Below are 114728 nucleotides of genomic sequence, written 5' to 3' on the forward strand. Positions count from 1 at the left end.
TCGAGGTGGGCCGCCCCGTTGGCGGCGACGAGGATCGCGGTGACTCTGGGCTGCATGACGGGCGTCACTCTACGGTCTGGAGGCGCGGTGTCGGCTGCGCACGGCGGCGCGCCGTGAACCTGTGGGCGCGCTCACTGCACGGTGCGGGACGGGCGGAGGTGGTCGCCTTCCGGCGCCTTCGTCGCAGGCTCCTCAGGGGCGCAGTCGCACGGCGCTGGCGCGCCGTGAACGCTCCTACGCCCGCTTCCGCAGCTTGCGGCGTTCGCGCTCGGAGAGGCCGCCCCAGATGCCGAAGCGTTCGTCGTTCTCGAGCGCGTACTCGAGGCACTGCGCCCGGACCTCGCACGAGGTGCAGATCTTCTTCGCCTCGCGCGTGGAGCCGCCCTTCTCGGGGAAGAACGCCTCGGGGTCGGTCTGCGCGCAGAGCGAGTCGACCTGCCAGGCGAGCGGGTTCTCCTCGTCGTCGGTCTCCGGACGTCGGACACCCGGGACGCCGAGCGCCACGGGATCGACGTGCCAGTCCTCCGGAACTCCGGCGTGGAACTCGGAACCGTTCACCCTGATCACCCCTGCCGCCTCGACAACGAACCCCAACTCTTGCGGCCGTTGCCTGTAATTACAGCGGTGTCATTCGCCTGAGTCAAGTCGCGGATCATAGAAGGCACTGACCGCTCCAGCGTGTCATGTCCCCCGTTTGGGCGTGTCGCACCGCACAGGTGGGCCTTCCGGGGGACAACTGACGCGTCCTCAGGCGCTCAGGAGGCGCTGCGACGTGCCTCCCACGCGCTCGACACCATCTCGTCCAGGGAGTGCCGCATCGCCCACTCGAGGTCACGGGCGGCGGCCTCGCCGGTCGCGACGATGCGGGCCGGGTCGCCGGGGCGCCGCGGTGCGATCTCGGGGTCGAAGGCGATCCCGGTGCCCGCCGCCATGGCGTCCATGATCTGCCGGACGCTGACGCCGTCGCCGCTGCCGAGGTTGTAGGCACGCTCGAGCGGCTCCCCCGCCTCGAGCTTCTGCGCGGCCACCGCGTGCGAGTGCGCCAGGTCGGCCACGTGCACGTAGTCACGCACGCAGGTGCCGTCCGGGGTGGCGTAGTCGTCGCCGTTGATCCGCGGGGTCCGGCCGGCGAGCAGCGCGTCGAAGACCAGCGGGAACAGGTTGTGCGGGCTGGCGTCGTACAGGTCGGGCTCCCCCGAACCGACGACGTTGAAGTACCGCAGCGACGTGGTGGTGAAGCCCGCGGCGACCTCCATGTCGCGCAGCAGCCACTCGCCGATGAGCTTCGACTCGCCGTAGGGCGACTCCGGGTTCTTCGGGGTGGACTCGACCACGGTCTCGACGTCCGGGGTGCCGTAGACCGCAGCGCTCGACGAGAACACCGCCTTGCTGACGCCGGTCTCGGCCATCGCACGCAGCAGGGTGGCCATGCCGGTGACGTTCTGCTCGTAGGTGTGCAGCGGACGCTCGACCGAGACGCCGGCGTACTTGAACCCCGCGACGTGGACCACGCCCGTGACCTCGTGCTCGCGCAGGGTGCGTGCGACGAGCTCGCCGTCGAGGATCGTGCCCTCGACGAACGGCACGTCGTCCGGGACGAACGCGCGGAAGCCGCTCGAGAGGTCGTCGAACGCGACCGTGTCGATGCCGGCCGAGCGCAGTGCTCGGACGACGTGGGACCCGATGTACCCGGCACCGCCGGTGACCAGCCAACTCATGCTCGCCACGCTAGCGGACGTCGGCGACGCCCCGGTCGCGGCGCCGGTGTCGCGCCCTAGGCGCCGGTGGCGATGAACACGGTGGACGTGATGCCGTCCGACGAGTCCGCCTCGACCGTCACGTCGCCCTCGTCCGGCGTGACGAAGCACGACTCGCCCTTGCGGAGCAGGGTGGCGGACTTCGCGCCGACGAGCGTGACGACGCCCTCGGTGCAGACGGCGATCGACGGGCCGGCCAGCGGGGCGACGCCGCCGGTGCTCAGTCCCGCGGGGCGACCGTCGCCGTCCACCCGCAGCAGCGCGAACCCGACGCCGTCCGGCGCGAACCGGTCGACGCCCGGGGCGATGCGCTCCGGCTCGAGGACCGGGGCCGGGTACGCGGTGAAGTCGAGCACCCGCAGGAGCTCCGGTACGTCGACGTGCTTCGGCGTGAGCCCGCCGCGCAGCACGTTGTCCGACGGCGCCATCAGCTCGATGCCGAGCCCGTCGAGGTAGGCGTGGATGTTGCCGGCGGGCAGGTACATGGCCTGCCCAGCGGCGAGCGTCACCCGGTGCATGAGCAGGGAGACGACGATGCCGGGGTCACCGGGCCAGCTGTCCGCCAGGTCGCGGACGGTCGCGGTGTTCGGGGTGAGCAGGTCGTCGTCGAGCGAGACGGCCAGGTCGCTCGCGGCCTGCACCACGGCGAGCGCCGACTCGTCGGCGGTCTCGAGCCAGCGGACGGTGTCCTCGAGCCCGTGCAGCAGGTGCACCTCGAGCGGACCGAGCCGTCCGGTGCCGGCGTCGAGTACGCGCACCTCGGCCAGGGTCTCCTCGACGGGGCGGAAGCCGCTCAGCGCCTCGAACCGCTCGCTCAGCGCGACGACGAGCTCGGGCTTCGGGAACGGGTCCTTGTAGTTGCGGGCCGGGTCGTCGAGCGGGATCCCCTCGCGCTCCTCGCGGGCGAACCCTTCCTCCGCCTGCTCCGGGGTCGGGTGCGCCTGCAGCGAGAGCGGTGCCGCCGCCGCGAGCACCTTGAGCAGGAAGGGCAGGTCGGTGCGGTCCGGACCCAGTGCGGTCTCCGGCTCGTCGGCGATCCAGTCACGGAGCGTGTCGGCCCCGCCGACCATGGCCGGGTTGACGACGACACTGGGGCTGCCGGCGTGGGCGCCGAGCCAGAGCTCCGCCTGCGGGGCACCCGTGACGGTACGGCCGAGGAGCTCCGGGATCGCGGTGACCGAGCCCCAGGCGTAGTCGCGGGGGGTGTTCGTGATGCCGAGGAACATGGGCCAGAGCCTACCGGCGCGGCGCGCGACACTAGAATCTCCGCGATGTCTGCAAGCACGGTGGAACCGCCGACCCGAGGATCCCTCCGCACCTCTTCGCCCCGGTCGACCGACCCGACCCGGTGGGACATCCAGGGGCTCCGCGCGTTCGCGGTCCTGGCGGTCGTGCTCTACCACCTCTGGCCGGCACGTCTGCCCGGCGGGTTCGTCGGCGTCGACGTGTTCTTCGTCATCTCGGGTTTCCTCATCACCGGACACCTGCTCCGCGAGCTCACCGCCACCGGCCGGATCGGGCTCGCCGGGTTCTGGGCGCGCCGGGCGAAACGGCTGCTGCCCGGGGCGTTCATCACCATCGTCGCGACCGGTTCCGCCGTCCTGCTGTGGGTGCCGAGCGCGCTCTGGGGGCAGTACGGACGCGAGCTCATCGCGTCGACGGTGTACGTGCAGAACTGGCAGCTGGCAGCCGACTCGGTCGACTACCTGGCGCAGGGCAACCGACCGTCGCCGTTCCAGCACTTCTGGTCGCTGTCGGTCGAGGAGCAGTTCTACATCGCGCTCCCGCTCCTCCTGCTCGCCGCACTGTGGGCTGCTCGCCGCATGCGCCGATCGGGTGCCGACCCGGTCACCGTCACCCGGGTGCTCCTGGGGACCGTGATCGTGCTGTCGCTCGCGTGGAGCATCATCCAGACGCAGACGGCCCCGGGTGTCGCGTACTTCTCGACGGCGACCAGGGCGTGGGAGTTCGCGCTCGGCGGCCTCGCCGCGACCCTCCCCCTGACGGCACCGCGGACGACGCCGGCGCGGTCGGTGCGCATCGTCGGCGCGTGGCTCGGCGCAGCCGGGCTGGTGGTGTCGTTGTTCGCCATCACCGCGTCGACGCCGTTCCCGGGCATCGCCGCGGCTCTGCCCGTCGTGTCGGCCACGCTCGTCGTGCTGTTCGGCGGGCACTCCGGCCTGCAGCGCGTCGGCCGGTCCACCCCGGTCGCGTTCCTCGGCCGGATCTCGTACGCGGTCTACCTCTGGCACTGGCCCGCGGTCGTCCTGCTGCCGATCGTGCTCCGCCACGACCTCACGACGAAGGACCGGCTCGCGATCCTGGTCGGCTCGGTCGTGGTCGCCGCCGTGACGACGCTCGGCATCGAGGAACCCCTGCGGTTCTCCGCGCGGGTGCGGTCGCTCCGCCCGCGGCGGGTCGCGCTGTACGGCGTCGTCAGCACCGCCCTCGTCGTGGCGCTCGGTGCCGCGTCGCTCACCGCCCTGCACGTGCAGCAGGTCCAGGCGGCCGAGTTCCAGGAGCGCCTGAGCACCGGTGACGTCCGGTGCTTCGGAGCGGCGGCACTGATCTCGTCGTCCGATCCCTGCGTCAACCCGGCGCTCGCGGCGGTCCGCGTACCCGCTCCCGCGAACGCCCTGGAGGACGACTCGAACCGGCCGGCGTGCTGGTCGAACGACTCGAGTGCGTTCAACGTCTGCGCGCTCGGCCCGAAGTCCGGCTACACGAAGCACCTCATCGCGATCGGCGACTCGCACAACAACGTCTTCGTGGACACGTACGAGAAGATCGCCGAGGCGCGCAACTGGCGCATCGACGTCGCCGGGCACCAGAGCTGCTACCTCACCACGGCGGTGCAGAGCGCTGGCTCGCAGAAGCAGGTCGACGACTGCAACGCCTGGAAGCAGAACGCGATGGCGTACCTCCGCTCCCACCCGGACCTCGACGGTGTGATCGTGACGCACTCGACCGGCAACGGGCCGGTCGAGCCGGCGGCCGGCGAGTCCGAGGAGGACGCCGTCGTCGGCGGCCTGGTGCAGGCGTGGCAGGCCGCGGCCGACGTCGGGATCCCGATCGTGGCGCTGCGCGACAACCCGGGCGCGCGACCGGACATCGTGGCCTGCGTGGGGCAGATGTCCGGACCGACCACCGACGAGTGCGACTCCAGCCGTTCGGTCGGGTTCACCCTGTTCGACGGCTCCGAGCAGGCGGTCGCCCGGATGCCGGACAAGGCGCGCCTGATCGACCTGTCGCGCTACTACTGCACCGACACGATCTGCCCGGCCGTCATCGGCGGCGTGCTCGTGCACCGTGACCGGACCCACCTGACGAACACCTTCGCGGTGACCCTGGCCCCGTACCTCGGCGACGAGATCGCCGGCGCACTCGACACGTTCGGCGGCGACGGTCGTCGATGAGCACGTACCCTGACGTCGTGACGAACACCTGGCCGCTGTCCCGCGGGACCGTCCCCGAGCGCGAGGCGTTCTCCTTCGGGGCAACCCTGCTGTTCGTGCTCTTCGCCGGGGACGCCGTCCCCAACACGCTCACGTGGGTGGGCGGGGCGGTCCTCTGGGCGCTCGTCGCCGCGTGGGGTGTCTCGATCCTGGTACGGGCGCGTCCGCCGATCGTCCGGACGCCCTGGGCGCTCTGGTTCTTCCTGGGCTGGTGCCTGGTGTCGGTGGCGTGGTCGCACTGGCGTCTCGCGACGCTCGCCAGCATCACCGCGCAGGTGATCTGCGTCGCGGTGGCCTTCGCCGTCGCGTCCACCCTCACCTGGCGCCGGATCCTGGACGCGCTGAGCCTCGCCATGCGCTGGGTGCTGCTGGTCTCGCTGCTGTTCGAGGCGTTCGTGGCCGTGGTCGTGCGCCACCCGATCGTGCCGGTCTGGACCGACTACGGCGACCGGGACATCCCGGACGCGTTCTACTTCTCGCGGGCCGAGCTCCTGACCGGCGGACGCATCCAGGGTCTGCCCGGCAACGCGAACCTGCTCGCCATGGTGGCCCTGCTCGTCGCCATCGCCGTCGCCGTGCAGTTCGCCGAGGGGCGCATCCGGCGGAACCGTGCCGTCGGCTGGCTGGTCCTGGCCGCCCTGGTACTCGCCCTCACGCGGTCGTCCACCGTGCTCGTCGCGGCGCTCGTCGTCGTGGTCGTCCTCGTCGTCGCGCTGTGGATCCGGAGCGTCCCGACCGAGCGGCGGACCCCCAGGTACCTGGTCGTCCTGCTCGGCGCCGCGGTGGTCGCCGTGGTCTCGTCAGCGGCGAGCGGAGCCGTCTCGGAGCTGCTCGGCAAGGGTGCCGACGCGACGGGCCGCGGGCAGATCTGGGACCGCGTCCTCGGCCTGGTCGATCAGCACCCGGTGCTCGGGTGGGGCTGGATCGGCTACTGGTGGCCGAGCATCCCGACGCTGGCCGACCTGGCGCACCGGAAGGGTGTGACCTACCTGCAGGCCCACGACGCGTACCTGGACGTGTGGATGCAGACGGGGTTGATCGGGCTGGTCCTGTTCGCCGTGTACGTCCTGACCACCCTGAACCGCTCGTGGTCGTCGGCGACCCGCATCGGGTACGGGGCGACGCAGGTCCCCCGGCCGTTCGACCCGGTGTCCCTGCTCCCGCTGCTCGTCGTCGTCGCACTGCTCGTGCAGTCCGTCGCCGAGTCCCGGTTGCTCTACCAGGGCAACTGGGTGCTGTTCGCCCTCATCGCGATCAAGACGCGCATCGTCCTGGTCGGCGAGGAACCCCACTCCACGGGCGACGGCCCACGCACACCCGCCGCACGACGCGAGTTCCGGCTGCCGACCGGGCGCTGAGCGCCTCCCCGGACACGGATCGAGCACACCGGGGCCGTCAGCGCTCGAGCAGTCGCGCGCACGGCACCCGTGAAAGCCACGGTGCTTTCCGGACGGCGACCGCACCCGTCGGGTCCCCGTCGCACGCCGCGACCGCCGCCGGGATCTGTGTCGCCCAGACCGGACCATCGCTCCGGCGGGTCGGGCCCGGCCCGACGTTGCCCAGCGTGGCGACGACCACCACCGCGACGACGCACCAGCCGGTCAGGAGACGGACGAACCGGGTCGGCGCCGAGCCCGAGGCCTTCCGCCTCGGCTGCTCCCCCAGCAGGACGCTCGCCGCGACGACTGCGCCGGCGAGCAGCAGCAGGCCGGACGCAGCGGCGTAGCGCAGCGGCGGGACGGCCGCGAGGGCCGCGGTCGGCACCGCCCAGGGCTGCGCCTCGCCGCCGTTGGCGTACAGCGCCGCCCACCACAGGCCGCCGGACGCCACGGCGAGCGCCACGATCACCCACCGGGCTCGCCACTGCGCGACCACGACGGCGGCGACGAGCACGGCGGTCAGGAGCAGGACGGGGACGACCACGACGCCCCAGCCGTGCGTCACCACGGAGCGGACGGCGGCTCCGACGTCGGGGTTCCAGATCCCGGCGACCGGCTGCAGCACCCAGCCGGCGATCACGTCGGCGATCGTCGGCGAGCCCGCGGTGCGCGAACGGTGGTCGGTGGCCGCCGTCACGATCTGTGCGACGCCTCCGGTCAGGGCGACCACCGTGACCGGGACGGCGCGGGGCCACGCCCGGGCTCCGGACGGATCCCGTGGCGGCCACCACGCGAGTCCGAGGAGCGGGAGGAACAGCACCGCCTGCAGCTCGGAGAGGACGACGAGGCCGGTCAGGACGGCGACGACGCCGGAGCCCCACCAGGTCCGTGCCCGGTACGCGAGCAGCCACGGCACCGCGAACAGCAGGAACCAGTGGAGGTTCGCAGCGTTCCCGGCGATCTCGAACGGGGCGAGGGGCAGCAGGGCGGGCACCGCGGCGAGCAGCGCACGGAGCGGCCACTGCGGCACGACCTCGCGGGACAGCACGAACACGGTCGCCGCCACAGCCCCGACGACCAGGCAGGCGCCGACCGACAGCGCCCGGGCGTACTCCTCGACGGGCACCGACCAGGCGACGTCGACGAGCACCCGCGGCACGAGGTGCAGGTACCCGGCGTACGGGTGCAGGAGGGAGTCGACCGGGCCGAGGGCGAGGCGTTCCCGGAGGAACACACCGCCGTCCTCCGCCCACACGGTCCCCCGGGTCGCCGGACCGAGGCGCCACCACGTGAGCGCGGCCACGACCACGCCGACCACGAGTGCGGCGCCGACCGCGCCGAGGGCGTGGAACGGGCGGGGGATCGTGCTCGCGGGGCGCTGCATCGTCGGACGACGCTAGCCGGTTCATCACGGATCAGCGATATCGACGCTCCGCGATGCCCGGCTCCGAGGTGTGTGCGCCAAGATGGTCGGGTGACGGACGGACGGTTGACGAAGCGTGTGCTCGCGCGCCGCTACCTCTCCGCGTGGGTCGGGTTCTCCGCCGGTGGACGGTTCAGCCAGGCGCTCGCGACGGTCATCGTCCTGTTCGCCTTCGGCCAGCCGACGGTCGAGGCGCTCGTCGGCCGTGCCGGGGTCTGGGCCGTGCTCGTCGCCCTCGTCGTCCTCGCCGGGCTCAGCCTGCTCGGCCAGCGCTACCGGATCGAGTGGCACGGGGTCCTCCCGCTGTCGCTCCTGGCCCTCGTCGGCTACTGCGCCCTGAGCGTGCTCTGGAGCGAGTACTCGTGGGTCGCCCTGCGGGGGCTCGTCAGCACCGTCTGCTTCATCGGCCTCGGCCTGTACCTGGCGCTCGGCCGCGACCTGGTGCAGCTCATCCGGGCGTCCGGCGACGCCTTCCGCATCCTGCTCGTCGCCGCGCTCGGCCTCGAGGTCCTGTCCGGGCTCGTCCTCGACCTGCCGATCCCCGCGTTCGGGATCCAGGGCACCATCGCCTACGGCGGCCCGATCCAGGGCATCGGCGGCACCCGCAACTTCATGGGGTTCATCGCGGCGATGGCCCTCGTCACCTTCGTCGTCGAGTTCCTCACCCGCTCGGTGACCACCTGGCGGGCGATCGGGTCCGTCGCCCTCGCCGTGATCGCGCTGATGCTGGTGCAGTCCCCCATCACCGGTCTGGCGATGATCGCCCTCGCGGTCACCGCCCTCGCACTGTGGTCGCTGCGGCACGCCCGCCCGACGACACGGCCCGTGGTCAACGGGGTCCTGGGCGGGACGGTGCTGCTCATGGTCGCCGTCGCCGTGCTCGCCCGGCACCGGGTCCTCGCCGAGATCGGCGCAGCGGGCGGTACCGCGACACGGCTCGACCTGTGGTCGCAGATCAGAGTGTTCATCGGCCAGTACCCGATCCAGGGCTGGGGCTGGGTGGGGACCTGGCCCCGGGAGGCAGTCGTCCCGTACGTCACCTTCATCGACCCCGCCGGGCACCGGTTCACGTCCGGGCTGAACGCGTTCATCGACGCGTGGCTGCAGATCGGTCTCGCCGGCACGATCATCCTCGGGCTGACGGCCGTGCTCGCGTTCGCACGCGCGTGGGTGACGGCGACGACGTTCCCCGGCGTCGCCTACGTGTGGCCGGCCGCCGTCCTGGTGCTCCTCGCGGTCACCAGCACGGCGGAGAGCTACCTGCTGCACGGCGCGGGCCTGATGGTCTTCGTGGCCGTCCTCGTCATCGCGGCACGACGTCGGTCGTGGCGTCGGCACCTGCCACGCACCTGATCGCCCGGCCGTGTGCCGGCGGACACACCACCGCACCGTCGAACGCGCTCCCGTCACCGGGTGCCCCTAGACTGCCCGGGACCGTCAGGGGGACGGTCCTCGTCGTCAAGGAAGCACCACATGCGCCTGCACCGCCGCCTCGCTCTCGTCCTGACCACCGCGCTCGTCGCCACCGGCGTCGCCGTCGTCGCACCCGCGACCGCGGCCGACGCCGCGGCTCCGGCGACCGGTCGCTACACGCCGATCGACACGACGCGCGTGTGGTCGGGCGCGCTCGGCACGACGCCCAAGGCCGTGAAGATCGCCGGTTCGGCCGGGGTGCCGACGAACGCGACCGCCGTCGTCGTCAACGTCGAGGTCGCGAAGCCGACGGCCGCCGGCTACGTGCGGGTGACGCCGGCCGGCAAGGACGCCACCGTGGCCACCCAGGACTTCGCGGCCGGCCAGACGATCGCGAACCTCGTGACCGTCCGCCTGGTGAACGGGTCGATCCAGGCGAAGCTCTCAGCGGGCACCGCGAGCGGGTACTTCGACGTCGCCGGCTACTACGCCGACGGCGCCGGCGCGACGTACACCCCGCTGGACGCCGCGCGCGTGTTCAGCGGCCCGGTCGGCACCACCCCCGTCCCCGTGCCGCTCGCCGGCCGCGGCGGGATCCCCGCCGACGCCACGGCCGTCGCCGTCAACGTCGAGGTCAGTGGGCCGACGACGGCGGGCTACGTCCGGGTGACGCCCGCCGGGCAGGACCCGCAGGTCGTCACGCAGCTGTACTCGGCCGGGCAGTCGCTGTCGAACCTCGCCATCGTGAAGCTCGTCGGCGGTGCGGCGCAGGTGAAGCTCTCGAAGGGCTCGGGGACCGTCTTCATGGACGTCGCCGGGTACTACTCGAACGCGTCGACCGGTTCGGTGTTCGTGCCGATCGACACCACGCGTGCCTTCGCCGGAGCCGTGTCGACGACCGCGGGCACCGTCCGGCTCTCCGGCGTGGCCGGGGTCCCGGGCACCGCGACCGCCGTCGTCGCCAACGCCGAGGTCACGAAGCCCACGACGGCCGGGTACCTGCGCCTCACGCCGGCCGGACAGGACCCCCAGGTGGCGACGCAGCTGTTCGACGCCGGACGGCCCGTCGCGAACCTCGTGATGGCCAAGGTCACCGGGTCGAGCGTCGACCGCCGGGTGCAGGCCAAGGTCTCGCGCGGCTCGGCGCAGCTCCACCTCGACGTCGCCGGGTACTTCCTGGACGGCTCGAGCGGGACCGGCTTCGGCGCCGACGTCTCGTGGCCGCAGGGCGGGTCGCCGTCGGACTACCCCGTCGGCCAGGCGTTCGGGATCGTCGGTGTGAACGGTTCGCTGCCGAACCAGGACAACCCCTCGCTCGCCCCGCAGCTCACGTGGGCAGCCGGGTCCACGGGCGGGACGTCGCAGCCGGCGACACAGCTCTACGTGCTCGCCGCGAACCCCGGAAAGGCCGCGTCGGTCTGGCCGCGGACGAACCGCGACCCGGGTGGCACGACGGTCACGAACCCGTACGGCACCTGCACCGGCGGCTACGACCAGGCGTGTTCCTTCATGTACGGCTACACCCGAGCGTACGAGGACACCCACACCCGTGGGGTCCCCAACCCGTCCTCCCACCGCTGGTGGATCGACGTCGAGACGGGGCTGTCCTGGCTGACGGCCGCCGATGCGAAGGACCACCAGACGCAGAACCGCGCGGACATCGAGGGCATGGTCGCCGCCCTGCGGGCCGCCGGGGTGTCCACCGTCGGCATCTACTCCACCGGGTACCAGTTCTCGCAGATCGTCGGCACCGTGCCGACGTCGTCGCCCCTGCGCGGACTGCCGAGCTGGCTCGCCGTCGGCGAGGACGGGGTGGCGGCCGCGCAGAAGGCGTGCTCCGGTGCCGGGCTGACCGCCGGCAGCCAGGTCCGGATGGTGCAGTACGTGGTCGACGACCAGGACCGCGACGTCACCTGCGTCTGAGCCGCGACGAGCGCCGGACCGGAGGCGCGGTGCCCGCCCGCACCGCGCCTCCTGCCCGGCGACGTGCCGGGACACCGCCGTCGCGGGGCGGGCGGATCAGCCGTACCGTCAGGCGCGCGGCCGGCGCCGGAAGCGGCGCTGGAGTCCCCACCGGGTGACGCGGACCATGGCCTCGACGACGACCGAACGGCTCATCTTCGAGACCCCGTGCACACGATCGCGGAACCGGATCGGCACCTCGACGATCCGTCCGCCCAGGTCGTCGACCCGCAGGGTCATGTCGATCTGGAAGCAGTAACCCTTCGAGTCCACCGTGTCGAGGTCGATGCGCGCGAGCGACTCGGCCCGGTAGGCGCGGAAGCCCGCCGTGACGTCCCGCACGGCGACGCCGAGCAGGATCCGGGCGTAGGTGTTCGCGCTCCGGCTCAGCGCCTGCCGCGACAGCGGCCAGTCCACCACCGACCCGCCCGGGACCCAGCGCGACCCGATCGCGAGGGCGACCGACTCGTCGTCGCGGACGGCGTCGAGCAACGCCGGCAGCCGGTCGGCGGGGTGCGAGCCGTCGGCGTCCATCTCGACGAGCAGCGGGTACTCGCGCTCGAGTCCCCACCGGAACCCGGCGACGTAGGCGGTACCCAGGCCGAGCTTGCCGCTGCGCTCGACCAGGTGCACCCGCGGGTCCGTCGACGCGATGTCGCGGACCACCCCGGCCGTGCCGTCAGGGCTGCCGTCGTCGACCACCAGGACGTGCGCCGTCGGCACCGCCCGGAGCACGGCGGCCGTGACCGCACGGACGTTCTCGGCCTCGTCGTACGTCGGGACGACGACGAGGGCCGAGGCCGGCGCCGGCGTCACCGGTTCGTCAGGCGCCGCTTGATCTTGCCCGCGACGCTGCGCGGACCCTCGGTGCGGAAGTAGTGCACAGCACGGCCGACGTCGTAGCGGACGCCCGACAGCGGCTTGCGCTCGGGCACGCGCACGCGCATCTGGTGCGGTTCGACGGCCGAGACGGTGTCGCGCACCGACTTGTCAGCCGCGCGGACGGGGTTCCGGCAGAACTCGACGAGCGGCGCGAGGACGTTCTCCCACGTGAACTGCTCGCGGATGCGGTCGACGTTGCCGATGAACTCGGCGCGGGCCTTCTTGTCGAAGAGCGCGGTCTCCAGCGCGTCGGCGAGGCCGTCGATGTCCTGCTCGTGCACGGCGATCCCGAGCTTCTCGGCAGCGACCAGGTCACCGAAGGAGTCACCGGCGGTCGTCACGATCGGCAGACGGGCCCACAGGTAGTCGAGGATCCGGGTGCGGAACGAGAACGTCGTCTCGAGGTGCTCGTAGTGCGTCGAGACACCGGCGTCGGCCTCGAGCAGGTACGCACCGCGCTCCTCGTACGGGATCCAGGCGTCGTTGAAGAAGACGTTCGTGCCCGTGAGTCCGAGGGCGTCGGCCTCGGCACGCACCTTGGCGACGATGTCCATCTCGGGGACGTCCGGGTTCGGGTGCTGCACGCCCATGAAGAACAGCTTGACGTTCGGCTTCCGCTCGGCGAGCCGGCCGATCGAGCGCACGAGCGTGATCGGGTCGAACCAGTCGTAGATCCCGCCACCCCACACGACGAGCTTGTCGGTCTTGCCGATGCCCGGCACCACGCCCTTGACCCGCTGCTGGTCGTGCACGGGCGGCGTCGAGGAGAGGCCGAACGGCACGACGCCGATGAGCGAGCGCAGGTCGGGATCGCGGGAGTACGTCCGGGCGTTCACCCGCCCGGACCCGGCGAGCTGGCCGAGCCAGAACATCCGCTGCCGTTCCGAGGCGCAGATGAAGTAGTCGCCGAGCTCGAGCTGGTGGTTCAGCGTGTCCGAGGCGTCGAGGATCTGACGGTTCCACTGGTCGACGTCGTCGCTGCGGCCCTGCTCGAGCTGCTCGAGGTGCAGCGGGTCGTAGACGTCGACGACGAGGATCTTGCGCGTGGACTCGAGCACCGGGAACAGCCGGAGCGCGTGGCCCTGGACGATGATGACGTCCGCCCACGCCTCGTGCTCGACCATCTGCCGCGGGTGACGGTGCGGCACGGTGACGACGTCGTACGACGGGTCGATCTGCGACGAGCGCGTGAGGCTGATCACACGCACGTCGTGCTCGTTCGCGAGCTGCTTCGCCATCTGGGTGGCGCGGATCGCCGGTCCGGCCATCTTCTCGCCGATCGAGTCGCCGGTGATGATGAGGACGCGACGACGGGTCCCGACCTCGAGCACGCCGAGCGAGTGCACGATCTTGTCGTAGCCGGCCAGGTAGTTCTCGATCGGGTACGCGGGCTCGTCACGGTTGCCGAACAGGCGCAGGAGCTCGCGGTCACTGCGGACACGGCTCGCCTGGATCGCGCGGCGCGACTCGGTCATCGAGGGCAGCTGCTCGACGAACTGGTCGACGCCGTAGATGCCCGCCATGCTCGTCTTCGGCACCGGGATGGTCGGGACGCTGTCGTCGCCCGGGTTGCGGAGGTCGAGCTCGGTGGAGTCGAGTTCACCGCGGCCGACGGCCCGGCGGACGGCCAGCGCGAGCGATCCCGGCAGTGCCGCCGCGAGCTGCTCGTCACCGAGGTTCTTGTACAGGGTGAAGAGCGCGTTCCGCTCGAGCAGGTACGTCTCGCGGAAGTCGCCGAACTTGTTCATCGACGCGTGGTGCTTGTGGAACGCGACCGACTTCGGCTGGTAGCGGAAGCGCCACCCGAGCAGGTTGAGGCGCCATCCCAGGTCGACGTCCTCGTAGAACATGAAGTAGCGGTCGTCGAACCCGCCGAGCTGCTCGAACAGCTCCGCACGGATGAACATCGCCGCACCCGTGCCGAACAGCACGTCGGTCTCGGATTCCCAGCGGCCGGTGTCCGGCGACCCGGCGAAGGGCTTGTAGCCCATGCCGTACCAGGTCATCGCGGCCTCGGTGAAGTCGACATTGACGCCTTCCCAGTCGAGGACCTTCGACGCCACGGCACCGATGTCCGCGCCGGCGGCGAAGGTCGCCATCGCCTCGCGCACCCAGCCGGTGTCCGGACGGGCGTCGTTGTTCAGGAACGCCACGATCTCGCCGGAGGAGTGCTCGACGCCGAGGTTGCAGCCGCCCGTGAACCCGAGGTTGGCACCGGAGTCGACGAACGTGAAGTCGAGGTCGGAGGCCTTGAGCCGTCCGACGTGCTCGGGGCCGGAGCCGTTGTCCACGACGATGACCTCGAGCCGGTCCTGCGGCCAGTCCTGCTTGCGGAGCTCGGCGATGCTCGTCAGTGTGTCGTCCGTGCCCTTGTAGTTCACGAGAACGACGGACACGACTCCTGGCTTGCGCTCTGTCACGGCGAGTTCCTCCAGCTGCAGCCGCGGGCGCGGCACGGGTCGGTGATCCGGCCGTCGAGGATGCCCGACGGCCGACAACACCCTACAAGGCGCAGCACGGCGCTCGGCGGAGGTCGTGCCCGGGTCGGGCACAATGGGCACCGTGACGCACCACTCGATCCCCACGGCCCCCGCCCCGTCCCCGCTCGCCGCCGAGTACGACGCGATCGCTCGTGGCGACCACGCGACGGGCAGCAGGGGGACGATCCGCTTCGCGGTGTCGACGGACGACACCAGCGAGGGCAAGGGCGACCTGTTCGTCGCGCTCGGGCTCGCCCGGGCGCTGCGTGCGTACGGCTGGGGCGTGGACCTGTGGCCGATCCGCCGCTGGGCCGAGGACGTCCCCGACGACACCACCGTGCTCGTCAGCATGATCGAGTCGTTCGTCCCCGGACTCGTGCCGTCCCGCACCGCCACGGTGGCGTGGGTGCGCAACTGGACGGCGCAGTGGGCATCGTCGCCCTCCCTCGCCGAGTTCGACGCCGTGTGGGCGTCGTCCTCGATCGCCCGCGACGCCCTGTCCGAGGTGGTCGACGTCCCCGTCGAGGTGGTCCCGATCGGCGTCGACCTCGACCTGTTCCGGCCCGACGTGGACGGGACGCCCGGCCCGCGGACCGGACGCACCGTCACCACCGTCAACTTCTGGGGTGCCCGGCGCGGCGTGCAGGACGTGCTGCAGCAGGTGGCGCCGACCGAGCCCGTCGTCTGGTTCGCCGCCAACGTGGAGCACGTCGATGCCGCCCCGGGCGTGGAGCTCCGGCCGGCGGTGTCGTACTTCGCCCTGCCCGAGGTCTACCGGGCCGCCGCGTTCGTCGTCGACGACGTCATCGCGCCGGCCGCCGAGTTCGGCACCCTCAACTCACGGCTGTACGAGTCGCTCGCGTGCGGCGCGCTGCCGGTGACGAACTGCGCGCTCGGTCTCGACGAGCTCGGCCTGGCCGACGTCCCGGTCTTCACCGATGCCGCCTCGCTCGAGCGCGCGATCGCGATGTCTGCCGACGAGCGCGACGAACGCGCCGAACGGCTCCGGAACGTGGTCGTGGAACGCCACTCGTACGCCCGAAGAGCCGAACAGGTCGCCCCGTCGCTCGACGCGGCGCTGGAGCGGGCAGCGACCCGCTCGGGCGCGCGGCACCCGCTGCTGCGCTGGGCGGCGCTGCAGCGCGAGGTCCTGCGCGCGACCGAGCAGGAGCGCGACGTGCACCGTGCCGGGGTCGACGACATCAACCGCCGGCTCATCGTCTCCGAGGAGGCGGTCGCGGTCCTGGACCGGGCCCGACAGGACGCCGAGGCCGCGCGGCGGCACGCCGAGGCCGAGCGTGACGCGATCGCGACCCGGTACGACGCCCTCACCCACTCCGCCGAGTTCCGTGCCCTCGAACGGCTCGGCGGCGTGGCGCGAGCCCTCCGGCGCCGCGGCTGACACCGGCGCCGCGGCTGACACCGCTGCCGCGGCTGCGTGCGCCCCGGGCTGGACGACGACGGAACGGGAGGCGCGGTGCCAGCTGGCAGCTGGGCCCACGCCGGCCGGTTCCGGGCCGACGCGCCAGCGGCGGACCGGCCGTGCCCGGTGGGGAGCCTCCCGTTCCGTCGTCCCGGACCCGCTACGAGACCGTCACCGTCTTGGTGCCGAAGTCCTTGTAGGCCCCGCCCGGCAGCTCCTGGTACCAGATGCGCACGGTGTGCTTGCCCGGCTTGACGCCGCTGAGCGTCGTCGCCAGACCGACGTCGGAACCCCATCCCGGGTGTGCCCGCTCCACATCGGTCCGGACCGCGTTCGCCGTGCCGGAGGCCGCGCCGACACCGTCGAGGTGGATCTTGTACCTCACCGGGGCGAACGTGTCCGGGTCGATCGCCCAGCCCTTGACGGCGACGGTCCCCCGGCCGCCCGTCGCGGCGTCGTAGGCGCCGTACACGGCTCCGGTCTTGCCGGTGGGTGCGGGGACGGCGTCCTGCACGGTCACGGACTTCGTGCCGAAGCTGACGTAGTTCCCGCCGGGCAGGTCCTGGTACCAGACCGTCACCGTGTGGGTGCCCGCCTTGACGCCGGTGAGGGTGACCGCGAGCCCGAGGTCGTCACCCCACCCGGGCTTGGCGGCGGCGATGTCCGCACGGACCGCGTTCGCGCTGCCCGCGGCGGCACCGACGCCGTCGAGGTGGATCTTGTACTTGACCGGGTCGTAGCGGTCCGGGTCGATCGCCCAGCCCTTCAGGGCCACGGTGTTCGGACCGGCGGTGGCCTGCTCGAACGAGCCGGTGACGGCGCCGGTCTTGCCCGTGGTGCCGGTCGACGGCGGGGCCGCGACCGTGACGGTCTTCGTCCCGGCGCTGACGTAGGTGCCGCTCGGCAGGTCCTGCCACCAGAGGGTGACCGTGTGCTTGCCGGGGGTGAGGCCGGTGAGCGTGGTCGCCAGGCCGTGCGACGATCCCCACTTCGGGTAGGACTTCGCGACGTCGCTGCGGGCAGCGCTCGCGCTGCCGGCCGCCGCTCCGGCACCGTCGACGTGGATCTTGTACCGCACCGACGCGTACGTGTCCGGGTCGATCGCCCAGCCCTTCAGCGCGACCGAACCGATGCCGCCGGTGGCCGACTCGAACGAGCCCTTCACGGCACCCGAGGTCCCCGTCGACGCCGTGACGGTGACGGCCTTCTGCGCCACGCGCACCCAGGTCGCGCCCGGCTTGTCCTGGGTCCAGAGCGACACCGTCCGCGATCCCGCCGCGACGTTCTGGATCGTCCTGGAGAAACCGACCGTGCTGCTGGCACCCGGGTACTTCGCGGCGATGTCGGTCCGCTGGACGTCGGCGGTCGCCGAGATCGCGCCGACACCGTCGACCTGCACCTTGTAGGCGGTCGCGGCGGACGAGTCCCGGTCGAGCGCCCACCCGCTCACCGCGATCGTGCCGGTGCCGCCGGTGACGGTCTCGAGGCTGCCCACCGGGGCCGCGGCCGGGACGGTGACGTCACCGCAGTTGAGCAGCGTGTTCGCGCCCGCGCCGACGTTGATGCCGAAGACGCAGACGGTGTGCTTGCCCGGCGTGATGCCCGTGAGCGTCGTCTGGAAGCCGTGTGCGGTGTTGCCCGAGCCGAGGCGCGAGGCCAGGTCGGTGCGGTTCGCGTCGGCCATCACCGACGCCTTGCCGACGCCGTCGACGTAGAACTGCGCCTTGATCGAGGCGGTGGTGTCCGGGTCGGCCGTCCAGCCGCGCACGGCGATGGTGCCGCCCACGTTGCCGGACTGCGAGTCGACGTGCCCGATCGGCGAGGACCCGCCCGTGGGCGATCCGAACCAGTCGGTGTACATCCGCCAGAAGTTGCGGTTGCCGTAGGCCGAGCAGGAGTCACCGGTGCCGTAGAGGTTCGACATCGCCGCCGTGTTCGGCGTGTACGGGGTGTAGATGTACAGGCCCGCGGTCGCCTGGTTCTTGATGTAGACCGTCTTGCGCCCGCACGCCGCGCTCGGGTTGTAGAGGATCGAGTTGTTGCGACCCGCCTGGTACGCCCACGACGTCGGCGACGCCTGGTAGCGCTTGAACTGCAGTGCCGCGGCGTAGACCTGCTGGCCGAAGCCGTAGTACGCCGGGTCGCACGGGGCGGTGTCCGGGCAGGCGAAGCCGGTGGCGTGCAGGTACATGTAGCTCGTCGGCGAGTTCGTCGCGACGATGCCCTGCTCCTTCTGCAGCAGGACCAGCAGCACCTTCTGGCTGATCCCGCACGCGGCACCCACCTGGGCGATGACCGTGGCTGCGGACTTGTTGCCGCCGGGGATCGCCGAGCACCGGTTCGGGACGACCCCGATGGCGCTCATGTTCTGCGTGAAGTCCTTCAGGCAGGCCGGGCCGCCCGAGGCGCGCTTGCAGTTCGGTGCGACGCTGTTGAGGAACGACTGGACGGCCGATCCGCTCATCGCGTCGCCGTCGTAGAAGTTGGCGTCGCTGATGATGTTGCCCGGGTCGAAGTTCGCGGGGACCGCGGCCGAGGCCGGTTCGGTCGTCGTCTGCTCGGACACGATCGTGCCGATGGTCAGGCCGCTCACCGCGATCGCCAGGGCGGCGGTCATGCCGAGCACCGCACGCAGGGGTCGACGGCGACCGCCACGGTCGAGGATGGAACGCATCACGGCACCTCCGCCGTCATCGGCTCGGACGTGGTCGACTTCGACCCGACCGAGTACTGCAGGGTGATGGACCACGTGCCGGTCGACACCTGGCTCGCGGGGAACGACGCCTGCGCGCAGTTCACGGACGAGGCGCTGGCCTGCGCCGTGCTCGTCGCGCTGCGGGTGACGCCGCCCTTCTTCGCCTGGAAGGTGCAGGTCCCCGAGGCGTCGGTGGTGCCGGACACCAGACCGCCCGCCTGGAGCGTCTTGCTGCCGGCGTCCCATCCGGAGAACGTGACGACCGCCGTCGCCGGGAAGTCACCGGGGTCGACGTCGGGCTGCGGGGTCTCGCCGCTGCCCGGGAAGGCCGTCGGGACGTCGTCGTCGGACGGCTCCGCGGTCGGCTGGGTCGACTCGGGCGTCGAGGGCGTCGAGGGGGTCGCACTCGGCGACGTCGTCGGGGTCGCGCTGGCCGTCCGCGTCGCGCTGGGCGAGGGTCGGGGGTCGTCGCCGGAGGAACACCCCGCCGCGAAGAGACTGAGAGCACCGACCACCGCGAGCGCAGCGATCGACCGTGGAGCAAGCTGCATGCTTTCGGGCCGTCCTGTGGTTGTTGACAAGGGTCCGGGTTGCGTCAACGGTAACCCCAAAGTGAAGGTTGAGAGTTGTTCTCGCGCACTTTGCCCCCCGCTCGGGGGCGGAGTCGCCAGGGATTCCGCGCACGGGGCGCGCGGCGTTCCCCCGCGGTGCAATGAGTATGCTGTTCCGGTCCTGCCCCCACGAACGAAGAGACGTATGGTCGACCAAGCCCGCATGACGGCGCTCGCGAACGAGCCCCTCGTCGTGATCGGCGCTCCGACGAGCGCCTTCAAGGGCACCTGGAGAGAACTGCGCGACGTCTTCCGTCAGCGCGAGATGCTCGGGATGCTCATCCGCCGCGACCTGAAGGCGCGCTACAAGGACTCGGCACTCGGGTTCGTGTGGACGCTGGTGCGTCCGCTGACCCAGCTGATGATCTACTACTTCGTGATGGGCAAGATCCTCGGCTCGTCACGGGCGATCGACAACTTCGCGATCTACGTGTTCACGGGCCTGACCGCCTACACGCTCTTCAGCGAGATCGTCGCCGGCTCGACCGGGTCGATCGTCGGCAACAGCGGGCTGATCAAGAAGGTCTACGTGCCGCGCGAGGTCTTCCCCCTCGCCAGCGTGGGCGCGGCCCTGGTCAACTTCCTGATCCAGTTCGCGATCCTCATCGCCGCGACCGTCGTGCTCGGGGTCTTCCCCTGGCACGAGGGGTTGATCTACCTCATCCCGTCGCTCCTGGTGATCCTGGTCTACGGCGCGGCCATCGGCCTCGTGCTGTCCGCGCTCAACGTGTACCTGCGCGACGTGCAGTTCGTGATCGACGTCGGCCTCATGGTGCTGCTCTGGGCGTCGCCGATCGTCTACTCGTACTCGATGGTCGTCGCCGAGCTGAAGGTGCAGTGGCTGCTGGCGGTCTACACGAACAACCCGCTCACCCTGTCGGTGCTGGGTCTGCAGAACGCGATCTGGATCCACCCGACGCCCGTCGACTACCCGCCGCACCTGATGATGCGCCTCGGCATCGCCCTCGTGATCGGGCTCTTCTGCCTGCTCGGGGCGCAGCGGGTGTTCTCCCGGCTGCAGGGCAACTTCGCGCAGGAGCTCTAGACCATGGCCATCAGCACCCCCGTCGCCCCGGCAGCCTCCGGCGCCCACACCGACCGCCCGGACGTCATCGTCATCGACCACGTCCGCAAGCGGTTCGTCGTCCGCAAGGACAACACCATCCGCGAGCGGATCGTCACCCTGGGCCGCGCCGGACGGAAGCACCGGCAGGACTTCTGGGCGCTCGACGACGTCACCGTCTCGATCCAGGCCGGCACCACCGTCGGGCTCATCGGGCAGAACGGTTCCGGCAAGTCGACCCTGCTGAAGGCCATCGGCGGGATCATCCAGCCGACGTCCGGCACGGTCGCGCGCCGCGGTCGTCTGGCTGCGCTGCTCGAGCTCGGCGCCGGGTTCCACCCGGACCTGTCCGGCCGCGAGAACGTCTTCCTCAACGCGAGCCTGCTCGGCCTGACGCGCAAGGAGACCGAGGAGCGCTTCGACGACATCCTCGCGTTCTCCGGCATCGGCGACTTCATCGACACCCAGGTGAAGTTCTACTCATCCGGCATGTACGTGCGACTCGCCTTCGCGGTCGCCGTGCACACCGATCCCGACGTCCTGCTGGTCGACGAGGTGCTGGCCGTCGGTGACGAGGCGTTCCAGCGCAAGTGCCTCGACCGCATCCGCTCGTTCCAGGAGCAGGGCAAGACGATCATCATCGTCACGCACTCGCTCAGCCAGGTGCAGGAGATGTGCGACCGGGTCGTGCTCCTGAACAAGGGCAAGGTCCTGCACGACGGGGACCCGATCGGTGCGGTCAGCCTGTTCCGCGACGTCCTCGAGGAGCGCCGTGCCGGTGAGCTCAGCGCCGACGTGGCGGTCGGCCGCGGCACGGTCATCGGGGCCTCGGTGCACGCCGACGGCAAGGGCCAGCGCGACGGCGTCACGCCGGGCGACGACCTGCTGGTCGACATGGAGTTCGAGCACCTGGACGGCGTCGAGGACTGGGAGGCCGCGGTCCAGATCAACAACACGGCCGGACAGGTGGTGTACGGCACCACCACCGGCATCATGGGCATCCACCTCGACCCGCTGCACGGCCGCAAGAAGCTCCGCCTCCGGATCGCTGACACGAACTTCGGCACCGGCAAGTACTTCATCAACGTGTCGATGATGGACTCCGCTGGTCGGCACCTGCACGACCTGCCCGAGTGCGACTCGTTCGAGGTGCCGTCGTTCGGCGACGCCGTCGGCAGCGTCTACGCGAAGCCCTCCATCGAGGAGCTGGGCTGACGATCCCCGACGGCGTGACCAGCACCGCGGTCGTCGTCGTCAACTGGAACCGCGCCGACCTGACCACCGCGGCCGTCCGCGCCGTGCTCGCCGAGGGCACCGCCGACGACGTGATCGTCGTCGACAACGGATCGACCGACGACTCCGTCGCCGTGCTCCGGCGCGATCTTCCGGACGCCGTCGTGATCGCGCGGGACGACAACGGCGGGTTCGCAGCCGGCGCGAACAACGGCATCCGGCACACCGACGCCGACGTCGTCGTGCTCCTGAACAACGACGCGGTGCCCGCGCCCGGCTTCGTCGCGGCGCTCCGCGACCACCTGGCGCAGGCGGGGCCGGAGGTCGCGGCGGTGACGGGCCGCATCGTGCTCGCCGGACGCTGGACGGGCCTCCCGATCGGCGTGACGCCCGCACCCGACCAGCGCGTCCTGCGCGACCACGACGGCCGTCCCTGGACGCCGTCGGCGGACGGCGAGGTGCGGCTCAACTCGACCGGCGTGCGCGTCGACCGCGACGGGAACGGCATGGACCGCGACTGGTTCGCGCCCGTCGACCGGGTCGCGGACGTCGACGTCTTCGGGTTCTCCGGCGGCGCGTCGGCCCTGCGGCGGAGCGCGCTGGACGACGTCGGCCTGCTCGACGAGTCCCTGTTCATGTACTACGAGGACACCGAGCTCGCCTGGCGGCTCCGCCGACGCGGGTGGCGCGTCGAACACGCCGCCGGCGCGGTCGTGGAACACGACCACTCGGCGTCGTCCGGCGTGCAGAGCGACCTGTTCCTCTTCCGCAACGCGCGGAACCGGATGGTCGTCGCGCTCTGGCACGCACCGTGGCCGACCGTCCTGCGCGCGAGCGCCCGGACCCTCTTCCGCGGCCTGCGCGGACTGCGCACCGCATCCACCCGTCGGGAGGCCCGGCTCGTCCTGGCAGCGTTCACGGACGTCGCCGGGGCGCTCCCGTCGCACCTCGCGCGGCGGCTCCGCGAGTCGCGGCGCGCGTCCGTCCCTCGTCGCAGCGTGGACCCGGGCGCATGAGCGCGGAGGGCTATCCTGGTCACTCCCCCGCCGACGGACCCGACCGTGGCGCCCCCGTTCGGAAGGACCCACGCGTGCCGCAGCTCACCGTCCTCGTCGACGGGACCGCGGTACCGCGCGAACTCGGCGGTGTGGGCCGGTACGTCGAGGGCGTCGTGTCACACCTGACCGACCCGGCGCTCGACGTCCACCTGGTCGTCCGGCCCGTGCACGCCGAGCACTTCCGCGCCGTGGCTCCGGACGCCACCGTGCACACCGCGCCGGCGTGGACCGACTCCGTGCCGCTGCGGTTCGTGTGGGAGCAGACCGGCCTGCCGGCACTCGGCCGCAGGATCGGCGCGCAGGTGCTGCACTCCCCGCACTACACGTTCCCGTTCGGCTGGCGCGGTGGCTCCGTCGTCACCCTGCACGACGCCACGTTCTTCTCGAACCCTGAGTGGCACTCCCGCCTGAAGCGCACGTTCTTCACCTGGTGGAGCCGTCGATCGCTGCGCAGCCGCCCGGTCGTCATCGTGCCGAGTGCGGCCACCGCGACCGAGGCCGCGCGGGTCGTCAGCGGGATCCGCGCCGACGTCCGGGTCGCACCGCTCGGCGTCGACCGTGCCGTGTTCCACGAGCCGTCGATCGCCGAGGTCGAGGACGCCCGGATCGCGGCGACACTGCCCGAGGGCGCACCCTGGATCGCGTTCCTCGGCACGATCGAGCCCCGCAAGAACGTCACGGCCCTGCTCGACGCCTACGCCACCGTGCGGGCGTCGCGAGCGGCCGCCGGTTCGGACACCCCGTGGCTGGTGCTCTCCGGGGCACGCGGATGGGACGAGTCCGCGATCGCACGGCTCGACGCCCTGCAGCCCGACGACCACGTGATCGAGGCCGGCTACCTGCCGCTCGAGGACCTGTCCGGCTACCTCGGTGGGGCGGAGTTCGTCGTCTACCCGTCGCTCGGCGAGGGCTTCGGCCTGCCGGTGGTCGAGGCGATGGCCGCAGGCGCCTGCGTCCTGACCACCCGGCGGTTGTCGCTACCCGAGGTCGGCGGCGACGCAGCGGTGTACACCGAGCCGTCCGCACCCGCACTGGCCGAGGCGATGGCCGCGCTGCTCGACGATCCCGCACTCGTGGCGTCGCACCGGGCGGCCGCGCTGGCGCGTGCCGACGTGTTCACCTGGCAGGCCACCGCAGGCGTGCACGTCGATGCGTACTCCGCCGTCGCCGGGGGTGCACGGTGATCCGGGTCGCGGTGCTGACGGTCACCTACAACACCGGTGAGACCATCCGGCCGTTCCTGGCGAGCGTCGCAGCGGCGTCGTCCGAGCCGGTCGCCGTCGTGATCGCGGACAACGGCTCGACCGACATCGACGCACTGCGGGCGATCGGCGAGTCCTACGGTGCCGTCGTGGTCTCCTCCGGGGGCAACCGCGGTTACGGCGGGGGCATCGACGCCGCGCTGAGTGCCCTCGACGACGTCCTGCCCGACGTCCGCCCCGAGTTCCTGCTCGTCACGAACCCCGACGTCGTCCTCGCACCGGGATCGATCGACGAACTCGTGCGCGCCGCCGACCGGCTGCCGACGGGCGGGTCGTTCGGGCCGCGGATCCTGGACGAGCAGGGCGAGACGTACCCGTCCGCGCGCCAGCTGCCGTCGCTCCGGACCGGACTCGGCCACGCGGCGTTCTCGCGGTTCTGGCCCGCCAACCCCTGGAGCCAGCGGTACTGGTCCACGACGCAGGTCGTCGAACGTGAGGCCGGCTGGCTGTCCGGCGCGTGCTTCCTCATCCGCACCGACCTGTTCCGGCAGCTCGACGGGTTCGACGAGTCGTACTTCATGTACTTCGAGGACGTCGACCTGGGCCAGCGCGTGGGTCGCTCCGGTCGCACGAACGTGTACGTGCCGACCGCCGTGGTCACGCACACCGGGGCGCACTCGACGTCGTCGAACCGCCGCCGGATGGAGATCGAGCACCACCGCAGCGCGTACCGGTTCCTGTCGCGGAAGTACCGGGCGTGGTGGCTGTTGCCCCTCCGTGTGGTGCTGCACGCCGGTCTGTCGCTCCGAGCCCGCTGGGTCACGCGCAAGTAGCGCGAGCCGGCGGCGGACGTCAGGGGCCGGGGCGCAGACGCCTGTGTGCGGCGCGAGCGGCTGCGAGCAGCACCGCGGCCCGCGCGTCGAAGGAGTGCTCCGCCGCGATCCGATCGGCGACCGCAGCACGTTCGGCAGCCGCCGGCCACTCGTGCGTCGGGTCGAGCAGGGCGGCCACGTCGTCCCGCGAACGGGCGACGGCGAGCGTCGGGACGTCGAGCACGTCCCCGAGGCCGGCGACCTGGTCCGTGACGACGACCCCACCGGACGCCAGCACGTCGAAGACCCGGTTCGACACGAAACCGCCCGCCGCCATGTCCGGCCAGTGGTCGTTGAGGACCACGCGCGCGGACGCGTACGCCGTCGCGACCTCGGTCCGTGACAGCGCGACGGCCCCGAGCATCGCGGAGGGCACGACGCCGTCCCACCCCGGGCCGTGCACACGCAGGTCGGTGCCGAGTGCGACCGCGTCGGCGACCACCGGCCGGGCCGCGCCACGGGTCGACCCGACGAACACCACGTGCCCCGCGTCCTGGCCTGCGTCCGACCGGGCGGCCGGGTGGAACACCGCCGGGTCGGTCGCCTGCAGCAGTGCCCCGACCGGCACGCCGGCACGTGCGGCGGCTTCGGCGGCCCACACCGGACCCGCCGCGAACGCCGCGTCGAACGACCGGAGCTCGGTGTCCGAGACGTCGTCGGGGTGGCTGATCACCCAGAGCAGGTTCACCGACGCCGGGTTCGGCGGCACACGGTCCAGCCCGCGGATGACGAGCGTGACGTCGTCCGCGGCGTCGTCGTCCCGGACGTGCGCGTCACGCCGGTCGACGCGGACCCGCTGGCCGAGGCCCTCGAGCGCGCCCGCGAGCTCGGTGGCGAAGTGCACGTCGCCCCACCCGTCGCCCTCGGGCCCGGCCGGGGCGGCGATCTTGACGGACCAGGACAACCGGTCGTCGTCGGAGCGCGATCGGGGCGCCGGGGTGACGGGTCGCGCACCCCACGGGGGCAGCGGGGGGCCGGCTGCGACCGCTCCGTCGCCGTCCGGCGCCCGGTCGCGCCAGACCGAGAACGCATCCACCGTCGCCGCGTCGACCGTCCGTCCGGAATCAGCCGAGCGGGTCAGCGACCACACCGCACGCACGGGTCGGCCGTCGCGGTCGGCGACCGCGCGGGTCCAGCTGGTCAGGGTCATCCGCTCGTCCGGGAGGCACGGTGCCGGCACCAGGGAAGCGCCCGGCAGCGAGACGGCCGGCTGGTCCGCTGCGAAGACCGGCACCACGGCGAGCGGGAAGTCCTGGCGGTCGTCCGCCTGGCTGCGGGCCGGACTCGTCGACCCGTCGTCGGACCAGGGAAGCGCTCCCGGGCGCAGCAGCCGCACGCCGTCCCGCTGCGAACCGTCGGGCATCCGGATGCGAGCCTGGGCCACGCCGTCGCCGCCGGCCTGTGCGAGGACCCGCAGGTCCTGGTCGGTCACCCGGACCGTCGAGTCGACCACCAGGAGCACACGCCCGACCCCGGCGGCGACCCCGGCGTTGATCGCCGAACCGATGCCGTCGACCGGCGCCGAGCGGACCCAGGGGATCCCCCGCGCCTGCTCGCCGACCGGCGACGCATCGGCGACGTAGCCGACCGCGCGGACGTCCGCCGAGGGGCCGAACGCCAGACGAGCCGCGGTGACCATCGACGGCAGCGCGTCGTACCGGTCGGACCGGCTCACCAGCAGCACCGTCACCGACACCTCGAGTGCCGGCAGGGCACCGTCCCAGCCGACCACCCGCTCGGGGTCGGCCGGCGTCACCGACGCGGGACGGGCCTCCGGGCCGGAGACCGCCGCATCCGGCCGGCGGCGACGGAAGAGTGCCATGCGAGGACCGGCCGCGCCGACGTCAGACGGCGAGCAGTCGCTGCAGGTAGACGCCGTAGCCGCCCTTGACGAGCGGTGCGGCGAGGTCGGCGAGCTGCGCGTCGTCGATCCAGCCGTTGCGCCAGGCGATCTCCTCGATGCAGCCGATCTTGAAGCCCTGACGGTCCTCGATGACCTTCACGTACTCGGACGCCTGCATCATCGACTCGAACGTGCCGGTGTCGAGCCAGGCGGTCCCGCGGTCGAGGACCTGCACACCGAGCTCGCCCGCCTCGAGGTAGCGCTCGTTCACGGTCGAGATCTCGAGCTCCCCGCGGGCGCTCGGCTCGATCGTCTTCGCGATCTCGATGACCTTGTTGTCGTAGAAGTACAGGCCGGGGACGGCGTAGTTCGACTTCGGCTCGGCCGGCTTCTCCTCGATGGAGACCGCGGTGAAGGCGTCGTCGAACTCGACCACGCCGTACGCCTTCGGGTCGGCCACGTGGTACGCGAAGATCGTCGCGCCGTCGACCTCGGTGTTCTTCCGGAGGTTCGTGCCGAGGCCGGTGCCGTGGAAGATGTTGTCGCCGAGGACGAGCGCGACGCTGTCGTCGCCGATGAAGTCCTCGCCGATGACGAACGCCTGCGCGAGGCCGTCCGGGCTCGGCTGCACCGCGTACTGGATGTCCATGCCGAGGGACGAGCCGTCGCCGAGCAGGGCGCGGAACTGGTCGTTGTACTCCGGCGTCGTGATGACGAGGACCTCGCGGATGCCGGCCATCATGAGGGTCGACAGCGGGTAGTAGACCATCGGCTTGTCGTAGATCGGCATGAGCTGCTTGCTGATGCCCTTGGTGATCGGCCAGAGGCGGGTGCCGGAACCCCCGGCGAGGATGATGCCCTTCATCGCGCTGTGCTTCCTTCGTTCGTTACTTGGTCGTGCGGAGCGACTCGGTGTACGCCACGCACTCCTCGTAGGTGGGCAGCAGACCCGCGGCGGCGGCTTCCTCGAGCGTCGGCGCGCTGGTGTCCTTCTCGGACAGGACCGGCTCGCCGAGTCCGTCGGGCAGCTCGAGGCCGACCGTCGGGTCGAGGATGGTGATCCCCTTCTCGCGCTCCGGGTCGTAGTGGGCGCTGACGAGGTAGTTCACCGTGGACTGGTCCTCGAGCGCGACGATGGCGTGCCCGAGGCCCTCGGACAGGTAGACGGCCCGACGGTCGACGTCGTCGATGCGCACGGAGTCCCACTGCCCGAACGTCGGCGAGCCGACCCGGATGTCGACGATGTAGTCGATGAAGGCGCCGCGCACCGCGGTCACGTACTTGGCCTGGCTCGGCGCGACGAGGGCGTAGTGGATGCCCCTGGCCACACCGGCCGAGGAGATCGACATGTTCACCTGTCGGAGGTCCAGCGGGTGACCGACCGTCTCTTCGAGGACGTCGGCGCGGTACGCCTCGAGGAATGCTCCTCGTGCGTCGCCGTGCTGGACGGGCGTGAACTCCCACGCGCCGGGGATCTTCAGTTCGCGGATCTGCACGGCTGCACCCTACCAAGCCGCCCGCCCCGGGACGCGTCGGCAGGCCGTACCTGCGCCGGTCCGTGGGTTCGCATAGGCTGTCATGGCCTCGCGCACCTGCCGGGCCCCATGAAACGAGACACTGCGAACCCGTGAAGCTCTTCATCCAGATCCCCTGCCTCAACGAGGAGAACACCCTCGCCAGCGTCATCGACTCCATCCCGCGGGAGATCGACGGCATCGATGAGATCGAGATCCTGGTGATCAACGACGGCAGCACCGACCGCACCGTCGAGGTCGCCAAGGAGCACGGTGTCAAGCACTTCGTGCACCACACCACGAACATGGGGCTCGCCCGCTCCTTCCGGGACGGCGTCGACTACGCGCTGCTCCACGGCGCGGACATCGTCGTCAACACCGACGGTGACAACCAGTACCCGCAGTCGCAGATCGCCGAACTGGTGCAGCCGATCCTCCGGAAAGAGGCCGAGATCGTCATCGGCGACCGGCAGACGCGGACCATCGAGCACTTCTCCGGCTTCAAGAAGCTCATGCAGCGCTTCGGCTCGTGGGTCGCCAGCCGCGCCGCCGGGCTCGACCTGCCCGACGCCGCGAGCGGATTCCGCGCGTACTCGAAGTACTCGCTCATCCGCCTGAACATCGTCACGCGCTTCAGCTACTGCATGGAGACCATCGTGCAGGCCGGCTACAAGCGCCTGGCCATCGCCTCGGTGCCGATCACCACGAACCCGAAGACCCGCGAGTCGCGGCTGTTCAAGAACATCTGGCAGCACATGTTCCAGTCGGGTTCGGCGATCGCCCGCGTCTACCTGATGTACCGGCCGATGGCGCTGTTCCTCTGGGTGGCGGCGATCCTCGGGGCCCTCGGGGCCTGGCCGCTCGTCCGGTACCTGGTGCTGCTGGCGATGCACACCGGCGGCAACCACCTGCAGTCGATCATCCTCGGCGTCGTCCTGTTGATCACCGCGGTGCTGAGCATCGTGATCGGCGTGGTGGCGGACCTGACCCGCCTGAACCGGACCCTGGCCGAGGAACAGCTCGACCTGCAGAAGCTGCAGCGGTATGGGGACTGAGCGCGGAGCGTCCGTGCTCGACCGGCGGACACGCTTCGCGCTCTGGGTCCGTCGACCCGGCAGCTGGGTGGAGATCGCGGCCTGGGCTGCGCTCGCAGCGTTCGTCGTCTGGACCATCGGACCGGCACTGATCGGACACGGCACCTTCCTGAACACCGGCCTGCTCGGTCGGTACACCCCGTGGGGTGAGGTGTTCCAGTCGACGACGACGTCGACCAACATCCTGAACAGCGACACGATCGACACCGTCGCGCCGCAGACCTCGCTCCTGACCCGCCTCGCCCACGAGGGCGTCTTCGGCGCGTGGAACCCCTACGTCGCCGGCGGCGCGGAACTCGGCGGCGTGCCCGACTCGGGCGCGTGGTCGCCGCTCGCGCTGCCCTGGTGGATCCTCCCCCTGGCGGCCGCGCCGGGCTGGGTGAAGCTCCTCGAGATCGTCGTCGTCACGGTCGGCATGTCCCTGCTGCTGCGCCGCTGGGGTGTCCCCCGCGCGGGCTGGGCGATCGCCGCCCTCGTCTACTCGTCGTCCGGCTTCATGGTCGCGTGGTCGAACTGGCCGCAGACACGGGTCGCGGCCTGCATCCCCCTGCTCTTCTGGGCGATCGACCGCGCCGCGGTGGAGCTCCGCGCGCGTGACGTCATCGCCGTGGGCGTGCCGCTCGCGTCGATGCTGCTCGGCGGGTTCCCGGCCATCGTCGGCTACGCCCTCTTCATCGGTGGGCTGTACTTCCTCGTCCGCACGATCGTCGCGCACCGACGGTGGGTCCCCGTGGTCGTGAGCGGGGCGATCGCGGTGGGCGGCATCCTGTTCGGCCTGCTGCTGTCCGCGTGGCAGCTCGTCCCCTTCGCCATCAACGCCACGAGCCTGGTCGACTTCAGCGGCCGTGGGCAGAGCGGCCCGAACGGTCTCGGCACCCCGCCGCTCGTCAGCGCGTGGGTGCCCGACATCTCGTTCGTGCAGAGCACCGGCCCCGCCTGGGGCATCCGCAACCCGGTGGAGGAGTACTCCTACCTGGGGATCGCGGCCGTGGTGCTCGTCGCCGTGGCGGTCCTCATCCGCCCGGCGACGCACACCGTCGCGTCCCTGCCCGACGACGCCACGCCGGCCGTCCGCGCACGGCACGACCTGGCCCGACGTCGCACCCGCGGCGTCGTCGCGATCGTCGCCTCGATGCTCGCGCTCGCGGTGGTCATCGTCTACCTCGGCGGCCCCGTCCTGTCCGCCGTCCGCGAGCTGCCGGTCTTCGACACGAACCCGATCGGTCGCGCTCGCGTCGTCGTGATGTTCCTCGCCGCGGCCATGGCCGGGGTGGGCTTCGGCCGCCTCGTGCAGCCGGAGAACCTCCGCGACGAGCTGGCACGCTTCCGCGCCGCCGGGCCCCTCCGGCGCACCGGTCGGATCGCGGCCGTCGCCGTCGTGCTGTTCACCGCCGTCGGCGTGGGGATGCAGACCCTGCTCGCGATCCCGCCGATCTCGGAAGAGTACGTGCACCGCACCAAGCTCGAGATCCTGGCGGTCGGCATCCTCGGCGCGGTCACCGTCGTGCTCGTCGTGCTCGTCTGGGTGTTCCGGTCGCGGGTGCTGGCGACCGTCGCCGCGATCGGGGTCGTCGCGCTCGTCGTCGTCCCCGCGGTGACGGCCACGAAGCCCTGGTGGCCGATCGCGCCGACGTCGACGTTCTACCCGACCACCCCCGCCATCGACTACCTGCAGGAACACGTCTCCGCGCAGGACCGCTACGCCGCCACCGGCAGCGCCATGCTCCCGGGGTCGTCCTCCTACTACCGGATCCGCGAGACCACCGGACACGCGTTCCAGACGGGCGAGTGGAAGGACCTCATGCGGGCGGTCGACCCGGACACGTACCCGACGGCCACCTACCTGACGTTCGAACCGAACCTCATGCCGTCGCTCGCCCGGTCGGGGATCCTCGACCGGCTCAGCACGAAGTACCTCGTCGCCGATCCGTCGGGGCCGCTCGCCGGCACCGCCGAGCCGGGTGCAGCGCAGACGAAGTGGTCCGACCTGACCGCGGACAACCCCTCGGTGGACTCGGCCAGCAACACCGGCCCGGTGAACGGCATCACCTTCACCGGTCCGCCGGCCCCGACCCTGACGCCCGGGGGCATGACCCTCGACGTGGCGATCGTCGCCGACGACTCCGGCAAGACGATCACCTCGACGTCGACCCACGTGCCGGGCCTCGGCGGCCCGCGGAACGTGGCGCTCCAGGGCTCCACCATCCCGACGTCGACCTCGTGGCACGTCCGGATCACCGTGACCGGGCAGGACAAGCTCGTGCCGATCGGCACCGACGACGCCGGCGACGCCGTGATGAGCATCACCCGTCCGGTCTCCGGCGACGGCGTCCGCGTGGTGCACACCGGCGATGCGACGATCTACGAGCGCGGCAACGCCCTGGACCGCGTGCGCTGGGCCTCCGGCCAGGTGGTGGAACGCACCGGACCGGCGCGCGTCCGGGCACTCGCCGACCAGTCGCTGCCGGACTCGACCGTCGTCCTGAGCGCGCCGTCCGAGCACACGGCCGACCCGGACTCGAGCGCCGAGATCACCCTGCGCGACAGCGACGTGAACAGCACGGTCGCCGAGGTCGACGCCACCGGGAGCGGCTGGGTGGTCGTCTCCGACTCGCTCCAGCGTGCCGGCTGGACGGCGACCGTCGACGGCGAACCGACCGACCTCGTCGCAGCCGACGACGCCGGCGCCGCCGTGTGGGTCCCCGGCGGCGAGCACACGGTGGAGCTGCGGTACGCGGTGCCGGGCGCCCGGACCGGGTACCTGCTGACCGGCGGCAGCATCGTCCTCGCCGTCCTCGCCTGCACCGTGGTCACCCTGCTCGTCCGGCGCCGCCGCAGACGTGGCGACGACGCGGCAGGGCTGTGACCGGCTGGTATCGTCAACCGATCCACGGTCGGCCGGCGATCCTGAACGGGACGCCGACGACCGACGCACCACCGGACGGCCACCGCCGACCGGAGCACACCGATCCCAGAACCACACCGACTCCGAAAAGGAACCAGACCTCGTGAAGATCCTCGTCACCGGCGGAGCCGGCTTCATCGGCTCGAACTTCGTCCGACGCACCCTGCAGGACGCGTACCCCGGACTCGAAGGCGCCGAGGTCGTCGTCTACGACGCACTGACCTACTCGGGCAACCTCGAGAACCTCGCCCCGGTCTCGGACTCCCCCCGGTACACGTTCGTGCAGGGCGACATCCGCGACGCCGCGAAGCTCGACGAGGTGATCCCCGGCATCGACGCGATCGTGCACTTCGCCGCCGAGTCCCACGTCGACCGGTCGGTCCGCGACTCCGGCATCTTCGTCGAGACGAACGTCGTCGGCACCCAGCGTCTGCTCGACGCGGCGCTCCGCCACGGCACCGAGCGCTTCGTCCACGTGTCCACGGACGAGGTCTACGGCTCCATCAGCGAGGGGTCGTGGGACGAGGAGCGCCCGCTCGAGCCGAACTCGCCGTACTCGGCGTCGAAGGCCGGCAGCGACCTGCTCGCCCGCAGCTACCACCGCACGCACGGGCTGAACCTCTCGATCACCCGCTGCTCGAACAACTACGGGCCCTACCACTTCCCCGAGAAGGTCATCCCGCTCTTCGTCACGAACCTCATCGACGACCTGCACGTCCCGCTCTACGGCGAGGGCAACAACATCCGTGACTGGCTGCACGTCGACGACCACACCCGCGGCATCGCGATGGTCCTGACCCGTGGTCGCGCCGGCGAGATCTACAACATCGGCGGCGGCACCGAGCTGACCAACAAGGAGCTGACGCAGCTGCTCCTGGACGCGACCGGCAAGGACTGGTCGTACGTCGACCGCGTCGCCGACCGCCTCGGCCACGACCTGCGCTACTCGGTCGACATCTCGAAGATCAGCAGCGAGCTCGGCTACGAGCCGCAGGTGCCGTTCGAGCAGGGCCTCGCCGACGTCGTGCAGTGGTACCGCGACAACCGCAGCTGGTGGGAGCCGCTCAAGGAACGCGCCGCCCTCTCCTGAGCCGCCGCGGCCCAGGAGCACCACGGCGTGCTCCTGGGCCGACCCCTGCTCGACCGCCACCCCCGACACGGAAGCGACACCATGACCCGGTACCTCATCACCGGCGCCGCCGGCATGCTCGGCCACGACCTGCAGCACGCCTTGGCCGGCCGCGACGTCACCGCCCGTTCCCGTGCCGAGCTGGACATCACCGATCCCGAGGCCGTCGACGCCGCGGTCGCCGGGCACGACGTCGTGATCAACTCGGCCGCCTACACGAAGGTGGACGACGCGGAGACCCACGAGGACACCGCGACCGCGGTGAACGCGGACGGGCCGGCGTTGCTCGCCGAGGCCGCGGTGCGGCACGGGGCCAAGCTCGTGACCATCTCGACGGACTACGTCTTCGACGGCAACGGCACCGCTCCCTACGCCGAGGACGCCCCCACGGACCCCCTGAACGCCTACGGCCGGTCCAAGGCCGTCGGTGAAGCCCGCGTCCGCGCGATCGCGCCGGACTCCTCGTACGTCGTCCGGACGGCGTGGATCTACGGCGCACACGGACCCAACTTCGCCGCGACCATGCTCCGGCTCGCGGCGTCCCACGACACCGTGAGCGTGGTCACCGACCAGGTCGGGCAGCCCACCTGGACCGGAGACCTGGCCGCACGCATCGTCGAGCTCCTCGACGCGGACGCCCCCGCCGGCATTTACCACGGCACGAACAGCGGTCAGGGCTCGTGGTACGACTTCACCCGGGCGATCTTCTCCGAGAACGGTCTCGACCCGGAGCGCGTCCTGCCGACCGACAGCGGTGCCTTCGTCCGTCCGGCACCCCGCCCGGCGTACAGCGTGCTCGGCCACGACGCCTGGTCGCGCGCGGGCCTCGCCCCGATGCGCGACTGGCGCGAGGCGTTGCACGCGGCGACCGAGGCCGGGATCTTCCGCGCATGACCCAGCCGTCCACCCTGGTGGTCGGCGCCGGCGGGTTCCTCGGCGGTGCCGTGCACCGGTCACTCGTCGGTTCGGGGGCAGCGACCACCGCCGCCCGCGTGCCGTGGGACGACCAGGACGCCGCCGTCGAGGCACTCGTCGACGCCTTCCGCTCGGTGCGGTCGCAGCCCGGCCGCTGGCGCGTGCTGTGGTGCGCGGGCACGGGGGTCGTCGCCACCGGAGCCGACGTCTTCGACGAGGAGCAGCGCCTGATCGCCCGGGTCCTCGACGCGACCCGGGACGACCCGTCCGGAGACGGCACGCTCTTCTTCGCGTCGTCGGCCGGAGCGGTCTACGCCGGCAGCGCCGAACCGCCCTTCGACGAGGGCACCGAACCGCTCCCGCTGGCTCCCTACGGCCACGCGAAGCTCGCCGCCGAGGCCCAGTTCCGGACGTGGGCCGCCGAGACCGGCACGCGCCTGGTGGTGGGGCGGATCTCGAACCTCTACGGCCCGGGCGCGAACCTCGGCAAGCCGCAGGGGCTCGTCTCGCAGCTCACCCTCGCCCACCTCGAGGGCCGGCCGTCGTCGATCTACGTGCCGATGTCGACCACCCGCGACTACCTGTACATCGACGACGCCGTCGACATGGTGCTCCGGACCATCGACCTCGTCGAGCAGGGTCCCCCTGCGGCCGCGGTCACGAAGATCCTGGCCTCCGGGCAGCCGGCGACGATCGCCGACGTCATCGACGCGGTCGAGCAGGCGATCGGCAGCCGCCTGGACATCCGCGAGGGCGCCGACCCCTCGGCCACGTTCCAGGGACTCGACCTCCGCATGCGGTCCGAGGTGCTGCCGCAGGTCGGCGACCGCACCTTCGTCCCGTTCCCCCAGGGGGTCGCGACGACCGTCGAAGCCATCCGCGCCCGTCGCGCACCCATCGGGGCCGAACCCGCCGAGCAGTAGGATCGCCGCATGCGTGATCGCCCCGCGGGCCGCATCGGGTCGTTGGACGGACTCCGTGGCGTCGCCGCCGCCGTCGTCCTGATCCACCACGGACTCCTCGTGGTGCCGACGCTCTCCGACGGCAACAACGGCCAGCCGATCCCGGCGAACCGCGCCTGGCTCGTCGACACGCCCCTGCACGTGTTCTGGGCCGGCGGCGAAGCCGTCTTCGTCTTCTTCGTCCTGAGTGGTTTCGTGCTGACGCTCCCCGCACTCCGCCGCGCACAGGACTGGATCGCCTACTACCCGAGCCGCCTGCTCCGGCTCTACATCCCCGTGATCGCCTCGGTCGCCCTGGCCCTGGCCCTGTTCCTGCTCGTCCCCCGGACCCCCGAAGCCGGGGCCTCGGGCTGGCTGCTCCGGCACGTCGAACCGCTCACCGCCGGTGGCCTGCTGGGCGACCTCACCCTGGTCGCGCCGACCCGACTCAACAGCCCGCTGTGGTCGTTGACGTGGGAGGTCGCGTTCTCCCTCCTGCTGCCGCTCTTCGTGCTCATCGCGAAGGCCACGCACCGGGTGTGGTGGCTCACCGCGATCGCCGCGCTCCTGCTCTCGGCACTCGGCCGGCAGTACCGCGAGGACTGGCTGATGTACCTGCCGATGTTCCTGCTCGGGTCCGCCCTGGCCGCCGGGTGGGAGCGGATCCCCGAGATCCGGCGTGGCCCGGGCTGGGTCCTCGCCGGACTGGCGGTGCTCGGCATCACGTTCGAGTGGTGGCTCCCCCGCTCCCTGGTCGGCATCCACGTCCCGATGGTGGTCGTCGCCTCGGCCGGGCTCATCGTCCTGCTGTGCGGGAAGTGGCTGCCGGCGGAACGCGTGATGCTCGGACCGGTCCCCCGAGCGCTCGGACGGCTCTCCTTCAGCCTGTACCTGGTGCACGAGCCGATCACGGTGTCGGTCGCCTACCTGCTGCCCACCTCGGTGCCGTGGCTCACGATGCTCGTGGCGATCCCGGTCGCCGTCGTGGTCGCCGGGCTCTTCGCCCGGCTCGTCGAGCTGCCGGCGCACCGGCTGGCCAAACGGGTCGCTCGGACGATCACCGCGCGACGCGGACGCGTCGGCGGCCCGCCCGCCCGCGCCGACGACGCACGGCTCCCGGACGACGACCGCCGCGCAGCCTGACGGACGTCAGGTCGCGGGACCGGGACGCAACGACTCTGCGGGCCTGGAGGCGCGTGACGGCGCCGCCACGCGCCTCCAGGCCGCCCTGTGGTCGCGTCACCTCGTCGAGGGACGCTCTCGGCTACCGGGCGCGTGCGGCGGTGAGCAGGGTGCGGTACCGGTCGCCGACGGCGCCGACGGTGTGTGCCGCGGCGGTGTCGGCCGCGGCGCGGCCGAGCCGCTCGGCCAGCGCGGGATCGGCGAGCAGGCGGTCGATCGCCGCCGCGAGCGCGCGGGCGTCGCCGGGTTCGACGAGCAGTCCGTTCACGCCGTCCTCGACGACGTCGACGATGCCGGGGACCGCCGAGGCGACGATGGCGCAGCCGGCCGACATGGCTTCGAGGAGCGCCACCGGCAGGCCGTCGCGGTCGCCGTTGGCGGCCGGCACCGACGGGTAGAGCGCGATCGCCGCCTTCGCGTACTCGGACGCGAGCGCTTCCTTCCCCTGCGCGCCGAGGAACGTCACGGCCGAACCGGCACGGGCCTGCAGCTGGGCGCGCAGCGGACCGTCCCCGACCACGGCCACCTCGGTGGGCTGCTCGGCCATGCGGTCGAGGGCGTCGAGGAGGACGGTCGCGCCCTTCTTCTCGACCAGACGGCCGACGAAGAGCACCCGGCCGGGCACCCGGGTCTCGCGCTCGACGGCACGCGTGATCGGGTCGAGGTCGACACCCATCGGGACGACGTGCACCTGGTCGTCACGGGCGCCGAGCTTCCGGAGTTCGCGCGCCATGTCGGTGCTCATGCAGGTCACCGATGCGGCGCTGCGGATGACGGACCGCTTGACGGCCTGGAGGACCGGGTGGCGCAGCGCGTACAGGTCGCCGCCCAGCGTGGTCACGACGCGGGGCAGGTCGCCGAGCACGACGCGGCCGACGGCTCCCTGCGGGATGATCCAGTGCAGCAGCGCGACGTCGGGCTGCGAGCGGCGGCGCTCTCGGCCCAGCGCGGCGGCCATGGACACGAAGAAGAACGGGACCTGCAGCCAACGGGACTTCTTCGCCCGCAGGTTGTCGACGATCGCGCCGTCCGCCAGGTCACGCCAGCGCGACGGGAAGTAGCCGAACCGACGGACCTCGACGTCCCCGATCCGCTGGTGCGCGCGGGCACCCTTCGTCATCGGGGCGACCACCACCACGCGGTACTCGTCCGACAGTGCCGTCGCGAGGTCGAGCACGAAGCCGGGCGTGCCGTCGCCGGCCTCGGCGGGGAAGGTCGACGCAGCGACGAGCAGGGTCGGGCGGAGTTCCGGATCGGGTCGCATCCAGCGCGCTCCCTTAGAGTTGTCGGTCGATGGACGCACAACAGCCTACGGGGTCGGCCGCGGGGTCCCCGGACCCGCTCGACACCTCCGCCGACGCCGCGATCGGCGCCGTCCCCACGACCGGACGGCGGGCCCGTGTGCTCACCGTCGTCAAGTGGGTGGCGGCCGTCGTGGCCCTCGCGTTCCTGGTCTGGAGCATCGCGCGGCAGTGGGACGCCATCAGTCGCGACTTCGTGCGGCTCGACGCCGGCACGATCGTCCTCGGCGTCGCCGCGACGATCGTCGCCCTCGTGGCGAACATGCTCTCCTGGCGGGCCATGATGTCGGCGAGCGGGTTCCGGGTGCGCCTCGCCGCGGCGTCCTCGATCTTCTTCGTCGGGCAGCTCGGCAAGTACATCCCCGGCGGCGTCTGGTCCATCGCCGCCCAGGCCGAACTCGGGCGCGCACACGGCCTGCAGCGCACCGGCAGCGCCGTCGCGGCACTGGCGTCGATGCTCGTGAGCATGGTCACCGCGGCCGTCGTCGGGATCGTCGCGGTCCTGCTGGCCTCCTCCACCGGGTTCGCGACGTTCTGGTGGCTCATCCCGCTGATCGTGGGGGGGTTCGTCTGCCTGACCCCGCCGGTGCTCGGCCGCCTCATCGCCGTCGCGTTCCGGATCCTGCGTCGCCCCGCCCAGGACACCACCCTCACGTGGACGGGCACCGTCATGTCGCTCGTCTGGTCGCTCGTCATGTGGCTGGCGTACGGAGTCCAGGCGACCCTCGTGCTGCGGGTCTTCGGAGCCGACTCGCCCACGCTCTTCCCGGTGGCCGTCGGCGCGTACGCCGTCGCCTGGCTCGTGGGGTTCGTGGTCGTCATCGCCCCGGCGGGCATCGGGCCGCGCGAGGGCATCCTGGTCCTGCTCCTCGGCAGCGTGGCCGGTGGATCGGCGCCGTTCGCCCTCGCCGTCATCAGCCGGGTCTTCATGACCATCGGGGACGTCGTGCTGGCCGGGGTCGGCGCACTGCTCGCGGCGCGCCACCGCCGGAAGACGGCCGCCGCCGCGCTGGGCGGTGGCGCTCCGGGAGCGCCCCGTGCCGACTGATAGGGTCGGCGTTCGGCCGCGACGCGCGCACGGCAGCACCACGAGGAGGCGCACCACATGACAACGCTCCACGTCATCGTGGACCAGGTCGTCGCCCCGGTCCCCGGAGGCATCGGTCGGTACGCCGAAGAGCTCACCCGCCACCTCATCGAGCACGCCCCCGCCGGCTGCGAGGTGTCCGGCGTCGTCTCGGCGGTGGGCCGCGACGAACTCACCCACATCCGGACCCTGCTGCCCGGGCTCGCCGACCTCGACCGGCTGCCGCTCCCGCGCCGCGAGCTCTCCCTCGCCTGGCAGGGCGGGATCGTCGGCAGCCTGGCGAAGGGCATGGTGCACGCCCCGAGCGTGCTCGCCCCGTTGGTCCGGCACGACCGTTTCCAGGACCCGGGCCGGCAGACCGTCGTCACCGTGCACGACACGGTCCCGTGGACCAACCCCGAGACCCTGACGCCGCGGGGCGTGCACTTCCACAAGGCGATGGTCAAGCGGGCGTGGAAGCACGCCGACGCCGTGGTGGTGCCGACCCACGCGGTGGCGAGTGCACTCAACGAGATCCACCGGTTCGACGACCGGCTCCGGGTCATCGGCGGAGCGCCGAGCGGGCGGCTCCGGCTGCCCGTCGACGCCGATCTCCGCGCCGAGCGGCTCGGGCTGCCGGAGCGGTACGTGCTGGCCGTCGGCACGCTCGAGCCACGGAAGGCGCTGGGATCCCTGATCGAGGCGATGGCGCACCCCGACGCGCCGACGGACATCCCGCTCGTCATCTCCGGTCCGGACGGTTGGGGGGACGTCGACGTGTACGGCACGGCGGAACGAGCCGGTCTCTCGCGTGACCGGGTGAAGGTGCTCGGGCGGATCGACGACGCCGACCTCGCCGTGGTCTACGACCGGGCCACGGTGTTCGTGTTCCCGAGCCTGGCCGAGGGGTTCGGGCTGCCCGTCATCGAGGCGATGAGCTTCGGCACCCCGGTCGTGCACTCGGACGACCCCGCCGTGTCCGAGGTCGCCTCCGACGCCGGTGTCACCGTCGCCATCGGTCCGAAGGAGTCCTACCCGGAGCGGCTCGCGCAGGCCGTCTACCAGGTGGTCAACGACCCCCTGCTCGCCGGGCAGCTGGCCGTCGCCGGCCCCGATCGGGCACGCATGTACGACTGGAGCGACTCCGCCGCCGAGACCTGGCAGCTGCACGCCGACCTCTGACGGCGTGCAGCTGCCCGTCCGGCGGTCAGCCCGTGTACGAGTAGGTCGTGACCCAGTCGATGTACAGGTGGCCGACCCCGCCCCAGTTGCCCACCTGGAACATGTAGCGGTGCGCGGTGGTCGGGACGTCCCTGGTGACCGTCTTGATGACCTTCCCGTCGAGCGAGTACGACACGGACTTCCCGGGGATCCACTCGATCGAGTAGGTGTGCCACGAGCGCCACGTCGTCCCGGTGCTCAGGCTGGTCGCCGTCGCTTCACGTCCGGGCGTCATCGAGTGGTGGTGCAGCATCGGTGCGGACTCGAAGTTGGCCTCCGGGTAGTCGATCTCCCCGTCCGACCACTTGTCCGACGTCGGCCACAGCATGAAGGCGGCGCCGTTCCCGTTGCCGCCGGCGGCCATGGCGCGCACCGTGAACTTCCCGCCCTTGTGTCCCCACGCGCCCGTGGGCGAGCCGAACGTGCCGGCTGACCCGCGCTTGCCGTCGAGACGGACGTCCATGTTCCCGTTGATCGCACTGATCTGCGTCCCCGAGTAGTACATCCCGCCCGTCCCGTCGGGGTAGGGCTGCCACGACTTCGCGTAGGACGCGGCGAACTTCCCCTTGGCCGCCGCGGTCGTCCGGAAGTCCTCGCGGAACGTCTGCTTGAACTTGCCGATGTTCCCGACCGGCGCGGATGTGTTCGCTGCTGAGGCGGCGCTCACCTGACCGAACGGCCCGGCGACCAGCACGACTCCCAGGAGCACGACGGAGAGTGCGGCTCTCGTGATCGCGCGTTTCTGCATGAGCTGTCACTCCCTGACATGACGATTCGCACCCGTTCCCGTGGGTGCCGGACGGCCGGCCCTCGGCCGTCCGGGGTCCACGGTAGTTGCGTTGTCCATCCTGCGCGGGGGGTTGACTTCGCCAGGGCGTCCCCAGTACGAGGGGTGTCGAACGGTACGGGGAGCGCAGCGGACGTCAGAGGGAGTCGCGGAGGCGCGCGGCCTTCTCCTCGACCAGGCGCTCGAGTCCTTCGGCGTACTCCGTGAGCCGCGCCGCGACGCCGGGCTCGGAGGACCCGATGATCCGCGCGGCGAGCAGTCCGGCGTTCGCCGCGCCGTTGATCGCCATCGTCGCGACCGGGATGCCGGCCGGCATCTGGACGATCGACAGGAGCGAGTCGAGTCCGTCGAGCCGTGCCAGCTGGACGGGCACGCCGATCACGGGCAGGGTCGTCATCGAGGCCACCATGCCGGGCAGGTGGGCAGCCCCACCGGCACCGGCGATCACGACACGGATGCCCCGCTGGGCGGCACCCCTGGCGAAGCGGGTCATCTTGTCGGGCGTGCGGTGCGCGGACACCACGTCCGCCTCGAACGGGATGCCGAGCTCGGCGAGGATGTCGGCCGCGGCCCGCATGGTCGGCCAGTCGGAGTCCGACCCCATGATGATCGAGACGAGCGGCTGTGCTGGGGCTGCGGAGTCGGTCACACGCCGAGCCTAGCCGAGCAGCACCCGCCGCCAGGTGTCACCGTCACGGCCGATCGTCCGCTCGTCGCGGACCCACCGCTCGGCCCGTTCGTCGGGCGCCCCACGCTCGACCGCGGCGCGGACGGCTGCCCGCCAGGCGTCGACGTCGTCGGGGACCCCGACCGCTCCGTACCGCTCGGCCACGGCGTACGACGGCCGGTCGGAGACCACGGCCGGCAGCCCGAGTGCCGTGTACTCCAGGAACTTCAGGTCGCTCTTCGCGCGGTTGAACTCCTCGTCGCGCAGCGGCGCGACCCCCGCACGCCAGCGCGCGCGGTGGGCGACGAGCCAGCGGGAGAACGCCGGGTAGTGCCCGTCGGGCACCTCGAGCCGGCGGAACCAGCCGGCGTCGCCGTCCTCGGTGACGCCGATGACCTCGAGCCGGATCGGGGTGCCGTCGGCGGTGGCCAGGTCGGCGAAGACGTCCCGGAGCAGTTCGAGGTCGGCGGCGTGGGTGAGCGTTCCCATGTACAGCACGCGGTGCTCGCCGGCCGGCCGTTCGTCGTCGTCCTCGGTCGCGCCGGAGGTCCACAACCCCGGGTCGAGGGCGTTCGGCACGACCACGACGTGCCGGGCGACCGGACGCACCACCTCGGCGAGCTCCGGCGTGCTCACGATCACGGTGTCGGCGCCGCGCACCAGGGCGTCGATGGAGGCCAGGCGGTCCGGGTCGTATTCGGCACGAGCCAGTCGTGCCCGGCCGGACACCGTGAAGAAGTCGTCGTCGACCTCGGCCACCACCCGGATCCCCCGCCGCGCCGCGGTCTCGAGGAAGGGCTGCACGACGGTGCGCGGCAGGACGTCGCGCTGCACGAGGACCGCGGTGTACGCGGTGGTGTCGGCGCCAGCGACGAAGGCCACGGGATCGACCTGTCGGACCTCGGCGGCACCGGCGTCCGACAGGTGCTCCACCCGGCGCACGACGCGGACGTGGGCGGACGCGGGGTGTGCACCGCCCCCGCCCGCGACGACGTACCCGAGGACCGGCAGCGGCACGGCCGGAGTGGCCGTCGCCTGCTGATGCTCGGGCTGACGCTCGTGCTCGGCATCGGGACGCGGCGCGCCGACGACGGCGCGGCGGAGCCGACGGACGGCCCGGCGGACGAGATCACGCGGCATGGCGCCATTCTCCCGCACCCGCCGGACCGTCGCAGCCGCACCCGTCCAGGTGACCGCTCCGCTCGCCCTCGCGGTCGCGGTCGCGGTCAGCGCACCTGCACCGTCGCGCAGCCCAGCGACGTGTCGCCGCCCTTCCCGATCCCGACCGCGGTGAGGCACACCGATCGCTTCCCGGACGCGACCGGCACCGACCCGGTGAACCCGTGGTGCTCGCCGCCGCCGTGGACACGGTCGACGTCGCTGCGCTGCCGGTCGGCGACGAGACTGCCGACGACCCGGCCGCCGACGCTCACCCGGACCGTGACCGGACGCTGCACGGCGTCCCGGTCGAACGCCCACCCCCGGACGCTGACGCGGCCAGCCGATCCCGACGACGCTGATTCGCTCCGGCCGACCGGGGCCGCGACGGGCACCGTGACGCTCCGGCACGGGCTCGCCGTCCGGTCCGCGCCGCCGTCGATGTTCCGGGCGATCGCGCACACGGTGTGCTTCCCCGCCCCCGAGGCCACGATCTCGGCGAACCCGTGCGCGGGACCGGCGCCCCAGGTCCGGTCGACGTCGGCCCGGGCCCGACCGGCGGACCGGGACGCGACGACCCGTCCGTCGACCGTGAACGCGACCGTGCTGGCCGTGTCCGGAGCGTCCCCGTCGAACGCCCAGCCCGTCACGGCGACGCCACCGACCGCGACGGTCACCGACTCGAGGCCGACGTAGGGGTCGTGCCGGAGGGCACGCACCTGCACGCACCCGAGCTCGGAGTCGGACCCCGCGCCGATGTTCACCGCGGTGACGCAGACGCGGCGGAGGCCCTCGGCGGCCGGCACCGCGGTGTCGAACCCGTGGGGCTCCCCGACGCCGTACGCCGCGTCGACGTCCGGGCGGGTGCGGTCCGCGCTCAGCATGCCGGCGGCGACACCGTCCACCGTCGCCCGGACCCGGACCGGCTGCGTCGGGTCGTCCTCGTCGAAGGCCCAGCCGCGCACGCGGACTCCGCCGCCGGCACCGACGACGGCCTCGAGCGCACCGCGCGGTGCCAGGTCCGCGGTGGGCACCCCGAGCCGGGCGTTCGCGACCAGCGCCTGCGCGTAGGAAGAGAACCACTTGCCTGCAGCCGGGGCACCGTTGCAGGTGCCGTCGCTCGCGCCGGGGGTCTTCACCCACAGCAGGGCGTCGAGCGCCGTGCCGTCGGACACCACCCGGGGCGAGGTGCCCAGACCGGCACCCGGCCCGTTGCACCAGGTGCCGCGCCAGCCCTGCCCGTTGCGCGAGGTGTCGATCACGTAGTGCGAGCCCCCGGTCGCGGCGGACACCTTCTGCGCGTACGCCTGCTCCTGCGCGGTCGGGTAGTAGTTCGCGACGTTCGTGAAGAACCCGCGGGCCTGCTGCACGCCCGCACTGTTCAGCCGCGACGCCATCAGCGCCGGCTGCACCCAGTTCGAGTTGCCGGCGTCCAGGTAGGCGGGGACCCCGGCGGCGGTCAGCCCGGCGACGGTGCGGGACAGGATGCGGTAGCGCTGCTCGTCGAGCGCGGTGCTGCACTTGGCGTTGCTGAGCATCGCGAGCGAGTCCGGTTCGACGATGACGGCTGCACGGTGCCCGGCGAGCGCCGCGGTGACCTGGTCGACCCAGGCGTCGTAGGACCGCTCGTCGAAGCCCCCGGCGGAGTACCCGCCGCAGTCGCGGTCCGGGATCGCGTAGAGCACGAACACGGGGGTGGTGCCGGACTGCTCGGCCCCGGTGAGGGCGGTGCTGATCGTCTTGGTCAGCTGCGTCCCCTGGCTCCAGTCGCCGAGCCAGGTGGCGACGGGGTGGCCGGCGATGGTCCCCGCCGCAGCGGCTCCGGCCGGGTCGGTGGCGGCGAGAGCGGCCTGCGCCTTCGCGGCCTCGCTCGTCGGCGACCGGTACGGCCCGGCGCCGTAGAGCGACGCGGACGTGGCCGAGCGGATGGTCGAGGCCGAGGTCGCTGCGGACGCGGACGCGGTCGGCAGCAGGCCGGCGACGGCTGCGACGAGGGCGACGGCGGCGCCGCAGACGGCGGCACGGCGCGGACGGCGGCGCATGGGGACTCCCTGGACGGTGGGCACGGACCGTTCCAGGGGAACACGCGGTCCCGACCCCCGCCAGCCTCCCGACCGGGTGCCACCCGAGGGGGTGTCCGCAGAGCGGCCGACAAGTGCGTCCCGCACCCGGGACGCTACGGGAGGCCCGTGGCGGCGTCGCCACGGGCCTCCAGTGACGTCATCCGGTCACGTCGGTGACACGACCTCAGTCGTCGAAGTGCGCTGCGGCCGCGCGGGCGCGGTACACGACGTCGTCGACGTCGTCACCGAGCACCGTGACGTGCCCGATCTTCCGGCCGGGCCGGGGCGCCTTGCCGTAGAAGTGGTACTTCGCCTCGGGGAAGGCCTCGAGCGCTGCGGGGTACCGGGCGGCGAGGTCGCCGTCCGCGGGTCCGCCGAGCACGTTCACCATGACGGACGCCGGGGCGAACGAGCCGGTGGCTCCGAGCGGCAGGTCGAGGACCGCTCGCAGGTGCTGCTCGAACTGGCTCGTGGTGGCACCGTCGATGGTCCAGTGCCCGGTGTTGTGCGGACGCATCGCGAGCTCGTTGATCAGGATGCGTTCGTCGTCGGTCTGGAACAGCTCGACGGCCAGCACGCCGGTCACCCCGAGTTCTTCGGCGATGCGGACGGCGATCGACTCGGTCAGGTCGGCGATCCGGCCGGCGCTGTCCGGAGCGGGTGCGATGACCTCGGCGCAGACCCCGTCGCGCTGCACGGTCTCGACGAGCGGCCAGGCGACGACCTGCCCGGAGGGTCGGCGTGCCACGGACTGCGCGAGCTCGCGGGTGAAGGGGACGAGCTCCTCGACCAGGAGGGCCTGGTCGCCGCCGGCCTCGGCCACGGCGATGAACCAGTCGTCGACGTCGGAAGCGTCCGAGACCACCCGGACGCCCTTGCCGTCGTAGCCGCCCCGCGGCGTCTTGACGACGGCTCGGCCACCGTGCTCGGCGAGGAAGGCACGGAGTTCGTCGGGACCGTGCACGGCGGCCCAGTCGGGCACCGGCAAGCCGAGTTCGCTCAGCCGGCGGCGCATGGTGATCTTGTCCTGCGCGACGGCCAGCGCGTCCGGACCGGGGTGGACCGCCACGCCCGCGTCGACCAGGCTGCGCAGGACGTCCTGCGGCACGTGCTCGTGGTCGAAGGTCACGACGTCGACCTGCCGGGCGAACTCGAGCACCGTGGCGGTGTCGTGGTAGTCGCCCTCGGCGGTGGCGGCGATGCCTGCGGACATGCCCGGCCCCTCGGCGAGCACCCGGATGTCGATCCCCAGTTCGACCGCGGCCGGCACCATCATCCGTGCCAGCTGTCCCCCACCGATGACCCCGACGCGCAACGCCATGCTGTGTGATCCTTCCGGCGTTCCCACCGCATGGTGTGAACGCGTTGTCTACAATCGCTGTTCGGGTCGCGCTCTGCACGACCGGTCACAACTCTACGGATCCTGGAGGGCTCGTGCGGCGCCTCATCGCCCAGCTGGCACGCTTCGGCGTCGTCGGTGCCGTCGGCTTCGTCGTGGACACCACGGTGTTCAACGTGCTGCGGTCGACCCTGCTGAACCCGGAGGACGTGCACTCGGGACCGTTCTGGGCGAAGGTGGTCTCCACGACGGTCGCCATCTTCGTCAACTGGATGGGCAACCGGTACTGGACGTTCCGCGAGCAGCGACGGGCCGTGGCCACCCGCGAGGGGGTCGAGTTCGTCGTCGTGTCCCTCGGCGGCATGGTCATCTCGCTCGGCTGCCTCGCCGTCTCCCACTACGTCCTCGGCTTCACGTCGGCGCTGGCCGACAACGTCTCCGGCAACGTCATCGGGCTGCTGCTCGGCACCGTGTTCCGCTTCTGGCTCTACAAGGTGTGGGTCTACCACCCGGAGCGCGTCGGACGCACCGGACCGGACGAGCGCGCCGGAGCCGACACCGTCGAGGACGCGACCGTCGCCGCGACGTCCCGGTCCGAGGCGTCCGGCCAGTAGTCTCGGAGCGATGCAGCACGCACCGCACCCCCTCGTCACCCGGGCGGAGGCCCTGCGGACCGCGGTGCTGACCGCCGCGTTCGGCCTCTGGCTCGTCCTCTGGGCGCTCGTCGTCCCGGCGTTCCAGGCACCGGACGAGCCGGCCCACTTCGACGCCGCCCTGCACGTCGCGACCGGCTCCGGGTGGCCCGACCCGGGCACCCTGCACGTGTCGAACGCCGTCGGGGCCGCGCAGCAGGAGCAGGCCTCCGGGGATGCGTCGTCCTGGTCGACCGTCAGCGCGCTGCTGCAGGAACACCCCGGCGACTCCCGGACGGTGAACCAGATGACCCAGCACCCCCCGACGGCGTACCTGGCGGACGCCGCCGTGCTCCGGGTCCTGCACCACGGCTCGCTGCGCTGGGACCACGCGCTCGTCGCCCTCCGGCTCGTCGACGCCGCGCTCGTGACCCCGCTCGCGCTGCTGACGTGGGCAGCGGTCCGCCGCCTGACGCGCTCGCCGCGCGCGGCACTGTTCGGCGCCCTCGCACTGTTCGCCCTGCCGCAGCTGGCGTCCGTCGGGGCGTCGGTGACGAACGACGCCCCGGTGCTCCTGCTCGGAGGCACGGTGGTGTGGCTCGCGACCCGGCTGCTCACGGGCGACCTCCGCCGCCGGACCCTGCTCGCCCTCGCCGTGGCGCTCGGACTCCTCGTCGCGACGAAGGGCACGGGGTTGCCGGCGATCCCCTTCGTGGCGCTCGTGGTGTTCGTCGCGGGCGCGGGCACGCTGACCGGTGGTGCACGATCCCTCCGGACGGCCGCCGCACTCGTCGTGGCGGGGGCGATCGGTGGGTGGTGGTGGGTGCGCAACCTCCTCGTGTTCCACACCCTGCAACCCGACGGCTACGCCGTGATCCGGCCGGACCGTCCGTTCCCGGCGGGTGAGCACCCGTCACCCGGGCACTTCCTCGACGTCAGCTGGGGAACGCTCGCGCGGACGTTCTGGGGGTCCCCCGGGCAGCGGGCGCAGGTGAGCATCGGTGACACCCTGACCGCCGTCCTGACCGCCGTCGCGCTCGTCGTGCTCGTCGGCTGGGCGTTCCGGCGCGGACCCACCCTGGTGCCGGCGGTGTGCCTCGCGGTGTTCCCCGGACTCCTGCTGCTCCTGCAGACCGCGAGCAGCGCCCGGGCGTACCTGGACACGACCGAGGTGGCCGGCACCCAGGGCCGCTACCTGTTCCCCGCACTCGTGTGCCTCGTCGCGCTCAGCGCCCTCGCGTGGCGGCGGCTCACGGGGCCGGGCGCCGGCCGGATCGTGCTGACCCGGTCGCTCGCCGTCGCGCTGCCGGCGGTGGGGCTCTGGGGGCTCTCCGTCGTCAGCGCCTGGTTCTGGAACGCCGCCGACGGTCCCCTGTCGGCAACGAGCGTCGCGCGGTACGGGGCCACCGGTCCGGTGCCGTTCGCCGTGGTGCTCCTGGTCGCCGTCCTCGTCGCCGCCGGGATCACGGTCGGCGTGGGCGGGGTGTGGCGGCCGTGGCCCGTCTCGGTCAGCGCTCGGCGACCTGGATGACGTCCACCGAGCAGGACTGCTGCGGGGCGCCCTTGGCGTCCGAGCAGACCTGGTAGACCGGGAACGTGCCGACCACCGGTCCGATGGCGGAGTAGTCGCGGACCTGCGGGTCGCGCGGGTTCGTGTAGTTCAGGAAGTACTGCACGTCCGCTTCGCGGAGCAGGCCGACGAAGGCCGGGTCCTGGTAGTCGTACGCCTGCCCGTCCTCGCCGTACATCTGGGCACCGAGCCGGAACGCCACGAGCACCGTGTTGCGGGTGTTCGTGCCGAGGATCCTGCTGCCGGCGGGGATGACGTCGGACGCCAGGAGCGCGTCGACCAGCGGCTCGTCGGGGTGGATGACCTCGCCGAGGACCTGTCCGGCCGGGATGCCCGACGGGCGGACCTCGTACGTCGAGAACGGGGCGCGGACACCGTTCACGTTCTGACTGTACGAAGCGACCACGACCAGCACACAGCCGAGGACGGCGACGACCTTGCGGATGCGTCGACCGCGCCGCACCGTACGCCAGAAAGTGGGCAGCAGGGCTCCGGCGACGAGCACCGAACCCGTGAAGAGCGGCAGGTAGTACCGCGCGTTGCCGCCCAACGACTCCACCGTCGCGATGCCCGCGTACCCGAGCAGGTACACGCCGGAGAACAGCCCGACGATGCTCGTGAAGACGAACCGCCGGTAGTGCACCACCCCGGCGACGGCCGCGCCGACGAACACCACCCCGATGGCCAGGGCGAAGGGCGCGAACGAGCCGATGCGGGTGAAGTAGAAGGGCAGCGCTTCGAGGCGCTGCTCGACGTAGTACCGGACCTTGCCGACGAGCGTCGTCGTGCTGCTCTCGTCGGGCTCGGCCGCGACCGGTGTGCCGGCAGGCAGCCGGACCGGCAGCTCGCGCTCGGCGGTGTACACGCCGGCCTCGTACAGCGACGGGGTGCGGTCCTCGTTCGGCGACACCGCCAGCCCGTTCGGCGGCGCGGGGATCCGGACCTCCTGGTAGTCCTTGCCGGACGAGTCGGAGAACTTCTTCGAGACGTTGACCGTCAGTGACGATCCGAGCTCGATGCCACCGAACTTGGCCGACAGCGCCCCCACCCAGGGCGCGGAGAACAGCACCGCCGTCAGGAGCGCGACCACCGGCAGCAGCAGCGACCGCGGTTCTCGTGCGTCCCGCCGGTCCTGGAACCACCGGACGAGCGCCCACGACGGCACCACCACGAGGAACACGGGGACCAGGAACGCCTTCGTGCAGTACCCGATGGCGCACACCAGTCCGACGACCGCCGCGGCCACGACGATGCGCCGGACCGAGCCGTGCCAGGCGCGGTCCGCCGCGAGCAACGACCACACGAAGAGCAGGCCCCACAGCAGCACGAGGGTGTCGGGCGTCTGCAGGGCGACGTTCGCCAGCATCAGCGGGGCGGTCGCCACGATCGACCACGCGGCGGTCCAGCCGTTGCCGGTCGTCCGCAGCAGCAGCCACGCGCCGACGCCCATCACGGCGGTGCTCGCCGCCAGGTTCACGATCGCGAACGCCGTGCTCGGTCCGAACCCCATCACCATGAACGGCGCCATCAGCCAGGAGACCATCGGGGACCAGTAGCCGTTGACCGCCTCGGCCCAGTGCCCGCCGGCGTACTGCTCGGCGATCGACATGTACGAGATGCCGTCGATGTTGGTCACTTCGAGCCGGGTGCGGTAGGCCACGACGCCGACCAGGACCGCGGCGACGAGCAGCAGCGCAGCGTTGGCCAGGATCGAGGAACGCGACGGGTGCCGCCCCTCGTGGAACGCGCCGAACCGACGACGGTGACGCTCCCGCTCCCGCTCCCGCGTCCGTGGCCCGGCCGCGTGCGCGACAGCACGTGGCGGCACGGTCGTCCCCGTGTCTGTGTCCGCGATGCCCGTGCTGCCGCCCCCCGGGATGATGCTCAGCGCCCCATGCCGCGGTACGTGAAGCCCGCCGCGGTCCAGGCGTCGCGATCGAGGCAGTTGCGGCCGTCGATGACGACGGGTGACGCCACGAGCGCGGCGGCGGCGGTCGCGTCGAGCTCGCGGAACTCGGTCCACTCGGTGAGCACGAGCACCAGCTCCGCTCCCCCCAGTGCCTCGGCCGCGCTCTCGACGTAGTCGAGCTCGGGGCGCACGCGGCGCGCGGTGACGACGGCCTCGGGGTCGTACGCCGAGACGACGGCGCCGAGTTCGTGCAGGCGGGCCGCGATGTCGAGGGCCGGCGAGTCGCGGACGTCGTCGGAGTTCGGCTTGAAGGCCAGGCCGAGCACCGCGACGCGCTTGCCGCTGACGACCCCGCCGAGCAGCTCCTGGGCCAGCTCCACGACGTGGGCGCGACGGCGCAGGTTCGTGGCGTCGACGTCGGCCAGGAACGCCAGGGACTCCCCGACGCCCAGCTCGTTCGCCCGCGCCTGGAACGCACGGATGTCCTTCGGCAGGCAGCCGCCACCGAAGCCGAGGCCGGCGTTCAGGAACTTCCGGCCGATGCGGGCGTCGTGGCCGATCGCGTCGGCGAGCGCCGTGACGTCGGCACCGGCGACCTCGGCGATCTCGGCCATCGAGTTGATGAACGAGATCTTCGTGGCGAGGAACGCGTTGGCGCTGATCTTCACGAGCTCGGCGGTGGGCAGGTTGACGACGAGTCGGGGCGTTCCGGTGGACAGCGCCTCGGCGTAGACCTCGTCGAGGGCGGCGACGGCCTGTTCGCCGGCCTCGCCGTCGGGCACGCCGTAGACGAAGCGGTCCGGCGCGATGGTGTCCTGCACGGCGAAGCCCTCACGCAGGAACTCGGGGTTCCAGACGAGGGTGGCACCGGGGACGGCTTCGCTGACCTCGGCGGCCAGGCGTGCGGCGGTGCCGACGGGCACGGTCGACTTGCCGACGACGAACTCGCCGGCGGACAGGTGCGGGGTGAGCGCGGCGACGGCGGCGTCCACGTAGGTCAGGTCTGCGGCACCGGTCGGACCCTGCGGGGTGCCGACGGCGAGGAAGTGCACGCGGGCGCCGGTGACCTCGGCCATGTCGGTGGTGAAGCGGATCCGACCGGACTCGAGGGCCTCGGTCAGGATCTCGGGCAGGCCCGGCTCGAAGAAGGGGGCCTCGCCCGCAGCGAGCCGCTCGATCTTGGTGGGGTCGACGTCCACGGCGACGACCTCGTGTCCGAGTTTGGCCATGGAGGCGGCGTGCACGGCACCGAGGTAGCCGCAGCCGATCACTGAGATACGCACGTCGAAGACGGTACCGGTTTCTCGCCGAACTCTCATCACGGCGCCGCAGCGACGCCCGCGGCGACGCCCGCACCGGCCGGGGTCAGGCCCGCACGTCACCCCACGGCGGACGGTCCGGACCGCCGACGATCTCGTCCCAGTCCGGCTCACGGTGCCGTCGCCTGGCCTCGTAGGCCTCCACCAGGTCGTGCAGGACGGCGACGACGAGGTCGGCGTGCGGCACGTCCGCGAGGACCACCGCCGGGTCGTCCCCGGGGAACACGAGCACGTCGCCGGAGCGGAACAGCCCCTGCAGCCCGCGGCGCCGCACCGTGACGTCGTAGCCGCGGGAGTGCAGGAGTTCCCGTCGGGTCCGCGTGCCGAGTCCGTTGACCACGACCAGGCGACGGGTGGTGACGACGTACCGCTCCGACATCCAGCGGAACAGCGGGACGGCGCCGCCGAACACGACGAGCACCACGACGACGAGCGCGACGACGGCGTTCAGCCACGCCAGCTGCGCCTGGAACACGCCGAAGCCGAACCCCCCGGCCGCGGTGACGAGCACGACGAACACCGCCGGGCGCACCAGCCGACGAGCGTGCGGTCGCAGGCGCGCGACGACACGTTCGGGCGGGGGCTCGGCGGTCATGCCGTCATGCATACCGCAGGTGGGTGACGTCTCCCACCGCGACGCCCCTGGTGCGCCCCGCCTGGTCCCGGATCGTGATGCGACCGGCGTCGTCGATGCCGGTCGCGTCGGCCTCCTCGACGGTGCCGTCCGGCAGCTCGAGGCGGATGCGGCGACCGATGGTGCCGCACGCGGCGCGGACGTGGAACCGGACCGTCTCGGCGGCGGGACCACCCGTGACCAGGCCGGCCACCGCCTCCAGGACGGACCGCAGGAAGGCGGACAGGACCGCGTCGGCCAGGGCGGGTGCGTCGTCGACCGCGCCGGCGAGCAGGAGCGAGGTGGACGTCGGGGTGGGCAGCCGATCAGCCGGGATCGTCAGGTTCACGCCGGCCCCGACCACGACGCTGCCGTCGGCGGCGACCTGGCAGAGGATCCCGCACACCTTGTCCCCGGCGACCTGCACGTCGTTCGGCCACTTCACGACGACGTCCGCGCCGGCGGGGAGCACCGACGCGATCGCGTCGCGCATGGCCGCGCCGGCCACCAACGGCAGCCAGCCGCGGTCGTGGTCGTCCAGGTCCGCGCGGACGAGCACGCTGGCGGCCAGCGTCTCACCGGCCGGAGCGGTCCAGGTGCGGTCGAGCCGACCCCGGCCCGCGGTCTGGTGCAGGGTCGCGAGGACGCTGCCGTGCTGCTGCTCCGGGGCGGCGGCGAGCAGGTCCGCGTTGGTGGACCCGGTCTCGGCGGGGGTGGTGATCGTCGCGCCCGCCGACCGGACCGCCTCGCTGGTGGCGGGGAACGACGGCGACGGGGATGTGGACATGCACGCAAATGTACGGGCAGGAACCGTGGGGGTCCTCCAACCGGCAGCGTCCCACCCGCCGGTAGGGTGAGCGGGTGACTTCAGGAGACACCCCCGATCTGTCGACGACGGCCGGCCGGCTGGCCGACCTCCGCGACCGGTACCACGAGGCCGTGACCGCCGCGGGCGAATCCGCCATCGCCAAGCAGCACGCGAAGGGCAAGGGCACCGCGCGCGAACGCATCGAGCAGCTGCTCGATCCGAACTCCTTCGTGGAGTTCGACGAGTTCGTGCGCCACCGCACCACGTCGTTCGGCATGGACGCCAAGCGCCCCTACGGTGACGCGGTCGTCACCGGCGTCGGCACGATCCACGGCCGCAACGTCGCGGTCTACGCCCAGGACTTCACGGTCTTCGGCGGGTCCCTCGGCGAGGTCGCCGGCGAGAAGATCATCAAGGTCATGCAGCACGCGCTGAAGACGGGTGTGCCGATCATCGGCATCCTCGACTCCGGCGGCGCCCGCATCCAGGAAGGCGTGGTCGCGCTCGGCAAGTACGGCGAGATCTTCCGCCTGAACACCCAGGCCTCCGGCGTCATCCCGCAGCTCTCGATCGTGATGGGCCCGGCGGCCGGCGGTGCGGTGTACTCCCCCGCGCTCACCGACTTCGTCATCATGGTCGACAAGACCAGCCACATGTTCGTCACCGGTCCGGACGTCATCAAGACCGTCACGGGCGAGGACGTCGGCTTCGAGGAGCTCGGTGGCGCGCAGACCCACAACGCGGTCTCCGGCGTGGCCCACTACCTGGCCGAGGACGAGACCGACGCGCTCGACTACGCGCGCTCGCTCATCGGGTTCCTGCCGGACAACAACCTGTCCGACCCGCCGGCCTACGACGTCGCCCCGGAGCTCGAGACCACCGACGCCGACCACGAGCTCGACCTCGTGATCCCGGACTCGACCAACCAGCCGTACGACGTCACCACGATCATCGAGCACATCGTCGACGACGGTGAGTTCCTCGAGGTCCAGCCGCTCTTCGCGCCGAACATCCTGATCGGCTTCGGCCGGGTCGAGGGCCGCACGGTCGGCATCATCGCGAACCAGCCGCAGGCGATGGCCGGCACGCTGAACATCGACGCCGGCGAGAAGGCCGCCCGCTTCGTGCGGTTCTGCGACGCGTTCGGCATCCCGATCCTGACCCTGGTGGACGTGCCCGGCTACCTGCCCGGCACCGACCAGGAGTGGACCGGCGTCATCCGCCGCGGCGCGAAGCTGCTGTACGCCTACGCCGAGGCCACCGTCCCGCTCGTCACCGTCATCACCCGCAAGGCCTACGGCGGCGCGTACATCGTGATGGGCTCGAAGCAGCTCGGTGCCGACATCAACCTGGCGTGGCCGACCGCCGAGATCGCCGTCATGGGCGGCCAGGGTGCCGTCAACATCCTGTACCGCGCCGAGATCAAGCGCGCCGAGGAGTCCGGCGAGGACGTCGCCGCGGTCCGCACGAAGCTCGCGAACGAGTACACGTACAACGTCGCGTCGCCCTACCTGGCGGCCGAGCGCGGTGAGCTCGACGGCATCATCCAGCCGCACGCCACCCGGGTGTCGGTCATCAAGGCCCTCCGGTCGCTGCGGGGCAAGCGCGCCACGCTGCCCCCGAAGAAGCACGGGAACATCCCCCTCTGATGGGTCGACACGCAGCAGCCGTGCCCTCGGACGAGCCCGCCTCGGTGGCGGACGTCCGGGTGGTCTCCGGCGACCCCACCCCCGAGGAGCTCGCCGCCGTCGTGGCCGTCCTGCAGCGCCAGGCCGACGAAGCCGCAGCGGCCGGACGCGCCGCCGTGGTCGTCGAGCCCCGCACGGGGTGGGACGCCGCGGCCCGCGGACTGCGCCGCCCGCTCGACCACGGGCCGGGTGCCTGGGGCCGATCGCTCCGCTGATGTACCCCTGGTGCGCGCGCGACCGGAACGGTTGCAGGGCGCACTTCCCGGTCGGTATCCCCTCACTCGGGGGACACGATCAGCGGATACGGACCGGAACTGCCGGAATTGTCCCCCATAATGACGACTGACATGCAGCTCGTGCGTCGGCATAGTAGTTGGTGTTCGGTGTCCTTCAACGAAAGACATCGCAGGACGGTGGCCGACTAGGGTACGAAGCCACCGCCCGCTGCGAGGCAGGGCGACATTCGGGTTGTCGCTCAGCCTCGGGTCGTGAACGGGCCGGTCGGTATCCGACCGGCCCGTTCCCCGTTTCCGGGGCGTGTGGCGGCTGCGGGCGGGTGCTGCAGCGGCTGCGAGGGCTGCGGGGGCGACACCGATGCCGACGCGGAACGACACCGTCGACGTCGTACGACACCGACACGGTCGCTTCCGCGCGTTCGCAACAGTTGCGCGCGCGTCAGAGCGACACCGTCGACGTCGTACGACAACGACATGGTCGCTCCCGTGCGCGCGCCAGCGCGGCGCACCACATGACGGCCGGGAGGCCCGTGCGGGGCCGCCACGGGCCTCCCGGCTGTCCCCCATCGCGTCCAGCGCCGCCCGCACGCCCGGCGCACCACGCGCGTCCGCAACGCCGTCCGCAGCGCCGTCCGCACCGCGTTCGCGACGATCCACCTGTCGATCACGTGGTGCATCGTCGCGGAACGCGCGCGCGTGCCGTGCTCAGCGCGCGCTACGCCGGCTCGTGCCGCGGGATCTCCAGCCAGAGTGCGACGGAGTCGTCCTCGTCACCGTCGTCGTCGTCCAGCCCCGCTCCGAGCGCCGCGGACTCGCTGGCCGCGCCGTCGAGGCGGAGTCCGACGACGGTCACCGCGGAGTCGGACCCCTCGCCGACCGTCCGCACGATGACGTTGTCGGCGTCGCGGGCCTGCCGGAGCGCCTCGGCGACGCGGGCGTGGATGCGGCGGATGTCCGGGGCGTCCAGGTCGTCGAGCCCGCCGTCGTCGTGCAGCTGCACGGTCGCGCCGCGGCGACGCAGGCGCATCACCTCGTCGCGGACGTCGTCGGACAACAGGGACCGGCCCCGGATCTCGTCGCGGATGGCCTGCTCGAGGTGCAGGCACTCGGCGCGGTCGGCGTCGTCGAGGTCGCCGCAGGAGTCGATGATGCGCTGCAGCATCGGCAGGGCCATCCGGGTGGTCTGGCTCAGCCGGAACTGCCGCTCGAACACGTGGGCGTCCTGCGCGGCCTGCCAGTCCGCGGTCTCCTGCTCGGCGAGGACGAGCTCACGGGTGTTCCGGATGGCGCGGCTCATCGCGGCGGCGAAGACCGTGGCGATCGCGACCCAGGCGACGCTGCCGACCACGCCGAGCCCACCGAGCGAGCCGAGACCGGCCCAGGCGACGGTGTACACGGTCAGGAACAGCACGCCCGCCCACGCGAAGGGTCCGCGGCCGCGCACGACGAGCACCACCATGAGCGTGCCGATGGCTGCGATCCACCAGGTGGCGGACCCAGGACCGCGACCCTCGACGAGGACGGGGGCGGCGATCACCGGCATCACGATCGCGGTGGCGAGCGAGAAGCAGGCCGTCCAGACCGGCAGGACCCTGCCGGGGACGAAGAGTGCGAGGCCGGTGGCCGCGGCGTACAGGACCATGCAGGCGATGATCGGGGCGACCTGGTCGACGCGCGGCAGCGTGGCCGCGGCGAGGACCAGGTGGTAGACGGAGAACAGCGACGCCAGGCCGAGGGCGATGCTCGCCGGCAGGGAGACCCTCATGCGGTCGTCCTCGCGGTCGGCGACCACGTCAGCACGATGCGGGTGCCCTCGCCCGGTGCGGTGTGCACCTCGGCGCGACCGTCGACGGTCGCGACCCGCTCCACGATGGAGCGACGGACACCGAGCCGTTCGGCGGGGATGGCCGCGACGTCGAACCCGCGGCCGTCGTCACCGACCTCGACGAGCACCCCCTGGCCCTGCTGCTCGATGCGGACCCAACGGGAGACGTCAGCGTCGCCGGCGTGCTGCACGCTGTTCACCGCGGCCTGCAGCGCCGCCGAGGCCAGCGCGTCGGCGACCGACGCGGGCAGGCGGACCGACCCGGTCGGCGTCGGGACGAGGCGGACCGGGGCGGGCAACGCACCCACCCCCTCGCGGATGCGCGCCCGGAGTTCCCCGAGGGCGACCGGCGCGACGTCGCCGGGACCGTCGGTGGCCGCTGCCTCGAGGTGGTCGATCGCGTTCCGGGCCATCCGAGCGGCGAGGGTCTTGGCCTCGAGCGTGTCGGCCCGTGCGGCGGAGAGCAGCGTCGTGAGCACGCTGTCGTGCACGATGGCGTCCACCTGGACCCGCTCGACCTCGGTGGCGTGTTCCCGGATGGCGAGCGAGTACCGCCGCACGGCCGTGGACTGCGCCGTGTCGACCGACGTGGCCGCACGCCGCAGCACCACGGCGATGACGAGCACCGCACCGCTGAGCAGCGCCGTGTAGACGCCGTCGAGCAGGACGGCGAGGACCCCGACGTCGCCGCCGAGCGGGCTGAGCCGGATGACGACGTACACCGCCGGCACGAGCGCGGTGTAGACCGTCGCACGCCACGTGGCGAAGCCCATCGCCGCCGCCGTGCAGCCGACCGTGCAGAACCACCACGGCCACGGCTGCTGCGCCGACGGGATGGGCTCCTGCACGGTCGCCGTCCACGTCACGAGCACGACGAGGAACAGCAGCGCGCAGACGATCTGCGCCAGCTGCGCGACCCGCTGCACGAAGGCCGAGACCCCGATGAACACGAACGACGCCGCGAGGGCGAGCATCAGCGTCGGCCCCCAGAACGGGTCGAGGTACGGCAGCTGCTGCAGGACCGCGGGCGCGTCGACGATGCCGAGGCCGATCGCCGCCATCGCGAGGAGGATCGCGAACGCGCGCTCGACCGACGCCTGCGTGATCGAGGCACGGACGCTGCGCGCCGGATCGGCGCCGAACGGCGCCGGTTCGACGACCGTCCGCGCCGACTCAGCCGCGGTCGCCATCCGTGTCAGCGACCGTCGCCGTCGGGGTCGATGCCCGAGTCGAGTCCGGGGAGGATCCCGTCCTCGACGGCTCGACGCAGCAGGTCGACCTTCGTCGGGGCCGGGCGACCGACCTCGACGTACTTCACACGGATCCGGTCGAGGTACTCACGGGCCGTCGAGTAGCCGATGCCGAGCTGCTGGGCGGCGAGCTTGAGCGGGAGACCCGAGGCGTAGAGGTGCAGGATCTCGCGCTCGCGGCGGCCGAGCTGCGCCTTCGCGAAGTCGCGGTCGGCGTCGATGGCGCTCGCCCACTCGAGGTTGTTGAGCACGTCACCGCGTGCGACGGTGGCGACCGCGGCCATCACGGTCTTGGTGGCCGAGGACTTCGGGATGACGCCCGCAGCCCCTGCTGCGAGCGCCTCACGCACGTTGGCGACACGGTCCGCGATGGAGTGCACGAGCACCGCCGATCCCGTCCCCTGCACGCCCTTGACGTTCTCGGTCACGGTCGAGCCGTCACCGAGGGACAGGTCGAGGACGACGACGTCGACCTCTCGCCCGTCGAGGTTCTGGACGTACTCGGGGACGCTGGCGGCGGTGAGCACCACCTCGAACCCCTCGTTCTGGCACGCCGCCTGGATCCCGAGTCGGACGGACTCGTGGTCGTCGACGATCGCGACCCGGACCGGCCTGGTGGCCGCCCCTGACGTCTCGGTGCTGGTGGTTGTCGTTCCTGCTGCCACAGTGGCCTCTCGTTCCGATGCGCGACGCCGGCCCCTGAAACCGGAGTGCCATCAACGACCCAGGATACCCAGCCCGGACTCAGGTGCGGGGCTTCTGGGCTGCGCCACGCTGGCCGGTCCGCCGATTGGTGGACACCCCGACACGCAAGGACCCGGCCTCGCGCGACCACCGGACCTCAGCGTGCGGGGACCAGGCGTGCGACGGCTTCCAGGTGGTGGGTGTGCGGGAACAGGTCGAAGGCCCGCAGTGCTTCGAGCCGGTAGCCGAGGTCGGCGAACGTCGCGACGTCGCGGGCCAGCGCCACCGGGTCGCACGCCACGTAGACGACCTGCTCCGGCTGGAGCGCCGCGATCTGCACGACCACGTCACGACCGGCACCGGCGCGGGGCGGGTCGAGCACGATCGTGCCGGCGCGGAAGCGGTCCTTCTCGGCGCGCGAGGCGTTCACCACCGTGTTCGTCAGCCAGCGGTCCACGCGGCCGGTCTCGGCGCGGGCGCCGAGCCACTCGGACAGGTTCTCCTGCGCGTGCTCGGTGGCACGGGCGGCGCTCTCGACGCTCGTGATGCGCGCCTTCGGGCCGACCAGGTCGCCGAGGGCGGCGGCGAGCAGGCCGACACCGCCGTACAGGTCCAGGTGGGTGCCCTCGGGGTCGAGGCGGTCGCGGTCGACCAGGTCCTGCACGGCCTCGGTGAGCACGGTCGCCGCGGCGCGGTGCACCTGCCAGAACCCGTTGTCGTCGACCTGGAACGTGCGCTCCCCCACGACCTCGGTCACCACGGTGGGCTTCTGGTCGTCGATGACCAGCCGCGCACCCTCGGAGCCACTCGGCGCGAGGACGTCGATGACCGAGGAGCCCGGCAGCGCACCGCGGCCGAGCGGGGCGCTCTGCTGCACGACGGCGGTCGCGAGCGGCAGGCCGGTGACCGGGATGACGGAGTGGGAGCGGGCCGCGAACGGGCCGGCGGTGCCCTGCTCGTCGACGTGCAGCCGGACGCGGGTGCGCCAGCCGAGGCCGTTCGCCGCGTCGTCGCCGGGCGCGGCCTCGACGACGACGTCGTGGCCGAGCACCTCGGCGAGGTCCATCCGTGCGAACCGCGCGAACGAGTCGACGAGGACGTCGTGCTTGAGCGTGCGCTGGTGTGCGAGGGCGATGTGACCGAACTCGGCACCACCCGGGCGCGTCTCGGGGTCACGCTCGAGCGCGGCCTCGGGCCAGACGTGGTCGACGCGGTGCTCGCTCGGCGTGATGACGCTGACCGTGTCGGCGCGCCAGAACGACTTCTTGCGGTCCTCGGTCACCCGGGCGACGACGCGCTCCCCGGGGATCGCGTCCGAGACGAAGACCACCCGTCCTTCGTGTCGTGCCACCGAGATGCCGCCGTGGGCGATCCCGGTGACGTCGAGTTCGAGCAGCGTGCCGACGGATTCACCCATGGTGAGATGGTCCCATGCGTCTGTACCTCGCGAGTACATCCCCCGCCCGCCGAGCACTCCTCGCCCAGTCCGGGATCGAACCCGTGCTCGTGTCCCCCGGCGTCGACGAGGACGCCGTCGGCGCCGCCGCCGCGGCATCGCTCGGCCGCGCCCTGACCGGACCGGAGCTCGTCTCGCTGCTCGCCGTCGCCAAGGCGTCCGCAGTCGCCGACTCCGCGGTCGCCGGGTCACCGGTCGACGGGGTCGTGTTCGGCGGGGACTCCGCGTTCGAGGTCGACGGACAGCTGTACGGCAAGCCGCACGACCCCGCGGTCGCCCGGGAGCGCTGGCGACAGATGCTCGCCGCCGGCGGCGGGACGCTGTGGAGCGGACACTGCGTGATCGATCGACGACGCGACGACCGGCACCGGGATCCGGAACCGGCCACGGGACGGCCAGGAGGCGCGGCACCGGCCCGCACCGTGCCTCCCGTCCGGTCCCTGGTCACGTCCACCGCCGGCGTCCCGCAGCTGGGTGCCGTCGTGCCCGGCGGGTCGGCGCTGGCCGCCGGTGGCGACCGCGTGGTCGCGGTCGACAGCGCGGTGCTGACCTTCGCCGATGATGTGTCCGTCGACGAGATCGACGCGTACGTCGCGACGGGCGAGCCGCTCGAGGTCGCGGGTGCCTTCACCATCGACGGCCGTGCCGCGGCGTACATCACGCGGATCGACGGAGCACCGTCCGCCGTGATCGGGATGTCGCTGCCGGTGCTGCGATCGATGCTCCTCCGGGGCTTCGGCATCGCCTGGCACGACCTGTGGGCACTGTAGACATCCGCACCTGTTCCGGGTGGTTCTTTGTGGGTGCCAGTCAAAACGCACTCCCGCCGCACGAATACGCTGATGTGTCATGCCCCGTATCAGCAAGGTCCTCATCGCGAACCGCGGCGAGATCGCCGTCCGCATCATCCGCGCGGCCCGCGACGCGGGCAAGGCATCGGTCGCGGTCTACGCCGACCAGGACCGCGATGCCCTGCACGCCCGCCTCGCCGACGAGGCCTACGCGCTGAACGGCACCACGAGCGCCGACACGTACCTCCTCATCGACAAGATCATCTCGGTCGCCCGCCGCTCCGGCGCGGACGCCGTGCACCCGGGCTACGGGTTCCTCGCCGAGAACGCCGACTTCGCCCGCGCCGTCATCGATGCCGGGCTCGTCTGGATCGGCCCGTCGCCGGAATCGATCGAGCGCCTCGGTGACAAGGTCTCCGCGCGCCACGTCGCCGAGAAGGTCGGCGCGCCGCTCGCCCCCGGCACCATCGAGCCCGTGCAGGACGTCTCCGAGGTCTTCGACTTCGTCGACCAGGTCGGTCTGCCCGTCGCGATCAAGGCGGCGTTCGGCGGTGGCGGTCGTGGACTGAAGGTCGTCCGCGACCGTGCCTCCGTCGAGGAGCTCTTCGAGTCCGCCACGCGTGAGGCGATCGCCGCGTTCGGTCGGGGCGAGTGCTTCGTCGAGAAGTACCTGGACAAGCCGCGCCACGTCGAGACCCAGTGCCTGGCGGACGAGCACGGCAACGTCGTCGTGGTCTCCACCCGCGACTGCTCCCTGCAGCGTCGTCACCAGAAGCTCGTCGAGGAGGCCCCGGCGCCCTACCTGACGCCCGAGCAGCAGACCGCGCTGTACGAGTCGTCGAAGGCGATCCTGCGCGAGGTCGGCTACGTCGGTGCCGGCACCTGCGAGTTCCTCATCGGCGCCGACGGCACCGTGTCGTTCCTCGAGGTCAACACCCGCCTGCAGGTCGAACACTGCGTCTCCGAAGAGGTCACCGGCATCGACCTGGTGCGCGAGCAGTTCCGCATCGCCGAGGGCGGCGTGCTCGACTACTCGGACCCCACGCCGCGGGGACACTCGTTCGAGTTCCGCATCAACGGCGAGGACCCGGGTCGCAACTTCTTCCCCGCGCCCGGCCCCGTGCACGCCTTCAACGCACCGTCCGGCCCCGGTGTCCGTGTCGACTCGGGCGTCGTCTCCGGTGACATCGTGTCCGGCTCGTTCGACTCGATGCTCGCGAAGCTGATCGTCACCGGCGCCACCCGTGCCGAGGCGCTGGAGCGTTCGCGCCGTGCACTCGCCGAGTTTGAGGTCACGGGCCTGCCGACCGTGCTCCCCTTCCACCGTGCCGTGGTGTCGGACCCGGCGTTCGCGACGGCCGACGACGAGCCCTTCAGCATCTACACGCAGTGGATCGAGACCGACTTCGTCAACGACATCCCGGCGTGGAGCGGCTCCCCCGAGGAACTTCCGGCCCCGGCTGCGCGAGAGAGCGTCGTCGTCGAGGTGCAGGGCAAGCGCATCGAGGTCACCATGCCGTCGATCGTCGGTGGCGGTGCTGCCGGTGCCGGTCTCGCCGGTCGTCGCCCCGCCGGCCCCACCGCTCCCCCGAAGCGCCGCTCGTCGGCCGTCCGCGGGGGCCTGGCGAAGTCCGGGTCGTCCGTCGCGTCGCCGATGCAGGCCACCGTGGTGAAGCTCGCGGTCGCCGAGGGTGACACCGTGGTGAAGGGCGACCTGCTCGTCGTGCTCGAGGCCATGAAGATGGAGCAGCCCGTGCAGGCCCACAAGGACGGCGTCGTCACCGGCCTGAACGCCCCGGTCGGCCAGACGGTCTCGTCCGGTCACGTGCTGCTCGAGCTCGCGTAGCGCGGGCGTTTCTTCTCGCGCGCCGCGCGGCAGCGTCGCACAACCAAAGTCACCTCGAACCCGATCATTGCGCGGTTCGGAGTGACTTTGGTTGTGCCACGGGATCTCACGGGCGCGGTCATCGGAGATGGTGGAAGGCACGGATGCTCGTCGGCAGCCCGACGGCGTGCAAGACGGCCCGCAACGACTCGGCATCGTTCGCCTCGGCCCAGCCGAACCGCCCGACGCCCCGGACCTCGGGATGACGCCGGAGCCGGTCTTCCCGCCGTTTCTCGTCCACCACGACGTCGGCCGCCGAGCGGCCCGCTGCCCGGAGCGCCGGATCGACGTACTTCGACCGCCCGTCGAACTCGAGGACCACACCCTGCTCGGGGAACCAGAAGTCGACCCGGCCGATGAACCCCGCACTGTCGTGGAAGACCTGCTGCAGGACGGGCCGAGGAGCTCCGACTTCGTCGAGCGCCACACGGGCGACGGATTCGCCCGGTGAACCACTGGCGGCGTCCGCTAGGTCGAGCGCCACCTGTGCCCGGTGCCGTCCGTGCACCGCGCTGCGTCGCTCGAGTTCGTCGCGGATCTCCTGTTCGGTGACGCCGCACTGCAGGGCGACGTCGATGGCCGGTACCGCGATCCGGAGCTCGTAGGAGATCGCCAGGTCAGCGACCGTGCTCACCATGTCCGTCAGTCGCCGCCCGTTCGTGACCATCGTCCGGGTCCGCAGTTCGCGTCCCTTGCCCGGGCGTTTCCGGACGTGGGTGAGCGACTGGGACGTCGTCCGGTGCGGATCGATCACCTCGACCACCTCGGGGAACTCACCGCGCCAGGGCAGACCGTGGAGCGCGGCCGCCGAGGCGTGCGAGACCACGAGCCGATCGGCGATCCGGTCGTGCACGGCCTTGACCCGTGCGATGTGCCGTTCCCCGGGCGTCGCGCGGCGCCAGTCGTCGGCGTCGACGAAGCGGCCGGGAGTCAGTCGGACGAGGCGCCCCGTGTCGGATTGCTGGCGGTGGACCCGCCCGGTCCGGCCGCTGGTGTCCGCCGATCCTCCGCGCATGATCGTGAGTCGTGTCATGCGGGCATCGTGACGCAGGCGTGCTGCCCTCCGAGGGCTCCTCGACGAACATGTGCACGGAGCACGCGTCGGGACTGGCTGGGGAGAACTCGGCATCGCAGCACCGCGCACAACCAAAGTGACGTCGAACCGCGCGCGGGAGCGGTTCGAGGTCACTTTGGTTGTGCGACGGGCCGGAACACCGGTGTTTTGCGGACCGGTGCCCCTACGACACCAGGGGGCGCACCGCGGCGGCGAGGGCGTCGACCAGGCGCTGGGCCTCGGCGGGGGTGTCCGCGACCGTGTCGATGTAGACCTTCACCTTGGGCTCGGTGCCGCTCGGGCGGACGATCACCCGGGCGTCGCCGGACAGGTCGTAGCGCAGGATGTCCGAGGGCGGGAAGCCCGCCACCCCGTCGGCGTAGTCCGTCACCGTCTGCACGGACAGTCCGCCGAGCTCCGTCGGCGGCGTGGCCCGGAGCGACGCCATGATCTCGCCGATGCGCGACAGGTCGTCGACGCGGGTCGCGACCTGCCCCGAGGCGAACGCGCCGAACTCGGCGGCGAACGCCTCGAGGTGGTCGGCGATGGTCGAGCCCGACGCGGCGAGCTCGTCGGCGAGGGACAGCAGCTCCAGCGCAGCCGAGATGCCGTCCTTGTCGCGCACGACCGACGGGTCGACCAGGTAGCCCAGGGCCTCTTCGTACCCGAACAGCAGCTCGGGCACCCGCGACACCCACTTGAAGCCGGTCAGGGTGTCGCGGTACTCCAGCCCGTGGCGCGCGGCCACCCGGGCCAACGCCGGCGACGAGACGATCGACGCGGCGAGGGCGCCGGTCGCGCCGGACTCCGAAGCCCGTGCGGCGGCCCGCCACCCGAGCAGCCAGCCGACCTCGTTGCCCGACAGTCGACGGTAGGAACCGGATCCGTCCGGGATCGCGAGTGCGAGCCGGTCGGCGTCGGGGTCGTTCGCGATCACCAGGTCGGCGCCGACGGCGAGACCGCGGGCGATCGCCAGGTCCATCGCGCCGGGCTCTTCGGGGTTCGGGAACGACACCGTCGGGAACGCACCGTCCGGCTCGATCTGCTCCGGCACGACCGCCGGCTCGGCGAACCCGGCCGCCGCGAACACCGCACGAGCGGTCTCCCACCCGACGCCGTGCATGGCCGTGTAGACGACCTTCGGCTGCGCATCGCCCGCGAGTGCGGGAGCGGGCACGATCGCTGCCGTGGCGGCCACGTAGGCGTCGACCAGGGCCGACGTCGCCACGGTGTAGTCCGTGCCGCGCGGCAGGTCCGAGACGGCCCCTGCGGCGACGGCGTCGATGGCGTCCGCGATCTCGCCGTCGACGGGCGGGACGATCTGCGAGCCGTCGTCGTCCTGACCGAGGTAGACCTTGTACCCGTTGTCCCGCGGCGGGTTGTGGCTCGCCGTGACCATGACGCCGGCCCCGACGTCGAGGTGCCGGACGGCGAACGCGAGCACCGGCGTCGGCAGGGCCGAGGGCAGCAGGGTGACCTCGAGCCCGAGGCCGCGCATGACCTCGGCCGAATCACGTGCGAAGACGTCCGAGTTCACCCGGCCGTCGTACCCGATCACGACGCTGCGCGAGCGCCCGGTGTCGATGAGGAACCGTGCGAGCCCCGCAGCAGCCTGGGTCACGACGACCCGGTTCATGCGCAGCGGGCCCCAGCCGAGCTCCGCGCGGAGTCCGGCGGTGCCGAACTGCAGCCGGCCGTCGAACCGCTCGGCGAGCGCCCGGACAGCGGGACCATCACCGTCGGCCGCCGCGTCGATCGCCGCGGCCAGCTCGTCGCGGGTCTCCGGGTCGGGGTCCTGCGCCAGCCACGCCCGCGCGGTGCCGAGCACCTGGTCGAGGTCGAGCTTCACGATGCCGGCTGCCCGAGTGCGGCGACCACGCGTGCGAGCAGGTCGGCGATCACCGGCTCGGCCTGCTTGCCGGCCTCGAGCACCTCGGTGTGCGACAACGGGGTCTTCTGGATGCCCGCGGCGAGGTTCGTGATGAGCGAGAACCCGAGGACCTCCATGCCGGCCTGACGGGCGGCGATGGCCTCGAGCGCCGTGGACATGCCGACGATGTGCCCGCCGATGGTCTTCGCCATCTGGACCTCGGCCGGGGTCTCGTAGTGCGGGCCGCGGAACTGCGTGTAGACACCCTCGTCGAGCGACGGGTCGACCGTCCGGGCCAGCTCGCGCAGCCGCGCCGAGTACAGGTCGGTGAGGTCGATGAACGTCGCGCCCTCGAGCGGGCTGTCCGCGGTCAGGTTGATGTGGTCGCTGATGAGCACCGGCGTGCCCGGGGTCCAGTGCTCCTTGATGCCGCCGGCACCGTTGGTGAGCACCATGATCGAGGCACCGGTCGCCGCGGCCGTGCGGACGCTGTGCACGACCCGACGGACCCCGTGGCCCTCGTAGTAGTGGGTGCGGGCACCGATGACGAGCGCGTGGCGGCCGTCGTCGAGGCGGATCGACCGGATCGTGCCGGAGTGTCCGGGGACGGCCGAGGCGCTGAACCCGGGGACCTGCTCGGCCGGGATCTCGGACACGGTCTCACCGATGATGTCGGCGGCCTTGCCCCAGCCCGAGCCGAGGGTCAGTGCGATGTCGTGCCGCTCGATGCCGGACTGTTCGGCGATGGCGGCTGCGGCGTCCCGCGCGACCTCGAACGGGTCGGCAGCGGGGTCGTTCAGCGGGTTCTCGGTGCTCATGCCCCAACTCTAAAGGGCGGACTGCACGCTCAGTGCTCGCCGAGCGCCCGGTCCACCGCCGCCGTGATCTCGCCCTGGTCGAAGTGGTTCGCGATGACGATGACCTCGGCGTAGGTGTCGCCGATCGCCTCGACGAACTCCTGACTCGTCAGGATCACGTTGGCGTCGTCGGAGACGTCCCGCACGGACGCGACGTCCGCTGCGACGACGGACGCGGAGAGCCCGAGGGCGTCGAGTGCCTTCTCGGCGTTCACCTTGAGGATGCCGCTCGACCCGATGCCGGCGCCGCAGATGGTCACGATCTTCACGCGGAGACCCCCATGATCGTGCGGACCTCGTCCGCCGTGGTCGCCGCCGCGATCCGCCCGGTCACGGTGGCGTCGTTGAACAGGTTCGCGATCTCGCCGATCGACTCCAGGTGGGTGCCGACCTCGGCCACCGCGAGCCCGAGCACCACACGGACGGGGTCGTTATGCGGGTGGCCGAACGCCACCGGAGCAGCCAGCGTCACGATGGCGAGTCCGTCCCGCACGACGGCACCACCCGGCCGGGCGTGCGCGAACGCGAGCCCCGGCGAGATGACGATGTACGGCCCGTGCTCCTCGACCATCCCGATCATGGCGTCGGTGTACTCGTCGGTGGTGGCGCCCGAGGCGACGAGCGCACCGCCGACCAGGCGCATCGCGTCACGCCATGCGGGCGCGTCCGCACCGAGGAGGACGGCGGTGTCCGGCAGCGGTGGCAGTCCCATGCGTCAGGCCTCCTGGTACCCGGCCGTGATGGTGGCGATGATCTCCTCGCGGTCCTCGAGCGGCAGGAACGACCCGAGCGCGGCGTTGATCTGGAACGCGGCCAGGTCGTCGAGGTCGTAGCCGAACGTGCCGGCGAGCAGCGCGAGCTCCTTCGACAGCGAGGTCCCGCTCATCAGGCGGTTGTCGGTGTTCACCGTGACGCGGAAGCCGAGCTGGTAGAGCACGTCGAACGGGTGGTCGGCGAGGTCGTCGCCCCACGCCGCGATCGCACCGGTCTGCAGGTTCGACGACGGCGAGACCTCGAGCGGGATCTCGCGGTCACGGACCCACGAGGCGACCTCGCCCAGGGAGGCCAGCGTCGAGCCGTCCCCGGCATCGGACAGGGCGACGTCCTCGAAGATGCGGACGCCGTGCCCGAGGCGGAGCGCCCGGCCGTCGACGAGCGCGGACCGGATGGACGCGAGCCCGTCGGCCTCGCCCGCGTGCACGGTGACGGGGAACAGTTCGGACGCCAGGTAGTCGAAGGCGGCGCGGTGGTTCGAGGCGGGGAACCCGGCTTCGGCACCGGCGATGTCGAAGCCGACGACCCCGGCGTCACGGTGCCGGACGGCGAGCTCGGCGATCTCGAGCGACCGGTCGGCGTGCCGCATCGCGGTGACGAGCTGGCCGACGCGGATGCGCCCACCGGCGGCGTCGACGGCTTCCTCGATGCCGGCCTGTACCGCCTCGACCGTCTGGTCGAGGGTCAGTCCGCCCTGCAGGTGCTGCTCCGGCGCCCAGCGGACCTCGCCGTAGACGACGCCGTCGGCGACCAGGTCCTCGACGAACTCGCGGGCGATCCGGGTGAGCTGCGGCGCGGTCTGCATCACCGACGTGGTGACGTCGAACGTCTTCAGGTACTCGACCAGGGAGCCGGAGTTCGACTGGTCGGCGAACCACTGCCCGAGCTCGGCCGGGTCGGTGGTGGGGAGCGTGACACCCGCCGACGCTGCGAGCTCGATGATGGTCGCGGGACGCAGGCCGCCGTCGAGGTGGTCGTGCAGCGAGACCTTCGGCAGGTCGTTGATGACCGCCCCGGCGTCGGGCAGGCGGTAGGTCGGGGCGTCGGCGCTCATGCCCCCAGGCTATCGGTGGTCACCGCCGCCGCGCAGGCACCTGTGCACAACCCACAACGGAAGACACTGGAGGCTCCCCACAGCTGTGCAGGGAGCCTCCGGTCGGTCGGGTGGCCGGGCTCAGGACCCGATGCGCTCGCGCACGATCGGCCCACGTGCCGTGGCAGCGGAGCCCGCCGGGCCGATGGTCCACGCACCCTCGAGCGACTCGAGTGCGCGCGGGATCCGCGACGCGTCGTCGGAGTGGAGCGTCCAGAGCGGCTGGCCCTCGGTCACGGTGTCCCCCGGCTTGACGTGGAGCTCGATGCCCGCACCGGCCTGCACCGGGTCCTGCGCGCGGGCACGACCGGCCCCGAGCCGCCGGGCCGAGACCCCGAACGGCAGTGCGTCCTGCTGCGTGAGGACCCCCGACGTCGGAGCGGTGACGACGTGCTGTTCGCGGGCCACGGGCAACGCGGCGGACGGGTCCCCGCCCTGCGCCTCGATCATCCGACGCCAGGTGTCCATGGCGCGGCCGTCCGCGAGCGCCGCTGCGGGGTCGGCGTCGGGCAGTCCGGCCAGCGTGAGCATCTCGGTCGCGAGCGCCACGGTCAGCTCGACGACGTCGGCGGGGCCACCGCCGGCGAGCACCTCGACCGACTCCCGCACCTCGAGCGCGTTGCCGATCGTCAGCCCGAGCGGGACCTCCATGTCGGTCAGCAGCGCCGAGGTCGCGACCCCGGCGTCGTTGCCGAGGTCGACCATGGTCTGCGCGAGCTCCCTGGACGCCTCGTAGGTCGGCATGAACGCGCCGGACCCGAACTTGACGTCGAGCACGAGCGCACCGGTGCCCTCGGCGATCTTCTTCGACATGATGCTCGACGCGATGAGCGGGATGCACTCGACCGTGCCGGTGATGTCGCGGAGCGCGTAGAGCTTCTTGTCCGCGGGGGCCAGGCCGGACCCGGCGGCGCAGATGACCGCGCCGACGTCCTCCAGCACCTGCATCATGCGGTCGTTCGAGATGGACGCCTGCCACCCGGGGATCGACTCGAGCTTGTCGAGCGTGCCGCCGGTGTGGCCGAGCCCGCGGCCGGACAGCTGCGGCACCGCGACGCCGAACGACGCCACCAGGGGTGCCAGCGGCAGGGTGATCTTGTCGCCGACCCCGCCCGTGGAGTGCTTGTCGACCGTCGTCTTGCCGAGCGACGAGAACGACATCCGCTCCCCCGACGCGATCATCGCGAGCGTGAGGTCCTTGATCTCGCGCCGCTCCATCCCGTTCAGGAAGATCGCCATCGCCATCGCGGCCATCTGCGGGTCCTCGACGTAGCCGCGGGTGTACGCGTCGACGAGCCAGTCGACCTCGGCGGTGCTCAGGGCGCCGCCGGAGCGCTTCGTGCGGATGAGGTCGACGGTGTCGAACGGCTCGACGGCCATGTCAGTGCTCCTGCTGGTACGTGGCGAGGGTGCGCGGCCCGAAGGCGTCCGGCAGGACCTCGTCGATGGTGCGGATGCCGGAGAGCGTCTCGAGGAGCATGCCCTCGGTCGAGTGCTCGAACAGCAGCTGGCGGCAGCGGCCGCACGGCATCAGGGTCGCCCCGTCGCCGTCGACGCACGTGAACGCGACGAGCTTGCCGCCGCCGGTCATGTGCAGCTGCGAAACGAGGGAACACTCCGCGCAGAGCGTCACCCCGTAGCTCGCGTTCTCGATGTTGCAGCCGGAGACGATCCGGCCGTCGTCGGTGAGCGCCGCGGCGCCCACCGGGAACGACGAGTACGGCGCGTAGGCGCGCCGCATCGCGGCCGTGGCGGCGTCCCGCAGGACGCCCCAGTCCACGTCGTCGACCGGGAGGCCCGTGGCGGCGTCCGTCGGATCGGTGGCGGTGACCGCCTGGTCACCTGGTTGCTGCGTGTCGGTCATGTGTCGTGCCTCCAGGCCGTCAGCTCTTGATGTAGGGCTTGCCGGACGCGGCGGGGCCGCGCGACTGCCCGACCAGGCCGGCCACGGCGAAGATCGTCACCACGTACGGCAGCATCAGCAGGAACTCGCTGGGCACGGGTGAGTCGATCGCTCCGAGCGTGTTCTGCAGGTTCGACGCGAAGCCGAACAGCAGCGCCGCGAGCGTCGCCTTGATGGGGTCCCACCGGCCGAAGATGACGGCGGCCAGCGCGATGTAGCCGGCGCCCGCGGTCATGTCCTTCGTGAACGGCCCGACCGCGTCGAGGGTGAAGTACGCCCCACCGAGACCGGCGATCGCACCGGCGAGGGAGACGTTCCAGAACCGGGTGCTCGTGACGTTGATGCCCACCGTGTCGGCGGCCTGCGGGTGCTCGCCGACCGCGCGGAGGCGCAGGCCCCAGCGGGTCTTGAACAGGCCGAAGGTGACGACCGCCACGGCGATGTAGGCCAGGTAGACGACGACCGTCTGCTCGAAGAACACCGGACCGATGACCGGGATCTGGTGCAGCAGCGGGATCTCGACCTTCGGGAACCGGATGCCGATGTTCAGGGTCTCCTCGTTCGGGGAGAGCACCTGCGAGTACAGGAAGCCGGTCAGGCCGGAGATGAACGCGTTGATGACGACACCGACGATGACCTGGTCGACCAGGTACTTGATGCTGAACGCCGCGAGGACGAACGACACGAGCATGCCGGCGACGAGCGCGGCGACGAGGCCGACCCAGGGCGACCCGGTGATCGACGCGACCATCGCGGAGCTGAACGCACCGGCGAGGAACTGGCCCTCGATCGCGATGTTCACCACGCCGACCCGCTCGGAGATGACGCCGCCGAGGGCACCGAACACGAGCGGGACGCTCAGGCTCAGCGCGCCGAGCAGCAGGCCGGGGATCGGCAGGGACGAACCGGCCGCGGCCCAGGTCAGGAACCCGATGACGAAGACGACTGCGAACACCGACGTGACCCACAGCGGGACCCGGCGGAGTGCCCGCGTCTCGATGAACGCGTACACGGTCAGGATCGCGAGCAGGACGATGACGACGATGCCCGTCCCGAGCGCGGGCAGCGGGACGTTCGGCAGCGCGAAGAAGTCACCGGCGTTCGCGAGGCGGAACGTGGTGGTACCGGAACGCGGCAGCAGGCCGAACAGCACGATCGCGATGAGCGTGAACACGCCGTACCCGATCGGGAGCTTCCAGCTCCTGGTGGTCTCGACCGGACGGTCCGCGAGCGGCGACGCGGGGGCCGCGGTGGGGCTGATGGTGCTCATGCGGCGACCGCCTTCTTGCTGGTCTTGCTCGTCTTCGTGCGCTTGCGTGCACCCGGCTGCGGGATCCGGAAGATCGCGCGGACGAGCGGCGGCGCCGCGATGAAGAGGACGATGAGGGCCTGGATGACCCCGACGATGTCGATCGGGATGCCGTTGGCGGCCTGCATGGCGTAGCCACCGTTCTTCAGCACGCCGAACAGGATGGCCGCCCAGAAGACGCCCCAGGGCTTGGAGCGGCCGAGCAGGGCCACGGTGATGGCGTCGAAGCCGATGCCGGCGTCGATGCCCGAGGTGAAGCCCGAGGTGACGGCGCCCTGCACCTGGTAGGCGCCGGCGATGCCGACCAGGGCACCGGAGATCAGCATCACCCAGATGGTCAGCGACGGGACGCTCATGCCGGCCACGCGGGCGGCACGGGGGTTCTCACCGATGGTGCGGAACCGGAAGCCGAGCGACGACTTGTTGACGAGCCACCAGACGACGACGACCGCGATGATCGCGACGATGAACCCGAGGTCCACGCCGTACCGCACGCCGAAGAGCTGCGGCAGCAGGGCGCTCTCCTTCGTGGCGGGCGAGATCGGGTTGCTGCTGCCCGGGGCCTGCAGCAGGCCGGGGGTGCGGAGCAGGTAGCTGACCAGGTAGAGCGCGACGTAGTTGAGCATGATCGTGACGACCACCTCGTTCGCACCCGTCCGGGCCTTGAGCACCCCGACGATGCCACCCCAGACCGCGCCGCCGACGATGCCGGCGAGGATCGTGAGCGGGATGTGGATCGCGGCGGGCCCGTCGAACGAGAACCCGACCCACCCGGCGGCAGCAGCGCCCATCAGGATCTGCCCCTGGCCGCCGATGTTGAACAGCCCGGCGCGGAACGAGAGCGCGATCCCGAGTCCGGCGGCGATGAGCGGCACCGAGTAGTCGACGGAGCGCGTGAGGGGCCCGATCGCCTGCTGGAACGAGTCCGCGCCGAAGTTGAACACCGAGCCCTGGAACAGCGAGGCGTACGCGCCGCCGACCGCGGTGCCGACCGCCTGGAGCATGTCCGTCGGGCGGGCGAAGAAGTACCCGGCGGTGGCACGGACGTTCTCGTCCGTCACGGCGATGAGGATGCCGCAGGCGACCAGCGCGAGGACGACGGCGAGCACCGTGACGAGCACGGAGCCGTTCAGGATCCCCTGCAGGGCGGCCTGCCAGCGGTCACCACCGGCGCCGTTGCGGCGCTCGGTGTCCTCTGCCGAGTCCGTCATCAGGTGCGGGGTCGACTCGACCTCCTGCAGACGGTCGTCGGTGAGCGGGGCGTCCGCGGTGCCGTGCGCAGCCGGGGTCGGCTGCTGCGTGTTGTCTGGCGGTGGGGTGGTCACGCTGCCAGCTCCGTTCCGGTCGTGGGTGTGGCGTGGATCTCGCCGGCCGAACCGGTCATGCGGCCAGCTCCGTTCCTTCGGGGATCTCCCCGGCCATCATGAGGCCGAGGACGTCGCGGGGGGTGGTCGCGGGGACGATGCCGACGATGCCGCCGCGGTACATCACGGCGATGCGGTCGGCCAGGGCGACGACCTCGTCGAGCTCGGTGGAGACGACGATGACCGGCACCCCGGTGTCGCGGGTGGCGACGATGCGCTTGTGGACGAACTCGATCGAGCCCACGTCGATGCCGCGGGTGGGCTGCGCGGCGACGAACAGCCGCAGTTCACGGCTCAGTTCGCGCGCCAGGACGATCTTCTGCTGGTTCCCGCCGGACAGCCGACCGGCCGCGGTGGTGCGGCCGGGGGTGCGGATGTCGAACTCGGCGATCTTCTCGTCGGCGAAGGCGTCGCGTTCCGCCGACCGGATCGTGCCGGCGCGGACGAACTCGGCGTGGTCGGCCCGGTCGAGCATCAGGTTCTCGGCGATGGTGAACTCGCCGACCAGGCCGTCCTCCTTGCGGTCCTCGGGGACGAAGCCGACGCCCGCGTCGAGCACCTGCTTGACGCTCCGGCCGGTGAGCTCCTTGCCGTCCAGGGTGATCCGGCCGGCATGGGCGGGCTCGAGGCCGATGATCGCCTCGGTGAGCTCGGTCTGGCCGTTGCCCTGCACCCCGGCGATCGCCAGGACCTCGCCGCGACGCACCGTGAAGGAGACGTCGTCGACGAGCACGATGCCGGACGGGTCGGTGACGGTGAGGTGCTCGACGACCAGGGCGTCGTCGCCACCGGTCGAGGGTTCCTTGTCGACCACGAGCGAGACGGCACGGCCGACCATCAGCGCGGCCAGCTCGTTGTTGGTGGCGGTCGGCGAGGCTTCGCCGACGACCTTGCCGAGACGGATGACCGTGATGCGGTCGGCGACCTCGCGCACCTCGCGGAGCTTGTGGGTGATGAAGACGATCGCGGTGCCGGCTTCGCGGAGCTGGCGCATGATGCCCATCAGCTCGTCGGTCTCCTGCGGGGTGAGGACGGCCGTCGGTTCGTCGAACACCAGCACGGAGGCGTCGCGGGACAGCGCCTTGATGATCTCGACGCGCTGCTGCACGCCGACGGGCAGGTCCTCGACCTTGGCGTCGGGGTCGACGTCGAACCCGAAGCGGTCGGAGATCTCCTGCACACGCTTGCGGGCACCGGCCAGGTCGAGCCGCCCGCCGAAGCTGGTCTGCTCCTGGCCCAGCATGACGTTCTCGGCGACGGTGAACACGGGCACGAGCATGAAGTGCTGGTGCACCATGCCGATGCCGGCGCGCATGGCGTCACCGGGGCCGTCGAAGTCCTGCACCACGTCGTCGAGCAGGATCTCGCCCTCGTCGGCGTCGTACAGGCCGTACAGGACGTTCATCAGGGTGGACTTGCCGGCGCCGTTCTCACCCAGGAGGCAGTGGACCTCACCCGGCTCGACGGTGAGCGAGATGTGGTCGTTGGCGACCAGGGCGCCGAACCGCTTGGTGATGCCGCGGAGTTCGAGCTTCATGTTCGGGAGTCTATTTCTGTCTCGCGCGCGCCACGCGGGCGCACGGTGTCGCGTGCACCCCGCGGATGCACGATGTGGTGTGCGCCACCCGGGCGCACGAGAACGCGGGCGAGGGATGCTCCCCCGCCCGCGTTCACCGGGTCAGGACTGGGTCTTGACCTTGATCGAGCCGTCGATGATGCCGGCCTTCACGTCGTCGAGCTCGCCCTGCAGGCCCTTGTCGACCTTGGACTCGAAGTCGTGGAACGGCGCGATGCCGACGCCGTCGTTCTCGAGGGTGCCCACGTACGGGTCCTTCGAGAACTTGTCGTCAGCCGCCTGCTCGACGACGTCCTTCACGGCCGGGCGCATGCCCTTCTCGACCGAGGTGAAGGCGATGTCCTTGTAGCGGGGGTCGGCCTCGTAGAGGTCGCTGTCCGCACCGATCAGGACGGAGCCGTTGTCGGCGTCCTTGATGGCCTCGGCGGCGGACTGGTAGATCGGGCCACCGACGGGCAGGATCACGTCGGCGTCCTGGTCGAGGAGCGTCTGCGCGACCGACTTGGCCTGCGTGCCGGCTTCGAAGCCACCGGTGAAGGAGCCCTTGCCGGTGTCGACGTTCCAGCCGACGACCTTGACGTCCTTGTCCTTCTGCTCGTTGTAGTACTTCACGCCGTCCGCGAAGCCGTCCATGAAGATGGTGACGGTCGGGATCTGCATGCCACCGAAGGTGCCGACGACGCCGGTCTTCGAGTAGGACGCCGCCGCGTAGCCGGCGAGGAACGCCGCCTGCGAGGTGTCGAACGTGATCGGCTTGACGTTCTTCGCGTCGATCGAGTTGTCGTCGATGATCGCGAAGTCGGTGTCGGGGTTCGCAGCGGCCTGCTTCTTCGTGGCGTCGGCCAGGTTGAAGCCGACGGTCACGACGAGGTTGCAGTTCTGGCCGATGAGCTGCTCGATGTTCGAGTCGTAGACGGTGGCGTCCTTCGACTCGGCCTCCTTGTAGGTGGCGCCGAGGTCCTTGGCGGCGTCCTTCATGCCCTCGTAGCCGAGCTGGTTGAACGACTTGTCGTCGAACCCACCGGCGTCGGAGACCATGCAGGGGCGGAAGTCGGTCTTCTTCGCCGAGTCGGTGGTGGACGGCGCCGAGGCGCAGCCGGCCAGGACGGCGACGGTGCCGGCGAGCGCGAGGCCGCTGAGGACGACCTGTCGGGTACGAGATGTCACGGGTTGGTTCCTCCGGGGAGCGTGCCCGGACCACGTGCGTTCCGGGCGATCGTGGCGACAGTACACGACCGTCGGGCCGGTACAGGACCCGTTGCGGGGGTCCTGCGGATCGGTTACGGGATCGCGACCCCGCCGAAACGCGCCCGTAACGCAGGGTCGCACGCAGACCCCCAGTTCGAGGGGTTTGTCGGTGGAGCGCTACAGGACGCTGCCGGCGGGGCGGATCTCTGGAGGTCAGAGTTCGTCGGCATCGCCCGGGAAGCACAGTGAGACGGCCTGGACGGTGTAGTTCCCCGAGTGGGCGTAGACGCTGATCGAGGTGACCTTCCCTGCGCCGTCGCCGAAGATGGCGGGCCCGTCGCTCGAATCACGCTGGGTGACCCGCATCCCCTGACGTTCCTAGTGCTCGGTTACCCGGGCGGCGTCGGCATCGGGTCGCCCGGCCAGCGTGCTCCCGGTGAGGTAGCGCCAGTGTGCACCTCGCTCGCCGTCCGCGAGGACGCAGCCTTCCGCGTAGTCCGGCCCGGTGCGTGCTTTCCATTCACCGCCGAGTCGCTCTGTTGCGTCATCGACCGCTTCGACCATCTGTCGCTTCGCGGCGTTCTCACTCACCTGGCGCTCCGCCCGCTCAGATGAACCGGTGCCGGTCCTCTGCGCGGCGCAACCGGTCGGCCCCACCAGCAGCATGCCGACCAGGAGCACGGAGCCGACAAAGCCGCATCCCACGTCACGTCGGTGTGTCACAAGCTGTCGGCGTCACCCGGGAAACAGAGCGAGATGGCTTCAACGGTGTAGTGGCCCGGAAATGCGTACAGGTTGATGGAGTCGATCGAGCCACCGCCGCGGCCGACGATCGCGGGCCCGTCGGGGTCAGCCCAACGCTCGACTTCCATGCCCTGGGATTCCCAGCGGTCGAGCGTCTCCTTCGCGTCCGGTTCCGGGTCCTCCGAACCGACCTTGGAAGTCCGGCCGGTGAGGTACACCCAGTGCGCCCCCTTCTCCCCGCCGGACAAGCTGCAGCTCTCGGCGTAGTCGGGCCCAGTTCGCGCCTTCCACTCGCCGCCCAGACGTCCAGTGACGTCGTCGATGGCGTCGATCATCTGCTGTTTCGCGGTGTCAGGGTCCACGTACGCCTTCCTCTCCTCTGGGTGCCGGGCGCAACCGGCGAGCACCGCGATCACCATCACGAATGCGAGAGCGCACCCTGCCACGCTCCGGACGGGCGTTGCGACGATCATCGTTCTCCTCAGTCGTTCCGTGCGTTCATCTGGCTCGGGCCGCAGTCAGTTCGTCATCGCGACCATTGATCGCGAGTCCGACGTTGTGCAGCGTCTCGGTGCCGCGGTCGAGATACCCCCGTCGGTCGCTGTTCAGCGGGTCGTGATGCAGGACCGAGTTCAACTTCTCGCCACCCTTCGTCGTCGTGCCGTCGGCGCCGAACACCGTCGCATCGAAGGCTTCCGATGTGGGGTCTACGCGATGCCCGACGCTGTGGTCTCGTCCGAAGGAAGCCCACTCGTCGCCCTTGCCGGTCTGTCCCACCGGTGCATCCTTGGCCTGCGACGCGTAGACGCGTCCAGCGTGCAGATCGTTCGCCGAAGTGACCTCGTCTGGCAAACCCGCCGAACCGAGTGCCACGAACCGGTCGACGTGGACGCCCCTCTTCGACAGGGCAACCGCCGCTGTTGTCGTGCCGTAGGAGTGCCCGACGATGTTCGTCTCCGGCATCCGCCCAGCACGCACGGCGTCCAGCCCTCGGATCGACGCGGCGAGGTTCTCGCCACCCCGCTCGGCCTTCCCCATGAGCAAGACGTCCGCTGGGTTCGGAGCGTCATACCCGATCCAGGCGATCACCGCTCGACCAGCAGGGTCGCCACGACGCAACTGCTGGTCGTAGATGTTCTGCGCTGCCGAGGTCCACGAACTCATGTCCGCGGTCGTGGTGTCCATCCCGGGTACCGCCCACGTCACGGAGTCGGCCGTGTCGAGATCTCCGATCGAGACGGCGGCCAACGGCGGCTGGTGGTCGGTGAGCGCGATCAGGTACCGAGGGCTGTCCGTGCCCGCCTTCGCCATCGTCGCGTTGATGTTCCGCAACGACTTCATCTCTTCTTGAAGCGACGCCAGCCGCCGAGCCATCGCGCTCGCGCCTTCCCCAGCGGAGGCGACCCGGCCCTGCAGCGTCTCGATCTCGAGCTCGACGTCGCCCAGCCGCTGGTTCAGCACCACGACGTTGGCGGTGCTCCGCGCCCAGTACGGGATGCCCTCCAGGTTGCCGAGCTCGGACAACACCGACGTCGGCAACGCTCGGAGGGCGTCGGCGTCAGACTTGGTCAGACCGAGCGAAGCCCACCTCGCGGCGACCTGGGCCGGCGTCAGGTGATCAGCCAGCAGTCTCTGGACAGCGGGTGCCTCCCGCCCCATGGCTGCGATGTCGAGCACTGCGTCGGACAGCGCACCGCCGCCACCAGCATCTTCGAATGCCTGAGCAGTCTTCGTGATCCAGGACGTGTCTTCGTCGTTCTCGGCCACGTACCGCTCGAATCCGACCGGCATGCTGCCACGGTCGACCTGCACCCAGGCGCACGATGACCGGAACGACGACCACGCCGAACGCACCCGCGTTGCCTCCGCCGACGCCGCGGTGTCGAGGCCCGCCACAGCGGACACGAAGCCCCGTAACGCCGCCGGATCAGCGGAGCTCTTGCCCCCGCTCGCGCCGTTCCCGTACCGCGCACGCTCGCGTCCACGGAACTCGGCGTCGACGACGGGTGGACGAAGTGGGTCATCCGAGGGTTCCCGGTCCACGAACGTGTCCCACACCCCGATCGCGACGCCGGAGAACGGTCCGGCCAACGCCTCATTGGCGGCGCGCTGGCGGTCGGCGTCTCGGAGCTTCCAGGCGGCGTGCGCCCGCACACGCTCGCGCTCCTGCTCGGCGAGTTCAACCGCGCGATCGAGGGCGGACGCCAGGTCGGTCAGCACGCCGACAAGCCTGCCCCGGTCCTCGGCCTCGATCACAACCGCGTCGTTGAAGCGATCCGCGTACGACCCCGCGAAGTCGGCGAGCGCCGCCTCAGCCGACGCCGAGCGGGTCCCACTCTGGCCCCGCAGGGCGTCGGCTGCCGACCGTGCCGCCTTCGACAGCGCCTTCGCGTCCCCCGCGTCGAACTCGATGTCCGCCATGTCCTCCCCCGACGTCGCTCCCCAGCGACCCTACACCTGGAACATCACCGGCCGGCTGGCCGATGCTCGAACCTACAGGACGTCGCCTCGGCCGCTGATCTTCAGGGCATCCACCACACCCTTCACCCGCTGCGCGTTCGCGCTGGTGGTGACGAGCAGGGCATCCGGGGTGTCCACGACGACGATGTCCTCGACGCCGATGAGCGAGATGAGTCGCTGGCTGTGCGAGATCACGATGCCGCTCGACGAGTCCGCCAGGATGCGGGCACCGTCCCCGAGCACGGCGAGGTTGTTCGGCCGACCGCCGGACTGCAGCTTGGCGAGGGAGGCGAAGTCCCCCACGTCGTCCCAGTCGAAGTCACCGGGGACGACGGCCATGCGTCCGGCTGCGGCGGCGGGTTCGGCGACCGTGTAGTCGATCGCGATCTTCTCGAGCATCGGCCAGACGGCGTCGACGACGGCGCCGCGGGCCGAGGTGTCCCAGGCGTCGGCGAGTTCGTTGATGCCCGCCAGCAGCTCCGGCTTCGTCCGGCCGATCTCGGCGAGCAGCACATCGGCGCGCGCGATGAACATGCCGGCGTTCCAGAGGTAGTTGCCCTGCTCGACGTACGAGCGGGCGGTGTCGAGGTCCGGCTTCTCGACGAAGGACTTCACCGCGTGTGCGGTCGGGGCGCCCTCGATGTCGAGCCCGGCGGTGTCGGCGTTGATGTAGCCGAAGCCGATCGCGGGTTCCGTCGGGGTGATGCCGATGGTGGTGACGTAGCCGGCGCGGGCGACGGCGACGGCTTCGCGGACCGAGCGGCGGAAACCGCGTGCGTCACCGATGACGTGGTCGGCGGCGAACGAGCCGATGACGACGTCGGGCTCGCGGCGCACCAGGATCGCCGCGGCCAGGCCGATGGCGGCCGTGGAGTCCTTCGGCTCGCTCTCGAGCACCACGTTGTGGTCCTCGACGCCGGGCAGCTGCGACTCCACCGCGACCCGGTGCGCACGGCCGGTGACGACCATGATCCGCTGGTCGCCGGCGAGCGGCGCCAGGCGGTCCCAGGTCTGCCGCAGCAGCGAGGTGCCGGAACCCGTCAGGTCGTGCAGGAACTTGGGTGCGTCCGCGCGCGACAACGGCCACAGGCGCGATCCGATGCCCCCTGCGGGGATGATCGCGTAGAAGTCTTCGAGAGCGTCAGCCACGCGCTCACCGTACCGGTCCCACCGGGCGGATCCTGGGTGGTCTCCGCACGATTCCCGCATGCGGGCTCCCGCAGCGTTGTTCACCCGGCGCGCGCGTCCCGTTCACGTCGTCGGCCCCGCCGGGTCACGTCACGCCCGGAGCATGGGCAGCACCATGAGCGCACGCAGCGTGGAGCGCGGCACGTCCCCCCGGACCGTCGCCGTCGTGACCGAGAGCTTCCTGCCCACCCTCAACGGCGTGACCACCAGTGTCCTGGCGGTCCTCGACCACCTGGAACGACGGGGTCACCGCGCGGTCGTGATCGCCCCGGACACCCCCGGCCTCGCGCAGTTCCGGTCGCGCAGCGCCGTCGAGCGCTACCGCTCCTTCGACGTCCACCGCATCCCCGCCGTCGCCTACCGCCAGTTCCCGGTGGCGCTCCCCCACCCGGTGCTCGACACGATCCTCGCCGCCTCCGGCGCCGACGTGCTCCACGCCGCCAGTCCGTTCCTGTTGGGTGGGCGCGCGATCACGGCAGCCGGGAGGCTCGGCATCCCCTCCATCGCCGTCTTCCAGACCGACGTGGCCGGGTTCGCCCGCCGCAACGGCCTGACCGCGACCGTCCCGTTGGTGCGGAAGATCCTCGGACGCATCCACGCCGGGGCCTCGCTGACGCTCGCCCCGTCGAGCGCGACGGCCGCGATGCTCGCCGAGGAGGGCGTGCCCCGCGTCGCCCGCTGGGGTCGCGGTGTCGACACCGAGCTGTTCCACCCCGCGCGTCGGTCGACCGGGCACGTCCGGGCACTCCGCCGCCGCCTGGCCCCCAACGGTGAGACCATCGTCGGCTACGTCGGACGCCTCGCCCCGGAGAAGGAGGTCGAGCGGCTCGCCGAGCTCGGCGGTGTCCCCGGCATCCGGGTCGTCGTGGCCGGAGGGGGTCCGTCGCGGGCGATGCTCGAACGTCGGCTCCGGCACCTCGACGTCACCTTCACCGGCCCCCTGCGCGGCGACGCCCTCGCCGACGCGTACGCGGCGCTCGACCTGTTCGTGCACACCGGTCCGGCCGAGACCTTCGGGCAGACCCTGCAGGAGGCCCACGCCTCCGGCCTGCCCGTGATCGCGCCGGCGTCCGGCGGCCCGCTCGACCTGGTGGCCCCGGGACTCGACGGCGAGCTCTACGACGCCGATGCCCCGCAGGCCCTGCGACACGCGGTCCTGCGGCTGCACCACGACCGCGCGCTGGCGGAGCGGATGGGTTCCGCCGGTCGACTCCGGGTCGAGGGAACCACCTGGGAGGCCGTCGGCGACCAGCTCCTCGACCACCACGACACGGCCCGCACCATCGGCGCGCCGCCCGTCGGACGGGGCCTCCGGGCCGGTCGGGACGAGAAGGTCAGCGCCCGCGCATAGGATGGGTCGTGTTCCACACGAACACGAACGGCAAGGGCTCGCCGATCGGGCGAGCCCGTCCTATGGAAGGACGAGCTCATGGCTGAGCACACCGGCGGGGGTACGGCGACCGCGGTGCCCGACGCACGTATCGATGGGGAGCGTATCGATGCTCCACGGGCTTCTCGGACGCCACAGGGCACGCTCTACCGCGGTTCGATCGGGATGTGGTCGTGGGTTCTCCACCGCATCACCGGCGTCGCGATCTACTTCTTCCTGCTCGTGCACATCCTCGACACGGCGCTCGTGCGGCTCTCCCCAGAGGCGTACAACGCGGTCATCGGCACGTACAAGACCCCGATCATGAACCTCGGCGAGATCGCGCTCGTCATGGCCATCGTGTTCCACGCCTTCAACGGCCTGCGGATCATCCTGATCGACTTCTGGTCGAAGGGCCCGAAGTACCAGCGGGCCATGTTCTGGATCGTCATGGTCCTGTGGGCGGTGGCGATCGCGGGCTTCCTGCCCCGCCAGCTCATGAACCTCGTCGCGGACTTCAACTGAGGGGCACGAACATGACCACGCAGATCGTCGAACCTCCCCGCTCGGCCGCAGCCGCCCGCAGCACCACCAACTGGGAGAAGTGGGGCTGGATCTACATGCGCGCCTCGGGCGTGCTGCTCGTCGTGCTGATCTTCGGCCACCTCTTCGTCAACATGGTGGCGGGCGAGGGCGTCAAGCAGATCGACTTCGCCTTCGTCGCCGGCAAGTGGGCCAACCCCTTCTGGCAGGTCTGGGACTCGCTCATGCTGGTCCTCGCCCTCATCCACGGCTCGAACGGCATGCGCACGATCGTCAACGACTACGTGTCGAAGCCCGGCATCCGCAAGACCCTCCTCGTCGCGATCCTGGCCGCCTGCGTCGTGCTGATCGTGCTCGGGCTCCTCGTCTGCTGGACCTTCGACCCGTGCCCCGCCGGCGCCGCTGCCGCCGACCTGCCGTCCTTCTGCCCCGCGCAGTAGCACCACCACCGTTGCTGCCCGCGTTCCCACCGTCTACGGAAAGACCCCTGTGACCGAGACCACCGTCCACCACCACCAGTTCGACATCGTCATCATCGGCGCCGGAGGCGCGGGCATGCGAGCCGCGATCGAAGCCGGCCCGAAGGCGAAGACGGCCGTCATCTCGAAGCTCTACCCCACCCGGTCGCACACCGGTGCGGCGCAGGGCGGGATGGCCGCGGCCCTCGCCAACGTCGAAGAGGACTCGTGGGAGTGGCACACGTTCGACACGATCAAGGGCGGCGACTACCTGGTCGACCAGGACGCCGCCGAGATCCTGGCGAAAGAGGCGATCGACGCCGTCATCGACCTCGAGAACATGGGCCTGCCGTTCAACCGCACGCCCGAGGGCAAGATCGACCAGCGCCGTTTCGGTGGACACACCCGCGACCACGGCAAGTCCCCGGTCCGACGGGCCTGCTACGCAGCAGACCGCACCGGGCACATGATCCTGCAGACGCTGTTCCAGAACTGCGTGAAGCTCGGCGTCGAGTTCTACAACGAGTTCTACGCGCTCGACCTCATCATGGTCGACGTCGTCGGTGACGACGGTGTCACCCGCCAGCAGCCGGCCGGCGTCGTCGCGTTCGAGCTCGCGACCGGTGAGCTGCACGTCTTCCACGCCAAGGCGATGATCTTCGCGACCGGCGGGTTCGGCAAGATGTACAAGACCACCTCGAACGCGCACACCCTGACCGGCGACGGCGTCGGCATCGTGTGGCGCAAGGGCCTGCCGCTCGAGGACATGGAGTTCTTCCAGTTCCACCCGACCGGGCTCGCCGGGCTCGGCATCCTGCTGACCGAGGGCGCCCGCGGCGAGGGCGCGATCCTCCGGAACGCCTCGGGTGAGCGCTTCATGGAGCGGTACGCCCCCACCATCAAGGACCTCGCACCGCGTGACATCGTCGCGCGCTGCATGGTGCAGGAAGTCGCCGAGGGCCGGGGGGCCGGACCGAACAAGGACTACGTGCTGCTCGACTGCACGCACCTGGGCGCCGAGGTCCTCGAGACGAAGCTGCCGGACATCACCGAGTTCGCCCGCACGTACCTCGGCGTCGACCCCGTCGTCGAGCCGGTGCCCGTGATGCCGACCGCGCACTACGCGATGGGCGGGATCCCGACGAACGTCAAGGCCGAGGTCCTGTACGACAACACCACCGTCGTCCCGGGCCTGTACGCCGCCGGCGAGTGCGCCTGCGTCTCCGTGCACGGCTCCAACCGCCTCGGCACCAACTCGCTGCTCGACATCAACGTCTTCGGCAAGCGCTCGGGCAACAACGCTGCCGAGTGGGTCCAGACCGCCGAGTTCCTCCCACTGCCGGAAGACCCGGCGGCCGGAGTCCGCGGCATGCTCGACCAGCTCCGTGCCTCGACCGGCACCGAGCGCGTCTCCGCCCTCCGCAAGGAACTGCAGGAGGAGATGGACAAGAACGCGCAGGTGTTCCGCACGGACGAGTCGCTGGCCCGCGTCACCGAGACCCTGCACACGCTCCGCAACCGCTTCATGCAGGTCTCCGTGCAGGACAAGGGCAAGCGGTTCAACACCGACCTGCTCGAGGCCGTCGAGCTCGGGTTCCTGCTCGACCTGGCCGAGGTCGTCGTCTACTCCGCGCGCAACCGCAAGGAGAGCCGTGGCGGCCACATGCGCGACGACTACCCGAAGCGCGACGACGAGAACTACATGCAGCACACCATGGCGTACCTGACGGGCGACCCGCACTCGTCACTCGCCGACGACCACATCACGCTCGACTGGAAGCCCGTCGTCATCACGCGGTACCAGCCGATGGAGAGGAAGTACTGAGATGACCGACACCCTGGTCTCCGACGCACCCCGCACCGACACCGTGCAGGACGCTCCTCCCGGATCCTTCTCCGTCACGGTCATCGTCCGTCGCTTCGATCCCGACGTCGACGACGAGCCGCGCTGGCAGGACTTCGACGTCATGATGCTGCCGACCGACCGCATCCTCGACGCCCTGCACAAGATCAAGTGGGAGCAGGACGGGTCCCTGACCTTCCGACGCTCGTGCGCACACGGCGTCTGCGGGTCCGACGCCATGCGCATCAACGGCCGCAACCGCCTGGCGTGCAAGACCCTCATCAAGGACCTCGACGTCTCGAAGCCGATCTACGTCGAGGCGATCAAGGGCCTGCCGCTCGAGAAGGACCTCGTCGTCGACATGGAGCCCTTCTTCCAGAGCTACCGCGAGGTGCAGCCGTTCCTGCAGTCCTCGTCGGCCCCGACGCCCGGCAAGGAGCGCGTGCAGTCCGTCGCCGACCGTGCCCGCTTCGACGACACCACGAAGTGCATCCTCTGCGCCGCGTGCACGTCGTCCTGCCCGGTGTTCTGGACCGACGGGCAGTACTTCGGCCCCGCCGCGATCGTGAACGCACACCGGTTCATCTTCGACTCCCGCGACGACGCCGCGAACGTCCGTCTCGACATCCTCAACGACAAGGAAGGCGTCTGGCGCTGCCGCACGACCTTCAACTGCACCGACGCGTGCCCCCGTGGCATCCAGGTGACGAAGGCGATCTCCGAGGTCAAGCAGGCGATCATGCGCGGCCGGGCGTAGTCCCGGCTCCGTCCAAGGCCCAGCACCACGCCGACCGATAGGCTCCCGACCATGACGTTCGCGGACACCCGCCCCATCCTCGACCAGCTCGGCTACACGACCCGGTACGTGCAGCTCCCCGGCGAGACCCTGCACGAACCGCCGGTCGAGGGGGCGCTCCGCATCGTCCAGACCGACGCCTCCGGCTACGCGCTCGAGGTCGTCGACTACGGCACGGCACGTCGTCTCGCGCAGGCCACGGGTGAGGACGACGCGGTCGAGATGCTGCGCCGGTTCCTGAACCGTCCGTTCCCGGAGCCGCGCGACATCCCCCGCCACGAGCTCGAAGGGCTCCGCGACCGCGCGGCGTCGACCTACCCGCAGCTCGCGCAGCAGGTCGCACAGGCCGGCGAGCAGGGGCTGACCATCCAGATCCCGGCCGGTGTCCCCGTCGACCGCATCGGTGGCCCGGACGGCTACCTGCTGCACCCGCTCGACACCCCGCTGCCCAGCCGGTCGCTGCCCCCGCACGTGACCTCGTCGGCGGAGACCCACCGGTACGTCGTCGACCGGCCGTTCCTGGTGAACGTCCGCTTCGTCCAGCCGTGGTTCGAGCAGCCGGGCGGGGCCCTGCGCTTCCAGATCGCCGACCCGTCGGCCACCGTGCGTGACCTGGTCGTCGACGGCGCGCTCATCCGTCTCCGGGTGGTCTGAGCCCTCCGACACACGAACAGCCCGCCCCGCGCTCGACGCGTGGGGCGGGCTGTTCTCGTTCGTGGATCTACCGCAGGTCGGGGCGGTCGTACTGCGCACCGGCCGGGTTCGACGGCAGGCAGCCGAACACGATCGCGGCGGCGCTGACGAAGAGCGCGATGAGCCAGAACGGACCGGCCAGGTTCGCATCGTGCACGCGACGCCACCCCAGGGCGATGCTCGGCACGAGGGTCCCAAGCGACCACACGAAGTAGAGCGCGAGCAGGACGAAGGCGAACGGCGACGGCGCACTGCTCCCCGCGGGGTTGCCGTACTCGTCGACGGCGCCACTCGCCCCGACCGTCGCGAAGAGGACGGCGTAGAACCCGCCGAACAGCACGATGGTCACGATGGCGTTCGCGAGCACCGCGTACCAGAACTCACTCCGGCTGGCGCGGCCGTCGAACCGGGCGTACTTCTTGAAGAACCGGGTGAACGCGTCGAGGAACCCGATGCCGTACCACGGTGCCCAGAGCGGCGGGACCCCGTCGGGACCGAGCGGGATCGGCTGCGCGAACTGCGGGTACGGGTCTGCGTACGGCTGCGCGTACGGCTGCTGGTACGGCTGCTGCCCGTAACCAGGCTGTTGCCCGTACTGGGGCTGCTGCCCGTAACCAGGCTGCTGCCCGTACTGAGGCTGCTCGCCGTAGCCGGGCTGCTGCCCGTAGCCGGGCTGCCCCTGCGACTGGTCGCCGTCCGGCTGGCCCCACTGGGGCGTCCCGCCGTTGCTCATCGGTTCGTCCCGGGCCGGTCGTACCGTGCGCCCTGCGGGTTCGACGGCAGCAGGCCGAAGACGATGCCGACGACGCCGATGAACAGCGCGATGATCCAGAGCGCCCCGGAGAGGTTCGCATCGTGCAGGCGTCGCCAGCCGAGGGCGAGCGACGGCACCAGGGTCGCGAGGCCCCAGAGTGCCAGCAGGACGAGCACGACCCAGAAGACCGGCGGGACCGGGTCGACCACGGTGATCTCGTTGCCGTAGTAGTCGACGGTCCGGCTGTTGAGCGTGGTGAGGCGGATGACGGTGCCGATGGCCACGAGTGCCCCGGTGACGATCGTGTTCGCCAGGAACCACCACCAGAACTCGCTCCGGCTCGCACGACCGCTGAACGTGGCGTACTTCGCGAAGAAGCGCGCGACCGCCTTCGGGAACGAGATCCCGTACCACGGGGCCCATCGCGGCGGCGTCCCCGCGGCGTCGGTCTGCTGACCGGGCTGCTGCGGGGGCGCCCACTGCTGCGTGCTCTCGGTCATCGGGCGCCCTGCGGACGGTCGAAGCGCGCACCCTGCGGGTTCGAGGGCAGCAGGCCGAAGACGATGCCGACGATGCCGACGAAGATCGCGATGATCCACAGCGCGCCGGTCAGGTTCGCGTCGTGCAGGCGGCGCCAGCCGAGGGCGAGCGTCGGGACGATGATCGCGAGGCCCCAGAGCAGGAACAGGATGCCCGAGATGACGAACAGTGCCGACGGCTCGGTGACGGTCGACTGGACGCTGGTCGACGCCGAGGACGACATCGACACGGTCGAGCGCTCGGAGGTCGCGAAGCCGATGCCGTACAGGATGCTGAGGACGATGGTGACGATCCCGTTCGCCAGGTACCACCACCAGAACTCGCTCCGGCTGGCCCGACCGCTGAACGTCGCGTACTTCTTGAAGAAGCGGCCGACGGCCTTGCCGAAGGAGATCCCGTACCACGGTGCCCAGAGCGGCGGTTCGCCGTTCGGTCCGGTCGGCGGCTGCTGGCCGTACTGCGGTGCGCCGCCGTACTGGGGTGTGCCGCCGAACTGGGCGTTCGGCTGGTTGTTCGGATCCTGCGGGTACTGGTCGCTCACGTGGTCCCCCTCGAGTGTTGGCTGATGTTCACGGTCGAGTCAACCAGAACTCCTGAGGGGCCGTCAGGACCGACGCGGCGCGTTACCCCTGCTGTGGGCGGTCGTACTGCTGCCCCTGCGGGTTCGACGACATCAGGCCGACGATCAACGAGAACAGGATGCCGATCGGCGGGATGACGAACAACAGGGCGAGCAGGCCGCTGAGGTTCACGTCGTGCAGCCGCCGCACGGTCAACGCGATGAAGCCGAGCGCGCAGGCCAGGCTCCAGAGGCTGCCGAGACCGTCGGAACCGTCGTCGATGAACGGCAGCACGTTGAACCCGTTGCCGATGATGCCCGCGGCCGCCGAACCGATCAGGTACCAGAGCGCCCAGAACCAGTACTCCGACTGGCTGGCCCGGCCGTCGAACCGCACGTACTTCTTCCAGAAGCGCAGGAACGCCTGGGGGAACGGGATGCCGTACCAGGGCGCCCAGAGCGGCGGCTCGGACCTGCCGCCACTCGGCCGCCCCGGACCGGGCTGCGCGGACTGGCCGTACGGGTCCCGGGGCGGGTACTGGTCGCTCATCGGTGGGTTCCTTCCGGCGGGGCTGTCGGTCCACACAGAGTGTGGCACTCCCCGGAGCCGGCGAGCGTCATCCGTGCGAACGACTCTGGCCCCGACCGTGCATCTGACCCGACCGTGCGGTCAGGGCAGGAGCGCGAGCTTGCCCCCGGGGTGCCCGGACTCCAGCAGCTCCGCCGCCGCCTTCGCCTCCGCCAGCGGGAAGGTCCGCGCCACCGGGACCTCGAGCTGTCCGGCGCCAGCGAGGTCGATGAGCCGCTGCCGCACCGAGTCACGGAACGCCTTGCTGGCCGGCTGCGCGCCGCCCACCGCGGCGATGCCGTCCGATGCAGCCCGCGCCTGCGCGGCGATCGTGACGATGCGTGACCGGTCCGCGACCAACGCGAGCGAGACGTCGACGGCCTCGTCGGTGCCGACGCAGTCCAGTGCCACGTCGATGCCGGAGGGTGCGAGGTCACGGACACGCGCCTCCAGGCCGTCGCCGTACTGGACCCACTCGCCACCGAAGCGTCGCACGACGTCCGCACCACGTTCCGACGCGGTGCCGATGACGCGGGTGCCGAGCAGCCGCAGCTGCTGGAGCAGGCTGACGCCGACCGCGCCCGAGGCGCCGTGCACCAGGACGGTGTCGCGCCCCTCGGCGCGGGTGACGCGGAGCATGTCGGCGGCGGTCGAGCCGGCGAGGAGCAGGTTGGCGGCCTCCGGGAAGCCGAGCGACGCGGGCTTCGCGAAGACGTCGGCCGCGGGCACCGTGACCGACTCCGCCCAGCCGCCGCTGATGCGGAACGCGAGGACCTCGTCGCCGACCGCTCCCCCGCCGGACGCGATCTGCGTGTCGGGGCCGACGGCGGACAGGACGCCGGCGACCTCGTACCCGACGGCGATGGGCAGGTCCGCGGGGTCGCCCTGGCGGGTGTGCTTCGTGTCGGCGGGGTTCATGCCGGCGGCGCGGACGGCGATCGTGACCTCGCCGGGGCCGGGCGCCGGCACCTCGGTGTCGACGTACTCCAGGACTTCGCTGCCGCCGAACCGTGGTGCCACCCAGTGCTTCGTCATGCGTGCGACGGTACGCCGACGGCCTGCTGGCGGGACGAGCCACGATCGACTGACCGGCCTCGTGCTGCCCTTCCGGCACGACGCCGGATGGTCACGAGTGCTCGCGCCGGTCAGGGCGTGGTCGCTTCCGTAGCTCCTGGTACCAGGCGGAGCCTTCGACACGGCGGACGAGATCTTCGACGGCTGCGTTGCGGTCGCCGCTCTCGCGAGTCGATTCCTCGGTGCCGCGATCGCTGGTGGTGGACACTCGCCATCCGTACCGTTCAGCTCCGCACGCGACTGACTCATGGAATGACCACCGCCTTTCGGACAAGCGTCGGACGCCAACCGAGGTCGAATCTCCGTGCCGGGCCAGGCGCAGTGGTGCGAGTCACGCTCGCCGGCATCGCCGTCTTCGGACAGCCAGGCTCGGCGCACACCCGGGGCCGCGGAAGGACGAATCGAGTGATTCGGGACTAGATGCTTCCCACTTGTGTACCCGGAGAAGACCCACTCACGATCTCGATCACCTCGGCGAGCGAACGCTCCCGGACCCAAGCAAGCCGGTAGACCAGTGACCACTCGATGTCGAAGAGCGTTCGCACGATGTGTTCCTCACCGTCGATGTGCCACCGAAGCTCTCTGTCTGAATTGTCCTCAATCAGGTCGACTCCTGCAGGCGTCATCGCCTTCCCGTCGAACCACGGCGCATCATTTCGGGCTTCACCTTCTCGCACCAAGACGTAGCGCTCGGCGTCGGCCAAACAGCTGAACCACGCGAGAGGCCAGATGCTCCCCTTGTCACGAATCTCGAACTTGTACCCAGAGCCGTCGGAAGCAATCCGGAAAGCGGTCTCCGGTGTGCCGTACTCGAAAACGATCCGCTCATCGCGCTTGATGCCGGGTATCGAAGAGAGGTCCGGCGGTTCATTGCCCACGAACGCTCCGAGCAGATCGGCGTCAAGTCGCCGAAGGCCAGTCCGATCAATCAAGCGTGAAAGCCCTTCTCGTCATCGACGGCAGCATTCCTTCGTCAGGTCTGCTCCGCAGCATCGTCATCGCATCGACCGGAGTTCCGCGTGAGGTCACGACCTGTACGTGCGGACCGCCGCCCGGCTGACCGAATGCCGCGTCGATACGACTCACCTTGAGCTCCCGCCCGCGATCCCGGTCGACCGCGTCGGTGGGCCGGATGGTTGGCTCCTCAACCCGTTCGGCGCGTCGTTCGAGTCGAGGCCACTCCCGCCCAACGCCTTGTCGCTCCCGTCGAGCGTGCACCCTCACGTCACCGACGGCATCGTGCTCGTGCATGCGCAGATCACACTTCCGTGGTTTGGCAGCCCGGCGGAGCGATCCGGTTCTCCATCGCCGAGGACACCGTGACGATCCGGGACCTGCTCGTCTGCGGTCAGCTCCGGAGGATCCCCGGCAGCGACTGATCAGACGGTGGCATCGGCGAACGCTGCGCGGCCATCCCACAAGTGCTCGGGCTTGCCTCCGAAGCACTTCTGCCGACCGTCCCATTCGGCACGAAAGAACACTCGATCCGCACGGACCCACTTCGGATAGCTCATCGTCCTCAGTCATCTCGCGGAGACAGCTCGGTGAATCTCGGTGACGTCGTTCGCCTGCAGGGAGGACCACACTTCATCCACAGCGGAAGCGGAATCCAGCGTTTCGTCAGCAATGAGATAACGGCCGCCGTTGCCCGGCTGGACACGAACACGAGAGGTCGACGTCTGCACGATTCCAAGACGATCAGAAACCCACGTGCGCTGCCCGATTACCGGCGCGAACTTGCCTCGTCCTTCGGCTGCCACGGCAGCGTCATCGTCATAGACCGCTGCCGAATCCGGATCCCAAGCTGACACGAGGCCCCGCAGTACGCCCTCGACGAGGTCGGAGTCGATCGAGAGACGCTCTCCGTCGCGCAGTGGACCCGCGATAGTGATCTGCACCGTGTTGGAAGGCATGCGCTTCACTGCCCTCGCGGATCCGACCCGGAATCTCAGCGCAAGATGACCAGCGCTGCCCTCGCGGTACACGTTCAGGATGTACCCGCGTGCCGGGAATGCGACCCCCTCGGCGTCACGGTAGACGTGTGGGGAGAGCACCAAGGCGAGAGTTGCAGGATCCGGTAGGATACTGCGGTCATCGTCGGTGAGCGTCCACCCGTCGCCAGGGCCAAGGAATTCGTCGTATGCGGCGAGCTGGTCTGCGATTCGTCCAGCCAAGTGTCCGGGCAGCTCTTCTCGTGCGTCCCACACGGCACGAGCGTTCACCTGCGCAGTCCGGAGCCAAGAAGGAAAAGGCATCCGACAAATACTCCGTTCTCATCGGCGTCAAGATGACCGTCAGATCATCGCCGTCGTTCCCAACGCCTCGAAGAAGCCGTCGAACGGCGTCCGCTGCGTACGGATCCCACACATGCCATTCTAATCGAGCCTCTTCAGGCAAGGCGGCGATCTGGTCCTCGGCCTGCTCGATCATCTCGGGAATCCGCTTGCGCCAGTACGGACCAGACGGGTCCGCGAACGCAATTCCTCGGTCCAATGCCTTCACATCGAAGAACACCTGCCGTAGCGGGTGTCCGCGTTCAGTCATGCCGTCGAAGTCGACGGTAGCGCCGTCTTCCGTACCGCGTGCCCGTCAGCGGTCCGGCACCACGGTCCACCGCTCCTCGATCACCGAAAAGTCCGACACCGCGAATCGCTCCACAATCTCGCGCCCTCGAGGAGCCCAGGTCGTGGAAGGTTCCGGAACGCGCCCAATCACCACAGAGACCCGAACTGAGTTAGTGCCCGAGGAACTTCTTGCGGAGCTCCTTGTGCCGGACGAATCCTTGCACACGGTTCACAAAATCGTCGACGGCTGCGGAGCGGTCCGAATAGTCGTTGACGGACTCCTCCGTGCTTCGTTCGTTCGTCGTTGAGACCCGCCATCCGTCTGCAGTCTTGTAGATGCAAGAGGTGTCCACGTCGTTGGAGGGCCGCCGCATCCAGCAGAAGGGAACACCTGCGGCTTCGGCAAGGGCGAGTTCGCGCGTGGCGTCGATGTCATCCATGAGTTCGTCCTGTTCTCAGTGCCGAAGGAGTTCGCGGAGCACGCCGAGCGCCTGGAGGATCCCGAGCGGCAGCGGCATCTCATCGGTTCAGCGCCAATCCCAGGAGAACTTTCACTCGAGCGCGTCGAGCGCGTCGAGCGCCGAGGGATCCAGGTCTGAGTGAAGTCGCGAGAAGTTCCCCTTGACCAGATCCATCCCGCAGATCAAGTCGTTGTCGACGGAGGCCCAGTCGATCTGTGACAGCGTCTCATAGTCGCGCATGACCTCCTCGAGATCACGGTGAACCGTGTCGGGAAGCGACTCCACTTCGATCCAGGACTCACCGGGTGTCGCACTGCGCCCCTTCCCGATCAGTTGCACTACTGCTTGGCTGAGAGCGACATCCACGACCAAGTGCGGTCCTTCCGTTCAGGCCAGGTCGCCCGGGCGGGGCTGGATGCCGGATCCACCTTCACGCTCTTTGTGATCGCCGGGTTGTTCTTCAGAGGCGGGATCCGCTCCCAATCGTTCCTCCACCGCCGCCCGTACCCAATATCCGTTGTTACGCTCGTGGCATGACGTTCGAACAGCTTCGCGCTGACCTCGATGGCCGGGGCTTCGGCCTGGAGCTGGTCATCCTCCCTGGCGATCCGCCAGCCGGGCCCGCTCCCGAGGGTGCACTCCGGGTGGTGCAGGTCGGGCAGGCCTTCGAAGTGCAGTGCATCGACTACGGGCAGCCTCGGGTCGTCGTCAAGGCCCCTGACGAGGACGCGATCGGGCGAGCACTTCTGGGGTTCCTCGACCGGCCGATCCCGCCGGTGCTGACGATGGCCCCGTCGGAGGTCTCCGCGATCGAGGACAGACTCGCTCCGTACTACCCGCAGCTCCGCGAGCAGATCATGGCGCGTGGTGGCGGGAGCTTGATCCAACTCCCGCCTGGGATCCTCGTGGACCGCATCGGCGCGCCCGACGGCTGGCTCTTGACCCAGCTCAACGCTTCGTTCGAGTCTCGCTCCCTGCCGCCGACGGCGCTTCGGGAGCCTTCCGGAGTGCACCAGTTCGTGACCGAGGCGACCGTGCTCGTTCGAGCATCGATCGTGCCCGCCTGGTTCGGCCAGCCCGGTGGCGCGATCCGCTACGCGATCGCCGACGAGACGATGACGATCCGGGACCTCCTCGTCGAGGGTTCGCTTCGTCGTATCTCCGTGCCGGTCAAAGCGCAGACTCGTTAGCGATAGTCGATTCGGCATCCGTGCGCTGAGACCGGCGGCAGCAGAGTGACCCCGAGCTGGCCCGGTCCACTCCGAACTGGACGCTTCCGACGTGCTGCCCCGGAGAAGGCGAATCGACGATCTCAACCACTTCGGCAAGGGGAAGGCTGACGTTCCATGCGAGTCAGTAGGCCAGCGACCAGCCGAGGCCTGAGACGGCTGATACGACGTGTTCACGCCGGTCGATGCGCCAACGAAGCACTCGCTCCGAGTTGTCGTCGAGAACCTCGACACCATCGGACGTGTTTCCTGTGCCGTCGAACCACGGAGCATCGTCCGGCTCGGCTCCATCGCGCACCAAGACGTACCACTAGGCGTCCTCGAGCCGGCTGAATCTCACGAGGGGCCAGGCGCTTCCACGGTCACGAGTCGCGAACGAGTACCCGGCGCCGTCTGCGACTATGTGGAAGGCTACCTCCGGCGTCGCGTACTCGAAGACGACCCGCTCGTCTCGCTTGAGGCCGAGGACTGAAGACAGGTCGGGCGGTTCGTTGCCAGGAACGGCCCAAGCAGGTTCGCGTCGGCTGAAAGAAGTTCGCGTTAGTCGATCAAGAGTGAAGGCCCTCCGCCTGATCGCAGGGACAAGACTTTCTTCGGGATTGACTCGGTCTCATCTCACGTGCGAGCCGCACGTTCCAGCAGCTCCTCGATCGGCGCGTCCCGCACCCACGCCGTCATGCACACATTGCGACGCTCGCCGGCAGCCCGCGTAGCGATACGATGCAATCCGTCCTCCGATCGCCATGTGACGGTCAGCTCGGACGCCTCGTCATCTGCGTCGACGCCTTCCGGCCAGGTGTAACGATCGGGAGCAGCGTCCCACGGTTCCGACACGAGCTCGGGTCGCGACTTGATCAGCAAGTAGCGTTCCGCGTCAGCCTCGTGGCTGAACGTCGTCAGCAGGCGAGCAGAACCCCTGTCCCGTTTGAAGATCGCAAGCGGATCCGACTGGATTCCGATCTGCGTCTCGAGGTCGCCGTACTCCAGGAGCACTCCCGCTTCCCGGAGGATCCCAGGGAGGCTCGTCGGGTCGGGTTGGGGATTCCCGGCCGCCGCACCGATCGCTCGGCCGTGTGCTGTGGTCCTCACCTGACGAACGCCTCTCTCGTGATCATCGGTGGCAGCCCGGCTCTTAGGTCTCCTTCGAGGAGCTGAGCAGCGTCGATCGCCGCACCGTCGGGAGCGATGATCTGCACCTGAAGACCGCCGCCGGGCTGGGCAAATGCGGGATCAATCCTACTGACCTCGATCGAGTAGCCGTGATCCCTGAGCGCGACAGTGTCGATGTGGAACACGGAGTACGGGTCACGAAGGTTCGTCGGCGGCAGACCTCGCTGTTCATAGGACGTTCCTGGGAACGAGAAGTAGTCGCCAGTGTCTCGACCCATCCTGTCGATGGTGGTCGAGTAGTAATTATCGAAGACCGTCGGATCCTCGAAACGAATGCGAGTACCAGCGACGGCCCCATCATTTCCCGGATACCGCGGTGAACCGTCCGGCTTGACGTACCGCTCGACGTACTCGTTGCGCGTCAACGGAGATCCGTCGGCATGGTGCCCGTAGTAGCCGTCTGGTCCGTAACCAGTCGTCACCAGTCGCTCCGTGGCGGGGTTGACGTGTCCGTCGCTGCCGTGCGTCGGCGAGTAGAGCGGGTCGCCCGGAGCGGCGTAAGCGAGGTTGAGGTCACCGTGGTCAGGACGCGGCTCACCGTACATTCCGTCCACGGGCTTTCCCCTGTGCTCGACGATCGTGACCCCGTCCGGCAAATCGCTTCCGGGACGAGTCAGGTCGTCGACGAGTGGACCGCCGCCCGGACCCGCGTGGTTCGCCACGCCGTCCCCGTACGGCACCTGGCCGAACGACTCCTTCGGACCGACCTCGTGCCCACGGTCTGCCGGAGGCACGTCACCAGGTTCAGAACCCGCGCCGGTGCCGTGCCCGGCGTCCGTGCCGTGCCCAGAACCGCCATGGCCGGTCGAGTCGCCACCGTGCCCGGCCGAATCGCCCCCGTGCCCTGCCCCGCCGTGCGACCCCGACGTCGAACCGCCGTCGCCTGTCGCCGTCTCGCCATGCTCCCCGCGCCCACCGGCCCCGACGAGCGCCGGCTCCCGCTCCGGCGCGTGCACCGTCGCGTCGCCGGCGTCCGCGTGTGCGTTCGCGTCGCTCCCCGCCCGCACGTCCGTGTCCGCCTCGGTCCGAGCCGGCGGCACCTCGACGTCGGCGTCGCCGTGCCGTCCGTGCAGGTAGTCACCGAGCCCGGTCTTGAAGTCGGCGAGTCGCCCGGTCGACCCGACGGCGTCGTCACCGACACCCTTCGTCATGATCGTCTTGAGCTCATCGAGCCTAGGCAGCACCTTGGTCAGGCCCTTCGAGACCCACGCGCCGGCATCGACGAGGTCGAGGTACTTCCCCGCCTTGCCGACGGCCCCCGCGACTTCGCCGACCTTGCCGACGGCGCCGAGCTTGCCCGCCTGACCGACGATCGGGATGACGATCGAGCCGATCCCCCACAGCGCCTGTCCGGCGGCGCGACCGGGGTCCCTGCCCCACTCGTCCCAACCGACGGTGGCCTTCCCCACCTGGGTCCACGCCTCGCGCTGGAGGTCGGGGTCCTTCTGCATGGTCTTCGTGTTGAAGCCGGTGAGGGCGAGGACTCCGCTCCACGACGTCGCCGCGGTCTCCAGGTGGAAACCCGTGCCGTCCAGACCGACGAGGGTGCCGAGCCCCTTCACGGTGCCCCAGATGCCATCGACGGCCACGGCCGTGAGCATGTTCGGCAGGAAGTCGACGGTTTTCCCGGAGCACGATTCCTTCCGCTCCGACGCGGTCCCCCACGGCAGGTTCGTGCCGGCGGGCAGTTTGTCGTACCCGTATGCGAGGGCGTCGTCCGAGCCACTGCCGCTCATCGCGTGCAGCGGTTGCAGGCCGGACAGCCCGCGGATGGTGTTCGCGCAGGTGCGCTCGGCAGCCTGGTACGCCACCACCTGGGCGGCGACGCCGTTGATGATCGCGTTGTTCTCGTCGGTCAGGGTCTCGTCCTGGTCCCAGGACTCGACGGTCGCGTTGTTGCCGTACTCGGTCGTCGCGGTCTTCGGGGTGAACGCATCGACGTCACGGTGCAGCTGCTCGGCACGCGTGACGTACGCCTTGAGCGCAGCGACGATCGGTGTGACCTCGGTGACGAACGTGTCGAGCGCCTTCGCCGCGGTGTCCAGGTCATCGCCGAACGTTGTGCCCTGGGGCCCGATGGGCGTCATGACCGCGAAGAGTTCCTGATCGCTCGGGCCCTCGTAGGAACCGGAGATGCGGCTCCAGGCGGTGACGATGTCGGCCGTGCCGTCGCGGACGGCCGACGCGACGGTCCGCAGCGAAGCGGCGCCGCTCGTGATCGCCTCGAGCTGGACGTCCGTGTACGGGATGGCTCCCGTCTTGACGACGCCGGTCACCGGTCGAACATCCCGTCGAACGCGCGGAAGTCGCCGTTGGTGGACGCCGTGACGGCGTTCGCCTGTGCCGTGGCAGCACCCATCTCGTCATCGCCGTCGACGATGGCACGTGTCGCGCCGGCAGCGCCGTAGAGCGACGCCTGGATCCGGTTCTGGATCCCCGTCAGTGTGGCCTGCCGGTGCTCGAAGAACCCGGCGAGCGCCTCACCGATCACCGGTGACTGTGCTGCCGTCGCGGCGTCCTGCACGACTTCCCCGACGCCCTGGATCGATCCGTCCGCGGATCCGCCCAGAGCGTTGTTCATCGTCGTTGTCTTGGTCGACACGTCCGTCAGCACGGCCTCGACCCCGGCGGGGTCGACCCGCCATCCGTCGACCACGTCAGCCGATGTTGCCGACGGCCGACTTCGCCTTGCTGATGGCCGACTGCGCCGACTCGTCGTTCGACTGCAGCGATGCACGCAGCGTCGCGATGATCTGCTTGACCTCGCCGGCGACCGTGTTCCACCGCTGTTCCTTGGCGTGGTACTCGTCCGAGACGCCGTCGGCCTGGTAGTCGGCCATGGCTGCCTTCACGTCGGAGTCACGCTGCGCGATGAGCGACTCGAGCTGCGCCGCGACGGCGTTGAAGTTGTCCTGTGCGTTCTGCGAGGCCGCGACGTCGTAGTCGCGACGATCTGCCTGGTTGCCACCGCTCATGGTGTTCTCTCCCTCTCCCCGAAGATCCGTCAGGCGCGGCCGCTGAAGCGGGCCGCGTCGAAGTTCGAGCTGCCCTCGAGCGAGCTCGTGGACTGCGCCATGTCCTGGTCGCCTTCCTGGAACGATCGGTCCATGCCCGAGATGCCCTGCAGCACGCTCGCGAGCGCACCGTTCAGCTCGTTGGCGATGGAGTCGGTCTCGGCCTTGAAACGGTCGAAGGCCTGTCGACCGGCACCGTTGAAGCGACCCTGCAGCGGCTCGGCCGAGTCGGCCAGCTTGCGCACGAGCGTCCCCAGGTCGCCGGAAGCACCGGACGTCTGCTTGGTCAGGTTGGTCAGGACCTGAGCCCCCATCGCGAACTTCATCGCGCATCCTCTCCGTCGTTCCCCCACCCCGAACGGGTGACAGCGAATACACGCAGCGTAGACCACGTCCGCCGCGCGCGTCACCCTCCGGTTCTGACATGATCGTTCCTGCCGAGGGGAGGTGGGGCATGTCGTCGATGGTGGTCGAGTCCGTGGTGCCCGTGCTGACCTGTGGTCGCTGCGGGGTCGCGACGAGCCAGGGCCAGCGCTTCTGCACCGACTGCGGTGCCCTCCTCGGGCGCACGGTCGGCTCCGCCGAGTACGACGCCGTGCAGGGCGTCGCCACGGCCCCGGCCGGTGCTGTCGTCCTCGCCCGGCTGGTGGACGTCGTCGTCTGCCTGCTCGGCGGTGCCGCCGGCGCCGCCCTCCTCTTCCTCGCCCACACCGCGGTCCCCTCCTCCGACCCCGTGGGTACCGCCGTCGCCGGAGCGGTCGCCGGGCTCGTCGTGACGACCGCGATCGTGGTGATGCGTGCCTCCAGGACGGGCCGCGGGCCGGGCGGGCTGCTCCTCCGTACCCGCGTCGTCGACGTCGACGACGCGCTGCCCGCCGGGCCCGTCCGACAGCTCGCCCGACTCGGTGGCGGTCGGCACCGACGTGCGCCCGGAGCCGGCCCGTGGGCCGCGGCGACGGGCACGGTGACCGCGTCGCTCCGGACCGGCCGTGAACCCCTTGACCCAGCTGTCCCCGCGCTCGGGACCGCCTTCGGTGCGGCCGCGTCGGCGGGTGTCCGTCCGGGGTCGGCGCCGCTGTCTGGAGGCGCGGTGCAGGCTGGTCTCGACGCCACCCGTCGTGCGGGGTTCGGTCCCACCCCCGCGTCCGGGTTCGCGGCGGTGCCCGCGCCGACCGCACCCGTGGCCGACGACTCGGTACCGCCCGACGCGGTCGTGCTGCGCTTCGACTCCGGTGCGGTGCACTGGTTCCACGGCACGTGCGTGGTCGGCCGGAACCCCGAGGCCGAGCCCGGCGTGGCGACCGTCGCGGTGCCGGACCTGTCGCGCACGCTGTCGAAGACGCACGTCGCCCTCGTGCAGGCGGCGGGAGTCGTGGTGCTGCGCGACCTCGGCTCGACCAACGGCACCTCGGTGATCCGCTCGGACGCCTCGTTCGAGGACCTCGTCCCCGGCGTCGACCTGCCCGTGCCCGCAGGCTCGACGGTCCGGATCGGCGACCACGCGTTCGTGGTCGACCGGGTCGGAGCGACGCCGTGAGCCCGTTCCGCCGCGACACCGCCGCGGACGACCGTCCGGGCGCGACGCACCCGCTCGTCGACTCGGCGGGCGACGGCAGCATCCGGTACGAGACCCGCGCGGGGATCGTGCGGCTCGGACGTGCCCAGGCGGACCTGCTCGCCACCGCGGCAGCCGAGGGTGCCCGACCGATCCTGGTGACCGACGGCCTGTCCGTCGTGACCGAGGCCTTCCGCCAGGCGTTGCTCGACTGCGGCGGGGCGTGGGTCGTCCGCGGCGACGACGGCCTGCGGAACGGACTCGACGGCGGACGACTCGACGACTTCACGGACGCGCTCCGGACCGGACCGCCGACCTCGGTGCAGGACGTGGCGGTCGGGTACCTGCGCCCCTGGACGCCGACGGCGGAACACCTCGTCGTCTCGGTGTCCGTCCGGCACCGGGCCGCGGACGAGACCGTCCTCGGGGCCACCACCGAACTCCTCGCGACGGAGCTCGCCGGGGCGGCACCGACCGGCTGGGGGACGCACGAACCCGCCGGTCACGCGTGGGACCGGCACACCCTCACCGAGGCCGCTCGCTCGCGGATGCCCGACTCCACGCGGTTCCTCGCCGTCGGTTCGCCCGACGCGCCCCTCGCGGTGACGATCACCGCGCAGCGCACCGAGCACGGCGTCGAGGAGCTCACCACCGGACTGCTCGCGGTCGGCGCACTCGGGGACACCGTCTCCGAGATGCGGGTCGCCGCCGTCCCGCAGGTGCTCGGGCGGCTCGCCACGACGCAGCTGCCGCTCTTCGCCCTGGTGCTCCGGCGCCCGGGCCGCGCGGACCTCGCGCAGGCGCCGCGGCTGTCCCCGCCCCCGCTGCCGGTCGCGATGCTCCTCGGTGCGCCGGCCGTCCGGCAGCTCGACCTCGACGTCGAGGCGATGCGCGACCGCTTCGGCGCCGTCATCGCCGGACGCCCTCGGATCCCGGCGCTCGTGCTGCCCTTCGGGCGGCGGCAGGACCGCAACCCGGTCGACGAGCTGGCCGACGTCATCGACCACATCGGGCCCGACCGCGTCGCCGACGCCGTCGGGATGGACGACCGGACGAGGGAGCAGGTGCAGCGTGCCGCGGAACAGTGACTCGATCCTGCTGGAGAGCGTCTCGACGCACCGCCGACGACTCCGGCAGGCGTTCGTGCTCGGGCGCCTCGCCGACCGCCGGTTGGTGAACGACAACGTCAAGCGGTTCATCGGCAGCGTGGTGCTCGCCGCGGTCGTGGGGGTCGGGTGCCTCGGGTACTCCTTCGTCACGAACGCGCTGGCGCAGCAGGCCGCCCAGCAACAGGCGCAGCAGACCCCGCAGCCCCTCCGGACCGAGCAGACCGAGCCGACCGCGCAACCCCAGCAGGAGACCAATTGAGCGACTTCACCCGCGTGACCGTCGTCGGTGTCGGCCGCCGTGCAGACGTCGTCGTCGCCTCCGACGAGCCGTTCGCCGGACTGCTGCCGCGGCTGGTCGACATCCTCGACGAACCGATCGCGGACAGCGCGCAACCCGTCGCCCTCGTGCGCGTCACCGGTGAAGAGGTGTCCCTGGCCGCGGACGCCGCCACGCAGGAGATCGCCGACGGCGAGGTCCTGCACCTCGTCCGTCGCGCCGACGCACCACCGCCGCCCGAGGTCTCGGACGTCACCGACGCCGTCGCGGACTCGCTCGGCCGTCGTCGCGACGGCTGGGGCACCGCCGCACGCTGGTCCGTCGCCGCCGCCGCCGTCGGGGCCACCGCCTCGGTCGCGGGCACCCTCGTGGTCGCCGCGTTCACCGTCGCCTCGGTCCGAGCCGCGTTCGACGGCGGGACCGTCTCCCCCGCACTGTTGCCGTCCGTGCTCGTCGGCAGCGGCGTGGTCCTGGCGATCGCGGCGCTCGTCGCGGGTCGTGCCGGGGCCCGCTGGACCGGCATCGCCCTCACGGCCGCGGCCACCGGGCTCGCGCTGCCGATCGGGCTGGCCGTCGGACCGGTCGTCGGGCGGGACGGCGACCAACCCGCGATGGTCGCCGCCCTGGTGCTCGTCTGGGCGTGGATCGCGCTCGGCCTCGGACTCGGCGTCGGACAGCGCACGCGGACGATCGGCGTCGCGGCCGTCGTCGGCGTCGTGCTCCCGCTGCTCGGCATGCTCACCTGGCTCACTCCGGCGCCGCAGGCCGCCGGCTGGGGCGTGGTCGGGATCGCAGCCATCGCCGTCTGCGGGCTCCTGCCCTCGGTCGCGATGTCCTCCGCCGGACTGACCGGCCTCGACGACCGTGTGAGCGGCGGCGAGCCCGTCGCTCGCGCCCGCGTCGTCACGGCGCTCGAGGACGCGTACCGAGCACTCGACTGGACGACCGCCGCGGTGGCCGCCCCCGTCGCCCTCGCCGGCGCCGCACTCGTCTCCGACCGCGACCCCTGGGCCGTCGGGCTCGGCGCCGCGGTGGTCGTCGTCGCCGCACTCCGCACGCGCGCCTTCCCGCTGACGCTGCAGGGCGTGCTGCTCTGGAGCGCCGTCGTGGTCGCCGCGGTGCTCGGGCTCCTCGGTCACGCCACCACCGCACCGTTCCAGGTGCTCGGCGCGCTCGCAGGCCTCGGGGTGCTCGGAGCCCTGCTCGCCGGGGTCCGGCCGGCCGCACACCAGCGAGCCCGCCTGCGGTCGCTCGGCAACGTCCTCGAGACGATCTCGGTCGTCGTGGCACTGCCGCTGCTGCTCGGCACCTTCGGCCTCTTCGCCGCACTCCTGGAGACGTTCTGACCATGCGGCTCCTCGACGACGTCGTCCCCGCGCTCGGGCGGGCGTTTTTCGGCAGCGTGGCCGGTGGTGCACGCGAGCTCGACGATGCGCACCGGGCCATCCGGCAGGCCGTTCCCACCAGTCGGCGCATCGCGTTCGCCTCGCTCCGGGGCGGCACCGGCTGCTCCGTGACCGCGGCAGCCGTGGCGACCGTGCTCGCCCGTCGTCGCTCCGGACGGGTGCTCGGCGTGGACGGTGCCGCCGGGCTGCGCTCGTTCGCCACCCACGCCGGCGCCGACCGGACGGACCCGACGCCGCGGTCCGAGCGCCGTGACGCCGCCCGGACGTCCTGGGACGCGACCGACGGTCTGGCGGTGACCCTGTCCGGACTGCACGTGCTGCGGATCGGCGACCCGCGCCTCCCGAGCCGACAGGCCGCACCCGCCGAGTGGACCGACGCCGTCGAACCGATCGCGCGGTTCTTCGACGTCGTCGTCGGGGACTGGGGGTCCAGGAGCCCGTTCGTCGACCTCGGCGCCGTGGCTGCCGATGCCCACGTCGTCGCTCTCGTCACCGGCCCGGACCGCCCCGCCATCGAGGAGGGCGTCGCCCACGCCGACGCCGTCCGGCGGCACGCACCGGACACGCGCGTCCTGGTCGTCCCGGTCGACACCACGGGGGCTGGCCTCCGGGCCGCGCGCACCGCCGTCCGGTGGCCCGGGCACGCCGTCCACCCGATCCCGGGCGACCCGAGCGTCGCTGGGGGCGGCGAACGCCCCACGGCCTCCCGGATCGCGCTCATCCACCTGACGGCCGCGCTCGTCGACGCCGCGGTCGACCGTCGCACCGGCCGCACGACCCCGGAGGTCGCCCGGTGAACCGCGTCGTGCACCGGCCCGCCCGGGTCTCCACCCCGCTCGTCCGTCCCGAGGCCGAGCAACTCGCCCCGCCACCGCAGCTCCCGGAGGGGCCGAGTGGCGGCCTCCCGCTGCAGTCGCTGCTGCCGGTCGTCGGTGCGATCTCGTCGGTCGTGATGATGGTCGTGCTCCGGGGCAACAACCCGGTGCTCATGGTCGTCGCCGCCCTGGTCTTCGTGGTCGCCCTCGTCGGCGGCCTCGGCATGGCCTTCACCCAGCGGGGCAACGCCGTCCGGAACCGGCGGACGCAGCGCGAGCGGTACCTCGACTACCTCGAGGAACTGCGCGGCGACCTGCGGACGCGCACGACCGCCATCCGGGAACGGGCCGAGCACGTCGACCCCTCGCCCGACACCCTCCCCCGTCTCGTCGGTGACCCGGCACGCCTCTGGGAACGGCGGCGCACGCACGGCGACTTCCTGCGGGTCCGCGTCGGATCAGGTGACGTGGGGTGGCTCGACCTCGCCGTGCCGCCCGACCAGAACCCGGTGCAGCCGCTCGACCCGCTCATGCTCGCCGAGCTCGAGCAGGTCGCCGAACACTACGGCACCGTGCACGCCATGCCCATCGCAGTCCGACTCGACGGCGCCGGGGACGTCTCGGTCGTCGGCGACCGCGACGCCGTGCTCGAGGTCGCACGGGCACTCGTCGTACAGCTCGCAGCGCTGCACGCCCCGGACGACCTGCACCTCGCCGCGGCGTTCCCGGCGGCGCGCGCCGATGACTGGGACTGGTTCGACCTGCTCCCGCACGCACGGATGGACCGCACCTTCGACGGGCCGCTGCGCGCGCGCCGGGTCGCCGAGGACGTCCCGGCGCTCGCACGCACCCTCGCCGGCGAGCTGGGCGAACGCGCCCGGACCGCCGCGATGTACCGGCGATCCGGTGACTCGGCCAAGCGCAGCGACCTGCCGCGCCTGGTGGTGTTCGCGGACGAGCACGGCGCCGTCGCCGTTCCGCTCGCGCTCCCCGAGGGCGAGACCCGGCCGGAGGACCTCCGGATCACGGTCGTGCACCTCGTCGCCGACCGGCTGCACGAACCGTCGGACGTCCGGGTACGGGTGACTGCGAGGTCGGACGCCCCGGGTGCCGACCATGGCACGGGCGCCGGATCCGGTGCACGCACGACGCTCCTCGAGATCGTCGACGCCCGCGACGTCGAGGAAGGCGAGCCCGCTCCGGTCCAGCTCGCCGTCTGCGACCCCGTCGCCCCGCCCCTCGTCACCGCCGTCGCGCGAGCGCTCGCACCCCTCCGACTGTCCGCCGACACCGAGCAGCGTGCCGAGTCGTCGGCCGCCATCGGCGTCTCGGACCTGCTCGGGGTCGACGACGTCGCCACGATCGACCCGGACCGCACCTGGCGCCCCCGAGCCCCGCGGGACTTCCTGCGCGTGCCGATCGGTGTCGACGACTTCGGCGCTCCGCTGCTGCTCGACCTCAAGGAGTCGGCGCAGCTCGGCATGGGGCCGCACGGTATCTGCATCGGTGCGACCGGATCCGGCAAGAGCGAGATGCTCCGCACCCTCGTGCTCGGCCTCGCGGTGTCGCACCCTCCGGAGGACCTCGCGATGATCCTCGTCGACTACAAGGGCGGTGCCGCGTTCGCCCCGTTCGCCCGCCTCCCGCACGTCGCGGGTCTCATCGACAACCTCGCCGACGACCCGCAGCTCACCCGGCGTGCCCGGGCCTCGATCGCCGGCGAGGTCCGACGGCGTCAGGAGATGCTGCGCGACGCCGGATCGGCGCCCTCCATCACGCACTACCGGGAACTCCGCACCCAGCGACCGGACCTGCCGCCGATGCCGCACCTCGTGCTCGTCATCGACGAGTTCGGCGAGCTGCTCACCGCGGAACCCGAGTTCGTCGACCTGCTCCTCATGATCGGCCGCATCGGGCGATCGATCGGCGTGCACCTGCTGCTCTCCAGCCAACGGATCGAGGCCGGGAAGCTCCGCGGCCTCGACACCTACCTGTCCTACCGGCTCGGCCTGCGCACGTTCTCCGAAGCCGAGAGCCAGGTCGTGCTCGACACGGGCGACGCGTTCCACCTGCCCGCCGTGCCCGGCTACGGCTACCTCAAGGTGGACACGAGCGTGTACACGCGGTTCCGATCCGGCTACGTGTCCGGCCCGGTCGAGGACGCCGCTCCCGCGTCGGCCGTCACCACGTCGTCCGCGGACACCGCCCCCGAGCCGTTCGAGCTGCCCGTCTACAACACGCTGGCGGCCGAGGACGACGAACCCGGTGAGGTCACGCTCGAGGCACCCGACGTCGGCCGGAGCGTCGTCGACGAGGCCGTCGAACGCCTCGACCGCGGCGACCGAGACACCACGCCGGTTTGGCTGCCGCCGCTGCCGACGCGTCTCGCACTCGGCGCCGTCCTCGACCCGAACGCCGTCTCCGACCCGACCGGGGTCACGGTGCCGATCGGCCTGCTCGACGACCCCGCGCGGCAGCGACAGCGGCCGTGGATGCTGGACCTCACCCGGGGCGGCGGACACGTCGCCGTCATCGGAGCGCCCGGCTCCGGCCGGACCACCTTCCTCCGCACGCTGGCCGCATCGCTTGCGCTGACCACCACGCCCCGGCAGGTCAGCGTCTACGGGATGGACCTCGCCGGCGGCGGCCTCGGTCGCATCGAGGGCTTCCCGCACGTGGGCGGTGTCGCCACGCGTGCCGACCGGAACCGCCTGCTCCGGCTGGTCGAGGAGCTGCAGGCGATGATCCGCCTGCGCGAACGGGTGTTCCGCGACCACGGCATCGACTCACTCGCGATGCTCCGCACCCGGCACGCCGCCGGCCGTGTCCCCGAACTGGGATCGGCGGACGTGGTGCTCCTCGTCGACGGGTTCGGCGTGATGCGCACCGAGTTCGAGGAGCTCGAGGACGCCTTCGCCGACCTGCTCCAGCGCGGCGGCAGTTTCGGCATCCACGTCGTCCTCGGGCTCACCCGGTGGAACGAACTCCGGCTCGCGAGCCAGCCCCTGATCGGACAGCGGTTCGAACTGCGCCTCAACGACCCGGCAGACTCCACGATCGCCCGCGCCGCCGCGGAGACCCTGAAGTCCGGCGAGCCCGGTCGTGTCCTCACCGACGGCGAGTTGTTCGGCCAGGTGGCCCTGCCGGTGCTCGACGACGTGGAGGACGGTGTGGTCGGCGACGAGCTCGGCGCCCTCGCGCAGCGGGTCGCCGACAGCTGGGGTGGTCCGGCTGCCGCGCCGATCCGCCTGCTCCCGGAGTCGTTCGACCCGGCCGAGCTCCCGGACCCGCTCGACACCCCGACGACGGTGCCGTTCGCGCTCCGCCAGGACACGATGGACTTCGTGGCCTTCGACCCTGCCGTCGACCAGCACCTGCTGGTGTTCGGTGACACGGCCAGTGGCAAGACCGCGCTCCTCCGGGGGCTGGCGGCCGGGTTCATGGATCGTTCGACGCCGGACGAGCTCGTCCTCGCCTTCATGGACGTCCGCGGCAGCGCTGCGGCCGGGACGCCGGACGACTTCCTCGGCGGGCACGCGGCGAACGGCCGGGATGCCCGGGGGCTCGCCGCGGCCATCGCCGCGGAGCTCGAGCAGCGCGCCGCCGGCACGTCCACCGGACCACGGCCCCGCATCGTGGTGCTCGTCGACGACTACGACATCGTCGCGTCGGCCGGCACCGACCCGCTCGCGCCCCTCATGCCGTACCTGCCGTCGGCGCGTGACCTCGGACTCCACGTCGTGCTCACGCGGCCCGTCGCCGGTGCCGCACGCGCGATGTACGACACCGTGATCCAGTCGATCCGCGACTCGGGTGCGACCGGGCTCGTGCTGAGCGGCGAACGGTCGGAGGGGCAGGTGTTCCCGAAGGTCTACGCGGAGCAGTTCCCGCCCGGCCGTGGGCGTCTCGTCCGACGCGGGACGCCCCCGCGCATCGTGCAGGTCGCCCACTTCCCCACGGCGACGACCGTCGCCCCGGCGCAGGCCGACCCCGCCGGTCAGACGACCGTGCTCGACCCGAAGGGAGCCGTCGATGCCCCGTGAGGTGAACATCTTGTCCGCTGCGGCTCCCTCGTCGCTCGCACTGGTCGAGGCCGGAGCGCAGATCGCGCCGGATCTGCGGGTGCGAACGCTCGACCGCGTGGTCACCGAGATCGTCGACGACCGCGGGCGGGCCGTCCTGAGTGTCCAGATGCCCGAGCGTGTCGAGAACGCCGCGGAGATCGCACGACTCGCGCCGTGGGCGACGCTCGCCGCACCCGTCTGGTGGACCGAGGCCTGGGTTCCGTGGGGGCCGACGGGCGAGGTCGGTGTGGCGATCGTCCAGGCCTTCGCAGCGTCGATCGACGCCCAGCTCCTCGTGGAGGACGGCGCGTGAGCACCACACCCCCGACCTCCGCGCCGCTGCCCCCGATGCCCGGATCCCGACGCGCCGCGGTGCAGCGCGCCCGGACCGTGCTCGTCGCCGGGGTCGCCGGCGGCACCGGCACGACGACCGTCGCGGCACTCCTCGCCGATGCGGTCGGCGGACGTCTCGGCGTGGTGGTCCAGGCGACGGACCACTCCGGTGGCGAGCTCGCCGCACGACTCCCCACCCTGCAACCGGCCACCTCACGCGTGACGGTGCACGACATGGGGGCGCACGTCGGCCCTGCCGCCGTCCTCGCGGCGACGCCGGAGAACTCCCTCGTCGTGGTCGGGCGGGCCACCGCCGACGGTGCAGCGGACGTCCGGGCAGCGCTCGCGTCCATCGCCGATGCTCCGGACCCGACCCTCATCGGGCGATCGGTCGTGGTGCTCGTGGACCGCGGCGCGGCGCACGATCCGGTGGACACCCGTCGGCTGAGCGACACCGGGGTCTCGGCGGTCCTCGTGCTGCGCGCCGACCGCGCGCTCGGCCGTCCCGGTCGGGTCCAGGTGGGAGCGATCAGCGACACCACGATCACGACGGTGTCCGGTCTGCTCACGGCCCTGGGCTGGTAGCCGCGACCGGTGGACGAACGGGAGGCCCGTCACCAGCTGGTGACGGGCCTCCCGTTCGTCGGTGCTGACGTCGTCAGGCGCGCGCGGACCGGATCCGCTCGGTGAACGCAGCGTGCAGCGGGTGCTCCGCAGCGAGACCGGTGATCTGCGTGGCGACGTCCGCGTCGGACGCGTCCGACGCCAGCAGCGCCTGCAGTTCGACGCTCTGCTCGTCGTCCGCGACGTCGAAGCGGAGTGCCGCACCCATCGCGTCCAGCAGCGCCGTCGGCTCCGTGCCGTCCTCGGCCAGCGCGGCGGCGGGCGAGACGAACCGCTCGTCGCGCGACAGCTTGCGGAGCGGCTGGCGGCCGACGCGGGTCACCGTGTCGGGCAGGTGCGGGTTCTCGAACCGGCCGATGATCGCCTGCACGTACGCGCGGTGCACCTCGGGGTCGAGCTCGTGCCGGCGGATGAGCAGGTCGCTCGTCTCGGCGAGCACGGACTCGAGCTCGGAGCGCACGGCGGGAATCGCGATGGCGTCCGAGATCTTGTCGGCCCCGGCGACGAAGCCGTGGTATGCAACCGTGGCGTGGCCGGTGTTCACCGTGAAGAGCTTGCGCTCGATCGACGCCGCGAGGCCGTCGACGTAGTGCGCGCCGGGGATCTCCGGCTCGTTCCCACCGAACGGCGTGCGGTCGATGGCCCACTCGAAGTAGGTCTCGACGGTCACGTCGAGTCCGCCGCCCTCGGGCTGTGCGGGCACGATGCGGTCGACGGCGGTGTTCGCGAAGACGGCCTTGGCCAGGGCGGCGTCGCGGCCGTCCTCGGGCAGGGCGGCGACGATGAACTCGCGCAACCGGTCCGTGGCGTTCAGCGCGTTCTCGCACGCCATGACGGCGATCGGTGCGGCGTCCGCGTCACGGGCGACGAGCGCGCGCGCGATGACCGGGGCGATGAACCTCAGGACGTTCGGGCCCACGGCGCACGTGACGATCGCTGCGGTCGCGATCTCGGCGACCACGCCGTCCTCGTCCTGCGCGCTGTTCAGTGCGCGGAAGTTCGTGACCTCGTGGTCCTGGGCGCCGGCCCCGACCTCGTGCACGGTGTACGAGTCGGCTGCGGCCAGGGCGTCGATGAGCGGGGCGGCGACGTCGGCGAAGACGACCTCGTACCCGGCCTCGTGGAGCAGGAGCCCGACGAAGCCGCGGCCGATGTTGCCGGCGCCGAAGTGGACGGCGGTGCTGGTGCTCACTCGTTGACCTCGCCGAGGATCGACAGGATCGCAGCGGTGTCGGCCGCGTCGGTGAGCTTCTGGACCTCGTCCTCGTCGGAGAACACGATCGCGATCTTCGACAGAATGTCGAGGTGCTCGTTGTTCACGCCGGCGATGCCGACGACGAAGCGCACGGGGTTGCCGTCCCAGTCGATCGGGCTGGCGTAGCGGATGAACGACAGGGCGGACGACTTGATGGCGTCCTTCGCGTCGTTGGTACCGTGCGGGATGGCGAGGAAGTTGCCCATGTAGGTGGACACGCTCTTCTCACGCTCGAGCATGGCCGGGTAGTAGTCGGCCGTGACCGCGCCCGCAGCCTCGAGGATCTCGGCCGCCTCCTTCATCGCTTCCGACTTGGTCGGCGCGGTGTCCTCGGTGTGGATGCGGATCTGGCTCTCCTGCAGGACGGGCATCGGGGGTTCTCCTTGTGTTGAGGACGAGATGGAGGGGACGGGTCAGCCCCGTCCCCTCCGATACTGCACTTCGTTACTGGTTGTGGCGTTACTGGTTCTTCAGCTGCTCGACGACCTGGTCGTACTGCGGAGCGTTCATGAAGTTGCCGACCGACACGTGCTGCGCGTTCGGGTTCTTCTGCTTCGCGCGGTCCGTCAGTTCTTCCTGCGTGATGATCAGGTCCTCGTCACCGGACAGGTTCGCGATCGCCTTGTTGGAGACCGTGACCCCTTCGATGCCCGCCTTCTTGATCTTGTTGCGCAGGACACTGGCGCCCATCGCGCTCGAGCCCATGCCGGCGTCGCAGGCGAAGACCAGGTTCTGGACCTTCGTCGCAGTGGCGGTGGTGCCCGACGCGGCGGCCTCTTCGGTGCTGGCCGGGGCGTTGCCGCCGAGCAGACCCGCGGTGGCCGAGTTGACGTCGCGGCCCTTGTTCGCCTGGAGCTTCGCCATCGCGGCGCTCATGTCCCCGTCGTTGCCCATCTCGCGGTCACGCTTGCGGGTGGCGAGGAGGAAGAACGACGCGACCGCGAACGTGACTGCCGCGGACAGGACGACCGACAGGGTGACGCCGAGGAAACTGTCCCGCGGCGTGTTCAGGAACACCGCGAAGATCGATCCGGGGGACGCAGGTGCCGTCAGGCCGGAGTTGAAGATGACGTTCGTCAGCACGCCCGTGCCGCCACCGAGGATGACCGCGATGAACATGACCGGCTTCTGCAGCACGTACGGGAAGTAGATCTCGTGGATGCCGCCGAAGAACTGGATGATGATCGCGCCGGGGGCGGTCGAACGGGCGATGCCGACACCGAAGATGGTGAACGCCAGCAGCAGGCCGAGGCCGGGGCCGGGGTTCGCCTCGAGCAGGAACAGGATCGACTTGCCCGACTCCTTGACCTGGTCCACGCCGAGCTGGTCGAGCACGCCGTGGTTGATCGCGTTGTTGAGGAAGAACACCTTCGCCGGCTCGATGAACACGCTCGCGAGCGGGAGCAGGGAGTGGTTGATCAAGAACTCGACAGCTGCACCGAGTGCGGTCGCGATCCCGGTGAAGACCTTCGACAGCCAGAAGAACCCGGCCAGGAACAACCCGAACCCGAGGATGCCGGCGGCGTAGTTGTTGACCAGCATCTCGAAGCCCGGCTTGATCTTCCCGTCCCACAGACGGTCCAGCTGCTTGATGATGTACGCACCGAGCGGCCCGCAGATCATCGCACCGAGGATCATCGTCGAGTCGGACCCGAGGATGACACCCATCGCGAAGATCGAACCGACGACGGCACCGCGGGTCTCGTAGACCATGCGGCCACCCTGGATCGCGATCGCGAGCGGGATGAGGTAAGTCAGGATCGGGCCGACGACGCCGACGACGCTCCCGTCGCGGGATCCGCCGAGCGCCGCGACCGGCGTCCAGCCGTCCGGGATGAAGAAGGCCGTGATGATGCCCCACGCGATGAAGATCGCGATGTTGGGCATGACCATGCCGGAGAGGAACGTGCCGAACTTCTGAACGGCGACGCGTGCGCCGCCCCGCGACTTCGCGGGTGCGTCGGGCGCTGCAACGGACGACGTTGTCATGTGCGGTGACTTTCTGTGTGGTGGAGCTGCTGCGTGGTGATGGGAGGGGTGGTGCTGGGGGTGGTGGTTCAGGCGGCGTGCGTCGCGGCCGCGGCAGCGGACTTCGCGGCCGCCGCCGTGCTCGCGGCGAGTGCCGCCGTCGCCATCTCGCGGGCCTGTTCGAGCGTGTAGCGACCGAGTTCGGCGCGCACGTCGGCCAGGGCCGCGGGGGTCATCGAGAGGGTGGTGGCGCCGAGACCGACCAGGACGACGGCGAGCAGCGGGTCGGCTGCTGCCTCGCCGCAGATCCCGACGGCCTTGCCGGCGGTGGCGCCCGCGGTGCCGAGCTGCGCGACGAGGCGCAGGACGGCGGGGTGCCACGGGTCCTGGTAGGACGCGACGGTGCCGAGCATGCGGTCGGCGGCCATCGTGTACTGGGTCAGGTCGTTCGTGCCGATCGACACGAAGTCGGCGTTCTGGAACACCTGCTCGGCCATCAGCGCGAGCGACGGCACCTCGGCCATGACACCCGCGGTGCGGATGCCGAGTTCGCGGGCCAGGGTGACGAAGTACTCGGTCTCCTCGGCGTCGGCGACCATCGGGGCCATGACCCACAGGTCGGCCTCGGTCGCGGCGTCGGCCTGCGCGAGCGCGGTGAGCTGGTCACGCAGGACCTCGGGGTGGTTCCGCAGGGCACGCAGGCCGCGGCGCCCGAGGGCCGGGTTCTCCTCGTCCTTGTCCGTGAGGAACGGCAGGGGCTTGTCGGCGCCGGCGTCGAGCGCGCGCACGACGACCTTCTTGCCGGGGAACGCCGCGAGGAGCTGACGGTACGACTCGGTCTGCTCGTCGACCGTGGGGGCCTTGGGCGAGTCGAGGAAGAGGAACTCGGTGCGGAAGAGCCCCACGCCCTCCGCACCGAGAGCAACGGCGCCGGCGGCGTCGGCGGGGCTGCCGAGGTTCGCGAGCAGGGGCACGACGTGGCCGTCGGCGAGCGCACCCGCGGTGAGCGGTGCTGCTGCGGCGGCGAGGCGGTCGGCGATGCGCTGGTCGACCTCGGCCACGAGCGCGTCGGACGGGTCGGTCGAGACGGTGCCGGCCACGGCGTCGACGACGACGTGGACGCCGTCGGCCAGGTCGTCGGCACCGGTCACACCGACGATGGCGGTGATGCCCTTGGCACGGGCGAGGATCGCGGTGTGCGAGGTCGGGCCGCCGTCACGGGTGACGAGCGCCAGGACCTTCTCGAGGTCGAGCAGCGCGGTGTCCGCCGGGGCGAGGTCGCGGGCGACGAGGACGAAGGGGGTGTCCGACTCGGGGACGCCGGGGGCGTGCACGCCGCGGAGCTTGGCGATGATGCGCTGGGCGACGTCGTCGAGGTCGGCCGCGCGCTCCCCCATGTAGCCACCCATGCCGACGAGCAGGTCGCGGAACTGGGCGAACGCCTCGTACACGGCACGCTCGGCGTTGGTGCCGCCGTCGATGCGGGTGTGCACGTCGTCGAGGAGCGTCGGGTCCTGCGCCATGAGCGCCTGGGCCTCGAGAACGGCCTGGGCGTCGCCACCGGCGAGCTGTCCGCGCTTGTTGAGGTCGTCCGCCACGGCGGCCAGTGCGTCGTGCACGGCCTGCTTCGCGTCGTCCGCCGAGCCCACCAGGGCGTCCTTCGACGGTTCGCCGAGCGGGTCAGCCATCCGGAGCACGGGGCCGTGGGCAACGCCACGGCCGACGCCGGTGCCGAGCAGTTCGGACATTCGAGACTCCTTCATCTCACACGCGCTTGCGGTGGGGTGGATCGTTCGGTGCACACGACACGGGAACGGACCACGCCCGTGCGGCTGAGCAGCACACTACCCCGCTTCGCGTTGACAAACAAACACATCCGGGGATAAAAATGCAGAAACAGATGCCCGTTTGCGTCTGGCGGATCGAACGCAGGGGACGACATCGCGCATGTCGTGCCCGAGCATGTCCGTTCCGTTCCGACCCGAGACGACGAGGTCCGATGTACGCACCAGAACGCCACCAGCGCATCGTCGAGCAGGCGCGCGCGCAGGGCCGGGTGGACGTCAAGGACCTGGCCGAGCTGCTCGCCGTCACGCCCGAGACCATCCGCCGCGACCTGACGAGCCTCGAGCGCCGCGGCCTCGTCCGTCGTGCGCACGGCGGTGCGATCCCCGTCGAGCGGATCACCCTGCACCCCGGCGTCGGCGACCGTGGCGGCATCAACCAGACCGAGAAGATGGTCATCGCCGAGGCCGCCCTGGCGGAACTGCCGGAGAACGGCTCGATCATGATCGACGCCGGCACCTCGACCATCTGCCTCGCCGAGCTGCTGCCGACCGACCGCGGGCTGACCGTCGTCACGCACTCGCTCCCCGTCGCCACCGCCGTCGCGAACCGCCCGGGCATCGACCTGCACCTGCTCGGCGGCAACATCCGCAGCGACTCCCTGGCCGGCGTCGGCACCTGGACGCACCAGCTCATCGGCATGGTCAGCGTCGATGTCGCCTTCATCAGCATCAACGGCATCACGCCGGAGCGCGGTCTGACCACCCACAACATGGCCGAGGCCGCCGTGAAGAGCGCGATGATCAAGTCCGCACGACGGAGCATCCTGCTCGCCGACCACACCAAGTTCGGCCGCGAGGAGTTCGGTCGCGTCGCCCCGCTCGCCGCGATCGACACGATCATCACCGACCCCGCCGTCAACCTCGACCTGGTCCGCGAGGTCGAGGCCGCCGGCACCGAGGTCTTCTGGCCCGGCCGACCCTGACCGTGCCCCGTTCCCGCCCACCCAGCGCTCGCTAGCATGAGCCAACCACCCATCGACAGGAGTACATCGATGTCCGAAGCCACCCGCACCGTGACCGTCGCCAGCGCATCCGGCCTGCACGCTCGCCCCGCATCCCTCTTCGTCCAGACCGTGACGGCGTCGGGGCACCAGGTCACGATCGCCAAGGGCGACAAGTCCGGGAACGCCGGCAGCATCCTCGCCCTGCTCGGGCTCGGCATCGAGAACGGCGACGAGGTCACCCTCACCGTGTCGGGCGACGACGCCGAGACCACGGCGGACAGCCTGGTCGAGTTCCTCAAGACGGACCACGACGCGGCCTGATCGCGCAGGTCGCGTCCTGCACGCGACCACAGAGCGGACGGGAGGCCCGTGGCTGCGCAGCCACGGGCCTCCCGTCCGTCGTCCGGTCGCCGCTATGGCGCGACGGGCGGGATCGCGCGCAGCTCGCCCCAGGCGAAGGAGCTCTCGGCGATGAAGTCCTGCAGGTCGTCGGCGAGGTCGTGGAGGAGTCCGGGCAGGTCGTCGACGTCCTCGACGAGGCTCCTCGCACCCTGGGCCTCGCCCCCGATCTCCCAGACGACGCTCATCGAGCTGTCGATGAATTCGTCCTCCTCGTGGTCGAGTTCCCAGTCCCCGTGCGGGCTCACCCAGAAGCGGGCGGAGCGGAACTCGTCCGGACGGAGCATCTGCGCTGCCACGGGTCGGAACGCGGCGAGCAGCTCGCCGACGGTCATCACGACGGTCATGGGCAGATCGTACGACCGAGGGCTGTCGGCACCCGCCGATAAGGTGTTCTGCATGACACGCCTGCGCCTCG

At 71.2% G+C, this 114728-nt stretch carries 104 protein-coding genes and 1 pseudogene (2 of these 105 only partly in view); 43 read left to right on the top strand and 62 right to left on the bottom strand.

Going from position 1 to position 114728, the window contains the following annotated elements:
* From DEJ00_RS00265 to manA, 4 genes are all read right to left on the bottom strand, one after another.
* Positions 1–56, bottom strand: partial view of a glycosyltransferase family 2 protein gene (locus DEJ00_RS00265; protein WP_146247841.1) — the beginning only. It extends 2782 nt beyond the left edge of the window; only the first 56 of its 2838 coding nucleotides appear in the window; it begins with the start codon at positions 54–56; its stop codon lies beyond the left edge, outside the window.
* Positions 57–234: 178 nt separating this feature from the next.
* Complete coding sequence (locus DEJ00_RS00270) at positions 235–567, bottom strand: WhiB family transcriptional regulator (protein WP_081827389.1); 333 nt, start codon at positions 565–567, stop codon at positions 235–237.
* Between the two features lie 188 nt (positions 568–755).
* Complete coding sequence (gene galE / locus DEJ00_RS00275; protein ID WP_071244352.1) at positions 756–1718, bottom strand: UDP-glucose 4-epimerase GalE; 963 nt, start codon at positions 1716–1718, stop codon at positions 756–758.
* A gap of 56 nt (positions 1719–1774) precedes the next feature.
* Positions 1775–2983 carry a mannose-6-phosphate isomerase, class I gene (manA, locus tag DEJ00_RS00280; protein ID WP_111056077.1) on the bottom strand — a complete coding sequence of 403 codons (1209 nt, stop codon included), beginning with the start codon at positions 2981–2983 and terminating at the stop codon, positions 1775–1777.
* 45 nt (positions 2984–3028) lie between these two features.
* On the opposite strand from manA, the gene DEJ00_RS00285 reads away from it, so the two are divergent.
* Both DEJ00_RS00285 and DEJ00_RS00290 read left to right on the top strand, forming a co-directional pair.
* Positions 3029–5173 carry an acyltransferase family protein gene (locus tag DEJ00_RS00285; protein WP_111056078.1) on the top strand — a complete coding sequence of 715 codons (2145 nt, stop codon included), beginning with the start codon at positions 3029–3031 and terminating at the stop codon, positions 5171–5173.
* Positions 5170–6570 carry an O-antigen ligase gene (locus DEJ00_RS00290; protein WP_051596920.1) on the top strand — a complete coding sequence of 467 codons (1401 nt, stop codon included), beginning with the start codon at positions 5170–5172 and terminating at the stop codon, positions 6568–6570. Before DEJ00_RS00285 ends, DEJ00_RS00290 begins: the two co-directional genes overlap by 4 nt.
* A gap of 37 nt (positions 6571–6607) precedes the next feature.
* On the opposite strand, the gene DEJ00_RS00295 is transcribed toward DEJ00_RS00290, so the two are convergent.
* Positions 6608–7975 (bottom strand): hypothetical protein, encoded by a 1368-nt coding sequence (locus DEJ00_RS00295; protein WP_111056079.1) that lies wholly within the window; start codon positions 7973–7975, stop codon positions 6608–6610.
* A gap of 105 nt (positions 7976–8080) precedes the next feature.
* Here DEJ00_RS00295 and DEJ00_RS00300 point away from each other — a divergent pair, with 105 nt between their 5' ends.
* Both DEJ00_RS00300 and DEJ00_RS00305 read left to right on the top strand, forming a co-directional pair.
* Positions 8081–9367: an O-antigen ligase gene (locus tag DEJ00_RS00300; protein ID WP_083404087.1), complete on the top strand. Its 1287-nt coding sequence runs from the start codon at positions 8081–8083 to the stop codon at positions 9365–9367.
* A 120-nt stretch (positions 9368–9487) separates the two neighbouring features.
* The gene (locus tag DEJ00_RS00305; protein WP_111056080.1) at positions 9488–11350 is read left to right on the top strand and encodes a hypothetical protein; all 1863 of its coding nucleotides are present in this window, start codon (positions 9488–9490) and stop codon (positions 11348–11350) included.
* Between the two features lie 108 nt (positions 11351–11458).
* On the opposite strand, the gene DEJ00_RS00310 is transcribed toward DEJ00_RS00305, so the two are convergent.
* Both DEJ00_RS00310 and DEJ00_RS00315 read right to left on the bottom strand, forming a co-directional pair.
* Positions 11459–12205, bottom strand: a complete 747-nt coding sequence (locus DEJ00_RS00310; RefSeq protein WP_071244185.1) for a polyprenol monophosphomannose synthase — start codon at positions 12203–12205, stop codon at positions 11459–11461.
* Positions 12202–14856 (bottom strand): glycosyltransferase, encoded by a 2655-nt coding sequence (locus DEJ00_RS00315; protein ID WP_371836758.1) that lies wholly within the window; start codon positions 14854–14856, stop codon positions 12202–12204. Before DEJ00_RS00315 ends, DEJ00_RS00310 begins: the two co-directional genes overlap by 4 nt.
* Between DEJ00_RS00315 and DEJ00_RS00320 the strand changes: the two genes are divergently transcribed.
* Positions 14834–16153 carry a glycosyltransferase gene (locus DEJ00_RS00320; protein ID WP_146247842.1) on the top strand — a complete coding sequence of 440 codons (1320 nt, stop codon included), beginning with the start codon at positions 14834–14836 and terminating at the stop codon, positions 16151–16153. The genes DEJ00_RS00315 and DEJ00_RS00320 overlap by 23 nt on opposite strands.
* 181 nt (positions 16154–16334) lie before the next feature.
* On the opposite strand, the gene DEJ00_RS00325 is transcribed toward DEJ00_RS00320, so the two are convergent.
* Complete coding sequence (locus DEJ00_RS00325) at positions 16335–18848, bottom strand: hypothetical protein (protein WP_111056082.1); 2514 nt, start codon at positions 18846–18848, stop codon at positions 16335–16337.
* Entirely contained in the window at positions 18848–19420 is a 573-nt protein-coding gene (locus DEJ00_RS00330) for a hypothetical protein (protein WP_111056083.1), read from the bottom strand. The genes DEJ00_RS00325 and DEJ00_RS00330 overlap by 1 nt, the downstream gene beginning before the upstream one ends.
* Positions 19421–19625: 205 nt before the next feature.
* Between DEJ00_RS00330 and DEJ00_RS00335 the strand changes: the two genes are divergently transcribed.
* The 5 genes from DEJ00_RS00335 (at position 19626) to DEJ00_RS00355 (ending at position 24869) form a co-directional block, all read left to right on the top strand.
* Positions 19626–20525, top strand: coding sequence for an ABC transporter permease (locus DEJ00_RS00335; RefSeq protein ID WP_027466489.1), 900 nt, complete (start codon positions 19626–19628; stop codon positions 20523–20525).
* Between the two features lie 3 nt (positions 20526–20528).
* On the top strand, positions 20529–21758 hold the full coding sequence (locus tag DEJ00_RS00340; RefSeq protein WP_111056084.1) for an ABC transporter ATP-binding protein: 1230 nt from the start codon (positions 20529–20531) through the stop codon (positions 21756–21758).
* Positions 21759–21772: 14 nt separating this feature from the next.
* Positions 21773–22792 (top strand): glycosyltransferase family 2 protein, encoded by a 1020-nt coding sequence (locus tag DEJ00_RS00345; RefSeq protein WP_181440044.1) that lies wholly within the window; start codon positions 21773–21775, stop codon positions 22790–22792.
* Positions 22793–22866: 74 nt separating this feature from the next.
* Positions 22867–24018: a glycosyltransferase family 1 protein gene (locus tag DEJ00_RS00350; RefSeq protein WP_220038830.1), complete on the top strand. Its 1152-nt coding sequence runs from the start codon at positions 22867–22869 to the stop codon at positions 24016–24018.
* Positions 24015–24869: a glycosyltransferase family 2 protein gene (locus tag DEJ00_RS00355; RefSeq protein ID WP_027466485.1), complete on the top strand. Its 855-nt coding sequence runs from the start codon at positions 24015–24017 to the stop codon at positions 24867–24869. Before DEJ00_RS00350 ends, DEJ00_RS00355 begins: the two co-directional genes overlap by 4 nt.
* 19 nt (positions 24870–24888) lie before the next feature.
* On the opposite strand, the gene DEJ00_RS00360 is transcribed toward DEJ00_RS00355, so the two are convergent.
* The 3 genes from DEJ00_RS00360 to DEJ00_RS00370 are packed head-to-tail and all read right to left on the bottom strand — an operon-like array spanning position 24889 to position 28247.
* On the bottom strand, positions 24889–26730 hold the full coding sequence (locus DEJ00_RS00360; protein ID WP_111056087.1) for a glycosyltransferase: 1842 nt from the start codon (positions 26728–26730) through the stop codon (positions 24889–24891).
* A 22-nt stretch (positions 26731–26752) separates the two neighbouring features.
* Positions 26753–27616: a glucose-1-phosphate thymidylyltransferase RfbA gene (gene rfbA / locus DEJ00_RS00365; RefSeq protein ID WP_111056088.1), complete on the bottom strand. Its 864-nt coding sequence runs from the start codon at positions 27614–27616 to the stop codon at positions 26753–26755.
* Between the two features lie 22 nt (positions 27617–27638).
* Positions 27639–28247 (bottom strand): dTDP-4-dehydrorhamnose 3,5-epimerase family protein, encoded by a 609-nt coding sequence (locus DEJ00_RS00370; RefSeq protein WP_027466482.1) that lies wholly within the window; start codon positions 28245–28247, stop codon positions 27639–27641.
* 131 nt (positions 28248–28378) lie between these two features.
* On the opposite strand from DEJ00_RS00370, the gene DEJ00_RS00375 reads away from it, so the two are divergent.
* The 6 genes from DEJ00_RS00375 (at position 28379) to DEJ00_RS00400 (ending at position 36392) form a co-directional block, all read left to right on the top strand.
* Entirely contained in the window at positions 28379–29320 is a 942-nt protein-coding gene (locus DEJ00_RS00375; protein ID WP_027466481.1) for a glycosyltransferase family 2 protein, read from the top strand.
* On the top strand, positions 29310–32225 hold the full coding sequence (locus tag DEJ00_RS00380) for a hypothetical protein (protein ID WP_111056089.1): 2916 nt from the start codon (positions 29310–29312) through the stop codon (positions 32223–32225). Before DEJ00_RS00375 ends, DEJ00_RS00380 begins: the two co-directional genes overlap by 11 nt.
* Before the next feature lie 142 nt (positions 32226–32367).
* Positions 32368–33354: a dTDP-glucose 4,6-dehydratase gene (rfbB, locus tag DEJ00_RS00385; RefSeq protein ID WP_027466479.1), complete on the top strand. Its 987-nt coding sequence runs from the start codon at positions 32368–32370 to the stop codon at positions 33352–33354.
* Positions 33355–33435: 81 nt separating this feature from the next.
* On the top strand, positions 33436–34287 hold the full coding sequence (rfbD, locus tag DEJ00_RS00390; RefSeq protein WP_111056090.1) for a dTDP-4-dehydrorhamnose reductase: 852 nt from the start codon (positions 33436–33438) through the stop codon (positions 34285–34287).
* Positions 34284–35231, top strand: a complete 948-nt coding sequence (locus DEJ00_RS00395; protein ID WP_051596916.1) for an NAD(P)-dependent oxidoreductase — start codon at positions 34284–34286, stop codon at positions 35229–35231. Before rfbD ends, DEJ00_RS00395 begins: the two co-directional genes overlap by 4 nt.
* Before the next feature lie 9 nt (positions 35232–35240).
* Positions 35241–36392 carry an acyltransferase gene (locus tag DEJ00_RS00400; RefSeq protein ID WP_111056091.1) on the top strand — a complete coding sequence of 384 codons (1152 nt, stop codon included), beginning with the start codon at positions 35241–35243 and terminating at the stop codon, positions 36390–36392.
* A 121-nt stretch (positions 36393–36513) separates the two neighbouring features.
* On the opposite strand, the gene DEJ00_RS00405 is transcribed toward DEJ00_RS00400, so the two are convergent.
* Positions 36514–37695 (bottom strand): glycosyltransferase family 4 protein, encoded by a 1182-nt coding sequence (locus DEJ00_RS00405; RefSeq protein ID WP_111056092.1) that lies wholly within the window; start codon positions 37693–37695, stop codon positions 36514–36516.
* A gap of 29 nt (positions 37696–37724) precedes the next feature.
* Between DEJ00_RS00405 and DEJ00_RS00410 the strand changes: the two genes are divergently transcribed.
* Together DEJ00_RS00410 and DEJ00_RS00415 are read left to right on the top strand one after the other, a co-directional pair.
* Positions 37725–38780 carry a YbhN family protein gene (locus DEJ00_RS00410; protein ID WP_111056093.1) on the top strand — a complete coding sequence of 352 codons (1056 nt, stop codon included), beginning with the start codon at positions 37725–37727 and terminating at the stop codon, positions 38778–38780.
* A gap of 57 nt (positions 38781–38837) precedes the next feature.
* A complete protein-coding gene (locus tag DEJ00_RS00415; RefSeq protein WP_071244218.1) occupies positions 38838–39980 on the top strand; it encodes a glycosyltransferase family 1 protein in 1143 nt (380 codons plus the stop codon).
* 25 nt (positions 39981–40005) lie between these two features.
* On the opposite strand, the gene DEJ00_RS00420 is transcribed toward DEJ00_RS00415, so the two are convergent.
* The 5 genes from DEJ00_RS00420 to DEJ00_RS00440 form a co-directional block, all read right to left on the bottom strand.
* A complete protein-coding gene (locus DEJ00_RS00420; RefSeq protein ID WP_027466475.1) occupies positions 40006–40767 on the bottom strand; it encodes a glycoside hydrolase family 16 protein in 762 nt (253 codons plus the stop codon).
* 175 nt (positions 40768–40942) lie between these two features.
* Positions 40943–41410 carry a 5-(carboxyamino)imidazole ribonucleotide mutase gene (purE, locus tag DEJ00_RS00425; RefSeq protein WP_071244222.1) on the bottom strand — a complete coding sequence of 156 codons (468 nt, stop codon included), beginning with the start codon at positions 41408–41410 and terminating at the stop codon, positions 40943–40945.
* A 54-nt stretch (positions 41411–41464) separates the two neighbouring features.
* Positions 41465–42613 (bottom strand): hypothetical protein, encoded by a 1149-nt coding sequence (locus DEJ00_RS00430; RefSeq protein WP_111056094.1) that lies wholly within the window; start codon positions 42611–42613, stop codon positions 41465–41467.
* A gap of 86 nt (positions 42614–42699) precedes the next feature.
* A complete protein-coding gene (locus DEJ00_RS18675) occupies positions 42700–44673 on the bottom strand; it encodes a glycoside hydrolase family 6 protein (RefSeq protein ID WP_220038831.1) in 1974 nt (657 codons plus the stop codon).
* Positions 44674–44878: 205 nt separating this feature from the next.
* Positions 44879–46015: a 5-(carboxyamino)imidazole ribonucleotide synthase gene (locus DEJ00_RS00440; RefSeq protein ID WP_111056095.1), complete on the bottom strand. Its 1137-nt coding sequence runs from the start codon at positions 46013–46015 to the stop codon at positions 44879–44881.
* 113 nt (positions 46016–46128) lie between these two features.
* On the opposite strand from DEJ00_RS00440, the gene DEJ00_RS00445 reads away from it, so the two are divergent.
* Positions 46129–46647 carry a GtrA family protein gene (locus tag DEJ00_RS00445; protein ID WP_111056096.1) on the top strand — a complete coding sequence of 173 codons (519 nt, stop codon included), beginning with the start codon at positions 46129–46131 and terminating at the stop codon, positions 46645–46647.
* A gap of 10 nt (positions 46648–46657) precedes the next feature.
* On the top strand, positions 46658–48196 hold the full coding sequence (locus DEJ00_RS00450; RefSeq protein ID WP_111056097.1) for a DUF2142 domain-containing protein: 1539 nt from the start codon (positions 46658–46660) through the stop codon (positions 48194–48196).
* Here the strand turns inward: DEJ00_RS00450 and DEJ00_RS00455 are convergent.
* The 4 genes from DEJ00_RS00455 to DEJ00_RS00470 all read right to left on the bottom strand — a co-directional run bounded on the left by DEJ00_RS00455 (position 48174) and on the right by DEJ00_RS00470 (position 52863).
* A complete protein-coding gene (locus tag DEJ00_RS00455) occupies positions 48174–50063 on the bottom strand; it encodes a hypothetical protein (RefSeq protein WP_111056098.1) in 1890 nt (629 codons plus the stop codon). The genes DEJ00_RS00450 and DEJ00_RS00455 overlap by 23 nt on opposite strands.
* 56 nt (positions 50064–50119) lie before the next feature.
* Positions 50120–51427 (bottom strand): UDP-glucose/GDP-mannose dehydrogenase family protein, encoded by a 1308-nt coding sequence (locus DEJ00_RS00460; RefSeq protein ID WP_111056099.1) that lies wholly within the window; start codon positions 51425–51427, stop codon positions 50120–50122.
* A gap of 82 nt (positions 51428–51509) precedes the next feature.
* A complete protein-coding gene (locus DEJ00_RS00465) occupies positions 51510–52058 on the bottom strand; it encodes a PH domain-containing protein (protein ID WP_071244247.1) in 549 nt (182 codons plus the stop codon).
* Between the two features lie 4 nt (positions 52059–52062).
* Positions 52063–52863: a biotin--[acetyl-CoA-carboxylase] ligase gene (locus DEJ00_RS00470; protein WP_111056100.1), complete on the bottom strand. Its 801-nt coding sequence runs from the start codon at positions 52861–52863 to the stop codon at positions 52063–52065.
* A 74-nt stretch (positions 52864–52937) separates the two neighbouring features.
* Between DEJ00_RS00470 and DEJ00_RS00475 the strand changes: the two genes are divergently transcribed.
* The gene (locus tag DEJ00_RS00475) at positions 52938–54533 is read left to right on the top strand and encodes an acyl-CoA carboxylase subunit beta (protein WP_027466469.1); all 1596 of its coding nucleotides are present in this window, start codon (positions 52938–52940) and stop codon (positions 54531–54533) included.
* The gene (locus DEJ00_RS00480) at positions 54533–54787 is read left to right on the top strand and encodes an acyl-CoA carboxylase subunit epsilon (RefSeq protein ID WP_051596908.1); all 255 of its coding nucleotides are present in this window, start codon (positions 54533–54535) and stop codon (positions 54785–54787) included. Before DEJ00_RS00475 ends, DEJ00_RS00480 begins: the two co-directional genes overlap by 1 nt.
* Before the next feature lie 736 nt (positions 54788–55523).
* On the opposite strand, the gene DEJ00_RS00485 is transcribed toward DEJ00_RS00480, so the two are convergent.
* The 4 genes from DEJ00_RS00485 to DEJ00_RS00500 form a co-directional block, all read right to left on the bottom strand.
* Positions 55524–56573 (bottom strand): hypothetical protein, encoded by a 1050-nt coding sequence (locus DEJ00_RS00485; RefSeq protein WP_111056269.1) that lies wholly within the window; start codon positions 56571–56573, stop codon positions 55524–55526.
* Positions 56570–57823, bottom strand: coding sequence for a sensor histidine kinase (locus DEJ00_RS00490; protein ID WP_111056101.1), 1254 nt, complete (start codon positions 57821–57823; stop codon positions 56570–56572). Before DEJ00_RS00490 ends, DEJ00_RS00485 begins: the two co-directional genes overlap by 4 nt.
* Before the next feature lie 5 nt (positions 57824–57828).
* Positions 57829–58548: a response regulator transcription factor gene (locus DEJ00_RS00495; protein ID WP_017888757.1), complete on the bottom strand. Its 720-nt coding sequence runs from the start codon at positions 58546–58548 to the stop codon at positions 57829–57831.
* Between the two features lie 176 nt (positions 58549–58724).
* The gene (locus tag DEJ00_RS00500; protein ID WP_111056102.1) at positions 58725–59984 is read right to left on the bottom strand and encodes a class I SAM-dependent RNA methyltransferase; all 1260 of its coding nucleotides are present in this window, start codon (positions 59982–59984) and stop codon (positions 58725–58727) included.
* A 14-nt stretch (positions 59985–59998) separates the two neighbouring features.
* On the opposite strand from DEJ00_RS00500, the gene DEJ00_RS00505 reads away from it, so the two are divergent.
* Positions 59999–60793 (top strand): nucleoside triphosphate pyrophosphatase, encoded by a 795-nt coding sequence (locus DEJ00_RS00505; protein ID WP_111056103.1) that lies wholly within the window; start codon positions 59999–60001, stop codon positions 60791–60793.
* A 79-nt stretch (positions 60794–60872) separates the two neighbouring features.
* Positions 60873–62660: a biotin carboxylase N-terminal domain-containing protein gene (locus DEJ00_RS00510; protein WP_111056104.1), complete on the top strand. Its 1788-nt coding sequence runs from the start codon at positions 60873–60875 to the stop codon at positions 62658–62660.
* A 118-nt stretch (positions 62661–62778) separates the two neighbouring features.
* Here DEJ00_RS00510 and DEJ00_RS00515 read toward each other — a convergent pair whose 3' ends face one another.
* From DEJ00_RS00515 to DEJ00_RS00590, 17 genes are all read right to left on the bottom strand, one after another.
* Positions 62779–63732, bottom strand: coding sequence for a hypothetical protein (locus tag DEJ00_RS00515; protein WP_111056105.1), 954 nt, complete (start codon positions 63730–63732; stop codon positions 62779–62781).
* Positions 63733–63937: 205 nt separating this feature from the next.
* Positions 63938–65602 carry a phospho-sugar mutase gene (locus DEJ00_RS00520; RefSeq protein ID WP_111056106.1) on the bottom strand — a complete coding sequence of 555 codons (1665 nt, stop codon included), beginning with the start codon at positions 65600–65602 and terminating at the stop codon, positions 63938–63940.
* A complete protein-coding gene (locus tag DEJ00_RS00525; protein WP_111056107.1) occupies positions 65599–66441 on the bottom strand; it encodes a purine-nucleoside phosphorylase in 843 nt (280 codons plus the stop codon). The genes DEJ00_RS00520 and DEJ00_RS00525 overlap by 4 nt, the downstream gene beginning before the upstream one ends.
* A gap of 29 nt (positions 66442–66470) precedes the next feature.
* Complete coding sequence (locus tag DEJ00_RS00530) at positions 66471–66749, bottom strand: PTS sugar transporter subunit IIB (RefSeq protein WP_027466460.1); 279 nt, start codon at positions 66747–66749, stop codon at positions 66471–66473.
* Entirely contained in the window at positions 66746–67192 is a 447-nt protein-coding gene (locus DEJ00_RS00535; protein WP_027466459.1) for a PTS sugar transporter subunit IIA, read from the bottom strand. The genes DEJ00_RS00530 and DEJ00_RS00535 overlap by 4 nt, the downstream gene beginning before the upstream one ends.
* Positions 67193–67195: 3 nt before the next feature.
* Positions 67196–68308 (bottom strand): adenosine deaminase, encoded by a 1113-nt coding sequence (locus tag DEJ00_RS00540; RefSeq protein ID WP_027466458.1) that lies wholly within the window; start codon positions 68306–68308, stop codon positions 67196–67198.
* 120 nt (positions 68309–68428) lie between these two features.
* Entirely contained in the window at positions 68429–69727 is a 1299-nt protein-coding gene (locus DEJ00_RS00545; RefSeq protein WP_111056108.1) for a thymidine phosphorylase, read from the bottom strand.
* 1 nt (position 69728) lies between these two features.
* Entirely contained in the window at positions 69729–70211 is a 483-nt protein-coding gene (locus DEJ00_RS00550) for a cytidine deaminase (RefSeq protein ID WP_071244268.1), read from the bottom strand.
* 19 nt (positions 70212–70230) lie between these two features.
* The gene (locus tag DEJ00_RS00555) at positions 70231–71520 is read right to left on the bottom strand and encodes an ABC transporter permease (RefSeq protein WP_111056109.1); all 1290 of its coding nucleotides are present in this window, start codon (positions 71518–71520) and stop codon (positions 70231–70233) included.
* Entirely contained in the window at positions 71517–72884 is a 1368-nt protein-coding gene (locus DEJ00_RS00560; RefSeq protein ID WP_173034510.1) for an ABC transporter permease, read from the bottom strand. Before DEJ00_RS00560 ends, DEJ00_RS00555 begins: the two co-directional genes overlap by 4 nt.
* A gap of 55 nt (positions 72885–72939) precedes the next feature.
* The gene (locus DEJ00_RS00565; protein ID WP_111056110.1) at positions 72940–74460 is read right to left on the bottom strand and encodes an ABC transporter ATP-binding protein; all 1521 of its coding nucleotides are present in this window, start codon (positions 74458–74460) and stop codon (positions 72940–72942) included.
* Between the two features lie 141 nt (positions 74461–74601).
* A complete protein-coding gene (locus DEJ00_RS00570; protein ID WP_027466452.1) occupies positions 74602–75666 on the bottom strand; it encodes a BMP family protein in 1065 nt (354 codons plus the stop codon).
* Between the two features lie 234 nt (positions 75667–75900).
* Positions 75901–76053 (bottom strand): hypothetical protein, encoded by a 153-nt coding sequence (locus DEJ00_RS18365; protein ID WP_181440045.1) that lies wholly within the window; start codon positions 76051–76053, stop codon positions 75901–75903.
* A 12-nt stretch (positions 76054–76065) separates the two neighbouring features.
* Positions 76066–76278 (bottom strand): hypothetical protein, encoded by a 213-nt coding sequence (locus DEJ00_RS00575; RefSeq protein ID WP_181440046.1) that lies wholly within the window; start codon positions 76276–76278, stop codon positions 76066–76068.
* Between the two features lie 128 nt (positions 76279–76406).
* Positions 76407–76904 carry a hypothetical protein gene (locus tag DEJ00_RS00580; protein WP_111022307.1) on the bottom strand — a complete coding sequence of 166 codons (498 nt, stop codon included), beginning with the start codon at positions 76902–76904 and terminating at the stop codon, positions 76407–76409.
* A 25-nt stretch (positions 76905–76929) separates the two neighbouring features.
* Entirely contained in the window at positions 76930–78852 is a 1923-nt protein-coding gene (locus tag DEJ00_RS00585; protein WP_111056112.1) for an alpha/beta hydrolase, read from the bottom strand.
* A 72-nt stretch (positions 78853–78924) separates the two neighbouring features.
* On the bottom strand, positions 78925–80040 hold the full coding sequence (locus DEJ00_RS00590; protein ID WP_027466449.1) for a mannose-1-phosphate guanylyltransferase: 1116 nt from the start codon (positions 80038–80040) through the stop codon (positions 78925–78927).
* A gap of 154 nt (positions 80041–80194) precedes the next feature.
* Between DEJ00_RS00590 and DEJ00_RS00595 the strand changes: the two genes are divergently transcribed.
* The 6 genes from DEJ00_RS00595 (at position 80195) to DEJ00_RS00620 (ending at position 85742) form a co-directional block, all read left to right on the top strand.
* Complete coding sequence (locus DEJ00_RS00595; protein ID WP_258373469.1) at positions 80195–81430, top strand: glycosyltransferase family 1 protein; 1236 nt, start codon at positions 80195–80197, stop codon at positions 81428–81430.
* Positions 81431–81508: 78 nt separating this feature from the next.
* On the top strand, positions 81509–81973 hold the full coding sequence (gene sdhC / locus DEJ00_RS00600) for a succinate dehydrogenase, cytochrome b556 subunit (RefSeq protein WP_111056114.1): 465 nt from the start codon (positions 81509–81511) through the stop codon (positions 81971–81973).
* An 11-nt stretch (positions 81974–81984) separates the two neighbouring features.
* A complete protein-coding gene (sdhD, locus tag DEJ00_RS00605; protein ID WP_027466446.1) occupies positions 81985–82431 on the top strand; it encodes a succinate dehydrogenase, hydrophobic membrane anchor protein in 447 nt (148 codons plus the stop codon).
* Positions 82432–82480: 49 nt separating this feature from the next.
* The gene (gene sdhA / locus DEJ00_RS00610) at positions 82481–84274 is read left to right on the top strand and encodes a succinate dehydrogenase flavoprotein subunit (protein WP_027466445.1); all 1794 of its coding nucleotides are present in this window, start codon (positions 82481–82483) and stop codon (positions 84272–84274) included.
* Between the two features lies 1 nt (position 84275).
* A complete protein-coding gene (locus DEJ00_RS00615) occupies positions 84276–85049 on the top strand; it encodes a succinate dehydrogenase iron-sulfur subunit (protein WP_071244286.1) in 774 nt (257 codons plus the stop codon).
* Positions 85050–85100: 51 nt separating this feature from the next.
* Complete coding sequence (locus tag DEJ00_RS00620; protein WP_111056115.1) at positions 85101–85742, top strand: TNT domain-containing protein; 642 nt, start codon at positions 85101–85103, stop codon at positions 85740–85742.
* 67 nt (positions 85743–85809) lie between these two features.
* Here DEJ00_RS00620 and DEJ00_RS00625 read toward each other — a convergent pair whose 3' ends face one another.
* The 6 genes from DEJ00_RS00625 to DEJ00_RS00650 form a co-directional block, all read right to left on the bottom strand.
* Positions 85810–86514, bottom strand: coding sequence for a DUF805 domain-containing protein (locus DEJ00_RS00625; RefSeq protein WP_146247844.1), 705 nt, complete (start codon positions 86512–86514; stop codon positions 85810–85812).
* Positions 86511–87035: a DUF805 domain-containing protein gene (locus DEJ00_RS00630; protein ID WP_071244290.1), complete on the bottom strand. Its 525-nt coding sequence runs from the start codon at positions 87033–87035 to the stop codon at positions 86511–86513. Before DEJ00_RS00630 ends, DEJ00_RS00625 begins: the two co-directional genes overlap by 4 nt.
* Complete coding sequence (locus DEJ00_RS00635; protein ID WP_111056116.1) at positions 87032–87616, bottom strand: DUF805 domain-containing protein; 585 nt, start codon at positions 87614–87616, stop codon at positions 87032–87034. Before DEJ00_RS00635 ends, DEJ00_RS00630 begins: the two co-directional genes overlap by 4 nt.
* An 82-nt stretch (positions 87617–87698) precedes the next feature.
* The gene (locus tag DEJ00_RS00640; protein WP_111056117.1) at positions 87699–88184 is read right to left on the bottom strand and encodes a DUF805 domain-containing protein; all 486 of its coding nucleotides are present in this window, start codon (positions 88182–88184) and stop codon (positions 87699–87701) included.
* Between the two features lie 120 nt (positions 88185–88304).
* Positions 88305–89237 carry an NADP-dependent oxidoreductase gene (locus DEJ00_RS00645; protein WP_111056118.1) on the bottom strand — a complete coding sequence of 311 codons (933 nt, stop codon included), beginning with the start codon at positions 89235–89237 and terminating at the stop codon, positions 88305–88307.
* 455 nt (positions 89238–89692) lie between these two features.
* Positions 89693–90154: a hypothetical protein gene (locus tag DEJ00_RS00650; protein WP_111056119.1), complete on the bottom strand. Its 462-nt coding sequence runs from the start codon at positions 90152–90154 to the stop codon at positions 89693–89695.
* Between the two features lie 160 nt (positions 90155–90314).
* Here DEJ00_RS00650 and DEJ00_RS18920 point away from each other — a divergent pair.
* Positions 90315–90500, top strand: a pseudogene (locus DEJ00_RS18920) (hypothetical protein); the annotation flags it as partial.
* Positions 90501–90799: 299 nt separating this feature from the next.
* Here DEJ00_RS18920 and DEJ00_RS18200 read toward each other — a convergent pair.
* The 3 genes from DEJ00_RS18200 to DEJ00_RS00665 all read right to left on the bottom strand — a co-directional run bounded on the left by DEJ00_RS18200 (position 90800) and on the right by DEJ00_RS00665 (position 92667).
* Positions 90800–91483, bottom strand: coding sequence for a hypothetical protein (locus tag DEJ00_RS18200; protein ID WP_146247845.1), 684 nt, complete (start codon positions 91481–91483; stop codon positions 90800–90802).
* A gap of 527 nt (positions 91484–92010) precedes the next feature.
* Entirely contained in the window at positions 92011–92280 is a 270-nt protein-coding gene (locus DEJ00_RS00660) for a hypothetical protein (protein ID WP_110861326.1), read from the bottom strand.
* 111 nt (positions 92281–92391) lie between these two features.
* Positions 92392–92667, bottom strand: coding sequence for a hypothetical protein (locus DEJ00_RS00665; protein WP_146247846.1), 276 nt, complete (start codon positions 92665–92667; stop codon positions 92392–92394).
* 167 nt (positions 92668–92834) lie between these two features.
* On the opposite strand from DEJ00_RS00665, the gene DEJ00_RS00675 reads away from it, so the two are divergent.
* Complete coding sequence (locus DEJ00_RS00675) at positions 92835–93491, top strand: TNT domain-containing protein (protein WP_111056122.1); 657 nt, start codon at positions 92835–92837, stop codon at positions 93489–93491.
* A gap of 654 nt (positions 93492–94145) precedes the next feature.
* Here the strand turns inward: DEJ00_RS00675 and DEJ00_RS00680 are convergent.
* The 5 genes from DEJ00_RS00680 to DEJ00_RS00700 all read right to left on the bottom strand — a co-directional run bounded on the left by DEJ00_RS00680 (position 94146) and on the right by DEJ00_RS00700 (position 98040).
* A complete protein-coding gene (locus DEJ00_RS00680; protein ID WP_111056123.1) occupies positions 94146–94523 on the bottom strand; it encodes a hypothetical protein in 378 nt (125 codons plus the stop codon).
* A 92-nt stretch (positions 94524–94615) separates the two neighbouring features.
* Positions 94616–96976, bottom strand: a complete 2361-nt coding sequence (locus DEJ00_RS00685) for a TNT domain-containing protein (RefSeq protein ID WP_111056124.1) — start codon at positions 96974–96976, stop codon at positions 94616–94618.
* Positions 96973–97356 carry a DUF6507 family protein gene (locus DEJ00_RS00690; RefSeq protein ID WP_051596903.1) on the bottom strand — a complete coding sequence of 128 codons (384 nt, stop codon included), beginning with the start codon at positions 97354–97356 and terminating at the stop codon, positions 96973–96975. Before DEJ00_RS00690 ends, DEJ00_RS00685 begins: the two co-directional genes overlap by 4 nt.
* A gap of 1 nt (position 97357) precedes the next feature.
* On the bottom strand, positions 97358–97675 hold the full coding sequence (locus DEJ00_RS00695) for a pore-forming ESAT-6 family protein (RefSeq protein WP_027466434.1): 318 nt from the start codon (positions 97673–97675) through the stop codon (positions 97358–97360).
* A 29-nt stretch (positions 97676–97704) separates the two neighbouring features.
* Entirely contained in the window at positions 97705–98040 is a 336-nt protein-coding gene (locus tag DEJ00_RS00700; RefSeq protein WP_111056125.1) for a WXG100 family type VII secretion target, read from the bottom strand.
* A gap of 98 nt (positions 98041–98138) precedes the next feature.
* Between DEJ00_RS00700 and DEJ00_RS00705 the strand changes: the two genes are divergently transcribed.
* The 8 genes from DEJ00_RS00705 to DEJ00_RS00740 are packed head-to-tail and all read left to right on the top strand — an operon-like array spanning position 98139 to position 107858.
* Positions 98139–99251 (top strand): FHA domain-containing protein, encoded by a 1113-nt coding sequence (locus DEJ00_RS00705; RefSeq protein WP_146247847.1) that lies wholly within the window; start codon positions 98139–98141, stop codon positions 99249–99251.
* Positions 99248–100357 carry a DUF6177 family protein gene (locus DEJ00_RS00710; RefSeq protein WP_111056127.1) on the top strand — a complete coding sequence of 370 codons (1110 nt, stop codon included), beginning with the start codon at positions 99248–99250 and terminating at the stop codon, positions 100355–100357. The genes DEJ00_RS00705 and DEJ00_RS00710 overlap by 4 nt, the downstream gene beginning before the upstream one ends.
* Positions 100341–100637: a hypothetical protein gene (locus DEJ00_RS00715; protein WP_181440047.1), complete on the top strand. Its 297-nt coding sequence runs from the start codon at positions 100341–100343 to the stop codon at positions 100635–100637. Before DEJ00_RS00710 ends, DEJ00_RS00715 begins: the two co-directional genes overlap by 17 nt.
* A complete protein-coding gene (locus DEJ00_RS00720; RefSeq protein ID WP_181440048.1) occupies positions 100634–102001 on the top strand; it encodes an EsaB/YukD family protein in 1368 nt (455 codons plus the stop codon). The genes DEJ00_RS00715 and DEJ00_RS00720 overlap by 4 nt, the downstream gene beginning before the upstream one ends.
* 2 nt (positions 102002–102003) lie before the next feature.
* Positions 102004–102858: a hypothetical protein gene (locus DEJ00_RS00725; protein WP_111056129.1), complete on the top strand. Its 855-nt coding sequence runs from the start codon at positions 102004–102006 to the stop codon at positions 102856–102858.
* Positions 102855–106919 (top strand): type VII secretion protein EccCa, encoded by a 4065-nt coding sequence (eccCa, locus tag DEJ00_RS00730; RefSeq protein WP_111056130.1) that lies wholly within the window; start codon positions 102855–102857, stop codon positions 106917–106919. Before DEJ00_RS00725 ends, eccCa begins: the two co-directional genes overlap by 4 nt.
* Positions 106909–107253, top strand: a complete 345-nt coding sequence (locus tag DEJ00_RS00735) for a hypothetical protein (protein WP_111056131.1) — start codon at positions 106909–106911, stop codon at positions 107251–107253. The genes eccCa and DEJ00_RS00735 overlap by 11 nt, the downstream gene beginning before the upstream one ends.
* A complete protein-coding gene (locus tag DEJ00_RS00740) occupies positions 107250–107858 on the top strand; it encodes a hypothetical protein (RefSeq protein WP_111056132.1) in 609 nt (202 codons plus the stop codon). Before DEJ00_RS00735 ends, DEJ00_RS00740 begins: the two co-directional genes overlap by 4 nt.
* A 73-nt stretch (positions 107859–107931) precedes the next feature.
* Here the strand turns inward: DEJ00_RS00740 and DEJ00_RS00745 are convergent, their stop codons facing one another.
* From DEJ00_RS00745 to ptsP, 4 genes are all read right to left on the bottom strand, one after another.
* The gene (locus DEJ00_RS00745; protein WP_111056133.1) at positions 107932–109089 is read right to left on the bottom strand and encodes a mannitol-1-phosphate 5-dehydrogenase; all 1158 of its coding nucleotides are present in this window, start codon (positions 109087–109089) and stop codon (positions 107932–107934) included.
* Positions 109086–109523: a PTS sugar transporter subunit IIA gene (locus tag DEJ00_RS00750; RefSeq protein WP_071244331.1), complete on the bottom strand. Its 438-nt coding sequence runs from the start codon at positions 109521–109523 to the stop codon at positions 109086–109088. Before DEJ00_RS00750 ends, DEJ00_RS00745 begins: the two co-directional genes overlap by 4 nt.
* A gap of 88 nt (positions 109524–109611) precedes the next feature.
* Positions 109612–111141 carry a PTS mannitol transporter subunit IICB gene (locus DEJ00_RS00755; RefSeq protein ID WP_111056134.1) on the bottom strand — a complete coding sequence of 510 codons (1530 nt, stop codon included), beginning with the start codon at positions 111139–111141 and terminating at the stop codon, positions 109612–109614.
* Positions 111142–111209: 68 nt separating this feature from the next.
* The gene (ptsP, locus tag DEJ00_RS00760; protein WP_027466424.1) at positions 111210–112868 is read right to left on the bottom strand and encodes a phosphoenolpyruvate--protein phosphotransferase; all 1659 of its coding nucleotides are present in this window, start codon (positions 112866–112868) and stop codon (positions 111210–111212) included.
* A gap of 251 nt (positions 112869–113119) precedes the next feature.
* Between ptsP and DEJ00_RS00765 the strand changes: the two genes are divergently transcribed.
* Entirely contained in the window at positions 113120–113890 is a 771-nt protein-coding gene (locus DEJ00_RS00765; RefSeq protein ID WP_027466423.1) for a DeoR/GlpR family DNA-binding transcription regulator, read from the top strand.
* 69 nt (positions 113891–113959) lie between these two features.
* The gene (locus DEJ00_RS00770; RefSeq protein ID WP_022905912.1) at positions 113960–114232 is read left to right on the top strand and encodes an HPr family phosphocarrier protein; all 273 of its coding nucleotides are present in this window, start codon (positions 113960–113962) and stop codon (positions 114230–114232) included.
* Between the two features lie 92 nt (positions 114233–114324).
* Here DEJ00_RS00770 and DEJ00_RS00775 read toward each other — a convergent pair whose 3' ends face one another.
* Positions 114325–114657 (bottom strand): hypothetical protein, encoded by a 333-nt coding sequence (locus DEJ00_RS00775; protein ID WP_111056135.1) that lies wholly within the window; start codon positions 114655–114657, stop codon positions 114325–114327.
* A gap of 52 nt (positions 114658–114709) precedes the next feature.
* On the opposite strand from DEJ00_RS00775, the gene DEJ00_RS00780 reads away from it, so the two are divergent.
* A protein-coding gene (locus DEJ00_RS00780; RefSeq protein WP_111056136.1) for an exodeoxyribonuclease III crosses the window boundary here: on the top strand, positions 114710–114728 show its 5' portion. 839 nt of this gene lie beyond the right edge of the window; 19 of the gene's 858 nt are visible here — the first part of the coding sequence; the start codon lies at positions 114710–114712; its stop codon lies off the right edge, out of view.

The sequence above is a fragment of the Curtobacterium sp. MCLR17_039 genome, from assembly GCF_003234745.1.
GTDB classification, from domain to species: Bacteria; Actinomycetota; Actinomycetes; order Actinomycetales; family Microbacteriaceae; genus Curtobacterium; species Curtobacterium flaccumfaciens.

What these genes read in the sequence shown, in the direction of transcription:
- DEJ00_RS00565 (WP_111056110.1), bottom strand. Translation starts at nt 74,460, where the DNA reads ATGAAGCTCGAACTCCGCGGCATCACCAAGCGGTTCGGCGCCCTGGTC.
- DEJ00_RS00725 (WP_111056129.1), top strand. Translation starts at nt 102,004, where the DNA reads ATGCGGCTCCTCGACGACGTCGTCCCCGCGCTCGGGCGGGCGTTTTTC.
- DEJ00_RS18365 (WP_181440045.1), bottom strand. Translation starts at nt 76,053, where the DNA reads ATGCGGGTCACCCAGCGTGATTCGAGCGACGGGCCCGCCATCTTCGGC.
- DEJ00_RS00330 (WP_111056083.1), bottom strand. Translation starts at nt 19,420, where the DNA reads ATGCAGCTTGCTCCACGGTCGATCGCTGCGCTCGCGGTGGTCGGTGCT.
- galE (WP_071244352.1), bottom strand. Translation starts at nt 1,718, where the DNA reads ATGAGTTGGCTGGTCACCGGCGGTGCCGGGTACATCGGGTCCCACGTC.
- DEJ00_RS00660 (WP_110861326.1), bottom strand. Translation starts at nt 92,280, where the DNA reads ATGGATGACATCGACGCCACGCGCGAACTCGCCCTTGCCGAAGCCGCA.
- DEJ00_RS00295 (WP_111056079.1), bottom strand. Translation starts at nt 7,975, where the DNA reads ATGCAGCGCCCCGCGAGCACGATCCCCCGCCCGTTCCACGCCCTCGGC.
- DEJ00_RS00545 (WP_111056108.1), bottom strand. Translation starts at nt 69,727, where the DNA reads ATGGCCGTCGAGCCGTTCGACACCGTCGACCTCATCCGCACGAAGCGC.
- manA (WP_111056077.1), bottom strand. Translation starts at nt 2,983, where the DNA reads ATGTTCCTCGGCATCACGAACACCCCCCGCGACTACGCCTGGGGCTCG.
- DEJ00_RS00290 (WP_051596920.1), top strand. Translation starts at nt 5,170, where the DNA reads ATGAGCACGTACCCTGACGTCGTGACGAACACCTGGCCGCTGTCCCGC.
- DEJ00_RS00535 (WP_027466459.1), bottom strand. Translation starts at nt 67,192, where the DNA reads ATGGGACTGCCACCGCTGCCGGACACCGCCGTCCTCCTCGGTGCGGAC.
- DEJ00_RS00695 (WP_027466434.1), bottom strand. Translation starts at nt 97,675, where the DNA reads ATGAGCGGTGGCAACCAGGCAGATCGTCGCGACTACGACGTCGCGGCC.
- DEJ00_RS00415 (WP_071244218.1), top strand. Translation starts at nt 38,838, where the DNA reads ATGACAACGCTCCACGTCATCGTGGACCAGGTCGTCGCCCCGGTCCCC.
- DEJ00_RS00595 (WP_258373469.1), top strand. Translation starts at nt 80,195, where the DNA reads ATGAGCGCACGCAGCGTGGAGCGCGGCACGTCCCCCCGGACCGTCGCC.
- DEJ00_RS00500 (WP_111056102.1), bottom strand. Translation starts at nt 59,984, where the DNA reads ATGGGTGAATCCGTCGGCACGCTGCTCGAACTCGACGTCACCGGGATC.
- DEJ00_RS00450 (WP_111056097.1), top strand. Translation starts at nt 46,658, where the DNA reads ATGCAGCACGCACCGCACCCCCTCGTCACCCGGGCGGAGGCCCTGCGG.
- DEJ00_RS00750 (WP_071244331.1), bottom strand. Translation starts at nt 109,523, where the DNA reads ATGCCCGTCCTGCAGGAGAGCCAGATCCGCATCCACACCGAGGACACC.
- DEJ00_RS00515 (WP_111056105.1), bottom strand. Translation starts at nt 63,732, where the DNA reads ATGACACGACTCACGATCATGCGCGGAGGATCGGCGGACACCAGCGGC.
- DEJ00_RS00675 (WP_111056122.1), top strand. Translation starts at nt 92,835, where the DNA reads ATGACGTTCGAACAGCTTCGCGCTGACCTCGATGGCCGGGGCTTCGGC.
- DEJ00_RS00625 (WP_146247844.1), bottom strand. Translation starts at nt 86,514, where the DNA reads ATGAGCAACGGCGGGACGCCCCAGTGGGGCCAGCCGGACGGCGACCAG.
- DEJ00_RS00705 (WP_146247847.1), top strand. Translation starts at nt 98,139, where the DNA reads ATGATCGTTCCTGCCGAGGGGAGGTGGGGCATGTCGTCGATGGTGGTC.
- DEJ00_RS00775 (WP_111056135.1), bottom strand. Translation starts at nt 114,657, where the DNA reads ATGACCGTCGTGATGACCGTCGGCGAGCTGCTCGCCGCGTTCCGACCC.
- DEJ00_RS00580 (WP_111022307.1), bottom strand. Translation starts at nt 76,904, where the DNA reads ATGATCGTCGCAACGCCCGTCCGGAGCGTGGCAGGGTGCGCTCTCGCA.
- DEJ00_RS00360 (WP_111056087.1), bottom strand. Translation starts at nt 26,730, where the DNA reads ATGGCACTCTTCCGTCGCCGCCGGCCGGATGCGGCGGTCTCCGGCCCG.
- DEJ00_RS00755 (WP_111056134.1), bottom strand. Translation starts at nt 111,141, where the DNA reads ATGACAACGTCGTCCGTTGCAGCGCCCGACGCACCCGCGAAGTCGCGG.
- DEJ00_RS00485 (WP_111056269.1), bottom strand. Translation starts at nt 56,573, where the DNA reads ATGAGGGTCTCCCTGCCGGCGAGCATCGCCCTCGGCCTGGCGTCGCTG.
- DEJ00_RS00395 (WP_051596916.1), top strand. Translation starts at nt 34,284, where the DNA reads ATGACCCAGCCGTCCACCCTGGTGGTCGGCGCCGGCGGGTTCCTCGGC.
- DEJ00_RS00400 (WP_111056091.1), top strand. Translation starts at nt 35,241, where the DNA reads ATGCGTGATCGCCCCGCGGGCCGCATCGGGTCGTTGGACGGACTCCGT.
- DEJ00_RS00770 (WP_022905912.1), top strand. Translation starts at nt 113,960, where the DNA reads ATGTCCGAAGCCACCCGCACCGTGACCGTCGCCAGCGCATCCGGCCTG.
- DEJ00_RS00470 (WP_111056100.1), bottom strand. Translation starts at nt 52,863, where the DNA reads ATGTCCACATCCCCGTCGCCGTCGTTCCCCGCCACCAGCGAGGCGGTC.
- DEJ00_RS00285 (WP_111056078.1), top strand. Translation starts at nt 3,029, where the DNA reads ATGTCTGCAAGCACGGTGGAACCGCCGACCCGAGGATCCCTCCGCACC.
- DEJ00_RS00430 (WP_111056094.1), bottom strand. Translation starts at nt 42,613, where the DNA reads ATGCCGCGTGATCTCGTCCGCCGGGCCGTCCGTCGGCTCCGCCGCGCC.
- DEJ00_RS00615 (WP_071244286.1), top strand. Translation starts at nt 84,276, where the DNA reads ATGACCGACACCCTGGTCTCCGACGCACCCCGCACCGACACCGTGCAG.
- DEJ00_RS00525 (WP_111056107.1), bottom strand. Translation starts at nt 66,441, where the DNA reads ATGAGCACCGAGAACCCGCTGAACGACCCCGCTGCCGACCCGTTCGAG.
- DEJ00_RS00540 (WP_027466458.1), bottom strand. Translation starts at nt 68,308, where the DNA reads ATGAGCGCCGACGCCCCGACCTACCGCCTGCCCGACGCCGGGGCGGTC.
- DEJ00_RS00380 (WP_111056089.1), top strand. Translation starts at nt 29,310, where the DNA reads ATGGGGACTGAGCGCGGAGCGTCCGTGCTCGACCGGCGGACACGCTTC.
- DEJ00_RS00550 (WP_071244268.1), bottom strand. Translation starts at nt 70,211, where the DNA reads ATGACCGACACGCAGCAACCAGGTGACCAGGCGGTCACCGCCACCGAT.
- rfbA (WP_111056088.1), bottom strand. Translation starts at nt 27,616, where the DNA reads ATGAAGGGCATCATCCTCGCCGGGGGTTCCGGCACCCGCCTCTGGCCG.
- DEJ00_RS00735 (WP_111056131.1), top strand. Translation starts at nt 106,909, where the DNA reads ATGCCCCGTGAGGTGAACATCTTGTCCGCTGCGGCTCCCTCGTCGCTC.
- DEJ00_RS00620 (WP_111056115.1), top strand. Translation starts at nt 85,101, where the DNA reads ATGACGTTCGCGGACACCCGCCCCATCCTCGACCAGCTCGGCTACACG.
- sdhC (WP_111056114.1), top strand. Translation starts at nt 81,509, where the DNA reads ATGGCTGAGCACACCGGCGGGGGTACGGCGACCGCGGTGCCCGACGCA.
- DEJ00_RS00510 (WP_111056104.1), top strand. Translation starts at nt 60,873, where the DNA reads ATGCCCCGTATCAGCAAGGTCCTCATCGCGAACCGCGGCGAGATCGCC.
- DEJ00_RS00405 (WP_111056092.1), bottom strand. Translation starts at nt 37,695, where the DNA reads ATGCGACCCGATCCGGAACTCCGCCCGACCCTGCTCGTCGCTGCGTCG.
- DEJ00_RS00555 (WP_111056109.1), bottom strand. Translation starts at nt 71,520, where the DNA reads ATGAGCACCATCAGCCCCACCGCGGCCCCCGCGTCGCCGCTCGCGGAC.
- DEJ00_RS00340 (WP_111056084.1), top strand. Translation starts at nt 20,529, where the DNA reads ATGGCCATCAGCACCCCCGTCGCCCCGGCAGCCTCCGGCGCCCACACC.
- DEJ00_RS18675 (WP_220038831.1), bottom strand. Translation starts at nt 44,673, where the DNA reads ATGCGCCGCCGTCCGCGCCGTGCCGCCGTCTGCGGCGCCGCCGTCGCC.
- ptsP (WP_027466424.1), bottom strand. Translation starts at nt 112,868, where the DNA reads ATGTCCGAACTGCTCGGCACCGGCGTCGGCCGTGGCGTTGCCCACGGC.
- DEJ00_RS00420 (WP_027466475.1), bottom strand. Translation starts at nt 40,767, where the DNA reads ATGCAGAAACGCGCGATCACGAGAGCCGCACTCTCCGTCGTGCTCCTG.
- DEJ00_RS00480 (WP_051596908.1), top strand. Translation starts at nt 54,533, where the DNA reads ATGGGTCGACACGCAGCAGCCGTGCCCTCGGACGAGCCCGCCTCGGTG.
- DEJ00_RS00325 (WP_111056082.1), bottom strand. Translation starts at nt 18,848, where the DNA reads ATGCGTTCCATCCTCGACCGTGGCGGTCGCCGTCGACCCCTGCGTGCG.
- DEJ00_RS00765 (WP_027466423.1), top strand. Translation starts at nt 113,120, where the DNA reads ATGTACGCACCAGAACGCCACCAGCGCATCGTCGAGCAGGCGCGCGCG.
- DEJ00_RS00505 (WP_111056103.1), top strand. Translation starts at nt 59,999, where the DNA reads ATGCGTCTGTACCTCGCGAGTACATCCCCCGCCCGCCGAGCACTCCTC.
- DEJ00_RS00630 (WP_071244290.1), bottom strand. Translation starts at nt 87,035, where the DNA reads ATGACCGAGAGCACGCAGCAGTGGGCGCCCCCGCAGCAGCCCGGTCAG.
- rfbD (WP_111056090.1), top strand. Translation starts at nt 33,436, where the DNA reads ATGACCCGGTACCTCATCACCGGCGCCGCCGGCATGCTCGGCCACGAC.
- DEJ00_RS00335 (WP_027466489.1), top strand. Translation starts at nt 19,626, where the DNA reads ATGGTCGACCAAGCCCGCATGACGGCGCTCGCGAACGAGCCCCTCGTC.
- sdhD (WP_027466446.1), top strand. Translation starts at nt 81,985, where the DNA reads ATGACCACGCAGATCGTCGAACCTCCCCGCTCGGCCGCAGCCGCCCGC.
- DEJ00_RS00305 (WP_111056080.1), top strand. Translation starts at nt 9,488, where the DNA reads ATGCGCCTGCACCGCCGCCTCGCTCTCGTCCTGACCACCGCGCTCGTC.
- purE (WP_071244222.1), bottom strand. Translation starts at nt 41,410, where the DNA reads ATGGGGTCGGACTCCGACTGGCCGACCATGCGGGCCGCGGCCGACATC.
- DEJ00_RS00700 (WP_111056125.1), bottom strand. Translation starts at nt 98,040, where the DNA reads ATGAAGTTCGCGATGGGGGCTCAGGTCCTGACCAACCTGACCAAGCAG.
- DEJ00_RS00585 (WP_111056112.1), bottom strand. Translation starts at nt 78,852, where the DNA reads ATGGCGGACATCGAGTTCGACGCGGGGGACGCGAAGGCGCTGTCGAAG.
- DEJ00_RS00640 (WP_111056117.1), bottom strand. Translation starts at nt 88,184, where the DNA reads ATGAGCGACCAGTACCCGCCCCGGGACCCGTACGGCCAGTCCGCGCAG.
- DEJ00_RS00645 (WP_111056118.1), bottom strand. Translation starts at nt 89,237, where the DNA reads ATGACGAAGCACTGGGTGGCACCACGGTTCGGCGGCAGCGAAGTCCTG.
- DEJ00_RS00490 (WP_111056101.1), bottom strand. Translation starts at nt 57,823, where the DNA reads ATGGCGACCGCGGCTGAGTCGGCGCGGACGGTCGTCGAACCGGCGCCG.
- DEJ00_RS00440 (WP_111056095.1), bottom strand. Translation starts at nt 46,015, where the DNA reads ATGGCGTTGCGCGTCGGGGTCATCGGTGGGGGACAGCTGGCACGGATG.
- DEJ00_RS00410 (WP_111056093.1), top strand. Translation starts at nt 37,725, where the DNA reads ATGGACGCACAACAGCCTACGGGGTCGGCCGCGGGGTCCCCGGACCCG.
- DEJ00_RS00465 (WP_071244247.1), bottom strand. Translation starts at nt 52,058, where the DNA reads ATGACCGCCGAGCCCCCGCCCGAACGTGTCGTCGCGCGCCTGCGACCG.